The organism is Candidimonas nitroreducens, assembly GCF_002209565.1.
GTDB lineage: Bacteria > Pseudomonadota > Gammaproteobacteria > Burkholderiales > Burkholderiaceae_B > Candidimonas > Candidimonas nitroreducens.
In genome coordinates, this window is record NZ_NJIH01000010.1 from 1 (window position 1) to 115,343 (window position 115,343).

The 115,343-nt window shown below is 62.4% G+C and carries 102 protein-coding genes, 2 tRNA genes and 1 pseudogene (1 of these 105 running past the window's edge); 32 read left to right on the forward strand and 73 right to left on the reverse strand.

Features of this window, described 5'->3' with window-relative positions:
- Window positions 1-682: 682 nt before the first annotated feature.
- The 4 genes from CEY11_RS17375 to CEY11_RS17390 all read right to left on the reverse strand — a co-directional run bounded on the left by CEY11_RS17375 (window position 683) and on the right by CEY11_RS17390 (window position 5,775).
- Window positions 683-1,465 carry an ABC transporter ATP-binding protein gene (locus tag CEY11_RS17375; RefSeq protein ID WP_408608139.1) on the reverse strand — a complete coding sequence of 261 codons (783 nt, stop codon included), beginning with the start codon at window positions 1,463-1,465 and terminating at the stop codon, window positions 683-685.
- Complete coding sequence (locus CEY11_RS17380; RefSeq protein ID WP_088604692.1) at window positions 1,462-3,300, reverse strand: branched-chain amino acid ABC transporter ATP-binding protein/permease; 1,839 nt, start codon at window positions 3,298-3,300, stop codon at window positions 1,462-1,464. The genes CEY11_RS17375 and CEY11_RS17380 overlap by 4 nt, the downstream gene beginning before the upstream one ends.
- Before the next feature lie 4 nt (window positions 3,301-3,304).
- The gene (locus CEY11_RS17385) at window positions 3,305-4,342 is read right to left on the reverse strand and encodes a branched-chain amino acid ABC transporter permease (protein ID WP_088604693.1); all 1,038 of its coding nucleotides are present in this window, start codon (window positions 4,340-4,342) and stop codon (window positions 3,305-3,307) included.
- A gap of 269 nt (window positions 4,343-4,611) precedes the next feature.
- Window positions 4,612-5,775: an ABC transporter substrate-binding protein gene (locus CEY11_RS17390; RefSeq protein ID WP_088604930.1), complete on the reverse strand. Its 1,164-nt coding sequence runs from the start codon at window positions 5,773-5,775 to the stop codon at window positions 4,612-4,614.
- A 422-nt stretch (window positions 5,776-6,197) separates the two neighbouring features.
- Between CEY11_RS17390 and msrB the strand changes: the two genes are divergently transcribed.
- From msrB to CEY11_RS25970, 4 genes are read left to right on the forward strand one after another with little or no spacing between them, the layout of a single operon-like run.
- Window positions 6,198-6,593, forward strand: a complete 396-nt coding sequence (gene msrB, locus CEY11_RS17395) for a peptide-methionine (R)-S-oxide reductase MsrB (protein WP_088604931.1) — start codon at window positions 6,198-6,200, stop codon at window positions 6,591-6,593.
- Complete coding sequence (locus tag CEY11_RS17400; RefSeq protein ID WP_088604694.1) at window positions 6,590-7,201, forward strand: septation protein A; 612 nt, start codon at window positions 6,590-6,592, stop codon at window positions 7,199-7,201. The genes msrB and CEY11_RS17400 overlap by 4 nt, the downstream gene beginning before the upstream one ends.
- Window positions 7,201-7,461, forward strand: coding sequence for a BolA family protein (locus CEY11_RS17405; protein WP_088604695.1), 261 nt, complete (start codon window positions 7,201-7,203; stop codon window positions 7,459-7,461). Before CEY11_RS17400 ends, CEY11_RS17405 begins: the two co-directional genes overlap by 1 nt.
- A 12-nt stretch (window positions 7,462-7,473) precedes the next feature.
- Window positions 7,474-8,250, forward strand: a complete 777-nt coding sequence (locus CEY11_RS25970) for a peptidylprolyl isomerase (protein WP_088604696.1) — start codon at window positions 7,474-7,476, stop codon at window positions 8,248-8,250.
- Between the two features lie 162 nt (window positions 8,251-8,412).
- Here the strand turns inward: CEY11_RS25970 and ligA are convergent, their stop codons facing one another.
- From ligA to smc, 3 genes are all read right to left on the reverse strand, one after another.
- Entirely contained in the window at window positions 8,413-10,524 is a 2,112-nt protein-coding gene (ligA, locus tag CEY11_RS17415) for an NAD-dependent DNA ligase LigA (RefSeq protein ID WP_088604697.1), read from the reverse strand.
- Window positions 10,521-11,558: a cell division protein ZipA C-terminal FtsZ-binding domain-containing protein gene (locus tag CEY11_RS17420; protein ID WP_088604698.1), complete on the reverse strand. Its 1,038-nt coding sequence runs from the start codon at window positions 11,556-11,558 to the stop codon at window positions 10,521-10,523. The genes ligA and CEY11_RS17420 overlap by 4 nt, the downstream gene beginning before the upstream one ends.
- Window positions 11,559-11,709: 151 nt before the next feature.
- On the reverse strand, window positions 11,710-15,234 hold the full coding sequence (smc, locus tag CEY11_RS17425) for a chromosome segregation protein SMC (RefSeq protein ID WP_088604699.1): 3,525 nt from the start codon (window positions 15,232-15,234) through the stop codon (window positions 11,710-11,712).
- A gap of 565 nt (window positions 15,235-15,799) precedes the next feature.
- Between smc and lplT the strand changes: the two genes are divergently transcribed.
- Complete coding sequence (gene lplT / locus CEY11_RS17430) at window positions 15,800-17,104, forward strand: lysophospholipid transporter LplT (RefSeq protein WP_088604700.1); 1,305 nt, start codon at window positions 15,800-15,802, stop codon at window positions 17,102-17,104.
- Window positions 17,105-17,139: 35 nt separating this feature from the next.
- Window positions 17,140-17,463, forward strand: a complete 324-nt coding sequence (locus CEY11_RS17435; RefSeq protein ID WP_088604701.1) for a HigA family addiction module antitoxin — start codon at window positions 17,140-17,142, stop codon at window positions 17,461-17,463.
- Between the two features lie 336 nt (window positions 17,464-17,799).
- Here the strand turns inward: CEY11_RS17435 and CEY11_RS17440 are convergent, their stop codons facing one another.
- Together CEY11_RS17440 and tsaB are read right to left on the reverse strand one after the other, a co-directional pair.
- A complete protein-coding gene (locus CEY11_RS17440) occupies window positions 17,800-18,852 on the reverse strand; it encodes a uracil-DNA glycosylase (protein ID WP_198958930.1) in 1,053 nt (350 codons plus the stop codon).
- On the reverse strand, window positions 18,845-20,161 hold the full coding sequence (tsaB, locus tag CEY11_RS17445) for a tRNA (adenosine(37)-N6)-threonylcarbamoyltransferase complex dimerization subunit type 1 TsaB (RefSeq protein WP_088604702.1): 1,317 nt from the start codon (window positions 20,159-20,161) through the stop codon (window positions 18,845-18,847). The genes CEY11_RS17440 and tsaB overlap by 8 nt, the downstream gene beginning before the upstream one ends.
- Before the next feature lie 596 nt (window positions 20,162-20,757).
- Between tsaB and ompR the strand changes: the two genes are divergently transcribed.
- The 4 genes from ompR to CEY11_RS17465 all read left to right on the forward strand — a co-directional run bounded on the left by ompR (window position 20,758) and on the right by CEY11_RS17465 (window position 24,372).
- A complete protein-coding gene (gene ompR, locus CEY11_RS17450; protein ID WP_088604703.1) occupies window positions 20,758-21,492 on the forward strand; it encodes an osmolarity response regulator transcription factor OmpR in 735 nt (244 codons plus the stop codon).
- A gap of 59 nt (window positions 21,493-21,551) precedes the next feature.
- A complete protein-coding gene (locus CEY11_RS17455) occupies window positions 21,552-22,946 on the forward strand; it encodes a sensor histidine kinase (protein WP_088604704.1) in 1,395 nt (464 codons plus the stop codon).
- A gap of 251 nt (window positions 22,947-23,197) precedes the next feature.
- A complete protein-coding gene (locus CEY11_RS17460) occupies window positions 23,198-23,746 on the forward strand; it encodes a peroxiredoxin (protein WP_088604705.1) in 549 nt (182 codons plus the stop codon).
- 107 nt (window positions 23,747-23,853) lie between these two features.
- A complete protein-coding gene (locus CEY11_RS17465) occupies window positions 23,854-24,372 on the forward strand; it encodes a carboxymuconolactone decarboxylase family protein (RefSeq protein ID WP_088604706.1) in 519 nt (172 codons plus the stop codon).
- Between the two features lie 215 nt (window positions 24,373-24,587).
- On the opposite strand, the gene CEY11_RS17470 is transcribed toward CEY11_RS17465, so the two are convergent.
- The 3 genes from CEY11_RS17470 to CEY11_RS25205 all read right to left on the reverse strand — a co-directional run bounded on the left by CEY11_RS17470 (window position 24,588) and on the right by CEY11_RS25205 (window position 26,400).
- Window positions 24,588-24,902 carry a DUF1153 domain-containing protein gene (locus CEY11_RS17470; protein ID WP_088604933.1) on the reverse strand — a complete coding sequence of 105 codons (315 nt, stop codon included), beginning with the start codon at window positions 24,900-24,902 and terminating at the stop codon, window positions 24,588-24,590.
- A gap of 210 nt (window positions 24,903-25,112) precedes the next feature.
- Window positions 25,113-25,799 (reverse strand): hypothetical protein, encoded by a 687-nt coding sequence (locus CEY11_RS17475; RefSeq protein ID WP_143322908.1) that lies wholly within the window; start codon window positions 25,797-25,799, stop codon window positions 25,113-25,115.
- 115 nt (window positions 25,800-25,914) lie between these two features.
- Window positions 25,915-26,400 (reverse strand): hypothetical protein, encoded by a 486-nt coding sequence (locus CEY11_RS25205; protein ID WP_143322913.1) that lies wholly within the window; start codon window positions 26,398-26,400, stop codon window positions 25,915-25,917.
- Between the two features lie 633 nt (window positions 26,401-27,033).
- Between CEY11_RS25205 and CEY11_RS17480 the strand changes: the two genes are divergently transcribed.
- Window positions 27,034-27,906 carry a helix-turn-helix domain-containing protein gene (locus tag CEY11_RS17480; RefSeq protein WP_158215358.1) on the forward strand — a complete coding sequence of 291 codons (873 nt, stop codon included), beginning with the start codon at window positions 27,034-27,036 and terminating at the stop codon, window positions 27,904-27,906.
- A gap of 175 nt (window positions 27,907-28,081) precedes the next feature.
- Here CEY11_RS17480 and ispF read toward each other — a convergent pair whose 3' ends face one another.
- Together ispF and CEY11_RS17495 are read right to left on the reverse strand one after the other, a co-directional pair.
- Entirely contained in the window at window positions 28,082-28,600 is a 519-nt protein-coding gene (gene ispF, locus CEY11_RS17485) for a 2-C-methyl-D-erythritol 2,4-cyclodiphosphate synthase (protein WP_088604709.1), read from the reverse strand.
- Between the two features lie 204 nt (window positions 28,601-28,804).
- Window positions 28,805-29,659: an IspD/TarI family cytidylyltransferase gene (locus CEY11_RS17495; RefSeq protein WP_088604934.1), complete on the reverse strand. Its 855-nt coding sequence runs from the start codon at window positions 29,657-29,659 to the stop codon at window positions 28,805-28,807.
- A gap of 27 nt (window positions 29,660-29,686) precedes the next feature.
- Here CEY11_RS17495 and mfd point away from each other — a divergent pair, with 27 nt between their 5' ends.
- From mfd to CEY11_RS17515, 4 genes are all read left to right on the forward strand, one after another.
- Window positions 29,687-33,151, forward strand: a complete 3,465-nt coding sequence (gene mfd, locus CEY11_RS17500; protein ID WP_088604711.1) for a transcription-repair coupling factor — start codon at window positions 29,687-29,689, stop codon at window positions 33,149-33,151.
- Window positions 33,152-33,341: 190 nt separating this feature from the next.
- Window positions 33,342-34,187 carry a phosphoserine phosphatase SerB gene (gene serB, locus CEY11_RS17505; protein ID WP_088604712.1) on the forward strand — a complete coding sequence of 282 codons (846 nt, stop codon included), beginning with the start codon at window positions 33,342-33,344 and terminating at the stop codon, window positions 34,185-34,187.
- A 675-nt stretch (window positions 34,188-34,862) separates the two neighbouring features.
- Complete coding sequence (locus CEY11_RS17510; protein ID WP_088604713.1) at window positions 34,863-35,111, forward strand: type II toxin-antitoxin system Phd/YefM family antitoxin; 249 nt, start codon at window positions 34,863-34,865, stop codon at window positions 35,109-35,111.
- Window positions 35,101-35,382, forward strand: a complete 282-nt coding sequence (locus CEY11_RS17515; protein ID WP_088604714.1) for a type II toxin-antitoxin system RelE family toxin — start codon at window positions 35,101-35,103, stop codon at window positions 35,380-35,382. Before CEY11_RS17510 ends, CEY11_RS17515 begins: the two co-directional genes overlap by 11 nt.
- A 63-nt stretch (window positions 35,383-35,445) precedes the next feature.
- On the opposite strand, the gene CEY11_RS26015 is transcribed toward CEY11_RS17515, so the two are convergent.
- The 18 genes and pseudogenes from CEY11_RS26015 to CEY11_RS17600 all read right to left on the reverse strand — a co-directional run bounded on the left by CEY11_RS26015 (window position 35,446) and on the right by CEY11_RS17600 (window position 54,515).
- On the reverse strand, window positions 35,446-35,715 hold the full coding sequence (locus tag CEY11_RS26015) for a DUF2818 family protein (RefSeq protein WP_408608143.1): 270 nt from the start codon (window positions 35,713-35,715) through the stop codon (window positions 35,446-35,448).
- A gap of 45 nt (window positions 35,716-35,760) precedes the next feature.
- Window positions 35,761-35,988: pseudogene (locus tag CEY11_RS26020) on the reverse strand (DUF2818 family protein); the annotation flags it as partial.
- A gap of 359 nt (window positions 35,989-36,347) precedes the next feature.
- The gene (gene nuoN, locus CEY11_RS17525) at window positions 36,348-37,841 is read right to left on the reverse strand and encodes an NADH-quinone oxidoreductase subunit NuoN (RefSeq protein WP_088604716.1); all 1,494 of its coding nucleotides are present in this window, start codon (window positions 37,839-37,841) and stop codon (window positions 36,348-36,350) included.
- A 3-nt stretch (window positions 37,842-37,844) separates the two neighbouring features.
- Window positions 37,845-39,347, reverse strand: a complete 1,503-nt coding sequence (locus tag CEY11_RS17530; protein ID WP_088604935.1) for an NADH-quinone oxidoreductase subunit M — start codon at window positions 39,345-39,347, stop codon at window positions 37,845-37,847.
- Window positions 39,344-41,404, reverse strand: a complete 2,061-nt coding sequence (gene nuoL, locus CEY11_RS17535) for an NADH-quinone oxidoreductase subunit L (protein ID WP_088604717.1) — start codon at window positions 41,402-41,404, stop codon at window positions 39,344-39,346. The genes CEY11_RS17530 and nuoL overlap by 4 nt, the downstream gene beginning before the upstream one ends.
- A 7-nt stretch (window positions 41,405-41,411) precedes the next feature.
- Window positions 41,412-41,720 (reverse strand): NADH-quinone oxidoreductase subunit NuoK, encoded by a 309-nt coding sequence (gene nuoK / locus CEY11_RS17540; RefSeq protein WP_088604718.1) that lies wholly within the window; start codon window positions 41,718-41,720, stop codon window positions 41,412-41,414.
- Window positions 41,717-42,352 (reverse strand): NADH-quinone oxidoreductase subunit J, encoded by a 636-nt coding sequence (locus CEY11_RS17545; protein ID WP_088604719.1) that lies wholly within the window; start codon window positions 42,350-42,352, stop codon window positions 41,717-41,719. Before CEY11_RS17545 ends, nuoK begins: the two co-directional genes overlap by 4 nt.
- Window positions 42,353-42,369: 17 nt before the next feature.
- Complete coding sequence (nuoI, locus tag CEY11_RS17550; RefSeq protein WP_088604720.1) at window positions 42,370-42,858, reverse strand: NADH-quinone oxidoreductase subunit NuoI; 489 nt, start codon at window positions 42,856-42,858, stop codon at window positions 42,370-42,372.
- 22 nt (window positions 42,859-42,880) lie between these two features.
- Complete coding sequence (gene nuoH, locus CEY11_RS17555; RefSeq protein WP_088604721.1) at window positions 42,881-43,954, reverse strand: NADH-quinone oxidoreductase subunit NuoH; 1,074 nt, start codon at window positions 43,952-43,954, stop codon at window positions 42,881-42,883.
- A complete protein-coding gene (gene nuoG / locus CEY11_RS17560; protein WP_088604722.1) occupies window positions 43,955-46,282 on the reverse strand; it encodes an NADH-quinone oxidoreductase subunit NuoG in 2,328 nt (775 codons plus the stop codon).
- A gap of 12 nt (window positions 46,283-46,294) precedes the next feature.
- The gene (gene nuoF / locus CEY11_RS17565) at window positions 46,295-47,587 is read right to left on the reverse strand and encodes an NADH-quinone oxidoreductase subunit NuoF (protein ID WP_408608144.1); all 1,293 of its coding nucleotides are present in this window, start codon (window positions 47,585-47,587) and stop codon (window positions 46,295-46,297) included.
- A 71-nt stretch (window positions 47,588-47,658) separates the two neighbouring features.
- The gene (gene nuoE, locus CEY11_RS17570; RefSeq protein WP_088604724.1) at window positions 47,659-48,153 is read right to left on the reverse strand and encodes an NADH-quinone oxidoreductase subunit NuoE; all 495 of its coding nucleotides are present in this window, start codon (window positions 48,151-48,153) and stop codon (window positions 47,659-47,661) included.
- Between the two features lie 41 nt (window positions 48,154-48,194).
- A complete protein-coding gene (locus tag CEY11_RS17575; RefSeq protein WP_088604725.1) occupies window positions 48,195-49,451 on the reverse strand; it encodes an NADH-quinone oxidoreductase subunit D in 1,257 nt (418 codons plus the stop codon).
- A gap of 16 nt (window positions 49,452-49,467) precedes the next feature.
- Window positions 49,468-50,079, reverse strand: a complete 612-nt coding sequence (locus tag CEY11_RS17580; protein ID WP_088604726.1) for an NADH-quinone oxidoreductase subunit C — start codon at window positions 50,077-50,079, stop codon at window positions 49,468-49,470.
- A 69-nt stretch (window positions 50,080-50,148) separates the two neighbouring features.
- Window positions 50,149-50,625, reverse strand: coding sequence for a NuoB/complex I 20 kDa subunit family protein (locus CEY11_RS17585; RefSeq protein WP_017524972.1), 477 nt, complete (start codon window positions 50,623-50,625; stop codon window positions 50,149-50,151).
- Between the two features lie 250 nt (window positions 50,626-50,875).
- Complete coding sequence (locus tag CEY11_RS17590; RefSeq protein WP_088604727.1) at window positions 50,876-51,235, reverse strand: NADH-quinone oxidoreductase subunit A; 360 nt, start codon at window positions 51,233-51,235, stop codon at window positions 50,876-50,878.
- 456 nt (window positions 51,236-51,691) lie between these two features.
- The gene (locus CEY11_RS17595) at window positions 51,692-52,807 is read right to left on the reverse strand and encodes a porin (RefSeq protein WP_088604728.1); all 1,116 of its coding nucleotides are present in this window, start codon (window positions 52,805-52,807) and stop codon (window positions 51,692-51,694) included.
- Between the two features lie 736 nt (window positions 52,808-53,543).
- A complete protein-coding gene (locus CEY11_RS17600; RefSeq protein ID WP_088604729.1) occupies window positions 53,544-54,515 on the reverse strand; it encodes a dimethyl sulfoxide reductase anchor subunit family protein in 972 nt (323 codons plus the stop codon).
- Between CEY11_RS17600 and CEY11_RS25420 the strand changes: the two genes are divergently transcribed.
- Window positions 54,514-54,705: a hypothetical protein gene (locus CEY11_RS25420; RefSeq protein WP_088604730.1), complete on the forward strand. Its 192-nt coding sequence runs from the start codon at window positions 54,514-54,516 to the stop codon at window positions 54,703-54,705. The two genes, CEY11_RS17600 and CEY11_RS25420, sit on opposite strands and share 2 nt — an antisense overlap.
- Here CEY11_RS25420 and CEY11_RS17610 read toward each other — a convergent pair.
- The 3 genes from CEY11_RS17610 to CEY11_RS17620 all read right to left on the reverse strand — a co-directional run bounded on the left by CEY11_RS17610 (window position 54,702) and on the right by CEY11_RS17620 (window position 59,896).
- Window positions 54,702-55,460: a 4Fe-4S dicluster domain-containing protein gene (locus tag CEY11_RS17610; protein ID WP_088604731.1), complete on the reverse strand. Its 759-nt coding sequence runs from the start codon at window positions 55,458-55,460 to the stop codon at window positions 54,702-54,704. The two genes, CEY11_RS25420 and CEY11_RS17610, sit on opposite strands and share 4 nt — an antisense overlap.
- 205 nt (window positions 55,461-55,665) lie before the next feature.
- Entirely contained in the window at window positions 55,666-58,587 is a 2,922-nt protein-coding gene (locus CEY11_RS17615; protein ID WP_088604732.1) for a molybdopterin oxidoreductase family protein, read from the reverse strand.
- A 490-nt stretch (window positions 58,588-59,077) separates the two neighbouring features.
- Window positions 59,078-59,896, reverse strand: coding sequence for an isocitrate lyase/PEP mutase family protein (locus CEY11_RS17620; protein ID WP_088604733.1), 819 nt, complete (start codon window positions 59,894-59,896; stop codon window positions 59,078-59,080).
- Between the two features lie 225 nt (window positions 59,897-60,121).
- On the opposite strand from CEY11_RS17620, the gene CEY11_RS17625 reads away from it, so the two are divergent.
- Genes CEY11_RS17625 through CEY11_RS17635 form a run of 3 tightly spaced genes read left to right on the forward strand, consistent with a single transcriptional unit; the run spans window position 60,122 to window position 62,968 of the window.
- Window positions 60,122-60,781, forward strand: coding sequence for a GntR family transcriptional regulator (locus CEY11_RS17625; RefSeq protein ID WP_158215359.1), 660 nt, complete (start codon window positions 60,122-60,124; stop codon window positions 60,779-60,781).
- Window positions 60,782-60,840: 59 nt separating this feature from the next.
- The gene (locus tag CEY11_RS17630) at window positions 60,841-61,812 is read left to right on the forward strand and encodes a Bug family tripartite tricarboxylate transporter substrate binding protein (RefSeq protein WP_088604735.1); all 972 of its coding nucleotides are present in this window, start codon (window positions 60,841-60,843) and stop codon (window positions 61,810-61,812) included.
- A 37-nt stretch (window positions 61,813-61,849) separates the two neighbouring features.
- Window positions 61,850-62,968, forward strand: a complete 1,119-nt coding sequence (locus CEY11_RS17635; protein WP_088604736.1) for a TauD/TfdA family dioxygenase — start codon at window positions 61,850-61,852, stop codon at window positions 62,966-62,968.
- A gap of 181 nt (window positions 62,969-63,149) precedes the next feature.
- Here the strand turns inward: CEY11_RS17635 and CEY11_RS17640 are convergent, their stop codons facing one another.
- A complete protein-coding gene (locus tag CEY11_RS17640; protein WP_158215360.1) occupies window positions 63,150-63,908 on the reverse strand; it encodes an IclR family transcriptional regulator in 759 nt (252 codons plus the stop codon).
- 143 nt (window positions 63,909-64,051) lie between these two features.
- Between CEY11_RS17640 and CEY11_RS17645 the strand changes: the two genes are divergently transcribed.
- The 5 genes from CEY11_RS17645 (at window position 64,052) to CEY11_RS17665 (ending at window position 70,373) form a co-directional block, all read left to right on the forward strand.
- A complete protein-coding gene (locus CEY11_RS17645) occupies window positions 64,052-65,707 on the forward strand; it encodes an FAD-dependent monooxygenase (protein ID WP_088604738.1) in 1,656 nt (551 codons plus the stop codon).
- Window positions 65,708-65,724: 17 nt separating this feature from the next.
- Window positions 65,725-66,609 (forward strand): fumarylacetoacetate hydrolase family protein, encoded by an 885-nt coding sequence (locus CEY11_RS17650; protein WP_088604739.1) that lies wholly within the window; start codon window positions 65,725-65,727, stop codon window positions 66,607-66,609.
- A gap of 12 nt (window positions 66,610-66,621) precedes the next feature.
- Complete coding sequence (locus CEY11_RS17655; RefSeq protein ID WP_088604740.1) at window positions 66,622-67,587, forward strand: cupin domain-containing protein; 966 nt, start codon at window positions 66,622-66,624, stop codon at window positions 67,585-67,587.
- 121 nt (window positions 67,588-67,708) lie between these two features.
- On the forward strand, window positions 67,709-68,707 hold the full coding sequence (locus CEY11_RS17660) for a Bug family tripartite tricarboxylate transporter substrate binding protein (protein WP_088604741.1): 999 nt from the start codon (window positions 67,709-67,711) through the stop codon (window positions 68,705-68,707).
- Window positions 68,708-68,978: 271 nt separating this feature from the next.
- Complete coding sequence (locus tag CEY11_RS17665; RefSeq protein WP_088604742.1) at window positions 68,979-70,373, forward strand: GntP family permease; 1,395 nt, start codon at window positions 68,979-68,981, stop codon at window positions 70,371-70,373.
- A gap of 310 nt (window positions 70,374-70,683) precedes the next feature.
- Here CEY11_RS17665 and CEY11_RS17670 read toward each other — a convergent pair.
- The 4 genes from CEY11_RS17670 to CEY11_RS17685 form a co-directional block, all read right to left on the reverse strand.
- Window positions 70,684-70,768, reverse strand: a tRNA-Leu gene (locus tag CEY11_RS17670).
- Window positions 70,769-70,950: 182 nt separating this feature from the next.
- On the reverse strand, window positions 70,951-71,550 hold the full coding sequence (gene secG / locus CEY11_RS17675; protein ID WP_088604743.1) for a preprotein translocase subunit SecG: 600 nt from the start codon (window positions 71,548-71,550) through the stop codon (window positions 70,951-70,953).
- A gap of 17 nt (window positions 71,551-71,567) precedes the next feature.
- A complete protein-coding gene (gene tpiA / locus CEY11_RS17680; RefSeq protein WP_088604936.1) occupies window positions 71,568-72,317 on the reverse strand; it encodes a triose-phosphate isomerase in 750 nt (249 codons plus the stop codon).
- 350 nt (window positions 72,318-72,667) lie between these two features.
- Window positions 72,668-73,645 (reverse strand): NAD(P)H-quinone oxidoreductase, encoded by a 978-nt coding sequence (locus CEY11_RS17685; RefSeq protein ID WP_088604744.1) that lies wholly within the window; start codon window positions 73,643-73,645, stop codon window positions 72,668-72,670.
- Between the two features lie 336 nt (window positions 73,646-73,981).
- Between CEY11_RS17685 and CEY11_RS17690 the strand changes: the two genes are divergently transcribed.
- A tRNA-Ser gene (locus tag CEY11_RS17690) sits at window positions 73,982-74,069 on the forward strand.
- A gap of 284 nt (window positions 74,070-74,353) precedes the next feature.
- Here the strand turns inward: CEY11_RS17690 and CEY11_RS17695 are convergent.
- The 8 genes from CEY11_RS17695 to CEY11_RS17730 form a co-directional block, all read right to left on the reverse strand.
- Window positions 74,354-74,959, reverse strand: a complete 606-nt coding sequence (locus CEY11_RS17695; RefSeq protein WP_088604745.1) for a YdeI/OmpD-associated family protein — start codon at window positions 74,957-74,959, stop codon at window positions 74,354-74,356.
- A gap of 34 nt (window positions 74,960-74,993) precedes the next feature.
- Window positions 74,994-75,392: a polyketide cyclase gene (locus tag CEY11_RS17700; protein ID WP_088604746.1), complete on the reverse strand. Its 399-nt coding sequence runs from the start codon at window positions 75,390-75,392 to the stop codon at window positions 74,994-74,996.
- 94 nt (window positions 75,393-75,486) lie between these two features.
- Window positions 75,487-75,945: an aldehyde dehydrogenase family protein gene (locus CEY11_RS17705; protein ID WP_088604747.1), complete on the reverse strand. Its 459-nt coding sequence runs from the start codon at window positions 75,943-75,945 to the stop codon at window positions 75,487-75,489.
- A gap of 34 nt (window positions 75,946-75,979) precedes the next feature.
- Window positions 75,980-77,341: an MFS transporter gene (locus CEY11_RS17710; RefSeq protein WP_088604748.1), complete on the reverse strand. Its 1,362-nt coding sequence runs from the start codon at window positions 77,339-77,341 to the stop codon at window positions 75,980-75,982.
- A gap of 85 nt (window positions 77,342-77,426) precedes the next feature.
- Window positions 77,427-78,245 carry a TauD/TfdA dioxygenase family protein gene (locus CEY11_RS17715; protein ID WP_088604749.1) on the reverse strand — a complete coding sequence of 273 codons (819 nt, stop codon included), beginning with the start codon at window positions 78,243-78,245 and terminating at the stop codon, window positions 77,427-77,429.
- Between the two features lie 534 nt (window positions 78,246-78,779).
- The gene (locus CEY11_RS17720) at window positions 78,780-80,231 is read right to left on the reverse strand and encodes an aldehyde dehydrogenase (protein ID WP_198958931.1); all 1,452 of its coding nucleotides are present in this window, start codon (window positions 80,229-80,231) and stop codon (window positions 78,780-78,782) included.
- 26 nt (window positions 80,232-80,257) lie between these two features.
- Window positions 80,258-81,244: a Bug family tripartite tricarboxylate transporter substrate binding protein gene (locus tag CEY11_RS17725; protein WP_088604750.1), complete on the reverse strand. Its 987-nt coding sequence runs from the start codon at window positions 81,242-81,244 to the stop codon at window positions 80,258-80,260.
- A gap of 156 nt (window positions 81,245-81,400) precedes the next feature.
- A complete protein-coding gene (locus CEY11_RS17730) occupies window positions 81,401-82,453 on the reverse strand; it encodes a TauD/TfdA family dioxygenase (RefSeq protein WP_158215361.1) in 1,053 nt (350 codons plus the stop codon).
- A 225-nt stretch (window positions 82,454-82,678) separates the two neighbouring features.
- On the opposite strand from CEY11_RS17730, the gene CEY11_RS17735 reads away from it, so the two are divergent.
- Window positions 82,679-83,215 carry a MarR family winged helix-turn-helix transcriptional regulator gene (locus CEY11_RS17735; protein ID WP_158215362.1) on the forward strand — a complete coding sequence of 179 codons (537 nt, stop codon included), beginning with the start codon at window positions 82,679-82,681 and terminating at the stop codon, window positions 83,213-83,215.
- An 88-nt stretch (window positions 83,216-83,303) separates the two neighbouring features.
- On the forward strand, window positions 83,304-84,176 hold the full coding sequence (locus CEY11_RS17740; protein ID WP_088604753.1) for a PCC domain-containing protein: 873 nt from the start codon (window positions 83,304-83,306) through the stop codon (window positions 84,174-84,176).
- Between the two features lie 59 nt (window positions 84,177-84,235).
- Here the strand turns inward: CEY11_RS17740 and CEY11_RS17745 are convergent, their stop codons facing one another.
- The 5 genes from CEY11_RS17745 to CEY11_RS17760 form a co-directional block, all read right to left on the reverse strand.
- Window positions 84,236-84,742: a hypothetical protein gene (locus CEY11_RS17745; protein WP_198958932.1), complete on the reverse strand. Its 507-nt coding sequence runs from the start codon at window positions 84,740-84,742 to the stop codon at window positions 84,236-84,238.
- A 728-nt stretch (window positions 84,743-85,470) separates the two neighbouring features.
- A complete protein-coding gene (locus tag CEY11_RS25215; RefSeq protein ID WP_143322915.1) occupies window positions 85,471-85,674 on the reverse strand; it encodes a hypothetical protein in 204 nt (67 codons plus the stop codon).
- Window positions 85,675-85,873: 199 nt separating this feature from the next.
- A complete protein-coding gene (locus tag CEY11_RS17750) occupies window positions 85,874-86,440 on the reverse strand; it encodes an NADPH-dependent FMN reductase (protein ID WP_088604754.1) in 567 nt (188 codons plus the stop codon).
- A 188-nt stretch (window positions 86,441-86,628) separates the two neighbouring features.
- Window positions 86,629-87,066, reverse strand: coding sequence for a PaaI family thioesterase (locus CEY11_RS17755; RefSeq protein WP_088604755.1), 438 nt, complete (start codon window positions 87,064-87,066; stop codon window positions 86,629-86,631).
- Window positions 87,067-87,186: 120 nt separating this feature from the next.
- The gene (locus CEY11_RS17760) at window positions 87,187-88,086 is read right to left on the reverse strand and encodes a LysR family transcriptional regulator (RefSeq protein WP_158215363.1); all 900 of its coding nucleotides are present in this window, start codon (window positions 88,084-88,086) and stop codon (window positions 87,187-87,189) included.
- Between the two features lie 156 nt (window positions 88,087-88,242).
- Between CEY11_RS17760 and CEY11_RS17765 the strand changes: the two genes are divergently transcribed.
- From CEY11_RS17765 to CEY11_RS17775, 3 genes are all read left to right on the forward strand, one after another.
- On the forward strand, window positions 88,243-89,397 hold the full coding sequence (locus CEY11_RS17765; protein WP_088604757.1) for a CaiB/BaiF CoA transferase family protein: 1,155 nt from the start codon (window positions 88,243-88,245) through the stop codon (window positions 89,395-89,397).
- A complete protein-coding gene (locus CEY11_RS17770; RefSeq protein WP_088604758.1) occupies window positions 89,390-90,337 on the forward strand; it encodes a hydroxymethylglutaryl-CoA lyase in 948 nt (315 codons plus the stop codon). The genes CEY11_RS17765 and CEY11_RS17770 overlap by 8 nt, the downstream gene beginning before the upstream one ends.
- Before the next feature lie 175 nt (window positions 90,338-90,512).
- Complete coding sequence (locus tag CEY11_RS17775; protein ID WP_088604939.1) at window positions 90,513-91,508, forward strand: Bug family tripartite tricarboxylate transporter substrate binding protein; 996 nt, start codon at window positions 90,513-90,515, stop codon at window positions 91,506-91,508.
- On the opposite strand, the gene CEY11_RS17780 is transcribed toward CEY11_RS17775, so the two are convergent.
- From CEY11_RS17780 to CEY11_RS17790, 3 genes are read right to left on the reverse strand one after another with little or no spacing between them, the layout of a single operon-like run.
- A complete protein-coding gene (locus tag CEY11_RS17780) occupies window positions 91,495-92,460 on the reverse strand; it encodes an aldo/keto reductase (protein ID WP_088604759.1) in 966 nt (321 codons plus the stop codon). The two genes, CEY11_RS17775 and CEY11_RS17780, sit on opposite strands and share 14 nt — an antisense overlap.
- 33 nt (window positions 92,461-92,493) lie before the next feature.
- Entirely contained in the window at window positions 92,494-93,204 is a 711-nt protein-coding gene (locus CEY11_RS17785; protein WP_088604760.1) for an alpha/beta fold hydrolase, read from the reverse strand.
- 24 nt (window positions 93,205-93,228) lie between these two features.
- Window positions 93,229-94,398, reverse strand: coding sequence for a cupin domain-containing protein (locus tag CEY11_RS17790; protein WP_233154945.1), 1,170 nt, complete (start codon window positions 94,396-94,398; stop codon window positions 93,229-93,231).
- A 178-nt stretch (window positions 94,399-94,576) separates the two neighbouring features.
- Here CEY11_RS17790 and CEY11_RS17795 point away from each other — a divergent pair, with 178 nt between their 5' ends.
- Window positions 94,577-95,599: a LacI family DNA-binding transcriptional regulator gene (locus CEY11_RS17795; protein WP_088604761.1), complete on the forward strand. Its 1,023-nt coding sequence runs from the start codon at window positions 94,577-94,579 to the stop codon at window positions 95,597-95,599.
- 76 nt (window positions 95,600-95,675) lie between these two features.
- Here CEY11_RS17795 and CEY11_RS17800 read toward each other — a convergent pair whose 3' ends face one another.
- The 16 genes from CEY11_RS17800 to CEY11_RS17875 form a co-directional block, all read right to left on the reverse strand.
- Window positions 95,676-96,734 (reverse strand): ABC transporter ATP-binding protein, encoded by a 1,059-nt coding sequence (locus CEY11_RS17800; protein ID WP_088604762.1) that lies wholly within the window; start codon window positions 96,732-96,734, stop codon window positions 95,676-95,678.
- A gap of 16 nt (window positions 96,735-96,750) precedes the next feature.
- On the reverse strand, window positions 96,751-97,602 hold the full coding sequence (locus tag CEY11_RS17805; RefSeq protein ID WP_233154946.1) for a carbohydrate ABC transporter permease: 852 nt from the start codon (window positions 97,600-97,602) through the stop codon (window positions 96,751-96,753).
- On the reverse strand, window positions 97,599-98,474 hold the full coding sequence (locus tag CEY11_RS17810; protein ID WP_088604764.1) for a carbohydrate ABC transporter permease: 876 nt from the start codon (window positions 98,472-98,474) through the stop codon (window positions 97,599-97,601). The genes CEY11_RS17805 and CEY11_RS17810 overlap by 4 nt, the downstream gene beginning before the upstream one ends.
- 16 nt (window positions 98,475-98,490) lie before the next feature.
- Window positions 98,491-99,822: an ABC transporter substrate-binding protein gene (locus CEY11_RS17815; RefSeq protein WP_233154947.1), complete on the reverse strand. Its 1,332-nt coding sequence runs from the start codon at window positions 99,820-99,822 to the stop codon at window positions 98,491-98,493.
- Window positions 99,823-100,053: 231 nt separating this feature from the next.
- A complete protein-coding gene (locus CEY11_RS17820) occupies window positions 100,054-100,770 on the reverse strand; it encodes an RraA family protein (protein WP_233154948.1) in 717 nt (238 codons plus the stop codon).
- Between the two features lie 144 nt (window positions 100,771-100,914).
- A complete protein-coding gene (locus tag CEY11_RS17825) occupies window positions 100,915-101,895 on the reverse strand; it encodes a Bug family tripartite tricarboxylate transporter substrate binding protein (protein WP_088604765.1) in 981 nt (326 codons plus the stop codon).
- Between the two features lie 76 nt (window positions 101,896-101,971).
- Window positions 101,972-102,994, reverse strand: coding sequence for a LacI family DNA-binding transcriptional regulator (locus CEY11_RS17830; protein WP_088604943.1), 1,023 nt, complete (start codon window positions 102,992-102,994; stop codon window positions 101,972-101,974).
- Window positions 102,991-103,758, reverse strand: coding sequence for an SDR family NAD(P)-dependent oxidoreductase (locus tag CEY11_RS17835; protein ID WP_088604766.1), 768 nt, complete (start codon window positions 103,756-103,758; stop codon window positions 102,991-102,993). Before CEY11_RS17835 ends, CEY11_RS17830 begins: the two co-directional genes overlap by 4 nt.
- A gap of 8 nt (window positions 103,759-103,766) precedes the next feature.
- Window positions 103,767-105,080: a histidinol dehydrogenase gene (gene hisD, locus CEY11_RS17840; RefSeq protein ID WP_088604767.1), complete on the reverse strand. Its 1,314-nt coding sequence runs from the start codon at window positions 105,078-105,080 to the stop codon at window positions 103,767-103,769.
- 238 nt (window positions 105,081-105,318) lie between these two features.
- Window positions 105,319-107,475 (reverse strand): polyribonucleotide nucleotidyltransferase, encoded by a 2,157-nt coding sequence (gene pnp, locus CEY11_RS17845; protein WP_088604768.1) that lies wholly within the window; start codon window positions 107,473-107,475, stop codon window positions 105,319-105,321.
- Window positions 107,476-107,652: 177 nt separating this feature from the next.
- Complete coding sequence (rpsO, locus tag CEY11_RS17850) at window positions 107,653-107,922, reverse strand: 30S ribosomal protein S15 (RefSeq protein ID WP_088604769.1); 270 nt, start codon at window positions 107,920-107,922, stop codon at window positions 107,653-107,655.
- A 227-nt stretch (window positions 107,923-108,149) separates the two neighbouring features.
- Window positions 108,150-108,896 (reverse strand): SDR family oxidoreductase, encoded by a 747-nt coding sequence (locus CEY11_RS17855; RefSeq protein WP_088604770.1) that lies wholly within the window; start codon window positions 108,894-108,896, stop codon window positions 108,150-108,152.
- Between the two features lie 60 nt (window positions 108,897-108,956).
- Window positions 108,957-111,014 carry a metallophosphoesterase family protein gene (locus tag CEY11_RS17860; RefSeq protein ID WP_088604771.1) on the reverse strand — a complete coding sequence of 686 codons (2,058 nt, stop codon included), beginning with the start codon at window positions 111,012-111,014 and terminating at the stop codon, window positions 108,957-108,959.
- Window positions 111,015-111,059: 45 nt separating this feature from the next.
- Entirely contained in the window at window positions 111,060-112,067 is a 1,008-nt protein-coding gene (locus CEY11_RS17865; RefSeq protein ID WP_088604772.1) for a Bug family tripartite tricarboxylate transporter substrate binding protein, read from the reverse strand.
- Between the two features lies 1 nt (window position 112,068).
- A complete protein-coding gene (locus tag CEY11_RS17870; RefSeq protein ID WP_088604773.1) occupies window positions 112,069-112,860 on the reverse strand; it encodes an IclR family transcriptional regulator in 792 nt (263 codons plus the stop codon).
- Entirely contained in the window at window positions 112,860-113,537 is a 678-nt protein-coding gene (locus CEY11_RS17875) for an RraA family protein (protein WP_088604774.1), read from the reverse strand. Before CEY11_RS17875 ends, CEY11_RS17870 begins: the two co-directional genes overlap by 1 nt.
- 536 nt (window positions 113,538-114,073) lie before the next feature.
- Here CEY11_RS17875 and CEY11_RS17880 point away from each other — a divergent pair.
- A complete protein-coding gene (locus CEY11_RS17880; RefSeq protein WP_088604775.1) occupies window positions 114,074-114,610 on the forward strand; it encodes a hypothetical protein in 537 nt (178 codons plus the stop codon).
- A 166-nt stretch (window positions 114,611-114,776) separates the two neighbouring features.
- On the opposite strand, the gene pssA is transcribed toward CEY11_RS17880, so the two are convergent.
- Window positions 114,777-115,343, reverse strand: the 3' portion of a protein-coding gene (pssA, locus tag CEY11_RS17885; protein ID WP_088604776.1) for a CDP-diacylglycerol--serine O-phosphatidyltransferase. 228 nt of this gene lie beyond the right edge of the window; 567 of the gene's 795 nt are visible here — the last part of the coding sequence; the start codon falls outside the window, past its right edge; its stop codon occupies window positions 114,777-114,779.

The following is a 115,343-nucleotide window of genomic DNA, read 5'->3' on the forward strand; positions in this document are numbered from 1 at the left end:
GCTTGAAGGCTGCGTCGATCTTACGGGGGTGGCCAGGCTCTTGCTTCTTTGTCACGAAATCACCTTATTCGGTCGTAATGATTCGCTTCAAAAGTGTCCACCAAAATTAGACCACAACAAACAGTGCCTCCCTTGCATCCCCGAAACGGGCCCCGCCCGCCGCGGCCTCAAAGTCGCCCGCCCCACCCAGGCCGCCCACGGCGCTGGACGTTGGCGTGTTTGGGAATGGTGTGTTTGGGAATGGCGTGTTTCGCTTCTCGCGGGATACGCCGCGCGCATAACGCATATGCATACGGAATGGGCGTTTAGTGCCGGCTATTCCCATAGCGACACAGACCATACGCCTCAGCTCCCATCCATCTACGAGACTAGCGAGCCCGCCGACGAACTGAGTCTCCAGTCCCCACACCCGTCTACAAAACTAGCGGAGAGAATGGGGTGCCTCCTGGAGGTGAGTGGGTCATCGAACCGGAAGGAGGTACCCCATTCTAGGCCGCGAATCAAGAAACCCAACCGTCGACGCATTCAACAATAGCATCAATAGCATCAATAGCATCAATAGCATCAATAGCATCAATAGCAACAACAGCAGCAATAACAGCAACACGAACGCAGGGAATGAGGATCTCCCGGGCATCAAACCCGTGAAGATGGAACTCATTTCAGGCCGCGGGCCAAGAACTCAGGCCGCGGCCTTCTTCGCATTCCCCAACCCCAGATAACTCTCGATCACCCGCGGATTGCCCGCCAGTTCCCGCGCCGGGCCTTCCAGCACGATCTCGCCCGTTTCCAGCACATAGCCGTAATCGGCCACCTGCAGCGCCGCCCGCGCATTCTGCTCGACCAGCAGAATCGACACGCCGGTGCTGCGCAGCCGCGCAATAATATGGAAAATCTCGCGCACGATGCGTGGCGCCAGCCCCAGACTGGGCTCATCCAGCATCAGCAGCTGCGGCTGCGCCATCAGCGCCCGCCCCACCGCCAGCATCTGGCGCTCGCCGCCCGACAAGGTTCCCGCTTCCTGCCGCTTGCGCTCGCCCAGCCGCGGAAACAGATCATAGACCTCGCCGAGCTTGTCCCGCCAGCCTGCGCGGCCCGCGCGGTACAAGCGGAACCCGCCCAGCAGCAAATTGTCTTCCACCGACATACTGCCGAACAACTCGCGGCGTTCCGGCACCAGCGACATCCCGCCAGCCACCCGGCGCTCCACCTGCCAGCCCGCCACCTCGCGGCCCAGATACGCGACAGAGCCAGCGCTATGCCCTGTTACCGGCAGCGAACCCATGACCGAATTCAACAGCGTCGACTTGCCTGCGCCGTTGCCTCCGATCACCGTCACGATGCTGCCGCGCGCCACCTCTATGTTCGCACTGGCCAGCGCCGTCACCTTGCCATACTGCGCCGACAGCCCCGCAACCCGCAAAACCGCGTCGTGTGCCGTGCTCATCGAAATATCTTTGTTCATGCCGTCGCCCCCGCCGCAGCCGTGCCGCCGGGCTCATCATCGAATTCCATATCCTCGTCGATGCCTCCCAGATACGCCTCCAGCACCGCCGGGTTGCTCTGCACCTCCGCAGGCAGCCCCTCGGCCAGCTTGGTGCCGAAATCCATCACCACCAGATGATCCGTCAGGCTCATGACGAAATCCATGTCATGTTCCACCAACAAGATGCTCATGCCCTCGGCACGCAACTGATCCAACACCTGCGCCAGCTCTTGTTTTTCCTTGTAGCGCAGGCCTGCCGCCGGCTCGTCCAGCAGCAACAGCACCGGATCCGCGGCCAGCGCGCGGGCGATTTCCAGAATACGCTGCTGGCCCAGCGCCAGATTGCCCGCCTGCTCGTACAGATAATCGCCCAGCCCCACGCGCTGCAACTGCCGCGCGGCCTCGTGCAACAGTTCGGCCTCGCCCCTGCGCTCTAGATGCAGCGCCGCCGACAGCACTCCGATATTGCTGCGCAGGTGCGCACCCAGCGCTACATTTTCAAGCACCGTCATGGTCGGCAGCAGCTGCACATGCTGGAAAGTGCGCCCCACCCCGAGCCGCGCAATCTCGCGCGAACGCAGCTGGTCGAGCCGCCGGCCCAGGAAATTCACCGTGCCGCCGGTCAGCGGCAACACCCCCGTAATCAGATTGAACGTCGTGCTCTTGCCCGCGCCATTGGGCCCGATCAGCCCCATGATCTCGCCGGCGCGCAGCGTGAAGCTGATGTCATTGACTGCCACCAGCCCGCCGAACACCTTGCGTATGCCTTCCACTTCGAGCACCAGCGAGCCCTTCTCGGGGCGCGGCCGCTGCGGCAGCAGCGGCGCCTCGGGCGGCGGCGGGCTGCGCCGTCCGCGGGCGCCCGCAAGGGCCTGCCACCAGGACACCACAATAGGCCAGACGCCGTTGCGGGCGTACTGCAGCACCCAGATCATCAGCACCCCGAACACGATCAGCTCGAAATTTGCCGTGGTGTGCAGAACCTGCGGCAGCACGTTCTGGATCTGATCCTTCAGGATCAGGATCAGCCCCGAGCCCGCGATCGCCCCCCAGATGCTGCCCGCGCCGCCCACCACGGCCATGAACAAATACTCGATGCCGTATTTCAGCCCGAAGGGGCTGGGGCTGACCGCGCGCTGCATGTGCGCGTACAGCCAGCCCGACACGCAGGCCAGCAGCGCCGCATACACGAAGATCACCACCTTGTACGCCAGCATATGCACACCGAAGGACTCGGCCATGCCGCCGCCGCTGCGCAGCGCGCGTATGGCGCGGCCCGGGCGCGAATCCAGCAGATTGTGCGTGGCCCACATCGACAGCAGCAGGATGACCCAGATCAGATAGTACAGATGGCGGCCGTGCTCCAGCGACAGGCCGAAGAAATGAATCGGCGCGATGCCCGATATGCCGTCGTACTGGCCGAGGAATTCCAGGTTGCCGAACAAGTAGTACAGCGCCAGGCACCATGCCAGCGTGCCCAGCGGCAGGAAATGCCCGGACAGGCGCAAAGTGATCGCCCCCAGCACATAGGCCACCACAAAGGTCAGGATCAGGCCCACCACCAGCGCCAGCCACGGCGAGGTGCCCAGCGCCGTGGTCATCCATGCCGTGGTGTAGGCCCCTATGCCCACGAACGCCGCCTGCCCGAAAGACGTCAGGCCGCCCACCCCGGTCAGCAGCACCAGCCCCAGCACCACCATGCTGGCCAGGCCTATGTAATTGAGCTGCGTGATCCAGAATTCGGGGGTGGCCTGCAGCAGCGGCAACAGCGCCAGCACCACCAGCGCCACATAAAGTACGAGTCGGCTGCGCATGGCCTTATTCCTCCTCGTCCACATGGTGCGTGACGAACGAGCGCCACATCAGCACCGGAATGATCAGCGTAAACACGAACACCTCTTTGTAGGCGCTGGCCCAGAACGACGAGAAGGCTTCCAGAATGCCCACGAACAGCGCGCCGCCAGCCGCCAGCGGGTAGCTGATCAAGCCGCCGAAGATCGCCGCCACGAAGCCCTTCAGGCCTATCAGGAAGCCCGTGTCATAGTAGATGGTGGTGACAGGCGCGATCAGCATGCCCGACAGCGCACCGATCACCGCCGCCAGCGTGAACGTGAGGCCGCCCGACATATCGGTGCTGATGCCCATCAGGCGCGCGCCGCGCCGGTTCACCGCCGTGGCGCGCAGCGCCTTGCCGTGCAGCGTGCGCTCGAAGAACAGCCACAGCGCGAAGATCAGCACCACGCACGTGCCCAGCACGAAGAAGGTCTGGGCCGTCCAGCTCACCGGCCCCATCTGCACGTCGCCGCTGATGAAGGGCGGAGTGCGCCAGCCCTCGGCGCCGAAGAACACCAGCGCCAGCCCCGTCAGCGCGAAGTGCACCGCCACCGAGATGATCAGCAGCACCAGCACGCTGGCTTCGGCCACCGGCTGGTACACCAGCCGGTAGATCATCGGCCCCAGCGGCGCGACCAGCGCCAGCGAATAGATAACATTGATCCACAGCGGTGTCTTGGTGCTGGCCACGTAGGGCGCCACCAGATACAGCGCCAGCGGCAGCACCAGCGCCCACAGCAGCGTTCTGGGCAGGCCGCTCCAGTTGTGGCTGCGCAGCGCCGCGTACAGTTCTGCCAGGCAGGTGAGTATGCCGATGATCAGCAGCAGATGAACCGTGCCCGGCACCTTGCCGTTGACCAGAAAGGCCAGGGTCAGCGCCCCGAAGGCAACAAACTCGCCCTGCGGAATGAAGATCACGCGCGTGACCACGAACACCAGCACCAGCGCCAGGCCCAGCAGCGCATAGATCGCGCCGTTGACCACACCGTCCTGGAGCAGGATCAGAATGATAGTCGAATCCATCTGTACACCATACCCATCTATAACACCACACTGTGGGAATTGCCTGAATTCCTGTCAGGCCGCCGCGCCCGCACCGCAGCACGCGTACGCCGCCACCCTTTTCGGATACCGCTCATACCAAACACCGGCCCGCAGGCCGGTGCTGGTGCTACAACACGACTAAACCAGAGAACATGGCGCCAAACCCGCGCGCATGATCACTGTCAGGCCCGCGCCCGGCGCCGGCCGGGCCAAGTCAGGACTAGCCAAGCCAGGCCGGGCCGAACCCGTTACAGATCGGGCTGATACACCCACTTGCCGTCCACCACCTTGACCATCACACGCGCACGCTTGTCGAAACCGGCATGATCGGTCGGGCTCATGTTGAACACGCCCTGCGATTCAGGCAGGTTCTTGATCTGCTCGAGCGCATCGCGCAGCGCCGCGCGGAATTGCGGCGTGCCGGGCTTGGCGCCGGTCTTGAGCGCGCCGGGGATGGCCGCCGCGATCAGGTGGCCGGCGTCCCACATATGGCCGCCGAAGGTATTCATGGTACCGGCGCCGTACTTGGCGTCGTACGCCTTTTCATAGGTGACGGCGCTTTTCTTCACCGGATTGCTGTCGGGCAGCTGGTCGGCCACCAGCAGCGGGCCGGCGGGCAGGTACATGCCGTTGCAGTCCTTGCCGCAGACGCGCAGCACGTCGTTGTTGGCCGCGCCGTGGGTCTGATAGATGATGCCCTTGTAGCCGCGGCTCTTGAGCTCGCGCACCGGCAGCGCCGAAGGCGTGCCGGCGCCGGCGATGAGTATGCCGTCGGGCTTGGCGGCGATCAGCTTCAGGGCCTGGCCGGTCACGCTGGTGTCGGTGCGGCCGTACTTCTCGGCGTCGACCAGCTTGATGCCCTTGGCCTGCGCGGCGGCCTTCATCACCGCCAGCCAGCTATCGCCGTAGGCGTCGGAAAAGCCGATGAATCCGAGCGTCTTGATATGCTGCTTGGCCATGGCGTCGGCCAGCGCATCGGCCATCAGTTGGTCGTTCTGCGGCGTCTTGAACACCCACTTGCGCGGGCCCTCGACCGGCTCGACCAGCTTGGCGCTGGCGGCCACGCTGATCATCGGGGTCTTGGTTTCGCCGGCCACGTCCACCATGGCCATCGAGCTGGGAGTGACCGACGAGCCGATCACCACGTCGACCTTGTCGTCGGTGATGAGCTTGCGCATGTTCTTGACCGCATTGGTGGTGTCGGTGCCGTCGTCCAGGACGATGTATTCGACCTTCTGGCCCGCCACCTCGGTGGGCAGCAGCGCCACGGTATTGCGCTCGGGGATGCCCAGCGAGGCCGCCGGGCCGGTGCTCGACACCGTAATGCCGACCTTGACCTGGGCCGAGGCCAGCAGCGGCAGGGCCAGCGCCACGGCGCCGGCCAAAGCGGAAAGTCGAAGCGACTGACGCATATTCATCTTTGTCTCCAAGGTAGACCCGGTGCCATGGCGGCACATTCTTTGAGTCGATAATTGAACGGGAAGTGCTACAGAACGTTATACAGAATCATACGTTTGCGGCGAAATAGCGTATCACATTGAAACCGCAAAAGCAGCATCATGCGTGCCTGAGAAATAGTTTAAGTTTATAGGATTGTGCCGATTCTGCCTTGAATTATCAACAAATCCAGATACAAAGTCTTTTAGGGGATTCCCTGCATGCAGCGGGCCGGCCCGCCGCCGCGAGCCGCGACCGCCGCATCAGCGACGAAGCCGGCGACAAGCCCGCGGCAAACCCGCCAACAGCCCGCACATCGGCCCGCACATCGGCCCGGCGATTCAGTTAAGATGGGAGTTTGCGGGGCCATCGCATGCGCCCCTTTCCGGAGCATCACGTGAACAAAGTGCACAAGACTGACGTCGAATGGCGCGCCCAGCTCAGCCCCGAGGAATACCAGGTGGCACGCCTGAAAGGCACCGAGCGCCCCTTCACCGGGCGCTACTGGGACACCACCGCGCACGGCATCTACCGCTGCGTCGGCTGCGGCACCGCGCTGTTCGAATCCGACACCAAATTCGACGCCGGCTGCGGTTGGCCCAGCTACTTCGAGCCCATAGACCCCGCCAACGTGCGCGAAGAACGCGACACCAGCCACGGCATGGTGCGCACCGAGGTCATGTGCAACGTCTGCGGCACCCACCTGGGCCACGTCTTCCCCGACGGCCCGCCGCCCACCGGCCTGCGCTATTGCATCAACTCGCTGTCGCTGAAATTCGAACCCGCCGAATGAAGAAATTCCTGTTCGATCTGTTTCCGCTGATCCTGTTTTTCCTGGCTTTCAAGTTTGCCGACATCTATGTCGCCACCGCCGTAGCCATCGTCGCCGGCATCCTGCAGTTCGCCTGGCTCAAGCTCACCGGCAAGACCATAGAAGCCACCCACTGGATCAACCTGACCGTCATTCTGCTGTTCGGCGGCGCCACACTGTTCTTCCACAACGACGCCTTCATCAAATGGAAGCCCACCGTACTGTACTGGGTCTTCGGCGCCATACTCGTGGGCGGCAGGCTGATCTTCCGGCGCAACCTGATCCGCCACGTGCTGGGCAGCCAGATCGACATGCCGCCCGAAGTCTGGGATCGCCTCAACCTGAGCTGGGCCGGCTTCTTCCTCGTCTCCGGCGCCCTGAACCTGTACGTGGCGTTCTCGGGCCATTACACCGAAGCCCAGTGGGTGAACTTCAAGGTCTTCGGCCTGATGGCCTTGCTGCTGGTGTTCGTGGTGATCCAGTCCATCTGGCTCAGCCGCTACATGAAAGAAGAAATCGCCCAGACACAGGCCGTGCCCGAATCGGCGCCCTCTTCTTCCACGCCCGCGGAACCGAAAGAGTCGCGCTGATGTCTACCGAACTCATGGACACCTTGCGCGGCCGCCTCGCCGCGCTCGAACCGCAGCGGCTCGAAATCATCGACGAGTCGCACCTGCATGCCGGCCACGCCGGCAGCCGGGGCGGCGCGCGCCATTTCCGGGTCATCATCTCATCGGCGCAATTTGCCGGGCTCGCTCCTGTGGCGCGCCACCGGCTCGTGTATGATCGCGTCCAGGATTTGATGCCCCATCCCATTCACGCCCTGGCAATCGTTGCCAGCACCGCTTAAAAAAGGATTTACATGAAACGCATCTCCTTGTTCGTCGCCGCCTGCGTCCTGGCCGCTCCCGTCTACGCCCAGAACGTAGCCACCGTCAACGGCCAGCCCATCACCCAGGCCAGCCTGGATCAGTTCGTATCCCTGCTGGTCAAACAAGGCGCCCAGGATTCGCCACAGTTGCGCGACCAGGTCAAGCAGGAATTGATCAACCGCACCGTGGCCGTGCAGGCCGCCGAAAAGGCCGGCATCGACAAGCAGCCGCAGGTCAAGCAGGAAATCGAGCTGTCGCGCCAGGGCATCCTGGTGCGCGCCCTGATGGACGACCACCTCAAAAAGAACCCCATCACCGACGCCAAGATCCAGGCCGAATACGACCAGATCAAGAAAGAACAGGCCGGCCGCATGGAATACAAGCTGCGCCACATCCTGGTCAAGGACGAAAAAACGGCCGTGGATCTCACCGCCAAGATCAAGAGCAAGAAAGTCACCTTCGAAGCGGCCGCCAAGAAGAACTCCATCGATCCGGGCAGCGGCAAGAAAGGTGGCGAACTCGGCTGGGGCCCCGCCACCAACTACGTGCCGCAATTCGCCCAGGCCGTCGAAGGCCTGAAAAAAGGCCAGATGACCGACAAACCGGTGCAGACCCAGTTCGGCTGGCACATCATCCAGGTCGAGGACACCCGCCCGATGAAGTTCCCCGACCTCAAGGACGTCAAGCCGCAAATCGAGCAAATGCTGCGCCAGCAAGCCCTGGCCAACTACCAGCAGGAGCTGCTGAAGTCGGCGAAGATCCAGTAAGGCCGCGGCCGGCGGGCCTCCCCCGCCTGAAAAACCAAGCCCTTTTGCCGCAAGCCGCGGCAAAAGGGCTTTTTTCTGCAATCCGTCGCCGCTGCCATCCGGCGTAGGGCTTGTTCACACCACAAGAGGTGCGATGGGCCACGAAACTTGGCCCACGCCTCGTCAAGCCTCCGAGCCGCCACCCTGCGGTACGCCCAGCAGCGCTCTTAGCCCGTTTTCATCCAGCACCGCCACGCCCAGTTCCGCCGCCTTGGCGAGCTTGCTGCCCGCCTCTTCGCCGGCCACCAGATACGCCGTTTTCTTCGACACCGAACCGCTGACCTTGCCGCCGGCGGCGAGTATGCGCCGCGTCGCCTCGTCGCGCGTCCAGTGTGGCAGCGTACCCGTGAGCACCAGCGTCTTGCCGCTGAGCGGCAGGCTGCCCACCCGCCGCTGCGGCGCCTGCGGCTGCACCCCTGCCGCGGCCAGCGCGTGCACCACATCGCGATTGTGCGGCTCGGCAAAGAAGCGCAGGATCGAGTGCGCCACCACCGGCCCCACGTCATGAACCGCCAGCAGCCCGTCCTCGCCGGCGTCCATGATCGCCTCCATCGAGCCGAAGTGCAGCGCCACGTCGCGCGCCGTGGTTTCACCCACATGGCGGATGCCCAGGGCATACAGCAGCCGCCCCAGCGCCGGCCGGCGCGCCTGTTCCAGCGCCTGCACCAGGTTCTGCGCCGACTTCGTCCCCATGCGCTCGTACTGCGCCAGCTCTTCCGCCGTCAGCGAAAACAGGTCGGCCAGTGTCTTGATGCGTCCGCTGTCCACCAGTTGGTCGACCAGCTTCTCGCCCAGCCCTTCGATATCCAGCGCCTTGCGCCCGGCCGCGTGCAGCAGCGTCTGCTTGCGCTGGGCCGCACAGAACAGCCCGCCCGTGCAGCGCGCGATGGCTTCGTCTTCCGGCCGCTCGATTGCCGAGCCGCAGACCGGACACAAGGTCGGCATCACGAAAGGCACCGCGTCGGCCGGCCGCAGCTCCAGCACCGGGCCCACGACCTCGGGGATCACGTCGCCGGCGCGGCGCACGACGACCGTATCGCCTATCCGTACGTCCTTGCGCCGCACCTCGTCTTCGTTGTGCAGCGTTGCATTGGTGACCGTCACGCCGCCCACGAACACCGGTTTGAGCCGCGCCACCGGCGTGATCGCGCCGGTGCGGCCCACCTGTACCTCGATGCCGAACAATTGCGTGGTTTCTTCCTGCGCGGGGAACTTGTGGGCAATGGCAAAGCGCGGCGCCCGCGCCACATAGCCCAGCACCTCCTGGGCCCGCAGCGCATCGACCTTGTACACCACGCCGTCGATGTCGAACGGCAGTTGCGGCCGGCGCGCCCCAACCTCGGTGTAAAAACCCAGCAAAGCGTCGGCGCCCCGCAGCACCCGGCGCGCGGCATTCACGGGCAGGCCCAGCGACTCGAACCAATCGAGCATGCCGGCGTGCGTGTCGCGCGGCAAGGCCGCCCGCGCGGACTCGTCGCCGAACAAGCCGGCTTGCGCGCCGGGCAGGCCACGCACCTCGCCCCAGCCATAGGCGTAAAAGCGCAGCGGCCGCGTCGCCGTGATGCGCGGATCGAGCTGGCGCAGGCTGCCGGCGGCGGCGTTGCGCGGATTCACGAATACTTTTTCGCCGCGCGACCGCTGCGCCTCGTTGAGGCGCTCGAAATCGGCGCGATTGATCAGCACTTCGCCGCGCACCTCGAGCACTTCGGGGCTGTCGCCCGACAGCACCAGGGGCACCGAGCGCAGCGTACGGATATTGGCGGTGACGTCTTCGCCGCTGCGGCCGTCGCCGCGCGTGGCGGCCTGCACCAGCCGGCCGCGCTCGTAGCGCAGGCTGATCGCCAGGCCGTCGAACTTGAATTCCGCCACATAGCGCACCGGCTCGTCCAGCCCCAGCAGACCGGCTTCGCGCAGCGTATCGGACACCCGCTTGTCGAACGCCCGCACGTCTTCGGCATCGAAGGCATTGCCCAGCGACAGCATGGGCACCGCATGGCGCACCGAGGCGAACGCCGCGAGCGGCGCACCGCCGACCCGCTGCGAGGGCGATTCCGGCACCACCAGGTCGGGGTGCGCCTGCTCGATTTCCAGCAGGCGCGCCATCAGGCGGTCGTACTCGGCATCGGACACCAGCGGGGCATCCAGCACGTAATAGCGGTGATTGTGGCCTTCGATCTCGCGGCGCAGCGCCTGTAGCTCGGCCTGCGCACTCTGCTCGGAAGCCCTTGCGTTCACGAAAACACCCGCAGCGTCCTTTCGGTACCCGCCGGGAAGCCCGCCTGATCCAGCTTGCCGTACAGTTCGTAGAGGCGCTGGTCGATAGTATGGTCGGCGCTTTCCGCCACAGGCTTGCCCTGGTCGTCGACCAGCTCGGCATGCAGGCGCGCAGCAAGGTCGCGCCCCACGCTCGCCATGCGGCTGAAGGCCTGCTCGTCGGCCGGGCTATTGGGCAGATCCAGCAGCAGATCGACGCGATCCGCACCGGCCGACTGCACCTCGCCCACATGCACGCCGTCCAGCAACAGCGTGAAACGCGGAATGCCCGACTCGGCCATCCACGCCAGCTGCCTGCCGTAGGCCAGGAAGCCGGCATCCTTGGCCACCCGGGTCAGCTCGTGCACCGGGCGCGTACCGCCCAGGCGCAGGGCCAGCGCCACTTGCGCATCCAGCCCGGCGCACAGTTCGTCCAGCTGCCGCGCCCGGCTCAGCACCGGGCCCTGCTCGGGCCCTTCCACCGAACCTTCGAAGCGCTCGGCCAGGCCCTGGGCGATGCCCCACAGGTGGGACCATTCGATGTCGGTAAGCGGGCCGCCACGATTGGCCAGCAGCACCGCGAGCTGCATCGACGTATAGGATTCGTCGGCCCGCAGGCGGGCACGGTGGCCGCCCCCTTCGCGTTCGGCGAAGATGCGCACCGGCTTGTTGCCGACCTTCTGCACGCCCTGCACCGCCGCATACAACTGGTCGCTGGGCACGGGCTGATGAAAACTGATGTCTATGACCACCTCGCAGGCCGGATCGACCTCGACCTCGTCGTCGGCCGCCGCATCGCCGCCCTGGCCCGCGGCCAGCGGCGCAAACGCCCCCAGCCCCGGCTCGCGGCGCACGCCCGGCTGGGGCATGTCGCCCATCAGCGGATCTTCGACGGCTTCCGGGAAATGCTCCTGCATCTTTCTGTGTATGCGCCGATCCTGCCACCAATTGAACAGCACCACGACCAGGATCAGCACTACACCCAGAGACACCAGACCAATTTGCAAGTCACTCATTTTCTACTCCGACGCCTCAAACGGACACTCATCGTAAAGATAACAGCGTTGCTGCGCCCCGCCGTACCGCTTGCACTGTCTGCGGCTGCGCGCCTGGTTCGCCTTCCGATCCGGCATCCGCATCGACCGGCAGCCAGGCACGCGTCTGCGCTCATGCTTCAGCCATCTGCATGGCCGACTCGATATCTACGGCGACGATACGTGAAACACCCTGCTCCTGCATCGTCACCCCCACCAGCTGCCGGGCCATCTGCATGGCAATTTTATTGTGAGAAATGAAAAGAAACTGCGTCTGCTCGCTCATGCTGTTGACCAGATTGGCGTAGCGTTCGGTGTTGGCGTCGTCCAGCGGCGCGTCGACCTCGTCGAGCAGGCAGAACGGCGCCGGATTCAGCTTGAACAGCGCGAACACCAGCGCCGTGGCGGTCAGCGCCTTCTCGCCGCCCGACAGCAGGTGGATGGTGCTGTTGCGCTTGCCCGGCGGCTGCGCCATGATCTGCACGCCGGCGTCCAGGATTTCTTCGCCGGTGATCGACAGGCGCGCCTCGCCCCCGCCGAACAGGCTGGGGAACAGCTGGCCGAAATGCGTGTTGACCGTATCGAAGGTGTCCTGCAGCAATTCGCGGGTTTCGCGGTCGATCTTGCGTATGGCGTCTTCCAGGGTTTCGATGGCGGTCTGCAGATCCTGGTGCTGGGCATCGAGAAAGCCCTTGCGCTCGCGCGCCGTGTTCAGCTCGTCGAGCGCTGCCAGATTCACCGAGCCCAGGCCTTCGATCTGGCGCGAAATGCGCTGCACTTCGGACTGCAGCCAGGAAGGCTTGCGCCAATCTTCGGGCTGCCCGGCCAGCGCGGCGCGCAGGGCCTCGCGGTCGACCTCTTGGGCGTCGAGCTGCTCGGCGAACTGTTCCACCGCCAGGCGCGAAGCCTGCTCTTGCAGCTGCAATTCGGTAATGCGGGCGCGCAGCGGCTCGAGCGAGCGTTCCAGCCCGACCTTTTCTTCATCGGCCGAACGCAGCTGCGCGGCCAGGTTGTCCATTTCGATGCGCGCCAGGTTCAGCTCTTCTTCGCACTGCGCGCGCTGTTCCAGCGCCTCTTGCAGGCCGGCCTGCGAGGCCGAGGCGTCGAGCTCGAACAGCTCGCCCTGCAGGCCCTCGAGTTCGGCGCCGGCACGGCGCGCCTGCTCGGCCGCCAACTGCATATTGCGCTTGAGCTCGTCGATGCGCGTGTGCAGCGCGCGCTCGGCGAATTCCGATTCCTGCACGCCGCGTTCCAGTTCGCGCACCTGCTGGCGCGCCTGCTCGGCCTCGCGAGCCAGGTCTTCGCCAGAAATCTCGGCATCGGCGAACACCGTCTGATGCTCGCCCAGTTCCATGTCCAGAGCCTCGAAGCGCTCCTCGGCCTCCGCCTTGCGGGCCTCGAGCTCTTCGCGCTGCATGGCGATCTCGGCCAGATCTTCGCGCAGGCGCCCGGCGCGTTCGCCCGATTGCTGCGCCTGCTGCTGCAGGCGCGAATGCTCGAGCTGCACATCGTGCAGGCGGCGCGTAAGCTCGGCCACCCGCAGGCGCGCAGGCGCCATGGCTTGCGACACCTGCTGCCACGCAGTCTCGGCACGCGCCACCTCGCCCACGGTCTGATCGGCGATCAACTGCCGCGCCTTGATCTCGCGCTGCAGATTGTCGATTTCGCGCTGCCGCGCCAGCAGGCCGGCCTGTTCGGAATCGGGCGCATAAAAGCGCACGCTGTGGCGATCCACCACATGGCCCTGCTTGACCACATACATGCCGCCCTCGGGCAGCTCGGCGCGTTGCGCCAGGGCGCCGGGCAAATCGGCTGCCACATAGACGCCGCGCAGCCAGTCGCCCAGCAGGGTGCGCAGATCGGCATCGCTGATGCGCAGCAGCGACACCAGCGGCGTGAGGCCTGCGGGCACCGGCGCCGCGGCCGCGGCCGCCGGCAGCTGGAAAAACGCCAGCCGCGCCGGCGGCGCATCTTCGGCAAAGGCGCGGGCGTGTTCCAGCTGGCGCACTTCCAGCGCCGCCATGCGCTCGCGCAGCACCGCCTCGAGCGCCGTTTCCCAGCCCGCCTCGACCTGCAGCTTTTGCCACAGCCGGCCCAACCCGGACAGTTCATGCTTGTCCAGCCAGGGCTGCAGCGCCCCCTGGCGCTGCACATCTTCCTGCAGCTTGGCCAGCGCCGTCAGGCGCGCCTCGAGGCGCGCCAGCGCCTGCGATTCTTCGCGCGAGCGGGCATGCGCCGCACCACGCTGCTCGTCCAGCTCGGGCAGGCGCTCTTCCAGTTCCAGCAGCTGCGCCTGCGCCTCTTGAACCTGCTCGTCCAGCATGCTGTGCTCGCCAGCCAGCTGCTCCAGGCGGGCCGGGTCGGGCGTGTCCAGCTCTCGCAATTCCTGGCTCAGGCGCTCGTGGCGCAGTTCCAGCGACTGCAACTGCTGGTCGGCATCGCGCTGGGTCTGGGCGGCCAGCGCCAGATTCTGTTCGACCCGCGCCAGGCCGGCGCGCATCTCGTCGCGCGACGCCGCGGCGCTGCGCACCCGCGCCTCGATCGCCGGCAGCTGCGCCTCGGCCTCTTCGGCCCGCGCCCGCGCCTCGGCGCTGCGGGCGGCGCTGTCCTGCAGCTCGGCCTCGGCCTGCTCCACCTGCTCGGAACAATGCGCCTGCTGCTCGTTCCATTCCTGGATCTGCTGCTGCAGCTGGTCGCGGCGTGCCTGCAGCCGATTGCGCGAATCGACCACGTGGCGGATCTCGGCTTCCAGCCGGCTGACCTGCGCGCCGGCCTCGAACAGCCGGCCCTGCGCCGCGTGCACCGTGTCGCTGGCCGCATAATGCGCCTGGCGCCGCGATTCCAGCGCGGACTCGCCGGCGCGCAGCCCGGCCAGCGCCGCGTCCAGCTCGGCCTGCGCCTGGCCGATGGCCTGCGCCTTGCGGGCCTGATCCTGCGCCGCATTTTCCTCGCGCAGCATCCACAAAACATGCTGCTTGCGTTCGCCGTCTTCCTGCAGTTCACGGTAGTGCCGCGCCACCTCGGCCTGCGACTCGAGCTTTTCGAGCTGCGAGCCGAGCTCGCGCAGAATGTCTTCGACCCGGGTCAGATTCTCGCGCGTGTCGCCCAGGCGGTTCTCGGTCTCGCGGCGCCGCTCTTTATAGCGCGACACCCCGGCCGCCTCTTCGAGAAAGACGCGCAGTTCTTCGGGCCGCGCCTCGATCAGGCGAGTGATCATCCCCTGGCCGATGATGGCGTAGCCGCGCGCGCCCAGGCCCGTGCCCAGGAAAATATCATTGATGTCGCGGCGCCGAACCTGCTGGCCATTGACGAAATAACTGCTGGTGCCGTCGCGCGTAAGCACCCGGCGCACCGCGATCTCGGAGTAAGTGCTCCATTGCCCCGCCGCGCGCCCTTCCGAATTGTCGAAAACCAGTTCCACCGAAGCGCGGGCGGCCGGCTTGCGACTGCCCGAGCCGTTGAAGATCACATCCTGCATCGACTCGCCGCGCAGCTCGGAGGCCTTGGACTCGCCCAGCACCCACCGCACCGCATCGATAATATTCGACTTGCCGCAGCCATTGGGGCCGACCACCCCCACCATCTGGCTGGGCGTGGGTATGACCGTCGGATCGACGAAGGACTTGAAACCGGCGAGTTTTATCTGGGTCAGACGCACGATAGTATTAGAGGTATTAGAGCCTGTTTACGCAAAGAAATGGGATGACGCATAAAAAGGTGCCGCATGACCACACAAAAGAATCGGAAAGCTCGAGCCGTGGCGCGCCACGGCTGCGCGGTTGTAAAAACGGCCCGGGAAACGGGCCGGAACAAGCGAGGCTGGCTATTGCTGCGTATGATAACGCACAGCCGCCGGCCTGCCGCAACGCCCGGCACCCGCAAAACACATAAAACCCCGCATCATTGCGCCTGGGACTATACTCGCTAACAATTTTTGTCCTTTGATTTCATTTTTTCTAAAATCCGGTGACCCCCCCCCGCATGGAGGATCCCTGGACAAGCCTGGCGGCGGGCAAGCGCCGTGGCTTTGGGTAGGACACAAGGCGCAAGCCGTGACGATAGCCAGCAACTATCGTGACGACACACAGCGCCGCAGACTGCCCCAAGCCACAGATGCACCCGGCGTGGCGGCTTGTTCGACAGGCCCTAGCCAATAATTATTAATTTTGTCGTGGCGTCACCGCCCTCATCCAGCCCAACACCCTACTCGCAGAGACGTCCGATTGAAAAAAGGCTTCTACCTGGTCATGGCCGCCCAGGCGCTGTCGTCAGTAGCCGACAACGCGCTGCTCATCGCCGCCATAGCGCTCATAGGCGATCTGCAAGGCCCGGACTGGATGGCGCCCATGATGAAATGGTGGTTCGCCTTGTCCTACGTCGCCCTGGCCGCCTTCGTCGGCGCCTTCGCCGACTCCTACCCCAAGGGCAAGGTCATGTTCTGTACCAACGCGATCAAGATCATGGGCTGCCTGCTTATGTTCTGCTATCGCGACTTCGGGCTGCAAACCTCCGGCGAGCTGGTGCTGGTGTTCTGCGCCTACACCCTGGTGGGCATAGGCGCGGCCGCCTATTCCCCGGCCAAGTACGGCATCATCACCGAAATGCTGCCGCCCGACATGCTCGTCAAAGGCAATAGCTGGATCGAAGGCCTGACCGTGCTGTCCATCATCGTCGGCACCGTACTCGGCGGCGTCCTGGTCAACCCCCACGTATCGAGCTCGCTGCTGTCCCACCCCCACATCCACCACCTGGTTCAGACCCGCGCCGAGGCCGCCATCCTGCCCATAGGCGTGGTCTACCTGCTGGCGGCGATCTGCACCCTGCTGATCCCGCGCACCATGGTCAGCTACCCCAAGCAGGAAACCCATCCCTGGCGCCTCATCCGCACCTTCCGCGGCTACGTGCGCATACTCTGGCACGACAAACTGGGCCAGGTCTCGCTGGCCGTCACCACCCTGTTCTGGGGCGCCGGCGCCACCCTGCAATTCATCGTCATCGAATGGGGCGCGCGCCACCTCGGCTACCGGCTCGACCAGGCTTCCATCCTCATGGGCGTCGCGGCCGTCGGCACCGTCATCGGCTCCGTCGTCGCCGGCCGCGTACCGCTGCGCCGCGCCCTGTCCGTGCTGCCGGTAGGCATCGCCATGGGCCTAGTCGTACTGCTCATGCCGCTGGTCAAGGCAACCTGGGCCGTATACTGCCTGCTGCTGCTGATCGGCGGCCTCTCGGGCTTCTTCGTCGTCCCCATGAACGCCCTGCTGCAGCATCGCGGCCACGTACTGCTGTCGGCCGGCCACTCCATCGCCGTGCAGAACTTCAACGAGCAACTGAACATCCTGCTGATGCTCGCCATCTACAGCCTGATGCTGTGGCTGAACATGCCCATCAACCTCATCATCGTCATCTTCGGCCTGCTGGTCGCCGCCCTGATGCTGGTCTTCATGCGCTGGAACCAGCGCAACCACCGCGCCGACCCCACCCTGTACAACAAGATCGGCCAATACGGCCACGGCCAGGCCCTGCACTAGGGGCCCAGGGCGCCGGCGCCGCACTAGGAATCCCCATGGCCAAGACCCAACAACCCATACGCAACGGCATGCGCCCCATCCACCCCGGCGAAATTCTCCGCGAGGAATTCCTCGTGCCCTTGAACATGTCGGCCAGCGCCCTGGCAGTGGCGCTGCACGTACCCGCGCCGCGCATCAATGACGTCGTGCGCGAACGCCGAAGCGTGACCGCGGACACCGCACTGCGGCTGGCACGATTCTTTGGCACCAGCGAGACATTCTGGATGGGCCTGCAAGACGACTATGACCTAGCCATGACACACAAAGAACTAGATAAAACACTAGCCACGATCATTCCGCTGGAAGAACTGACAGCCTAACGCCGCTGGCGTAGCCACACAGCGCAGCATCGAACGAGACAGAAAGACGACCCTAGGCTAAGCCGCGCCTGAAGCGCCAGACCATACGGCCAACCACAACCCACAGTCTCAGTCCGTCTGCGACCCGCGCGGAGAGAACGGGGTGCCTCCCGGAGGTGAGTGGGGTATCGAACCGGAGGGAGGTACCCCGTTCTAGGCCGCGCCTGAAGAACTACGGCCCGCGACGAACCACAACCCATAGCCTCAGTCCGTCCGCGACACGAGCGGAGGGAATTCCCCATTCCAGGCCGCGCCGAAAGAACTCCGCCCAGCGACGCACAAGCGGCAAAAAACCCTCTAAGCCACCACCGCCCGCAGCAGATTCAGATCCCGCCAGGCGCCCGCCTTATGCTGCGGGCGCGACAACAGCAAGGCCGGGTGATACGTCACCACCAGCGGCACCTCGCCGCCATCCTCCTTGCGCACACGATGCACCTGGCCCCGCAGCGACTCGAAATCCGCCTCCGTATCCAGCAGCGCCTGCGCCGCAACGCGCCCCAGCGCCACAATCCCCGCCGGCGCCAGCAGCGCAATCTGGCGCCGCAGATACGGCAGACACGCCTGAATCTCTTCCGGCCTCGGCGTACGATTCCCCACCGGACGGCACTTCACAATATTCGTGTAATACACCGGCTGATTCGGCACCACACCCGTAGCCCGCAGCATCGCCTGCAGCAGCATACCGGCCCGCCCCTGGAACGGCTCGCCGTGGCGATCATCCTGCTCGCCCGGCGCCTCGCCCACCACCAGCCAGCGCGGCGCCTGCACCGCCCCCGCGCCGAACACCGCCTGACGCCGCTTCGCACAAAGGCCGCAGGCCTCGCAGGCCGCAACCTGCGCCTGCAGAGCACCCCATTCCTGCGCCACCTCCGCCACCGGCTGCGCGGGCCGCGGCGGCCGCTCCGGCGCCGCAGTGCCGCCACGCCGCGCGCCAAGCCCAGAAGCGGCCGCTCCTGCCGCAACCCCCGAGGCAACAGCGGCAGCGGCCGCAGCAGCGACAGCACCAGCCCCCCCGGCAGCCCGCCCAGGAACCGAGGCGCCCACGCCAACACCCGCTTTAGCGGCGACCTCGCCAGCAACACCGGCGACCGTCCCTACCGGCGTAGTGGAACCCGCCGACACACCGGCCTCGCCTCGCGCCGTGACATCGCCCGCGACACCCGCCGAAGCCGCGCGGGCTGCCACATCCGCCCCCGCCTCGCTGCCGGCCGGCTCCGCCAGCCCGGCCGCCTGCGGCACGGGCCGCCGGGCATACGCCTTCAACAACGCCCGATCCAGGCCCAGCTCTTGCAGCCAGGCCAACTGCACACGATTCAGGCTCGGCGCCTGCGGCCCGGTGGCATCAAGCATTCAGAGCCTCCGTCAGCAGCGCCTTGCTCAGCACCCAGGCATCCTCGCGCTCGCCCCGGCCCGCCGGGTAGTAGCCCTTGCGCACGCTGAGCCGGCCGAAGCCGCGGTGCAGATAAAAATCCAGGGCATTGCGATTCGACGGGCGCACCTCGAGGATCAGGCTGGGCAGCTCGCGCGCCCGCGCCTCTCGCTCGCAATGGCGCAACAGCCGCGCGCCCACCCCCTTGCGCTGCGCCTCGGGCGTGACCGCGATCAGCAGCAGGTGCGCCACATCTGGCGCGTACATCACCAGGCAAAAGCCCAGCACCCGGCCGCCCGCCTGAGCCACCCACGCACCATAGCCCGCCTGCAACGCATCCTGGAAATTGCCGCGCGTCCAGGGAAAAGACTGCACCGCGGACTCGATCTGCGCCACCTCGTCCAGATGCGCCGCCGTCATCGGCCGGATGAAAAATCCCGCTTGCGAAAACCCCGCTTGCGCGCCCGCGGCGAGCCCTGCCGCGGCCCGCAGCGGATGGGCCCGGGGATTGCCCCCCAAGCCCTGCTCGCGTTCGAGCGTCGTATAAGCCACCTTGTCGCGCACGTAGACCGGCGCCGCCTGCTCGGGCACCAACCCCGAGCCGCGCCGCCAGGCCGCCAGCGCAAGCTGCGCCACCGCCGCGGCGCTCGGGCGCAGCACAGCGCCGGCCACCACATCCCAAGCCCCCAGGCAAGCCGGCAGCGCAGCTTCGAGCTCAGGCAAGAGCCCGTCTCCGGCCACCCGCAGCAGCCCGCCGGCCGCGGCGCCTTCCCATGCCCCGGCATGGCCGGCCAGCCACAGGCCCACGTCGCCGGCATTGAGCAGCAGCGGCGCCTGCAACGGCTGCCACTGCCGGCCGTCCGCGGCGAGCGGCCGATAGGCCGACAGATAGACCTCGCCCATGCGTGCATCCTGCACAATGACCCGCAGCGCCTCGATATCGTCAGGCGCGCTGCACGACTGCGCGTCTTGCAGAGCCAACGCCAGGGGCGACTCGATCGGCAGCACCGGTATGCCCAGCGCATACGCCACGCCCTGCGCCACCGCGCAGGCAACGCGCAAGCCGGTAAAGCCGCCCGGCCCCTGGCCGAAGCCCACCGCAGACAATTGCGTCCGCTCTATGCCAGCCTGGCGCAACAGTTCGTCTGCCATAGGCAGCAGCCGCTCGGCGTGCTCGCCTGTCGTGTCGTGCGCAGCCGTGTACAAGCGCTCGCCCGCCGCGCCGGCGCACAACAGCGCCACGCCGCAGCGGCTGGATGAGGTCTCGAGCGCAAGAATATGGGAATCCATGTCCGTATTTTAATTTAATGCCGGCCGCAACCCCGGCCTCGCTGCAAAACCCCGGACGCCGGGCACGATAGGCCGGCTGGATCAATCGATGCCGCCAGGCCGAGGCAGGCGGCGGCTCGCGCCGGCCCCGACCAACCATGCCCGATCCGGCTGGATCCGGCTCTAACCGAGCCGAGGTCGACTCAGCCCGGTTAGGCCGGCCCCGGATCGAGCCGGCTGAGTCGACCTTGGCCGGCCTAACGAGGATGGCAGTTGCGGCCACCCCCGAGGATGAAAGAGGCTTCTTTCACATTAAATCAAGCTCGGCTAAGATTTGCTCAGGTTTGCTCAGATTCGCAATATAATCAGAAATCATTAAAGATTTTGATACATATGTCGGTCTATTGGCTATACTAACCGACGCGGAAAAGAATCATCAAAAAAACACCGCGGCGGCCTGCCGAACCGCCCCGAGACATAGCCAAACAGGCATGCAACAAAGACTGCAAAACATTGCTAAGTCCTTAATGTAAAAGATTTTCTACGAAATACTTAATGTGTAATATCTTGCTACCAACCCCTATGCGGGGTTCCAGCGCCCTGTTACATTTTCAGCCATGAACACTCAAAACCAATCCTTATCCCGCAAAATCCTCGTGGTCGACGACGACCCGCGTCTCAGAGATCTGCTGCGCCGGTACCTGTCCGAACAGGGGTTCAACGTGTTCGTCGCCGAAGATGCCAAGGAAATGGGCAAGCTCTGGCAGCGCGAGCACTTCGACCTGCTGGTGCTCGACCTGATGCTGCCCGGCGAAGACGGGCTGTCCATCTGTCGCCGCCTGCGTGGTGGCCACGACAATACCCCCATCATCATGCTTACCGCCAAGGCCGAAGAAATCGACCGCATCGTGGGCCTGGAAATGGGTGCCGACGACTATCTGTCCAAGCCCTTCAACCCGCGCGAGCTGCTGGCGCGCGTCAACGCCATCCTGCGCCGGCGCGGCACCGAAGAACACCCCGGCGCACCCAGCCAGGAAAACGAATCCATCGAGTTCGGGCCTTATGTGCTCAATCTTTCCACCCGCACGCTGACCCGCAACAACGAGCCCGTGCCCATTACCACCGGCGAATTCTCGGTGCTCAAGGTGTTCGCACGCCATCCCAAGATCCCCCTGTCGCGCGACAAGCTCATGGAACTTGCCCGCGGCCGCGAATACGAAGCCTTCGACCGCAGCCTCGACGTACAGATCTCGCGCCTGCGCAAGCTGGTCGAACCCAATCCTTCCAAGCCGGTCTTCATCCAGACGGTCTGGGGCCTGGGCTACGTCTTCGTGCCCGACGGTGGCCATTGATGGCCACGTCGCGACAACGCCCCCTGAACCACTAATCGGGCGGCGGCCAGGAAGCTTCAATGGCGCCCCCGACAAGGCAAATCAAGCGGCTGACGTCCCGGCTCAGGCTGGGCCTGTTCAGCCGCTCATTCCTGCTGCTGGCCGCGCTCATGCTGGTGAGCCTGGGCGCCTGGCTGCAAGTGTTCTTCAGCATGGAAGAAGGCCCGCGCGCCACCCAGATGGCGCAGCGTGTCACTACGGCCGTCAGCATCACGCGCTCGGCGCTGATCTACGCGCCCACCAGCGTGCGCCCCGCCCTGCTGCTCGATCTGGCCACCAAAGAAAGCCTGCGGGTGCAGCCGCGCGACAGCGCCGACGTGCTCGAACCGCTGCCCGAATCCAATTACTGGCATCACGTCGCCTCCGAAATACGTGATCGGCTCGGCAACGGCACCAAAATCATGTGGTCGGTCAATCACATGCCGGGCATATGGGTCAGCTTCGACATCAACAAAGACCAATACTGGCTGGTGTTCGACCGCGAGCAGCTCGGCCTGACTGCGGGCATCGAATGGTTCGGCTGGGGCGCCACCGCCCTGCTGCTCGCACTTATCGGCGCGGCCGTCAGCGTGCGCTTCGTCAACCGGCCCCTGGCGCAGCTGGCCAAGGTCGCCCAGCAGGTGGCGCGCGGCGAAACCCCCTCGCCGCTGCCCGAAAAGGGCCCGCTGGAAATCCGCGACATGAACATCGCCTTCAACCGCATGGCGCGCGACCTGCGCCAGACCGAGGCCGACCGCGAAATCATGCTGGCCGGCATCTCGCACGACCTGCGCACCCCGCTGGCCCGCATGCGCCTCGAAATCGAAATGAGCAATGTCGGCGAAGAGGCGCGCCAGGCCATAGACGAAGACTTGGCCCAGATCGACCACAGCATCGGCCAGCTCATGGAATACGCCCGCCCCGCGGGCCTGGTTCCCGACCAGGGCATCGACGTCTCCACCGTACTCGGCGACCTGTACGAGCGCGAGCGCAGCCACACCGAATCGCTCGGCGGCTTCCTGACCGCCGCCATCGAGCCTGGCCTGTACGCGCGCATCAACGCCAATGACATCAAGCGCATCGTCAGCAACCTGATCGAAAATGCCCGCCGCTATGGGCGTACCCCTACGGAAGACCGCTCCTACATCCGCCTGACCGTTCAGGAAGAGGGCAATATCCTGGCCATCGAAGTTTCCGACCAGGGCGTCGGCATCGCCGAGGCCGACATACAGCGCCTGCTGCGGCCCTTCTCGCGCGGCGAGTCGGCACGTACCGGCGTCAGTGGCGCCGGCCTGGGACTGGCCATCGTCGAACGCCTGCTCGGCCAGGTCGGGGGCCAGCTCAAGCTGCTGCCGCGCCCGGGCGGCGGCCTGGTCGCGCGCATAGAATTACCCAAATTCAGACTTAGGAATTTTCAATTAGACAGCCAGATTTAATAGGGTAAAATTACATACATCGGGGCTCGCAGTCCTGCTTGGCTGAATCACTAATAGCTGCCCGGCTAATTTTTGGGCAGACATGAATCCGGATGGATGCACCGCCCGGGCCGGGCGCAAACCTCAGCGAGGTCTATGACTATCGCTAGGGTTCGCAACGCCGCTCGGACACGGCAGATGCTGGATTCAAATACGTGAGCCGGCCAGGCTGGACGCAAGCCTTATCACCAACCCATCTAACAGGAGTTCAGATGAAAACTGTAGGCGATAAACTGGAACCCTTCAAAGTCACTGGCGTGAAGCCTGGCTTCAATCAGCACGAAGAAAATGGCGTTTCGGCGTTCGAGGAAATCAGCGAAAGCTCCTTCCCGGGCAAGTGGAAGGTCATCTACTTCTACCCGAAGGACTTCACCTTCGTCTGCCCCACCGAAATCGTCGGCTTCAACAAGCTGGCACAAGACTTTGAAGACCGCGATGCCGTGCTCATGGGCGGTTCGGTCGACAACGAGTTCGTCAAGCTGGCATGGCGCCGCGAACACCCCGACCTCAACAAACTGGGCCACTACCAGTTCGGCGACGTCAGGGGCGAACTAGTCGATCAGCTCGGCATCCGCGACAAGGCCGAAGGCGTTGCGCTGCGCGCCACCTTCATCGTCGATCCCGACAATGTCATCCAGCACGTTTCGGTCAACAACCTGAACGTGGGCCGCAACCCCGAGGAAGTCCTGCGCCTCCTCGACGGCCTGCAAACCGATGAACTGTGCCCGTGCAACCGCTCGGTGGGCGGCGACACGCTGTAAATAAGCAGTATGCCATCACTGGCCGGGCCCATGCCCGGCCAGTGGACAGGCGCGACACCAGCCCGGCCAGCCCGGGCTTTATCGGATCTATTTAATAGGAAAAAACTATGGAATTTCTATCCACAATCAAGAGCATGATCCCTGATTGGGCCAAGGACGTGCGGCTGAATCTGGACGGCACCATAGCCCGATCCACACTCAGCCCCGAGGACGCCGTGGGCGCCGCACTGGCCGCCGCCTATGCGGCGCGCAGCCGGACGCTGGTCGAAGCCTTCAAAAGCGGCCTGTCCGAAGCCGACGCCAACGGCGCGCTGACGGCTGCCGCGCTTATGGGCATGAACAATGTTTATTACCCGTTCGTGGAAATGAGCGCCGACGCGCAGCTCAAGACCCTGCCGGCGCAACTGCGCATGAACGCCTACGCCACACACGGCGGCATCGAGCAAAAGCGCTTCGAACTCTTTTCGCTGGCGGCGTCCATCATAGGCAAGTGCCACTTCTGCGTGCAGTCCCACTACGAAAACCTGAAGAAGGCCGGGCTCTCTTCGGAACAGCTGCGCGACGTGGGCCGCATTGCCGCCACGGTCAATGCCGCCGCCCTGGCGCTGGCCGCCGAAGGCAAGTAATACTACATACTACGACGCGGGTGCGTCGCTCCGCAAAAGCGAAACCACCCGCGTCGTCATATTCACGATTTGATAATTATTTTTTTACGCCGAAAAGCCAGGCGCTAATTTTTAATTCCAGCTTTATAAATCCTTTCTTATTTTACCGCCTCAATTCTCACTAATTGCCATCCAAAAATCAAGCATTACATATATAGAAGGTATTAATATTCCATCTATTCTTCTTTCTCATCGTACAGAGACGAAGGCTTCTTCCATATTCTCAACTCCAACATCGCTTCCCCATATGCCTGCTGCAGATCTTTGATTCGGCGCTCGTATTGCTCTTTGACATACAGGGGATTCATACGCAAGCCATTTTCCAGCCCCCGCTTACCATCTTCCACCCAGTGCTCGATCTGCTCTATGGATACATCGTACGTCTGACTAGCTTCCTGAATAGTGGTCTTGCCCTGAATAATATCCAGTACTAGCGTACTTTTACGCCTTACCGTCCAGCGTTTGATGTCTTCGTTTGATATTTCGCTCATCATCGGGAACCTCACCAGGAACGAAGCAGGGTTTGATGGCCCATCGTCATTTGCCATTCCCGTGAATGGTTCGAACTCCGCATAGGAGCCTCAATCACTCATAGTTGCCACTCTCGTACGCGCAACCAGGCTTGGCATATGGGATCCAAGGCCACGCGACTCGCAATCGCCCCCTATACCAATCGCCGAGCCCAGTGCCGAATAGAAAATCTAGTGTTCAACATAAGAAGAAAAGGCGTACCTCTTGGGAACCTGGTCTTCGTTGACCGCTACATCATCCGAGGAGAATCCGGACGACGCAATCGTCACGCCGGACGACGGTGTAAGCGCCCTGCCCCGAGCCGGCGCGGCGTAAGACACCTTGGAAGGCACCGCAGATCCATCTTTGGGAGTCGTCGAGGTCGACGGCGAAGCTGAATTCGATGCGACCTTGTCGTTCGGGCAGGTGTGGCCCGTGGCTTCCCAGGCTTCCCGATTCGGTTTCTCGCCGAAGCAGAAGAACCGCATGTCGGCAACCTCTTTGTAACCCAGCTTATACGCGGTGGCCGTATCGGAGCGCGTATTGCACGACTTGCTTTCGCTCGCCAGGGAACCGCCTATGCCGAATGCCGTCACGCCCACGCCCAGCGTATTGCTCTGGCCGCAGTTGTTGGCTCCGCCGAACATGCTCGGCGCAATATAGACGTTCGGCGTCGTGTCCAGCGTCTGGTGGCTGTTGGCAGGCGTATTCTGGAAGGTGATGTTCCCCATCTGTGAGGTCATCATTCCCGAAGACGACGTGGAGCCCGCAGAGGTAGAACTCGACGCTGTGGAACTCGCGCCGGCATTGGACGTCATGCTTTGCGCCATGGCGCCCGCCGTGTAAAACATCAGTGCAATCAATAAAAGACGTTTCATGAACGTTCTCCCTGCTGCGAGGAACCGGGGCAATGGAGGGAAGGCCCCCATTACCCCAAGCTTGAGCGATGTACTTCGCTCAGATAGTTGCAAGCCGTAGCCGGCAAGCTGTCACTCAAAAACCGCCATAGCTCCACGTTCCCCCAAAACCCGAGCCGGCCTTGAAAGTGCTGCCCGCCATCCCCCCGCCCATCGCGGTTCCATTGCCACCGGCAGCAGTGAAGGTGTTGTTCGTGCTGGTGCTGCTACCGCCGCTGCTGCTGTATGTGCCGGCCGGGATATTCGAGGTAGTCGCATTGAACGACCCGCCTCCCGAGCCCCATGTAGCCGAATAATCCGTGCTCTGAATGTTGGACGGGTTATTCACAATTGACGACGTGGCATTGCTGGCCGTGCTATTGTTCGACGAGGACACACTGAAGGAGTTGTTGTGGTAGCCACCGGAGCTCATGCCGCCGCTGACCCCGCCACTACCCCCGCTAACCGACGTGCCGCCGCCACCATGTACGGTGTCCATATTGAAGCTAAAGTTGTTTGGCGACGCCTGCGCCAGACCGATGGATCCCACAGCCAATACCGCCGCTACTAGTACTTTTTTCATGATAAAAAGCCTCCGTAAATCTCGAGATTCCGTCTCGAGTCGGTCCCACACCACTCGCCGAGCCAAAACTTCAATAAATAACGCGGACGGCTATAGCGATTGATTAATTCAAATTTAAAAAAACCGGGCTTATCACTCTCTAGTCATGCATGTCCAAACGGACTCCCGATTAAAGAGACAACAAGTCCCCCTGGCGCATGACATGCGCCAAAATCTGAAAACTACGGCCGGAATATTTTCAGCAACGAGCCAACGAAAAGTAATTTACATCTTGTTTCTTACAGAAACTTGATATACACTTCTCAGCTCTAGTTTTTAGATTATTTATTCCACGCAATTAGCTAGGAAAAGTCTAAAACTGCCGGATTCCATAATTTTTATCCGTCCTTTCCGAGCCCCGTTGCTTCGCTTCCTGCTAAATAAATAACAGCTGGCTAAATTAATAACTACTGCAACCACGAATTCATTCTAAATTTTAATTTTTAAGAAAACTTTGCAGTTTGTGACATATCAAGCAGGCTTTAAAAAATGATTTCCGATCCCATTGACGCGGAGCTATCCAAGTCAGTGCGCACAAGAGAACCAAGAGAGAAAGCACTGCGCTTGCGTCAGGCAATCTCAAGAGGAACTGCCATGGATCCACGCATTCAGTACTGCGTCACCCAGATAGAACATAAAATTCTGCACGAATCCACCGAGCACAATACACACGACGCCCTGATCCAGGACTTGGCAAGCCAGATCGGCTTGACCCGCTTCCACCTGGCACGCCTGTTTCAAAAATACCTGCAGCTATCGCCCCGCGACTACATACACAGAAGCCTGATGGGGCGGTGCGCGCTGGTGATCGCGCACACCAGCCAGCCCATATTCTCGATTGCCATCGACACGGGCTTCTCCAGCCAGCAGGCGTTCACGCGGGCCTTCACGCACTACTGGGGCATTTCCCCCCACAAGTTCCGCGACGCGCATTGCAGATACGCCGCTCAATACGCCAGGCGGCTTGGCGAAGGCGCACGCACACGGCCCAGCATCGCTCCGGTCATCGAGCATCTCGGCCAGGTAAGCTTCTGGGCGGTGCGCTATGAAGGCATGTCGTTCGAGCGGCATGCCTGCTGGAATGACTTCGCCAGGTTGTGCGACCCGTTGGCCCCGGAAATCCGCAAAGGCCCGTACTTCGGGCTCACCTATGACACGCCCATGTTCGTGCCCGCCACGCTCATGCGCTATTACTGCGGCATACGAGCGTCCGGCAACCCCGGCCAGAGGCCTGACGGGGCTTTCGAGATCGCGCTGCCCGAGGGCCGGGTCGCCAGTGTCCAGGGCGACTTCCTCATGGGGGAAATCCCGGGCATCTACGACGAGCTGCTGAACAGCTGGCTGCCTACCTCCGGCTATACGCTATCGGCGGCGTGCTTCGTCGAGCAGTTCTATGAACTACCGCGCCACTGGGACGAACACCGCACGCCCATGAAGCTCAGTTGCTGGATCCAGCGCCTGCATTAGGGCCTGTTCACCCTAGTGTCGTGTCTCAGAAGTTCGTGCCCATAATGAAATTGATGGATTCGTGTGCAGGGCAAGGCGCAAACCGCAGCGATAGTCGTAACTATCGCGAGGATTTGCAACGCCGCCCTGCGCGCGAAGACGCGATTTCATGGGTGCGAACTTCTGAGACACGACACTAAGCCCCGCGCATCAACAGCGCCACTACGGTCGCCGCGATACCTTCGCGGCGGCCCAGGTAGCCCAGGCCCTCATTGGTTTTGGCCTTGATATTGACCGCCGCCGCGCCGATGCCGAGATCGGCGGCGATGTTGGCCGCCATGGCGGGCGCGTGCGGCCCGATCTTCGGCGCCTGCGCGTGTACCGTGGCATCGATGTTGCCGACGACCCATCCGGCCTCCCGCACCTTGGCATAGGCCTGGCGCAGCAACACGCGGCTGTCGGCGCCCGCATAGGCCGGGTCGCTGTCCGGGAAGTGGCGCCCGATATCCCCCAGGCCCGCCGCGCCCAGCAGCGCGTCGGTCACGGCATGCAGCAGCACATCGGCATCCGAATGACCTTGCAGGCCGTGAGTATGCGCAATAGTCACCCCTCCGATTATCAGCGGGCGGCCAGTCACCAAAGCGTGGACGTCATAGCCCTGGCCGACGCGGAACGGCAGGCCGGGCTGGGGTTGCGAATTCGATGGTGTATTCATGAATTATCGTTCTCCGGCATATTTTTCCGGCTTGCCGAGCGCATGCCGGGGCGGCCGGCCCGAGACGCCGCGCTGCGCCGCAAAATCACCGTGTAGGGCAAGCACCGCGCAAACATGCGGCGGCCGGCGGCACGGCGACACGTCACGCCGGCCACCTTGCGCGCGTAGGGCTGCCTGCGCATCGGAACCGGGCGGACGGCGCTCTCACAGCCATTTCTCCATCAACTCAAAATCCTCCGGCCAGGTCACTTTGAAATTGCGCACCGAGCCAGGCACCAGAGCCGGCCGCTTGCCCAGGCGTTCGAGGGCCGACGCCTCGTCGGTGACAGTGGCTCCGGCGCTCTGCGCAGCCAGCAGAGCATCGAGCAGCAGCCCGGCCCGGAACATTTGCGGGGTCTGGGCCAACCACAGCGCCTCGCGCGGCACCGTTGCCTCTACCGCAGCCAGCGCCGCAGCGGCCGGCAGCAGCGTACCGTCAGAGCCGGTCAGCACACAATCCGCAGCGGGGCCGGGTGCCGTGCCGCGCTTGACCGTATCGCCCACCGGCAGCGCCAGCAAGGCGCCGCTGCCCCGCGCCAGACACGTATCGATCAGGCGCGCCAGAGCCTGCGCAGGCAGGCCGGGGCGTGCGGCATCGTGCACCAGCACCCAATCGGCGGGAGCCGGTGCCGCATCGCGCAGTGCCGCCATCACGGTAGCCGCACGGCTCGGGCCGCCGCAAGCGCGCCACAGAGTGCGCGGCAGTCCGGCCAACGCGCTATCTGCCCAGGGATCGCCCGCAGCCACCGCCACCCGCACCTGGGCGATGCGCGGTTCGGCCAGCAGCGCCCTGACGGCCCAGCGCAGCATGGGCTCGCCCTTGAGCAGCCGGTACTGCTTGGGCAGCGGCGCAGCGGCCGCATCGCCGTCCATGCCATGCCGCGGGTTCGACGCCACAGTAGCGCCGGCAGCGGCAGGCCTGGGCACCGCGGCGGCAGGCGCGAGCCCCGCAACATGCGGCTCGCGAGCCCTGGCGCCGATCCCGGCGGCGGGAACAATGGCAATTATTTTTTCCGTCATGCAAGAGATTTTATAATCGAAGCCCTGATGGCCACACACGCACCTCTCCTGTCCTCTCCGCTCCCCTCCATTTCCGCACTGCTTCCGGCCCTGAAACCGGGCCAGCGCTACGTACAGCCGCTGCCGCCCGGATCGGGCGACGCCTGGCTGCTGGCCGAGCTGGCGCGCGCCGCGCAGCAGCCGCTGCTGGTGCTGTGCGCCGACCCGCTGGCCGCCCAGCGCCTGGCCGAGGAAATGCTGCTGTTCGCGCCCGAATTGCGCCTGCGCCAGTTCCCCGATTGGGAAACCCTGCCCTATGACAGCTTCTCGCCACACCAGGATCTGATTTCCGAACGCCTGCACACCCTGCACGCGCTGCTGCAACAAGACGTGGACGTACTGACCGTGCCCGTCACCACGGCCCTGTACCGTCTGCCGCCGCCCTCGTTCCTGGCCGCCTACACCTTTTCGTTCCGCCAGGGCGACGAGCTCGACGAAGAAGCGCTGCGCCGCCAGCTGACGCTGGCCAACTACCAGCACGTCACGCAGGTCACCGCGCCGGGCGAATTCTGCATTCGCGGCGGACTCATCGACCTGTTCCCCATGGGCTCGGCGCTGCCCTACCGGCTCGACCTCTTCGACCGCGAGATCGAGTCCATCCGCAGCTTCGACATCGATACGCAGCGCAGCGTCTATCCCGTCAAGGAAATCCGCCTGCTGCCGGGGCGCGAATTCCCCATGGACGAGGCCGCCCGCAATAATTTCCGCGCACGCTTTCGCGAAACCTTCGAAGGCGACCCCTCGCGCGCCGTGCCCTACAAGGACATGGGCAACGGCATCGCCTTTGCGGGCGTCGAATACTATCTGCCGCTGTTCTTCGAACAAACCGCCACACTATTCGACTACCTCGCGCCCGGCACACTGGCCATTACCGTCGGCGACGCCGACGCGGCCATGCGCCAGTTCCACGATGACACGCGCGGACGCTACCAGTTCCTGAAAAGCGACCGCGAGCGCCCCGTACTGCCGCCCGAGGATCTGTTCCTCGACGACGAAACCCTGTATACCCGGCTCAAGGCCTTCGCCCGCCTGGCCCTGGTCAAGAGCGGCCCGCACCCCGACTTCACGCCGGCGCCCGACGTGGCCGTACTGCGGCGCGCCGAAGACCCGCTATCGCGCCTGCGCAACCTGCTTGGGCGTACCGATGGCCGCGTCGCCCTGTGCGCCGACTCCGCCGGCCGGCGCGAAACCCTGCTGCAGATGCTGGCCGACCTCGACCTGCTGCCCGATACGCGGCCCGAATCGCTGCGCGCCTTCCTCGAATCCGACAGCCGCTATGCCCTGATCGTCGCGCCGCTGGCCGCGGGCTTTGGCCTGAACGCCGAGCCAATCACCCTGCTGACCGAGAACGACCTCTACCCCAGCCAGGCGCGCGGCGGCACACGGCGCAGCCGCCGCGCCCAGGAACGCAGCAGCAACGTCGAAGCCATGGTGCGCGACCTCGCCGAGCTGCGCGAAGGCGGCCCGGTAGTGCACGCCCAGCACGGCATCGGCCGCTACATGGGCCTGGCCAGCATGGATCTGGGCGAAGGCGAGATGGAATTCCTGCACCTGCAATACGCCAACGGCAGCACGCTGTACGTGCCCGTGTCGCAGCTGCACCTGATCTCGCGCTACAGCGGCGCCGACCCCGAGCACGCCCCCCTGCACCAGCTCGGCTCGGGCCAGTGGGATCGCGCACGGCGCAAGGCCGCCAAGCAGGTGCGCGATGCCGCCGCCGAACTGCTCGCCCTGTACGCGCAGCGCGCCGCCCGCGAGGGCTACGCCTTCAAGATGCCGCCCAGCGACTACCAGGCCTTCGTCGAAGGCTTCGGTTTCGAAGAAACTCCCGACCAGGCCGCGGCCATCGAAGCCGTCATCGGCGACATGACCTCCGGCCGTCCCATGGATCGCCTGGTCTGCGGCGACGTGGGCTTCGGCAAGACCGAAGTCGCCCTGCGTGCCGCCTTCCTCTCGGTGATGAACAACAAGCAGGTGGCGCTGCTGTGCCCCACCACCCTGCTGGCCGAGCAGCACGCCCAGACCTTCGCCGACCGCTACGCCGACTGGCCCGTCAAAATCGTCGAACTGTCGCGCTTCCGCTCCGCCAAGGAAGTGGCCGCGGCCATCGAAGGCCTGGCCAGCGGCCAGGTCGACATCATCATCGGCACCCACAAACTGCTGTCGCGCGACGTCAAATTCAAGCGCCTGGGCCTGGTCATCATCGACGAAGAGCACCGCTTCGGCGTGCGCCACAAAGAAGCGCTCAAATCGCTGCGCGCCGAAGTCGACGTGCTGACCCTCACCGCCACCCCCATACCGCGCACCCTGGGCATGTCGCTGGAAGGCATACGCGATTTTTCCGTGATCGCCACCGCGCCGCAAAAACGCCTGGCCATCAAGACCTTCGTGCGCCGCGAAGACGGCAGCACCATCCGCGAGGCGCTGCTGCGCGAACTCAAGCGCGGCGGCCAGGCCTACTTCCTGCACAACGAAGTCGAGACCATCCACAACCGCCAGGCGCGGCTGCAGGAACTGGTGCCCGAGGCGCGCATCGCCGTGGCGCACGGCCAGATGCCCGAGCGCGAACTCGAAGACGTCATGAAAGGCTTCTACCAGCAGCGCTACAACGTCCTGCTGTGCACCACCATCATCGAGACCGGCATCGATGTGCCCAGCGCCAACACCATCGTCATCCACCGCGCCGACCGCCTCGGCCTGGCCCAGCTGCACCAGCTGCGCGGCCGCGTCGGACGCTCGCACCACCAGGCCTACGCCTACCTGCTGACCCCGGGCGAAGACGCCATCACCTCCAACGCCAAGAAACGCCTGGAAGCCATACAGGCCATGGAAGAACTCGGCTCGGGCTTCTATCTGGCCATGCACGACCTGGAAATACGCGGCACCGGCGAAGTGCTGGGCGAGTCCCAGTCGGGCAACATCCACGAGATCGGCTTCTCCATGTATTCCGAGATGCTGGAAACCGCGGTGCGCGCCCTCAAGGCCGGCGAAGAACCCGACCTCGACTCGCCCTTCGCCCTGGCCTGCGAAGTCAACCTGCACGCCCCGGCCCTGCTGCCCGCCGACTACTGCGCCGACGTCCATGCCCGCCTAGGCCTGTACAAAAAACTCTCGCACGCCCGCGACGGCGACGCCCTCATCGCCATCCAGGAAGAACTCATAGACCGCTACGGCAAACTGCCCGAACCCGCCCAGACCCTGCTCGCCACCCACAGGCTGCGGCTGGCCGCCGAGCCCCTGGGCGTGACCAAGATCGACGCCAGCGACACCCAGGCCGTGATCCAGTTCTCGGCCAAGCCCAACGTCGACCCCATGCGCATCATCGAACTGGTGCAAAAGCAGCGCCAGGTAAAATTGGCCGGCCAGGACAAACTGCGCGTCGACATCGCCCAGGGCGCACAAGTCAACGCCCGCATCGAAGCCGTGCGCGGCGTGCTGCGGGCGCTGACGTGAAACCTGCCGCGGTCGCGGCTGCGAATGCCGGCATGAAGCCTGTCACAGCCACCGCTGCGGGTGCCGGCATGATGAACGCCATGGCTACTGCGGCAACAGCCGGCGCTCAGCATGCCATGGCGGCTGCTCCCGATACACTCGGCGCCCTCCACATTGGCCGCGTCACTCTTCTCTCACCGAACCCGACTCCATGACTCACCTGATCCTGCAAGCCCCCGACCTCGACGCCGCCAAGGCCGAACAAATCGCCGCCGTCGCCGCCGCCAACGGCCTGCAGAGCCTGAGCACCACCGCCACGCGCCTGCTCGACGTCGACCCCGCCACACGGCCCGAGGTCGAGCGCCTCTGCGCCGAACTGCACGTCGACTACGCCTACCTCGAACGCGTGCCGCGCCTGGCCGAATGCAAGATCCTGGCTTCCGACATGGACTCCACGCTCATCAACATCGAGTGCATCGACGAAATCGCCGACATGGCCGGCCGCAAGGCCGAAGTCGCAGCCATCACCGAAGCCGCCATGCGCGGCGAGATCAAAGACTTTTCCGAAAGCCTGCGGCGCCGCGTCGCACTGCTGCGCGGCGTGCCGCAAAAAGCCCTGGAACGCGTCTACGACGAAAGACTGCGCACCAACCCCGGCGCCGAACGCCTGATCGTCTCGGCCAAGGCCGCCGGCCTGAAAATCATGCTGGTCTCGGGCGGCTTCACCTTCTACACCGAACGCCTCAAACAGCGCCTGGGCCTGGACGAGACCCACGCCAACGTGCTCGAGATCGACCAGGGCAAACTCACCGGCCGCGTGCTCGGCGACATCGTCGACGGCCAGGCCAAGGCCGCCTACCTGCAAGCCCTGGCCTTTGATACCGGCGCCGCCCCCGAACAAATCATCGCCATGGGCGACGGCGCCAACGACCTGAAAATGCTGGCCCTGGCGCACTACTCCGTCGCCTACCGCGCCAAGCCCGTAGTGCGCCAGCAAACCCGCTACGCCCTGAACTACAGCGGCCTGGACGCCGTACTGAACTGGTTCCGGGGCTAAGCCCCACCCGTGCGCCGCGGCGCACGCCAAGACCCCAAAGCCTCCGCCCGCCTACGACACGAGCGGAGGGAATGGGGCGTCTCCCGGAGGTGTGCGGGTCATCGAACCGGAGGGAGATGCCCCATTCCAGGCCGCGGTTCAAGAACCCGACCGACGACGCAGCAAAACCTGCAGCCCCCACCCGTCTACAACACGAGCGGAGAGAACGGGGTACCTCCTGGAGGTGAGTGGGGTATCGAACCGGAAGGAGGTACCCCGTTCTAGGCCGCGGATCAAGAACCAATCCGTCGACGAACCAAAGCCTACAGCCCCCACTCGCCTACAAAACAAGCGGAGAGAACGGGGTGCCTCCTGGAGGTGAGTGGGGTATCGAACCGGAAGGAGATACCCCGTTCTAGGCCGCGGGTCAAGAACCAATCCGTCGACGAACCAAAGCCTACAGCCCCCACTCGCCTACAAAACAAGCGGAGAGAACGGGGTGCCTCCTGGAGGTGAGTGGGGTATCGAACCGGAAGGAGGTACCCCGTTCTAGGCCGCGGATCAAGAACCAATCCGTCGACGAACCAAGGCCCCATGACGAGCCAAATCCACAACCACACCTTCGCCCCCAATTGAAGAACACTCGTGGAAGCACTACAATTAGCACCATTAAAGACACCATTAACGAGTCCCCTCATGGCCCATACCCTTCTCGCTGAAACAACGGCCAGCGTCTCCGAACTCAAGCGCAATCCCATGGGCACCGTGGCGGCGGGCGAAGGCTTCCCCGTGGCCATCCTCAATCGCAACGAGCCTGCGTTCTATTGCATCCCCGCCAAAGCCTACGAAGCCCTGATGAGCCGCCTGGAAGACCTGGAACTGAATGCCATTGCCGACTCCCGCCAAGGTCAGGCAGAATTCGAAGTCTCGCTAGATGACCTATAGGCTGAAGCTCAAAGACGAGGCACTGAAGGAATGGCGCAAGCTCGACGGAACACTGCGTGCACAGTTCAAGAAAAAGCTCGAAGAACGCCTGCAAGACCCCCGCGTGCCTGCCGCCAAGCTACAAGGCCACGCCGACCGCTACAAAATCAAGCTCAAATCCATAGGCTATCGGCTAGTCTATGAAGCACGCGACGCAGAAATCGTCGTAGTCGTTGTCGCCATCGGTAAGCGCGAACGCAATGCGGTCTACGCCACGGCGGCCAAACGCTGACATCAAAAAAACCCAAAAGCCAAACCGGCCCGAGCCGCTCGCAGCCTCAGCCTGCGATACCCCTTAACTTCCCCGTCCCTTGCGCCGCCGCAACAAATACCGGTACACAAACCCCGGATACCCCAGCACCAGGAACAGGCTGAGAGTCACCGCATAAAACTCCCACGTCTGGTGAAACACATTGCCGATATTCGCCTCGAACGCGAAACCCAGCGCGCCCACCAAGCCATAAAAGACCAGCACCTCCAGCAAGCGCACGAAAAACGACTTGTGCACCTCGCGGCCCCGGTTGCGCCAGCCCGCGTATGCCAGGATCGCTGCCGCCACAGCCATCGCCACCACCACCTTCAGCACGAACAAGCCCACCGCCGCCGCCGACGCGCCCGCGAAAAACGACTGCCCGATCAACACCAGCACCGCATAAGCCAGCGCCACCAGCAGCACGAAAAACGCCAGCGACTCGGCCCAGCGCAGCCATTGCGGGCGCTCCGATTCTCCGGGCAGCGCCCAAGGCAGCACCAGCAGCGGCCGCTCGATCAGGAACGGCAGATTGGCCGTCACCAGAGCGAGCACTATCAATATCCAAACAGCCGAAGACTGATCCATGCATTTCCTTGCAATTCGATTCCGGGCCCGCCACAGCGGGCGGCCCAGGGCAGGCGTGACGGATTATGCGCCCGCGGCGCCGGCCCGGCCCGCTTCACCATGCCTGCCGCCGGGTTATGGGCGCGCCGCCATTGGCGCCCCCGGCCCGAGCCCGGGCACACGCCGGGCGCACACCGCAGCGGGCGCGACGCCTGTGTTCTGGGATACTACAAACCTGGAGTAGCGGCATCGAGCAGCGTAACGCCAGCCGCTAGTGGTGCACATCCAGCCACCCACCACTAGCCTGCGCAGCAGGCCGCCCACAGCCGGCCGCCTGTAGCTGACCGCCCGTGGCTAGCCGCCCGCAGCTGACCGCCCGTCTAAAAGTGCAGCGACGACTCTATGACCTGCACACACAAGCCCATCAGGCCGCCAGGCAGTACGCCCAGCAGCAGCACCAGCAGGCCATTGATCGACATCAGCCCGCCGGGTATCACCCCGCAAGCGCCGGTCGCATCCGCGGCCTCGCCTTCGGGCTCGTCGAAATAAGCCATCTTCACTACCCGCAGGTAGTAATAGGCACCCACCAGCGAGAACATCACCGCCACCACAGCCATCGCCACGTGGCCGGCGCCGATCAGGGCTTCCAGCACCGCCAGCTTCGCGTAGAAGCCCGCCATGGGGGGAATGCCCGTCAGCGAGAACATCGCCACCAGCAGCACCCCTGCCAGTACCGGATTGCGCCGGTTGAGGCCCTTCAGGTCGGCAATCTGCTCGCACTCGAAGCCCTTGCGGCTAAGCAGCATGATCAGACCGAAAGTGCTCAGCGTGGTCAGTACGTAGATCACGATGTAGAACAGCGCCGAGCCATAGGCCGGGCCGGCCGCACCCGGACGGCCTGCCACCACGCCGGACAGCAGCCCCAGGAACACGAAACCCATGTGCGAGATGGTCGAATACGCCAGCATGCGCTTGAAATTGGTTTGCACGATGGCCGTGATATTGCCCACCGCCAGCGACAGCACTGCCATGACCAGCAGCATCGGCTGCCAGTCCACCGCCAGCCCGTGCAGGCCGGTTACCAGCAGGCGCAGCACGATCGCGAAGGCAGCCAGCTTGGGCGCCGCGCCCAGCGTCAGCGTGATCGCGGTGGGCGCGCCGTGGTAGACATCGGGCACCCACATGTGGAACGGCACGGCACCCAGCTTGAACGCCAGGCCCGACACGATGAACACCAGGCCGAAGACCAGCGGCAGCATCGCCACCTTGCCACTGCTTATCGCCTGGGCCACGCGCACCAGATCCAGCGTGCCGGTGGCGCCGTAGATCATCGACAGCCCGTACAGCAGCACGCCCGAGGCCAGCGCGCCCAGCACGAAATACTTCATCGCCGCTTCGATCGACTGCGAGTGATCGCGGCGCAGCGCGATCAGCGCGTACAGCGCGAACGACATCAGCTCCACGCCCAGGTACACCATCAGCAGGCTGCCGGCCGAGATCATCACCATCTGGCCCAGCAAGGCCAGCAGCGTCAGCGTGTACAGCTCGCCGCCATGGCTGAGCATGTCGCGCTGTTCGGCGTACGCACGGCCATAGATGAAGGTCGCAGCCACCGCAATGTACGACAGTATCTTCAGGAAGTGCGCCAACGGGTCGGCCACATACAGGCCATTGAAAGTGCGGCCGGAAATGCCGTCATGCCACTGCCACAGCGACACCGCGATCAGCACCAGTACGCTGACCAGGCTCAATACGAAGGTGCCGTTGCGGTTGTCCGACTTGTTGCAGGCATCGGCGATCAACACCACCACCGTCAGGACGAGCAGCAGAATCTCGGGTGCGGCCAGGGCGAAATGAAATGGAGTTTGCATAATGATCTACAGTTTCGAGACGGAGACGTGCTGCAGCAGAGCCTGCACCGACACATGCATGACATCGGTGAAAGGCTTGGGATAGATGCCCATGTACAGCACCAGGATCGCCATCAGGCCGAGAATGAAGAACTCCCGTTTGTCCAGATCGTTCATCTCGCGTACGTGGTCGTTGCCGATGTCGCCGTAGGCGACCCGCTTGACCATCCACAGGGAATAGGCCGCGCCCCAGATCAGTGCCGTGGCCGCCAGCAGGCCGATCCAGAAGTTGTATTGAACCGCGCCCATGATCACCGTGAATTCACCCACAAAACCGCTGGTTGCCGGCAGGCCGCTGTTGGCCATCGAGAACAGCACGAACAGCGTGACGAAGCGCGGCATGACATTGATCACGCCGCCGTAGTCGGCGATGCGGCGCGTGTGCAGGCGGTCGTACAGCACGCCAATGCACAGGAACATGGCGCCGGAGACGAAGCCGTGCGAGATCATCTGCACGATCGCGCCTTCGATCCCGGCCGTGTTGAAGATGAAAAAGCCCAGGGTCACGAAGCCCATGTGCGCCACCGACGAATACGCCACCAGCTTCTTCATGTCGTCCTGGACGATGGCCACCAGGCCGATGTAGATGACGGCGATCAGCGACAGCGCGATCATCAGGCCGGACAGGCTGTGCGAGGCGTCCGGCGTGATCGGCAGCGAGAAGCGCAGAAAACCGTAGGCGCCCAGCTTCAGCATGATGGCCGCCAGCACCACCGAGCCGCCGGTGGGGGCCTCGACGTGCGCGTCCGGCAACCACGTATGCACCGGCCACATCGGCACTTTCACGGCGAAAGCCGCCAGCAGCGCCACGAACACCAGTATTTGCGGCGTATAGCCCAGCTTCATCTGCTGCCAGGTCTGGATGTCGAACGAGCCGCCCGCCACATGCCACAGGTACAGAAACGCGACCAGCGTCAGCAGCGAGCCCGCCAGCGTGTACAGAAAAAACTTGAACGCCGCATAGACCCGGTTCGGCCCGCCCCACACCCCGATGATCAGGTACATGGGGATCAGCGTGGCCTCGAAGAACACATAGAACAGCATGCCGTCCATCGCCACGAACACGCCTATCATCAGCCCCGACAAAATCAGGAAGGCGGCCATGTACTGCGACACGCGCTTGGTGATCACCTGCCAGCCGGCCAGCACCACGATCACCGTGATGAACGCGGTCAACAACACGAACCACAGCGAAATGCCGTCCACGCCCAGGTGGTAATTGACCGCATAGGTCTTGATCCACGAGGCCTTTTCCACGAACTGCATCTTGGCCGTGTCCGGGTTGAAGCCCGTATAGATCGGAATCGTTACCAGGAAACCCAGCACCGAGCCGGCCAAGGACAGCTTGCGCGTGAATTCCGCCCGCTCGTCGCTGCCCAGCAGCAGCACCACCAGGCCGGCCACGATGGGTACGAAGATTGCAAGCGTTAACCAGGGAATAGTAGAAGACGCCATATCGCTAGCCATCAGTGAACCGTCAGCACGAAAAAGGTTAGAAAAGCCATGATGCCGATGATCATCGCAAAGGCGTAATGATAGATAAAGCCGGACTGGATATACCTGGTGACCCCCGAGAACCAGCCCATCAGGCGGGCGCTGCCGTTGACCAGCCCGTCGATGATGCCGCGGTCGCCGCCCTGCCACAGGCCGTGGCCCAGCCAGCGCGCGCCGCGCGCCAGCACCTGCTCGTTGAACCAGTCGTCGTAGTACTTGTTCTCGAGCACCGTGTACACGCCCGAAAAGCGTTTGCGTATGGCCGTGGCCGCACTGGGATTCACCAGGTAGCAATACCAGGCAACAGCCAGGCCCGCCACCGTCAGCCAGAACGGCAGGGTAATGAAGGCATGCAAGCCATAGGCCAGCCAGCCATGCCATTCGCCGGCGATCTCGGCCATGGCCGGGTGCTCGGCCAGCACCATGATCGACTTCTTGAAATAGCCGTTGAACAGCAGCGGGTCGATGAACAGCGCGCCGGCCACCACCGACGGAATCGCCAGCAGGATCAGCGGCAGCGTCACCACCCAGGGCGATTCCTTCGGCACGCCGCCATGATGATGATCGCCGTGGGCATCATCGTGGGCACCATGCGCGTCATGCTCGTCGTGCTCCGCATGCGCGGCGTGCGCCTCATGGCCATGGCCCGAAGTATCGAAGCGCTCTTTGCCGTGGAACACCAGGAAGTACACGCGGAAGGAATACAGCGAGGTCACGAACACACCGATCAGCGTGGCATAGTGCGCAAAGCCCGCGCCCCACACGTCGGCCGCAGCCGCCGCCTCGATGATGTGCTCTTTGGAATAGAAGCCGGCGAAGAATGGCGTACCCACCAGCGCCAGCGTGCCGGCCAGGAAAGTGATCCAGGTGATCGGCATGTACTTGCGCAGCCCGCCCATGTTGCGGATGTCCTGGTCGTGATGCATGGCGATGATGACCGAGCCCGCACCCAGGAACAGCAGCGCCTTGAAGAAGGCGTGCGTCATCAGGTGGAAGATGGCCGCCGAATAGGCCGAGGCGCCCAGCGCCACGGTCATGTAGCCCAGCTGCGACAGCGTGGAATAGGCGATGACCCGCTTGATGTCGTTCTGGATGACGCCCAGTATGCCCAGGAACAAGGCGCCGATGGCGCCGATCACCATGACGAAGGACAGGGCCGTGTCGGAATGCTCGAACACCGGCGAGAAGCGCGCCACCATGAAGATACCCGCCGTGACCATGGTGGCCGCGTGGATCAGGGCGGAAATCGGCGTCGGGCCTTCCATGGAATCGGGCAGCCAGGCATGCAGCGGCACCTGGGCCGACTTGCCCATGGCGCCGACGAACAGGGAAATGGCCGCCACAGTCAGCAGTTGCCAGTCGGTGCCCGGAAAGCTGGTGCCGGCCAGCTTCTGCGCACCCTGGAACACCTCGCTGTAGTGCATGCTGCCGGTGTAGGCGAACAGCAGGCCTATGCCGAGCACGAAGCCGAAGTCGCCCACGCGGTTGATCAGGAAGGCCTTGAGGTTGGCGAAGATCGCCGTCGGACGCGTGTACCAGAAGCCGATCAGCAGGTACGACACCAGGCCCACCGCCTCCCAGCCGAAGAACAGCTGGAGCATGTTATTGGACATGACCAGCATCAGCATCGAGAAGGTGAACAGCGATATATACGAGAAGAAGCGCTGGTAGCCCGGGTCGTCGGCCATGTAGCCGATGGTGTAGATGTGCACCATCAGCGACACCGAGGTCACCACCACCATCATCAGCGCCGACAGCGGGTCGATCAGGAAGCCGATTTCCAGCGGCGTATGGCCGATCAGCGTCCAGGTATAGACCGTACCGTCGAAGCCGTCTCCGCCCAGCACCTGGAACAGCACCGCCACCGAGCAGACGAATGAAATGAACACGCCGGCGATGGTCAGGTAGTGCGACGCGCGGCGGCTGACCGAGCGGCCCAGAAAGCCCGTACCCCAGAAGCCCGCCATGATGGCGGTGACCAGCGGTGCAAAAGCGATGACGAGATAAAGTGATGTGGAATTCGTGTTCTGCATGTTTGCCTCAACCCTTCAGGCGATCGAGTTCTTCAACATTGATCGTATTCAGGTTGCGGAACAGCAGCACCAGAATCGCCAGGCCGATGGCCGCCTCGGCGGCCGCCACGGTAAGGATGAAAAAGACGAAGACCTGTCCGGCGACATCGCCCGACCAGGTCGAAAACGCGACGAAATTCACGTTGGCCGCCAGCAGTATCAGCTCGATCGACATCAGCAGGATGATCAAGTTGCGGCGGTTCAGGAAGAAGCCGAAGATGCCGATGGCGAACAGGATCGCACCGACGATCAGGTAATGGGCGAGCGTGATGGTCATTTCGTTTCCCCTTGGGCCTGGGCGTCTTGCGGCGGCGGCGCCTCAGTTTGCGAAGCGATGTTCACCAGGCGCACGCGGTCTTGCGCGCGCACGCGCACCTGGTCGCCCGGCCTTTGGTACTTGACGTCGCGGCGGTGGCGCAGCGTCAGGGCGATGGCGGAGATCATGCCCACCAGCAGGATCACGGCCCCGACTTCCACCGCGTAAACATAGTGGTTGTACATGGCCATGCCCAGCGCATGCGTGTTGTTGTAATCGGCGGGCTGGGTCGCGGCCGGCCCGGCGCCGAACCACGTGCGACCCAGCACGAAGGCCATTTCCAGCACCATCACCAGGCCTATCACCAGCCCCACCGGCAGGTAGGTCTTGACGCCGTGGCGCAAGGCATCCATGCGGATGTCCAGCATCATCACCACGAACAGGAACAGCACCATGACCGCCCCCACGTAGACCAGCACCAGCAGCAGCGCCAGGAACTCGGCCTGCAGCAGCATCCAGAGCATGGCGGCGGTGAAGAACACCAGGATCAGGTGCAATACCGCGGTGACGGGGCTGGTGGCGAGGATGACGCGAAACGCCGCGACCACCAGAATCAGCGACAACAGATAGAACAGGACAGTATTAAACATTATTGGGCAGGTTCCGGCGTTCAGCGATAAGGAGCGTCTTCGGCCCGACGACGCGCGATTTCGGATTCGTAACGGTCACCGACCGCCAGCAGCATGTCTTTGGTGAAATACAGGTCGCCCCGCTTTTCGCCGTGATATTCGTGGATGTGGGTCTCGACGATGGAGTCCACCGGGCAGCTTTCTTCGCAGAAGCCGCAGAATATGCACTTGGTGAGATCGATGTCGTAGCGCGTGGTACGGCGCGTGCCGTCGTCGCGCACCGCCGACTCGATGGTGATGGCCAGGGCCGGACAGACCGCCTCGCACAGCTTGCAGGCGATGCAGCGCTCTTCCCCGTTCGGGTAGCGGCGCAGCGCATGCAGGCCGCGAAAGCGCGGCGAGGCCGGGGTCTTTTCCTGCGGGTAGCGCAGCGTGATCTTGCGCTTGAACAGGTACTTGCCCGTCAAGACCATGCCCTTGAACATTTCAGACAGCATCAGGCTGCCAAAGAAATCCTTGATTGCTTCCATTTCTATCTCGCCTCCGGCCGTGTCAGTGCCATATGTTCCACGGCGTCTGCATCCATATCATGACGACCAGCAGCCATACACCCGTGAGCGGAATGAATACCTTCCAGCCCAGGCGCATGATCTGGTCGTAGCGATAGCGCGGGAACGTGGCGCGGAACCATATGAAACACGAAACCACAAAGAAAGCCTTGATGCCCAGCCACAGCCAGCCCGGCACCCAGGTGAAAGGCGCGATTTCCAGCGGCGGCGCCCAGCCGCCCAGGAACATGATGGCAGCCATGCACGACAGCAGAATCATATTGGCGTATTCGCCCAGGAAGAACAGGGCGAAGCCCATGCCGGAATATTCCACCATGTGCCCGGCCACGATTTCCGATTCGCCTTCCACCACGTCGAAGGGGTGGCGGTTGGTTTCCGCCACCGACGAAATCACGTAGATCACGAACAGCGGCAGCAGCGGCAGCCAGTTCCACGACAGGAAATTCAGGCCCTTGGAGGCGAACCAGCCGTGGGTCTGACCCACCACGATGCCGCTCATGTTCAGCGTGCCCGAGACCAGCAGCACCGTGATCATCACGAAGCCTATGGCCAGTTCGTAGGACACCATCTGCGCCGAGGCCCGCAGCGCCGAGATCAGCGCGTACTTCGAATTCGAGGCCCAGCCCGCCACGATCACCCCGTAAACGCCCACGGAAGTAATCGCCATCACGTACAACAGGCCGGCATTGACGTTGGACAGCACCACGCCGGGCTGGAACGGCACCACGGCCCAGGCGGCCAGCGCCGGCATCAGTGTCACCACCGGCGCCAGTATGTACAGCACCTTGTTGGCCTTGGTGGGAACAATCAGTTCCTTGGTCAGCAGCTTGAACACGTCGGCAAAAGGCTGCAGCAGCCCGCGGTAGCCCACGCGGGTGGGCCCCAGGCGCACGTGCATGGCGCCGATCAGCTTGCGTTCCCAGTAGGTAAGGTAGGCCACGCACAGGATGATGGGCACTGCGATGACCACGATCTTGATCAGAGACCAGATCAGCAGCCACCACTGCGGCCCGAGCAGGTCGGTGCCGTAGCCTTCAACGATCTTGAGCCATTCCATTTATGCGCGCTCCACCGAAAGTTGGCCAAAGGCGCTGCCCAGCGCCACCGTCTCGGCGTAAGCCGCCGCCACTCTTACGGCGCCGTCGGCGACTGTGTCGTCGAGTTCGGCCGCCAGCAAGGCCTCGCCTTGCGTCGAGCGCACCCGCACCGGCGTGCCGTCTTCCAGCCCCAGCCCGGCCAGGGTGGCGGCATTCATGCGCGCCGTGGGCGCGCGCGAGGCGACCGTGGCCTGCAAGGGTTCGGAACGGCGCACCATGGCGTCGCTGCGGTAGATGGGGATCTCGGCCAGGCGTTCCAGCCCTTGCGCCTTGGGCGCCAGCGCCAGCTCGCCGCGCACTTCATTGCCCAGGCGGCTGTCGACGCCGCCGACCATGACGGTGTCGCGTACCGATTCCGAGGTTTCATCGTCGAAGCCTTGCAGCTGGAACAAGTTGCCCAGCACGCGCAGCACCTTCCAGCCCGGGCGCGTATCGCCAAACGGCGCGGTGGCGCCCTTGAAGCTCTGCACCCTGCCCTCGGCATTGACGAAGCTGCCGGAGGTTTCGGTGTAGGGCGAAATCGGCAGGATCACGTCGGCCCACTCTTCCACGCCGCCGCGGTATGGCGACAGCGCCACGGCAAAGTCGGCCGCCTTCAGCACCTCCAGCGCACGCGCGCCGTTGTCGGCGTCCAGAGCCGGCTCGGCATGCACCACCAGGTAGCCCTTCAGGCCGCGGGTCAGCATTTGCGTGGCGTTCATGCCGCCAGGCCCCGGGGTGGCGCCGGCCAGGTAGCCGCCCACCGTATTGCCGCCCGGAATCAGGAAGCCGAAGCGGCCCTTGGCCGCGCGCGCCAGCGCCGCGGCATTGGCGGCGATCAGCGAGGCGCGGTCGGAAGCCACGGCCATATTGCCCAGGAACACTGCGACCTTCTCGCCGGAAGCCAGGCTGGCGGCGATGCGCTGCGCGTTTTCGCCGGGCTGCAGATCGGCGAATTCCGCCGGCACCGGCTGGCCGCCGGCTTGCGCCAGCGCCACCAACACTTCGGCCAGGGCATTGGCGATCTGGCTGGGCGCCACGGTCATGCGCGCGGTCACGGGGAACAGCGGATCGTCGGCCGCGCCGTCGATGAAGCTGACCTGGGTGCCGTGCTTGACGGCCTGGCGCAGGCGCTGCGCCATAAGCGGATGATCCTTGCGCAGGAACGAGCCCACCACCAGCACGCGATCGAGCTGGCCCAGCTCGGCCACGGGCATGCCCAGCCAGGGCACGCCGGTCAGCGCGTGATCCAGGTCGGGGTCGATATTGCGCAGGCGGAAGTCGATGTTCTCGGTGCCCAGGGCGCGCGCCAGCCGCGCCAGCAGCGCCAGCTCTTCGGTGGTGGCGTACTGGCTGCCCAGCGCGCCGATCTGGCCCGCGCCGTGCTGCTCGCGCACCTGGCCCAGGCCCCTGACGACGGCCTGCAGGGCGTCGCTCCAGGAAGCCTCGCGCCATTGGCCGTCGGCGGTCTTGATGAGGGGATGGCGCACGCGGTCTTCGCTGTACAGGCCTTCATAGGCCCAGCGGTCGCGGTCGCTGATCCAGCATTCGTTGACGTCTTCGTTTTCGAAAGGCACCACACGCATGACGCGGTCGGACTTGACCTGCAGGATCACGTTGGCACCCAGGCTGTCGTGCGGGCTGACCGAACGGCGCCGCGCCAGCTCCCAGGTGCGTGCGGTATAGCGGAAGGGCTTGGAGGTCAGCGCCCCCACCGGGCAGATGTCTATCATGTTGCCCGACAGCTCGGACTCGACCGCGCGCCCCACGAAAGAAGTGATTTCGGCATGCTCGCCGCGGTTGACCATGCCCAGTTCCATCAGGCCGCCGATTTCCTGGCCGAAGCGGATGCAGCGGGTGCAATGGATGCAGCGCTGCATTTCCTCGGCCGAGACGAGCGGCCCCATTTCCTTGTGCACCACCACGCGCTTGGCCTCTTTGTAGCGCGAGGCCGAGGCGCCGTAGCCCACGGCCAGATCCTGCAGCTGGCACTCGCCGCCCTGGTCGCACACCGGGCAGTCCAGCGGGTGGTTGATGAGCAGGAATTCCATGACGCTTTTCTGCGCCGCCACCGCCTTGGCCGACGCGGTATGCACGATCATGCCGTTGGTGACCGGCGTGGCACAGGCCGGCAGCGCCTTGGGCGCCTTCTCGACTTCGACCAGGCACATGCGGCAGTTGGCCGCGATCGAGAGCTTCTTGTGATAGCAGAAATGCGGCACGTACAGACCGAGCTTGTGCGCGGCCTGCATGACCATGCTGCCCTCGGGGACTTCTACCTTTTTGCCGTCGATGGTGAGTTCAACCATTGCGTCCAGACCCTACAGATATTTGGGCACCACACAGCTCTTGTGCTCTATGTGGTGTGCGAACTCGTCGCGGAAATGCTTGATGAAGCTGCGCACCGGCATGGCGGCCGCATCGCCCAGGGCGCAGATGGTGCGCCCCATGATGTTGGAGGCCACGGAATCGAGCACGTCCATGTCTTCGGGACGGCCCTGGCCGTTCTCGATGCGCTCGACCATGCGGTACAGCCAGCCCGTGCCCTCGCGGCACGGCGTGCACTGGCCGCAGCTTTCCTCGAAATAGAAATAAGACAGGCGCAGCAGCGACTTGACCATGCAGCGGCTGTCGTCCATGACGATCACCGCCCCCGAGCCCAGCATCGAGCCCGCCTTGGCGATCGAGTCATAGTCCATGGTGACGTCGGCCATGGCCGAGGCCGGCAGCACCGGCGCGCTGGAGCCTCCGGGGATCACGGCCTTGAGCGTGCGGCCCGCGCGCACCCCGCCGGCCAGCTCGAGCAGCGTATTGAAGGGCGTACCCAGCGGGATCTCGTAGTTGCCGGGGCGCTCTACATCGCCCGACACCGAGAACAGCTTGGTGCCGCCGTTGTTGGGCTTGCCGATTTCCAGGTATTCCTTGCCGCTGTTGCGGAAGATCCAGGGCACGGCGGCGAAGGTCTCGGTGTTGTTGATGGTGGTGGGCTTGCCGTACAGGCCGAAGCTGGCCGGAAACGGCGGCTTGAAGCGCGGCTGGCCCTTCTTGCCCTCGAGCGACTCGAGCAGCGCGGTTTCTTCGCCGCAGATATAGGCGCCGAAACCGTGGAAGGCATGCAGCTGGAAGTTGAATTCCGAGCCCAGGATCTTGTCGCCCAGGAAGCCCGCGGCGCGCGCTTCTTCAAGGGCTTCTTCGAAGCGCTCGTAGATTTCGAAGATCTCGCCGTGGATGTAGTTGTAGCCCACGCTGATGCCCATGGCGTAGGCGGCGATCGCCATGCCTTCGATCACGATGTGCGGATTGAAGCGCAGGATGTCGCGGTCTTTGAAGGTGCCCGGCTCGCCTTCGTCGGAATTGCACACCAGGTACTTCTGGCCCGGGAAGGCGCGCGGCATGAAGCTCCATTTCAAGCCGGTGGGAAAACCCGCGCCGCCGCGCCCGCGCAGTCCCGAGGCCTTGACCTCGGCGATCACGTCCTCGGGCTTCATGCCGGTGGTAAGGATCTTGCGCAGGCCTTCGTAGCCGCCGCGCTTGACGTAGTCGGCCAGGCGCCAGTTGCTGCCGTCCAGATCGGCGACGATCTGCGGACTGATATGGCGGCCGTGGAACAGCATGCTGCGCGCAAGATCGCTGCCCGGATCGGCCGACAGGGCGTCGGAGTGGCGTTGCAATACTTCGGCCGCGCTCATGCCGCTTCCCCCTGCTGTCTGAGTTCTTCGACCAGGGCGTCGAGCTTGTCGCCGGCCATGCGCACGCACATGTGCTTGTTGTTCACCAGCATGACTGGCGCATCGCCGCAGGCGCCCATGCATTCGCCTTCGACCAGCGTGAACATGCCGTCTTCGGTGGTTTCCTGGAAATCGATGCCCAGCTTCTGCTTGAGATGATCGGCCGTCTTGACGCCGTCACGCAAGGCACAGGGCAGATTGGTGCACACCGACAGCGTGTAGCGGCCGACGGGCCGGGTGTGGAACATATTGTAGAAAGTGGCGACTTCCTGCACCGCGATGGGCGGCACGCCGATGTAGGCGGCCACGTCCTCGATCACTTCGGTCGAGACCCAGTTTTTTTCGTCCTGGGCTATGGTCAGCGCCGCCATGATGGCCGATTGTTTCTGGTCGCTGGGGAACTTGGTCAGTTCCTTGTCGATTTTCCTGTAGGCTTGTTCGGAAAGCAGCATGGTTCGAATCCGGTTTATTCCTTGGCTTGCGGGCTCGGTGCCTAGCGATCGATTTCGCCGAACACGATGTCCTGGGTGCCGATGATGGTGACCGCATCGGCGATCATGTGGCCGCGCGACATTTCATCCATGGATTCCAGGTGCGCAAAGCCCGGCGCGCGTATCTTCAGGCGGTACGGCTTGTTCGCCCCGTCGGAAATCAGGTAGATGCCGAACTCTCCTTTCGGATGCTCGACGGCGGTATAGGTTTCGCCCTCGGGCACGTGGAAACCTTCGGTGAACAGCTTGAAGTGGTGGATCAGGTCTTCCATGCCGGTCTTCATGCGTTCGCGCCTGGGCGGCGCGACCTTGTGGTCGTCGACGATGACCGGGCCGGGGTTGTTGCGCAGCCATTCCACGCACTGGCGGATGATGCGGTTGCTTTCGCGCATTTCGGCGATGCGCACCAGGTAGCGGTCGTAGCAGTCGCCGTTCACACCCACCGGGATGTCGAAGTCGAGACGGTCGTAGACTTCGTAGGGCTGCATGCGGCGCAGATCCCATTCAATGCCCGAACCGCGCAGCATCGGGCCGGTGAAGCCCAGGGCCTTGGCGCGCTCGGGGCTGACCACGCCTATGCCCACCAGGCGCTGCTTCCAGATGCGGTTGTCGGTCAGCAGCACTTCGTACTCGTCGACACAGGCCGGGAAGCGGTTGGTGAAGTCTTCGATGAAATCGAGCAGCGAGCCCGAGCGCGCCTCGTTCATGGCGCGCAGCTCTTTTTCGCCGCGGTACTTGCTGGACGCCCCGTACTGCGGCATGGAATCGGGCAGGTCGCGGTACACCCCGCCCGGACGGTAGTAGGCCGCGTGCATGCGCGCACCCGACACCGCCTCGTAGCAGTCCATCAGGTCTTCGCGCTCACGGAAGGCATACAGGAACACCGCCATGGCGCCCACGTCCAGCGCGTGCGAACCCAGCGACATCAGGTGGTTCAGCAGGCGCGTGATCTCGTCGAACATGACGCGGATGTACTGCGCGCGCAGCGGCACCTTGATGCCCATGAGTTTTTCGATGGCCATGACGTAGGCGTGCTCGTTGCACATCATGGACACGTAGTCCAGGCGATCCATGTAGGGCAGCGCCTGCAGAAAGGTTTTGTGCTCGGCCAGTTTTTCCGTGGCCCGGTGCAGCAGCCCGATGTGCGGATCGGCGCGCTGTATCACTTCGCCGTCCAGCTCCAGCACCAGGCGCAGCACGCCGTGCGCGGCCGGATGCTGCGGCCCGAAATTCAGGGTGTAGTTCTTGATTTCAGCCATGTTCTTCCAGTACGCCTTAACGCCCTATTCCGTAGCCGTCTTCACGCACCACGCGCGGGTTGATCTGCCGCGGCTCGATGGTAACGGGCTGGTACACCACGCGCTGTTGTTCCGGGTCGTAGCGCATTTCGACGTTGCCCGACAGCGGGAAGTCTTTGCGGAACGGGTGCCCGATGAAGCCGTAGTCGGTCAGGATGCGGCGCAGGTCGGGGTGCCCTTCGAACACGATGCCGTACAGGTCGAAAGCCTCGCGCTCGTACCAGTTGACGCTGGGCCAGACCTCGCACAGCGTGTCCACGATGGGGAATTCGTCGTCCTGGGCCCAGGTGCGTACGCGCAGGCGCCAGTTGTGCTTGATCGACAACAGCTGCGCCGCCACGGCGAAGCGCTGCGGATAATGCTGCGCCGCGTCGTCGAACGTGGGTGCGCGCCACGCGGAATAGTCCACGCCGCACAGGTCGAGGCATTCCTCGAAACCCAGCTCCGGCATATCGCGCAGTGTCTTGCAGGCTTCCACCCATTGCTCGGCCGGGATTTCCAGCGTCAGTTCGTCCAGGGCCAGGGTCAGCGCGGCGTCTTCGCCGAACTGTTTCAGTAGTTGCGTTTTGAGCGTTTCAAGCCGGGTCATGGTGCACTTGTACGTAGATGACAGCAGTGGGACAGCCGCAGCGGCCTGGTGCCGGCGGCGGCGCGCCCGCTAGCGGGCGATCGTGTTGGTAAGGCGGATCTTGTTCTGCATTTGCAGCAGGCCGTAGACCAGCGCCTCGGCCGTGGGCGGACAGCCTGGAACATAGACGTCCACCGGTACGATGCGGTCGCAGCCGCGCACCACCGAATACGAATAATGGTAGTAGCCGCCGCCGTTGGCACAGGAACCCATGGACACCACCCAGCGCGGCTCGGGCATCTGGTCGTAGACCTTGCGCAGCGCCGGCGCCATCTTGTTGCACAGCGTGCCGGCCACGATCATCAGGTCGGACTGGCGCGGACTGGGCCGGAAGATGATGCCGAACTGATCCAGGTCGTAGCGCGCCGCGCCGGCGTGCATCATTTCAACCGCGCAACAGGCCAGGCCGAAAGTCATGGGCCACAGCGAGCCCGTCTTGGCCCAGTTCAGGAACTTGTCCGCGCTGGTGGTGATGAAACCTTCTTTGAGTATGCCGTCGATAGCCATGATTGCCACCTAACCTCTAATAACCGTTTGTTGCCGGCATGCCTTACGGCATGCCATTACTGCCAATTTGCGATGTGCGCCGCCGGTGCATGCTGCCGCCCGTGCCGCCATGGCTCGCATCGCACACACACCGCCAGCCATGCCGCCGTGGCCCGCATATCGACTCACCGCCTTGTGCCTTTTGCCGACGGCCAGCCCACAAGCCCTGCCTGAGGACTGGCGCCACCGCGCATGCCCGCCGCAGCACGGGTCACTCCCAATCGAGTGCGCCTCGCTTCCATTCGTAGATGAAGCCCACGGTGAGCACCGCAAGAAAGATAATCACCGTCCAGAATCCCACCAGCCCCAGCGGGCCGCTGGCGATCGCCCACGGAAACAGGAAGGCGATTTCAAGATCGAACAAGATGAAGAGTATGGCCACCAGGTAGTAGCGCACGTCGTACTTCATGCGCGAGTCGCCAAAGGCCTCGAAACCGCACTCGTAGGGCGAGAGCTTCTGCTCGTCGGGCCGATGCGGCCCGATCAGCCGCCCTACCGACAACAGCGCCGCACCGATGAGCGTCGCAACGATGATGAAGAGCAGTACGGGAAAGTACTCTTGCAGATTCATACAGTGCACCCAAAGGGTCTATCTAAACTTATAGATTGTAGCATTTCGAGTGTGTCATCCGGCTGAATAGCAGCCAAGTGAATCATGGCCCGACCAAGCCCCGCAGCCACTCTTGCGAAAACGCCGGGCTCGCGGCAATCACGCGAAAGCCCAAGCCCCGCACGACTCGGCCCGCCAGTTCCCATCGCTTCCCGCTTCCATGCTACCCGGCTGACGAGCTCCACGCCCGGCTTGTATGGCGACTCGCGCCATAGGCCGAACTCGCGGGCGCACATCAACGCCCTCGCCTCGCGCCGGACACTCCCGACGATCCGTGGCCGCACCACGCCGCTCGCAGCGCCCATGAAAAAGCCACCCCGAAGGGTGGCTTCATGCCCGGGCCGAGGCCCGGACTTGTTCTGCAACCAGCCCGGAAAACCGGGCCGGCTCGGCGCATGGACTAGCCATGCACACCGATTAGAACATGTGGCGGATGCCGACGCCGATCGCGGTCGACTTCACGTCGTCAGCAAAGTACATGTTCTTGCCATACGAACCGATCGCGTACAGGTTGGTACGCTTGGACAGGTTGTAGGTGTAGCCCAGGCTGTAGACTTGTTGCTTCTTGGCGTCCCAGCCGAGGTTGCCACTGTTGGTGGCATCAGCCATCTGCCAGGAGGCCAGGATCTTGCCGTTGCCGATAGGAGCGGACACACCAACCAGGTAGCTGTTGACCTTCAGGCCGTCGATATTTTCCAGAACACCGATCGAATCGTCGGTGCTGAAGGAAACGCCAGCGCCCGGAGCTTGAACTTGCATCAGGCCGTTACGAGTTTGACCGAAGCCCAGAGAAACCTTGGCAACTTCGAAGTCGTAGCCAACGCCCAAGTTCCACTCGTTGATGGCGGAGTCGAAGTTGGCATCGTTGTCGTAGCGGTCATACGTCAAAGCAGCCGAAATCGGGCCGTTGGCGTAGCGCAGACCGGTGGTGAAGCCACGAGTGTTCGTGTCGGACTGACCATCCAGCTTCCAATCTTGGGAGCCGTTAGCATTGAAGGTGTAGCCGATACCGAACTGGAAGCCCGAGAAGTTCGGGGTTTGGTACAGAACCAGGTTATCCAGACGCATCGTGTTAGCCGACGAGAAGGACGCACCCAGGTTGGCTTGGCCGAAGCCGTTGCTGAACGGGTCAATCACGCCGCCCAAGTACTTGGACGCGATGTTGGTTTGACGACCGAAGTCCAATTGGCCCCAGCTGTCGCCGGCCAGACCGATAGTGGCTTGACGACCGAAGAGTCGGTTATGAGTGCCGTTGCCTTGAGCCGAGTAGCCGTTCGAGCTGTCGAAGCCGCTTTCCAACTGGAACACAGCGTGCAGGCCGTTACCCAGATCTTCAACACCCTTCAAGCCCCAGCGGTTGCCGGACTGCGTGCCGTTGATCATGCCGAAACGAGTAGCCTTGTCGCCACCTTGCTTGATTTGGTTGTAGCCGATACCAGTATCAATGATCCCGTACAGGGTCACCGAAGTTTCTGCTTGAGCAGCGCCAGCAAAGCCGACGACTAGAGCAGCAGCGAGCAGAGTCTTTTTCATGTAAGAAATCTCCGTAGATTTGAGTAACTGAGAACGGCGATCAACCTTTACGTCCTGCCGGTCTTTCTAACTCCGCGATGGGAAGTTGGTGCTATTGCATCAAAATTCGCGGCCCCTGGCTATTGTCCAACAGACAAATGCTTAACTTTTCCTGAGAATTGTTGGCTAGACACAACAACATCCCATTTTGAGCCCCTAAAACATCAGGGTTTACCCTGGTATTTGTGTGGCTTTAACACTACATCCTGCATCACTCGAAAGGCGCCGAAAAATATTCAGAAAAATTCGAGCTTATACAAATAAACCTATGTTTTTACTGTGACTTTTCAGGACATAAAACCACCTGCCACAGCACCCTTGGAAGGGCCGCGGCCGGGCTTTTCCAGCCCTTGAGGGGATGAAATCCCACGCTACCGAACCCTTGGCCACTGACTGGTAAACCGCCCCAGGCGTAGCGCCGCGGATATAGCTACCCCGGTATAACCGCCCCAGGTATGGCTACCCCCCAAGCCGGGTGCAGCCCACCCCAGATACAGCCGCCCTTGGCTCATGCCGCAGGCTCAAGCAAAACGGCGGCCGCAAAGCCACCGCCCGTACAAGACTACCACATCCCCCGCCTGCCATCGGCCCTGCAACACACAAAGAGCCGACAGATATGTAAAAGCGGCAGACATATATATATTAGATCAGACACGTGGATACCAGGCGCTAGGAAGCCGCAAGTGCCGGAAAAATTTCAAGCCGCACGCTGGTAATACAGGTTTTGCGGGTGGCGCGCCTCGGTGAAAAAGAACCAGCGCTCGGCCACCAGGCCGGCGTACTGGATCAGGAAAGCCACGGCCAGCAAGACAATGAGCCCCGACATGGGCCCTGCGGCGGCATACGCCTGCGGCAGGGACGAAGCCAGCAGCACGAAGGGCACCACGAACGCGCCCAACAGAAAGCCGTACTTGACCGTCTGTACCGTGCCTGGGGTCTTGCCATGAAAGAATTCACGAGTATTGAAGGCGCTGGCGGTGAAGCCGCGCGACACCTGGCGGATTTTGTCGGAACGGATGCCCGTGGCGCTTTGCAAGGTGGACTTGGGGTGCAGGCGCGCATTGCGCACCAGCGAGGCCAGTCGCGACACCAGGCCGGCCGCTGTCAGCACACAGGCCCAGACGGCCATCAGGCCCGTCAGGCCTGGCGCGAAGCACGCCGCCGCCAGCGTCGCCAGGGTACAGCCCGAGGCGCATCCCAGCAGCACAAAATTCACCATGGTCAGCGGGCTGGCCCATTCCTGCAGGAAACGCAGGCAGGCATAGATCATGGATGTACAGACGAACAGCACCGCGGCGGCCAGCACGGCCAGCAATCCAAGCACCAGGACGGCGCCGGCCGGCCACCCCAGCAAATGGCCACAACCATACAAGAAGGCAAGCGCCAGGAAGGCGGGCAAGGCCAGGCATTCGCGCGACAGCCAAGAGGTGCGCCACATGGCCACCGCGCGCCAGGCGCGCTCTGGGTGGCCCAGGTGGAAGAACGAAGCCAGCAGCCCCAGGGCGCCCAGCACCACCGCTGCCGCGGCGCCGGCTATATAGAACGCCGCAGCGGGGGCCGGCACGCTGCCGCTCGCGGCCAGGCACTGCACCACCACCAGGGCCAGCAGCAGCCCCTGGGCCGCACCGCACAATGTCGTCAGGAACACGACCGAAAAAGCAGGCCGCATGGGGCTATCCTCCTTGCGCTCGGCGCGCGGCGCACCCGCGCGCCGCCGCAACCTTGCCAAATATCATGAATCAAATCACCTGGTGCCGGGCTCACGCCCGGCCCCGTCCCACGCCTACGTCCAAACCCAAATCCAAACCCAGATCCAGATCCAGATCCAGATCCAGATCCAGATCCAGACCGCAGCCTAAGCTCTGGCCGCCGCAGCGGCCAGGTCGATGCGGCCGCTGTCGAGCTGCCCTTGCAGGCCGGTAGCGGGCACCGCCGAACCGCTTGCCGACGCGCCGTCCGACCCGCAGCCGCAGGACTGCGTCGAGCAGCCCGAGGCCTGCGTCTTCTGGCGCGGCAGGTAGTGATTGGCCGGGCGGGTGCCCCACTCCGGCATCAACTGGTAGCCGCCGCGCTCGCGTATCGCCCGCGATACTTCGGAATCGGGGTCGTGGATATCGCCGAACAGGCGCGCCGAGGTCGGACAGGCCAGCACACAGGCCGGCTTGCGGTCGCGTTCAGGCAAGGCCTGATTGTCGATGCGATCCGAACACAGGGTGCACTTGGTCATTTCCTTGCGCTTCGGATCCAGCTCGCGCGCCCCATAGGGACAGGCCCAGGTACAGTAGTTGCACCCTATGCAGCGGTCATAGTCGACCAGCACCAGGCCGTCGGACTCGCGCTTGTAGCTGGCGCCCGTGGGACACACCGGCACGCACGGAGGGTCTTCGCAATGCAGGCACGACTTCGGGAAGTGCACCGTTTCGCTGAAGGGGAATTCGCCCGCCTCGTAGGTCTGCACCCGGTTGAAGAAGGTGCCGCAAGGATCGGCGTCGTAGGCCTGCATGTCGGCCAGGCTGCCCGCCTCGCCCGAGGTATTCCATTCCTTGCAGCTCGTTACGCAGGCATGACAGCCCACGCAGACGTTCAAATCTATGACCAGCGCCATCTGTGTCATGGTGTGTATCCTTGCATGATGTCTCCTGCCGCGCCTTGGCTTCCAATGCCCGCCGGGCCATGCTCCGGGCGCCCGTTCGAAGCTTCCGCGCCCGCCGGCTGGGCCGCTACCGCGGGTATTCCTGCCGCGCCCGCCCTTTGCGATGCCGGCCCAGGCATCGCGCCGGCATGAAAAGAAGCCGCACGCCGATACTGCAGCGCGGCCCTCATTTGCTGCGCCCCGCCACCCTGCGCAGCCTGGCGGCGAATTCGCCGCGGCCGGCGAAATAGGCCTGGGTCAGCCGCGTCACCACGCTCGCCGAGCCCGGCATCGGCTTCATGGGCGCGAACTGCGGCAGCGTGCCCTGCTCTTCGGCCTGCGCCGGATAAATGCGCACCCGCAGGTCGTACCAGCCAGCCTGGCCGGTGACAGGGTCGGAGTTCGACAGCGGCATGCCGCCATCTTCGGCCGGCAGCTCGTCGGTGATCAGGTGATTCAGCAGGAAGCCGCGCTGCGACTCGTTGGCCTGCGGCCCCAGGTTCCAGGCTCCGGCCGCCTTGCCGATGGCATTCCAGGTCCATACCGTGCCCGGCTCGACCGCCTCGCTGTAGCGCGCCATGCAGCGCACCTTGCCCCATTGCGACTCTATATACATCCAGCCGCCGTCGGCGATGCCCTGCTCGGCCGCGATCTTGGGGTTGACGAACAGATAGTTCTCGCCGTGGATCTGGCGCAGCCAGGCGTTTTGCGAATCCCAGGAGTGATACATGGCCATGGGCCGCTGCGTGACGGCCGCCAGCGGGTAGCGCTGCGCGTCGACGGACTTGTGCTCGACCGGCTCGTGCCAGAACGGCAGCGGGTCGAAGTAGTGTTCGACGCGCGCGCGCAAGTGGTCGGGCGGCTGGCGCCCCGCGCGCCGGCCCTGGGCGGCCAGGCGGAACTTCTGCATGACGTCGGAATACAGCTGGATCACGATGGGCGTGTCGAACTTGCGCAAGCCGTTCTGCGCGGCCCATTTCAGGTAGGGGCCGTTGCAGTTGCGCATGTACTGCCATGATTCGGGCAGCACGTGGTGGTAGTAGCAATCGTGGCTGGCGTATTGCTCCCACTGGCGCGGGTTGGGCTCGCCCACCAGTGCCTTGTCGCCGTCCTTGCCGCGCCAGCCGATCAGGAAACCCACGCCTGAATCGGGCGCCGTCTGGAAATTGACGATGAAGTCCGTATAGCCGCTGTAGCGCGGCGTGCCGTCTTCTTTGGTGAAGGCCGGCAGGCCGATGCGCGCCGCCAACTCGATCAGCACGTCCTGGAACGGCCGGCACTCGCCCGTGGGCGGCACCACCGGAATGCGCACCGAGTCCACCGGCCCGTCGAATTCGGAAATCGGCCGATCCAGCATGGACATGACGTCGTGGCGCTCGAGGTAAGTGGTGTCGGGCAGGATCAGGTCGGCAAAGGCCGTCATCTCGGACTCGAAGGCGTCGCACACCACCAGGAACGGGATGCGGTATTCGCCGTCCTCGCGCTTGTCGGCCAGCATCTTGCGCACCCCGGTCGTGTTCATGGACGAATTCCAGGCCATATTGGCCATGAAGATCATCAATGTATCGATGGGGTACGGGTCGCCGCGCCAGGCATTGGTGATGACGCTTTGCATGATGCCGTGCACCGCCAGCGGGAATTCCCAGGAAAAGGCCTTGTCGATGCGGGCCGGGCGGCCCTGCTCGTCGACGAACAGGTCTTCCGGAGCCGCCGGCCAGCCCAGCGGGCCGGTGGCCAGGGGCGTGTTGGGCTTGATGACGGACGGGTCGTTGGGCGGCTTGGCCGATGGCGGCACCGCTCGCGGGTACGGCGACTTGTGGCGGAAGCCCCCCGGGGTGTCGATAGTGCCCAGCAGCGTCATCAGTATCGACATCGCGCGTATGGCGTGAAAACCGTTGGAGTGCGCCGCCAGGCCGCGCATGGCATGAAAGGCGATGGGCGCGCCGCGCACCTTGTCGTGCTCCACGCCCCAGCAGTCAGTCCAGCGTATCGGCAGTTCCACCTGCTGCTCGCGCACGGCGGTGATCAGCTCGCCGGCCAGCCGTCGTATGGTGTCGGCCGAAATACCCGTGATCTGCGCCGCCCATTCGGGCGTACAGGAAGCCACGCGTTCGCGCAGCAGCGCGAAGGCCGGCACCACGGGCGTGCCGTCATCCAGCGTGTAGCGGCCGTCGAGCGCCGGCTCGGCGCCCGGGGCGTGATGCAGCACCGCGCGGCCGGTGCGCTTGTCCCACCAGCGGCGGTTTTGCGGAAACAGGGAATTCTGTTCGGGGCTGGCCGCGTCCTGCACGAACAGGCCAAAGGTGTCGCTGTCGGTGCTTTGGTCGATAAGCTCGCCGGCATTGGTGTAGCGCGCCACGAACTCGTGGTCGTAGGCGTCCTGCTCGATCAGCTCGCGGATCAGCGCCATGAACAGCGCGCCGTCGGTGCCGGGGCGGATGGCGATCCATTCATCAGCGATCGCCGCATAGCCGGTGCGCACCGGATTGATGGCAATGAAGCGGCCGCCGGCGCGCTTGAACTTCGAGATCGCGATCTTCAGCGGGTTCGAATGGTGGTCTTCGGCCGTGCCGATCATCAGGAACAGCCGGGCGCGGTCGAGGTCGGGGCCGCCGAATTCCCAGAACGAGCCGCCCATGGTGTAGATCATGCCGGCGGCCATATTGGACGAACAGAAGCCCCCGTGCGCGGCGTAATTCGGCGTGCCGTACTGCTTGGCGAACAAGCCGGTAAGCGCCTGCATCTGGTCGCGCCCGGTGAACAGGGCGAACTTGGCCGGGTCGGTAGCGCGCAGATGCGCCAGGCGCTCGGACAATACCGAAATGGCGTGTTCCCACGACACTGGCTCGAATTGGGCGGTACCGCGCTCCGTACCCGGCTTGCGCATCAGCGGCCGGGTCAGGCGCGCCGGCGAATACTGCTTCATGATGCCCGAGGAACCCTTGGCACAGATCACCCCCTGGTTCAGGGGGTGGTTCGGGTTGCCGTCGATGTAGCGCACTTCCCCGTCACGCAAATGCACCCGTATGCCGCAACGGCAGGCGCACATGTAGCATGTGGTGGTCTTGACTTCCAGGGATTCCTGCTGCGTGCGATGCCCGTGCTCCATGCAATTGTCTCCAGTCTCGATGGCGCAACAGCCCGCTCCGGATTCTGCGCCGGATGGATACGCCTTTGGCGTACAGGCCGCGAAATGCCGGCACGGACATCGGTAAACCGATAAACCAAGTGCCGAAATTCAGAAAAAACACTGGAATATAAAGTGGGACATGGGCGCTGCCCCGGGGCATGAACACGCCCCCACTTCCGGCTCGGCAACAAAGCCAAGCCCCTCAATGTTCAATTTATATTACTACTTAAAGTAGTAAATAAATTCATTTTTGGAATAAAGAAAATTGACATGAGGAATAAATAAAATTGATACGATAGCTCGCTGAAAACCAGGAATCGAGCATAGTCCACCCGGCAGGTGGCCAGGTCGGCTTGCCTGCGGACGGATTCGCCGCCGGGTCGCCGGATCGAGGGATAAATAGGCCGATGCGGCGGCAACGATGGGGACAATGGCGCGGCGGCCCGGTGGTGCCGACGGATCGGCGGCTTTAAAGGCCGCCGAAAATACGGTTCAATTCCCCACCAGGCATGGCCGCGGCCAGGCCTGCGAACGAGCCGGCTTTCATCTGCTGCATCGCCGGCAGCAAGGCACCCCAGCCGACACGAGCCAGAGCGCCCCCGACGCTGATGCGCCGTACACCCAGGTCGGCCAGCTCTGCAGCCGTCATGCCAGGATCCATGATCAACACATTCACCGGCTTGGGCGCCAGCGCCCGCACCATGGCCGCGATATCTTCTGCTTTGCGCACCCCCGGCGCATACAGGCAGTCGGCCCCGGCTTCCGCGAATGCTTGCAGCTTGTCGATAGCCGTACCGAGACTTGCGGGATCCGTCAGCAGACCCTCGGTGCGGGCCACCAGCAAGACATCGCAACCGGTCGCATCGATCGCCGCGCGCGCGGCGCGGATGCGCTCCACGGCCAGCGGCTTTTCGTACAGCCCCGCCTCCACGCCTATTTCCCTGTCTTCGATGGACAGGCCGGCCACACCGGTATGCACCGCCAACTCGACATTGGCCGCCACCTCTTCGGGCGACGCGGCAAAGCCCGACTCGAAGTCGGCATTGACCGGCAGATTCACGGCCGCGCACAAGGCGCCGAGATGCTGCAGCACGTCGTCGCGCGTCACCGCATAGTCAGGGCGCCCGGTACTCCACGCGTAGCCCGAACTGGTCGAGGCCAGCGCGGCAAAGCCCAGGTGCTGCAGCATGCGGGCACTGCCCACGTCCCAGGGGTTAGGCAGAACGAAACATCCCTGCGCATGCAGGGCCCTGAAAGCGGCACGCCGCTCGGCGATGGTATGGGGCATGGCGACCTCGGCGAAAAAATCAGACGAACAAGAGGGTATGGCAGGATCAGCAAAACGACCCATGACAACGGAAGGATAATCCCGAACCGGGGCGCGCGGCGCTGGCGGCGTTGCCCCCTGTCACCCTATTGACTTGCGTCGGGGGCCAGCGTATTCTCAATTGCATTCAAATTGAATTCAATTTGAATGCAATATGGAAAATCTTATGCAGCCAGGTCGAACGTCATGAGATCAAGCTCAACCACACACCCCAACAAGGCCTATGCCCACCTCCGGGAAAGCATCCTCAAACGGGAATACCTGCCCGGGCAGCGGCTGGTGGCGCAAGAAGTCGCAACCGAGCTCGGCTTGAGCCGCACACCGGTCAGGGAAGCCCTGGGCTTGCTGGAACAGCACGGCCTGGTAGAACAGACAGGCTGGGGCTTCATCGTGCGGCAAATGACTCTGGGCGACATTGAAGATCTGTTCGACGCGCGCGAAATCATCGAGCTGGAAGTCGCCCGCAAAGCGCTCACGAAGGTCGACGACGAGTGGGTCAATCAACTCAGGGGAATCGTGGCCAGGACACGAGGCCATCTGGCCGCCGGCAAGCCGATAGAGTCGATAAGAGCCGCCCGGCAACTTTATGTTTCCGTTGCCGAACGGGCCGGGAACAAAGTTCTGGCGCAGATGCTTGCCGGCATCAATGACCAGATCGAGCTCGTCGGCGGCGCCTTGGTTTCGCGACATCCAGAGCGAGCGGATGAAATCCTTCTGGAAAATGAAAGCATCGTCGACGCCATAGCGCAAAAAAATATCGAAGGCGCCATGGCCGCCATCAGGGATCACATACATAAAAGCCGGCGGCTGCACCTGAACACCACGTCCGCGATCCTTGCGGCCTGATTTCCAAAGCCGGAAACAAAAGAGCGGCGGTATCCATCACTTTCTTTGCGGAGGAGCAAATGAAAATATTCAAGATCTTCAGTTTTTTGTTGTTGTCCTGCACCTTATTCGCAGGCGCGGCCAGGGCCGGCGAATATCCGAGCAAGCCCATACATCTGGTCGTGCCGCTGGCGCCTGGCGGTACCACCGACATCATCTCCCGCCTGCTGGCCAAACAAATGGCCGGCATCCTGGGGCAAGCCATCGTCATCGACAATCGCAGCGGCGCCGGCGGCACGATTGCATCGAACGAAGTGGCGCATGCGGCCCCCGATGGCTACACCATATTGATGGGAACCATAGGCACCATGGCCGTCGCTCCCGCCATGTACCGCCATTTGCCCTACGACCCCGACAAGGACTTCTCATTGATATCTTTGGTCAACACGGGGCAATTCGTTCTGGTGGTGAACCCGAAGGTCGAGGCGAAGAATTTCTCGCAATTCCTCGCTCTGGCGAAATCAGAGCCCGGCGCCATCAATTTCGGGTCGGCCGGCAACGGCAGCACCCCGCACCTGGGAATGGAACTGCTGCAAAGCATGGCCGGCATCAAATTGGTTCATGTGCCGTATCGGGGCAGCGGGCCCATGGTAACGGCAGTGGCGGGAGGGCAAGTTCAATGCGGCATGCCGGATATCCCCTCGGCATTGTCGCTTATCCAGGCCGGGCGCTTGCGTGCGCTTGCGGTAACCGGCGAGGCACGCTCGACCGCGCTGCCTGACGTGCCCACCATTGCCGAAAGCGGGTTCAAGAATTTCAATGTCACCGTCTGGCTCGGGCTCGTGGCGCCACGCGGAACACCCGCCCCCATCGTGGAAAAGCTCAACCACGCGGTCAAGCTCGCCTTGCAGGACAAGGCATTCATAAAAAGGCTGGCTGAAATCAGCTCCACGCCAAATTACTCGACGCCGGCCGAATTCGAGACGTTCTACAAATCGGAAAGGAAAAAATGGGCTCAAGTCGTAAAAGAGTCCGGAGCCGTTATCAATTAATACATGCCGCCGAGGCACACGACGCGATGAGGAAAAAATGTCCAATACCGCAGCAACACTCAAGAAGCCCTTCGAATCAAACAGCTATCGCCTGAGCTCTCAAAGAGCCCGGCGCCTCGAGCCCGTTTCCGACTCCAGTGCATGGAGGCTGGCGGACTTCCAGTCGCGTGACGACTGGATAATACAGCTGGATCAATCGCATCTCGACGAAATCGAAGCGATGATCAACAGGCTCGTACAGCAAGGGAAAACTATCCATTCGGTAGGCAAAGAAGATTTCCAGACTGGCAATTTTTCCGCCTTTCTGCAGAATTTCTGCCGGGAAGACATTGCAAAAAGAGGATTCGGCCTGCTCCGGGGGTTCCCGGCGCGCGACTACAGCACAGAGCAAATAGAGATGTTCTTCTGGGGCGTAGGGATGCTGATGGGCAAATGCGTTTCCCAAAATGCGGCCGGCGATCGCCTCGGGCACGTACGCGACCAGGGCCTGGACTACAACGCACTAAACGTGCGCGGATACCAGACGCGCTCGCACTTGCCTTTCCACTGCGACCCATCCGACATCGTCGGCCTGTTCTGCCTGAACAAGGCTAAGTCCGGCGGCCTCAGCTCGGTGGTCAGCGGCATATCGATGTACAACGAGATACTTCGCGAGCACCCTGAATATTTGGATCTTTTGTACCGCGGGTTCATATATGACAGACGCGGCGAGGAAACCGAATTCCAGTCCTCGTTAAGCGATTTTGTGCCGGTATATGGCTACTACGGCGGCGATCTAAGTATTCGCTACGTCCGTAAATCCATGGAGACTGCAATGCAAAAAGCAGCGACCGACTTTAGCGACGAAGAATATAAGGTACTGGACTACATGGAAGAACTGTCGCACCGCGAGGATCTGGTCTACTCGATGATGCTGGAGCCCGGCGACATGCAATTCTGCAACAACTATCTAGTCCTGCACTCCAGAACAGACTACGAAGACCATGAAACGCTGCCCGATAAACGGCACATGCTGAGGCTGTGGGTTCAAATCCCCGAGATCCGCGCCCTGGCGCCGGAATTCATTGAACTGGATACACGCTCGGGCTGGAGCCGCCGCGAAGGTATTCCTGCCACACAAGCGGCACGACGCAACAGCGCTCGAGAATATGCCTGAAGCGGTAATGTCAGCGGCTTCCCTTCGCCAGGCGAAGCCGGCCTTTTTACACGAGCCGTTCCCAGGCATGCGCGAAGCCGCGGGTCGCTGCCAGGTTCCACCGCCCACTGGCATGCGCGGCTCGCAGGCCGCGCATGCATAAAGACGCAGGCATGCCCAAGCTGGAAAAGGCTGGGCGCGATCAATATACCGGTGTGTCGGCCGCCTGCTCCGCCAGGAACAATGCAGCCTCGAGGCCGGCCGTAGGGCCGCCCAGATCGCGCGTCAAGGACAGTGCCGTTCGCAGCAGAGGAATACGCATCGCCTGTACTTTTTCCTCTGAGTAACGGAAAGCCGGCCCGGTGATGGCCAGCGCGCCTTCCAGCTTGTCGCCCATGGAAAATACGGGCGCCGCAACCCCTGCGGTATCGGCTTCTATCTCGCCCCGCGTCACACAAAAGCAGGTACGCCGCAGCTCCTCTCCTTCCGGCGTGCCGGCCGCCCGGCTGAATGCGACCATGACTCTTCCTGCGGCACCGCGCGCCAGCGGCAACAAGTCCCCGATCCGCACGTGATCCCTAATCTTTTGCGGCGAATCTACCCGATACACGCATATGCGCAGATCGCCCATGGGTACATTGAAGGAAGCGCTTTCGCCCGTCGCCTGAACCAGGCCGCGCAATGCCGGATTGATCAATTCGGCAGGCTGAACCCACTTCTGGTAAAGACTGCCCAAGTGCAGCGCGGCAGCGCCCACATGATAGCTGCCGTCGCCCTGCTGCCCCACGTAGCCGAACTTCTCCAGGGTGCCCAGCAGGCGCAGCAGTGTGCTCTTGTACATGCCTGTACGGCGTGAAATCTCTGCCAGGGACTGAGCCGGACTGGCCTCGAACGTGGCGAGAATGGTCAAAGCCCTTTCCAAGGTCGCAACGCTTTTGTCTTCCTTGCCCTCAGATGTCATCGCATTCTCCCCACAAAAAATAGCAATCGGCATTGACGCTACAGTTTTTCTAATGATAGCATTCTGCATCTACAGAACACTGTTCTCTTTTAACGAATCAATGTTCTAGAAAACGCACAACCCAAAGAAGGATGCAGGCTTAAATGAACAGTATGGAAACACCGGTTTTGATAGTAGGGGGCGGCCCGACCGGCCTCGCACTGGCGGCGGATCTGTCTGCCAAAGGCGTGCGCAGCGTGCTCGTGGAGACACGAACCGAGCCAACCGCCCACCCGCGCGCCACCCTGCTGGGCAGCCGCTCGATGGAATACTACCGGCGCCTGGGCCTGGACGACGAGATCGTCCGCAACAGCCTGCCCCGCGAACACGGCTACCGCATCGTGTTCGCGACCCGCCTGTCGGGCAAACTGCTGCATGCGCACGCCAGCCCGTCACCCAACGAATATATGGCCGCGCATCGGGAGATGCGCACCGACGTGCCCGAGTCGGGATGGACGCCGTACTACAAGGTACAGATCGGCCAGCACGCGCTCGAGCCCATCATCAAGCGATGGGTGCTCCGGCAGGGGTCGACGGACGTCCGGTACGGTACCGAATTCGTATCCTTTGAACAGGACGAACAAGGGGTCAGCTCGGTAATACGCGACTTGGCCAGCGGCCGCGAGACCCAGGTGAGGTCACGCTTCCTGGTCGCCTGCGACGGCGGCCGCAGCGCCATCAAAGCGACCCTGGGCATCCCCTACACCGGGCGCGGCGCCATGCGCCGCAACGTCAGCTACCTGTTTCGCAGCAAGGCGTTTCTCGAATACGCCACGGCGGCGGGATGGGCGAACCTGTACTTCATCTTCCGCCCGGGCGCTTTCGGCGTGTTCACCAACATCAATGGCGGCGAAATCTGGAATTACCAGAACTACGTGCTGGATGGCGAGGCGGAAGGCAGCGAGCGGGATCCTGCGGAACAGATCCGCGACGCCATGGGCGCCGATTTCCCTTTCGAGATCCTGCAGGTCATGCACTGGTCCCATCACCAGTCGGTGGCCGATCGCTTCCGTGCCGGCAATGTGTTCCTGGCCGGCGACGCGGCGCATCTGTTCTGCCCGACCGGCGGTATAGGCATGAACACCGGCATTGCCGATGCATTCGACCTGGGCTGGAAACTGACGGCTGTGCTGCGCGGCTGGGGCGGCCCGCATCTGCTCGACTCCTACGAGTGGGAGAGGCGCTTCGTGGCCATACGCAATACGATCGCGGCGGCCGCCAATGCCGACCGCATCGACGCCATGATGAAAGTCACGCCGCAGGGCCTGGAAGAGGAAACGCCGCAAGGCGACGAGCTACGCACACAGTTCGGGCGCCGCCTGCGTCAAACGTCCCGGCAGTTCAATACGGCCGGCCTGCACCTGGGCTACCGCTACGGCGACTCCTTCATCGTCGCGGCCGATGGCACGGCAGAGCCGCCGGACGATCCGCGCATCGTCTCGCAGTCGAGCTGGCCGGGCTGCCGCGCGCCCCACGTCTGGCTGGAACCCGGCAAATCCACGCTCGACTTGTACGACGGCAGCGCTTATGTGCTGGTCAGGCTGCCGGGCGCTCCCGACAGTGCGGCCTTCGGCGCGGCCGCCGACAAGCGTGGCATTCCCTTCACGCCGGCGGACGTCGACGAGCGAGCCCGGGCTCTGTACGAGAAAGCGCTGGTGCTCGTACGCCCCGACGGGACAGTCTGCTGGCGCGGCGATGCCGTACCCGAGGATGTGGACGCGGTCTGGGACACTGTCGCGGGCTTCCGCGCGCCGGCTTGAATAGTCCAGGAGCAATCATGAAACTGATCCGCTACAACAATGGCCGCATAGGTGTCGTGCAGGACGACCATGTGTTCGACATTACAGATGCCGTCCAAGAGAATCCGGACGCCTGGCCGCCAGCGGGAATTTGCCGGGTGATACGCGACTTCGGGCAGTATGGTGACGCGATCCGGCAAGCCATGGCGCGCGGCGGCTCCGTGCCGCTGGATTCGGTACGCCTCGAAACTCCGGTGCCCTGGCCGAACAAGCTCATGGCGTACCCGGTGAATTATCACGACCACGCCAAAGAGATGGCCTCGCGCGGACTGGCCAACGTACAGGGCTATTTCCTGAAATCCAACTCTTCGATATCGGGGCCCGCCGATCCGATCGAGCTGCCGGCGCTACCGGGGCGCGAAGTCCACCACGAATGCGAAATCGCGCTCGTCATCGGCAGACAGGGCCGGCAGATCGCGCGCGCCGAGGCGTTGGATTATGTATTCGGTTATTCCTGCCTGCTGGACATGACGGTGCGCGGCAAGGAAGAACGCGTGTTCCGCAAGTCGTACGACAGCTTCACCCCAGTCGGCCCATGGATCGTGACGGCCGACGAAGTGCCGGATCCCGCCAACATCAATATGAAGCTGTGGGTGAACGGTGAACTGCGCCAACAGGCCAATACACGCGACCTGATCGTCGACATTCCCGGCATGATCGAAGTGGCCTCGTCCGCCTCGACGCTGTATCCGGGCGACTTGATCGCCACAGGCACTCCTGCGGGCGTGGGGCCGGTGCGGGACGGAGACATCATCACCATCGAAGTCGAACACGTGGGACGCATGTCGATCCCCGTGCGCCAGGGAAATCGCGGCGCCAACATCGTGTTCGAGAAACCTTACGAGTTCGTACGGGCAACGTAAAGGAAATTGATCATGGCAGAAGCAGCACGCACGCAAACGACTCAAGACATCTGCGACCTGGACAGCCTGTATCCGGTTCTGAACCGCGAGTCCTATACGGCCGGCTGGCACAAGGCGCGCCCTTCCCTATGGAAGGAGCCGGTCTCGTCCTACAAGCCGCGCCACTGGCGCTATGAAGAAGCGCGCAGATACATTGACTTGGCTGCCCGGTGGATAGGCACGGACAAGGCCGAACGGCGCAATCTGCTGATGTTCAACCCGGTCGGCGACAATGATTATGCGTCGCTGCCGAATCTGGTTGCCGCCTACCAGATGCTTCGGCCGGGCGAACACGCGCGGGCGCACCGCCATACGCCCAATGCACTGCGGCTGGTTCTGGAAGCCCACGAAGAAGTCTATACCGTGGTGGACGGCGTCCAGCTTCCCATGGTGCCCGGCGACGTGCTGCTGACACCGGGCTGGGCCTGGCACAGTCATTTCGACAACGGCAGGCACGACGCCTACTGGATCGACTTCCTGGACGTGCCGCTGGTTCATCGCCTGGAGTCCATGTTCTTCGAACCGCACCCCGATCAATACCAGGCCGTCGAGGCAAGGCCGACCGTATCGCCAATGCGTTTCAGCGCCGCCGACCAGGATCGGCTTCTGCAAGACAGCCCCGACAACGCAAGAGTCCGCAGCGTCAGGCTGGACACGCCCTCGATGCGCACGATCGCCCTATCCGTGATCCAGATAAGCGCCGCAGCACAAACTCCTCGCCGGCGCGAGGCGTGCTCGCGCCTGTTCGCCGTCATTACCGGACGAGGAACCTTTCAGGTCGGAGAACAAGCCTATGCGTGCGAGGCCGGCGACGTCGTCGCCGTTCCGATCTGGACTGCGTACCAGTATTCGGCAGACAGCGAGACACGGCTGCTGGAAGTGTCCGACGAGCCGGTGCAGCAGATGCTTGGCCTCTTCAGGGCGGAAAACGCCGGCTAAGCAAACGAAGGACATGGCCGCTCGCCGGATATCGCCCCGGAGATACTTCACCCGATCGACCCATCGACTGATCGACTGATCGACACCCCCTAAATCATCAAGCAATCGAGGAGACATATTCATGCTCAAAAGCAACGTAATCCGATCCAGGCTGGCACTGATAGGCCAAAGCGCAGCCGGCGCCCTGCTGGCCTTGGCCGCGGTCACCAGCAGCGCCGCCAGCACATACCCCGACAAGCCTATTCGAGTGATCGTGCCATTCCCGGCCGGCGGCGGTACTGACATTGCCGCCCGCTTGATCATGCCGGCATTCTCCAAAGAGCTGAAGCAATCCGTCATCGTCGAGAACCGTGCCGGCGCCGCAACCGTGATCGGCACGGAAGTGGTCGCCAACGCGCCCGCGGACGGCTACACCCTGCTGTACACATCCAGCGCCTTCACGGCCAATGCATCGCTGATGCGCAAGCTTTCCTACGACCCCTTGACCAGCTTCTACCCGATCGGGTGTGCGGCGCTGCATCCTTTCGTGCTCGTCGCCAACCCTTCCGTTCCGGCGAACAATCTGAAAGAACTGATCAGCTATGCCAAGCAGAACCCGGGCAAGCTGAATTACGCATCGGCGGGGCCGGGCAGCACACAACATCTGGAAATGGAATTGCTCAAGCGCCTGGCCGGCCTGGACATCGTCCACGTCCCTTACCGCGGCAGCTCTCCGGCCATGACCGATTTACTAGGGGGCCAGGTGAACATCATGTTCAACGGCGTTTCCCCCACGCTGGCCTATATCCGCAGCGGCAAGCTGAAAGTATTTGCCACCGACTCGAACCGGCGGCTGGAACTCTTGCCGAACGTACCCACCATGGCGCAGGCCGGGGTGGCCGGCTTCAACTTCACGACGTGGTCCGGGCTGCTGGCACCCAGCAAGCTTCCGCCCGAAGCGAAGGCCGTGCTGGATGCCGCCTGGAAGAAGGCAATGGCAAAGCCCGAAGTACAAAAAGCGCTGGCGCAGCGCGGCCTGGTACCGAACTACCTGTCTCCCTCGGATTTTGCGCAAATGCTGCGCAAGGACAAGGCCCAGTGGGCGGAACTGGTACGAGACGCCCACGTCCAGCCGCAATAATCGCCGCCGCCCTAACGGCAACCGGCCGGCCACGACCGGCCGGTCTATGCGAACGGGCCAAGATGGCCTTCCCGGCCATAACCGGGAAGGCCATCTCTCTTTCAGCCCTTTCTTGACCGCCATACTCTTTCGCACGCGTCGTCAACGGCAAGAAAGGCACAGGAAAGCCAGCCCTTACTCACGTGCGGGCGCTGGTCTTGGGTATAGAATCTTCGGTGATCACGGGTCGCCCGCGCGACAGGTTCCATACAACCCAATAACGCCAGAGCCTATGTCCCACTACGATATCCAACTGCTGCTCACTGCCCTGGTGAGCGTCCTTGTTCTGGTGGCGCTGATCGTCTCGCGCCTGCGCGTCCACCCGCTGCTGGCTCTGCTGATCGTCTCCATCGGCGTAGGTGTCGCCACGGGCATGGCGCCGGGCGACATCGTCAAGAACATCACCGACGGCGCCGGCAAGACACTCGGAGCCGTAGGCGTGGTGATTGCCCTGGGCGCGATGCTGGGCAAGATTCTCGCGGATTCGGGCACGACCGAGCACCTGGCCAACGCAATCCTGCGGCGCTCGTCCGACCGCATGATCCCTTGGGCCATGACACTGGTGGCCTTTGTCATCGGCATCCCCATGTTTTTCGAAGTCGGGTTGGTAGTGATGCTGCCCCTGATCTTCAGCGTGGCGCGCAAACTGGAAAGCCGCGAGAAGTTCAAGGGCTCGGGCTATGTGTACGTGGGCGTACCGGTAATTTCGGCGCTGGCAGCCATGCACGGCATGGTGCCGCCCCACCCCGGCCCGCTTACCGCGATTGCCGTCCTGCATACCTCCGTCGGGCCGACGATGCTATACGGCTTCGTGGCGGCAATTCCCGCCATGGTATTAGGAGGCCCGCTGTACGGCGCCTTCATCACGCCGCGCATGAACGTCCGCCCCGACGCGGCGCTGCTGGATCAGTTTACCACCGCCACCAGCAAGCCGGCCGACGCCCCGCAGAGCGCGCCCAGCACCGGGCTAGGCGTGTTGTCCGCTTTGCTGCCCGCAATTCTGATGCTGCTGCATGCGCTGGCCGAAGTGCTGCTGCCGAAAGACTCCGGCTTGCTGCATATCGCCGCCTTCCTGGGCAACCCGCTGATCGCCATGCTGCTGGGCGTCGTGTTCGCGGCGATCTTCCTGGTCGATACCCACGGCGGCGACCCCGAACAACTGCGCAACGCACTGGGCCAAAGCCTCAAGCCCATTGCGGGAATCATGCTCATCATCGCCGGTGGCGGCGCCTTCCAGCACGTGCTGACCGCCGCCCAGGTGGGCACCGCCATCGTGCACATGACCCAGCAGTTTCACCTGCCGCCGCTGATTCTGGGGTGGCTGATCGCGATGCTGCTGTCGGTCTCAACCGGCTCGGCCACCGTGGGCATCGTAGGTGCCGCCGGCTTGCTGGCGCCGCTGGTCGGCGCCGACCCGGCGCTGAACGTACCGCTGCTGGCCCTGGCCATCGGCTGCGGCTCGCTGTTCTTCAACTACGCCAATCATGCCGGGTTCTGGATGGTGAAGGAATCCTTCGGCATGAGCATGGGCGAAGCCACCAAAACCATTACCGTGGTGCAATCCATCGTATCGCTGGTGGGGCTGGTGATGGTGCTGCTGTTCGATTTGCTGCCGAAACTGGGATGAGCGAGGCGGCCGGTACTTCGGGCGGCCGCTAGAAAGCATTTTTGGTTCAAGCCTTTACACCCTTCGGGGCACGGCTTCAGACAAGTACCGCGGAAAATCCGTAAACTTTTGAGCCCAAATTGCTCCAGGCCAGGATGAAAGTATTCCCTGTCGGGGGAGTACTTTAGAAACTACTCAAAATCGTACTCAAAAGCGCCAAATTCCCGGCCAAATTCCCGGCCAAGAGCCGGGCTCCACGACGACAAAAAACCCGCAAGGCCAATAACCGTGCGGGTTTCCGTTCAATTTCGTACAGTATCGTTCACTGCTGTGGTGCCGACGGCGAGACTCGAACTCGCACAGCTTTCGCCACTACCCCCTCAAGATAGCGTGTCTACCAATTCCACCACGTCGGCATAGCCCATAATTCTTTGCAAAAAGGGCTGCCCCTTTTTGCAAAGAACGAAATTCTAGCATGAAAAGCCCAGTGCTTCGGGCGTTGAGAGCCACATTCCTGTAGCGTGCGCTGTATGGAAAACAGCACGGTAGCCGCCCCGCAGACGCCGCCGCTGCGGGCGGCGGCTCTGACGCTTGCCGGCTACTTGGCCTGCGAGGAAGAGCCCGCTTTTTTATCGTCGCTACCAGCAGGCGGGTTCGCCGCCTTGTTGTCGGCGGAAGGCGCTGCGGCGGGGGCGGCCATGGACGGCGCCTCGGAAGACGGCTTGCCATTGCTTGCCGGCGCTGCGGGAGTGGCGGCAGTTGCGGGGGAAGCAGGCACGGACGGCACGGCGGCGCTGGCAGCAGCTCCGCCGGCAGCTTCACCGGTAGCGGGCGCCTTCGGCGCCGGCGCGCTGCTGGGCACCGAGGGCACGGCCGAACCTGTGGCCGACGGAGCCGGGGCGGCAGGCGCTTCCTGCTTGAAGCCCTTCATTACGCCTGCATCGAGCGGCGACGTACTGGGATGGTGCGCGATATAGGCCAAGCCGCCAGTGGAGGCAAAGAAGATGATGGCCGCCCACTTGGTGGTGCGCGAAAGGAAGTTGGCCGCACCGCTGGCGCCAAACAGGCTACCGGCCGAGCCGCTGCCGAAGGCCGAGCCCATTTCGGCGCCCTTGCCCTGCTGCAGCAGTACCAACACGATGATGGCCAGCGACGAAACGACTTGTATCGTCAGAAGAAGAGGAGACAACCATTGCATGTAGAAAACTCCGAAGCCTATGCGGCTGCAATACGTAGAAATTCCTGAGCCACGAGCGACGCGCCGCCCACCAAGGCGCCGTCGATATCGCCCATGGCGAACAAGCTGGCGGCGTTGGACGCTTTGACGCTGCCACCATATAGGATGCGAGTCTGCTGCGCCCCGGCATGGGCCAAGCTGGCGCGTATGCCGGCATGCACTTGCTGCGCCTGCTCGGGCGTGGCGGTACGGCCGGTGCCTATTGCCCACACGGGTTCATAGGCGACCACGATTTTAGCCAGTGCCTGAGCCCCCAAGGCCAGCACCGGCGCGAGCTGCTGCTCTATGATCTGGGCCGTCTGGCCGGCTTCTTGTTCGGCCAGGGTTTCGCCCACGCAGACCACAGGAGCCAGGCCGCCAGCCAGGGCCGCCACGGCTTTTTCAGCCACCAACTGGCTGCTTTCGCCATGCATGCTGCGGCGTTCGGAATGGCCCACCAGCACCCAGCGGCAGCCGAAATCGGCCAGCATGGCCGCCGAGACCTCGCCGGTGTAGGCGCCTTGCGCATGGGCGCTGACGTCCTGCGCCCCCCAAGAGATGTGGCTGCCGGCCAGCGCCACGCTGACCTGCGCCATATAGGGAAACGGTGCACAAACAGCAATCTCGACGGCTGGATCGGCCTGCCCCAGGCGCAGGCCGGTCAGCAGCTCGGCGTTGGCGGCCAGGCTGCCATGCATTTTCCAGTTGCCCATTACCAGGCGCGTACGGGATTTTTTGGTAGCTGTCATAAAGAATGGCAAATGCGCATGCGTGCAGGCGCAAAAAATCGCGGTGAGCCGCGTCCAAAATTGGATAAACTTGGCATTGTAGCGTGGCGAGGCCATGTTCGCCTAATAACACCTAATACCAATACCGCAGAGCTGGCGCTATATGCGGCATGCGCACGACGGCGCCGGCCTCGACTGCCTCGGCCAGGGCGGGCCCATTAAAGCGCCTGGCCTGAATTAAGGTTTTCCGGCAGCTTTTTGAATTTCAGCCAACCCCGACATCAGGCACCCTCATCCGCCCGGCACTACCCGCGGCCAGCCCAGAAAAACAGGCGCGCGGGCAAGCCGGCAAAGCCATCTTTTACACAGAACTACATCGTCAGCACGATCTTGCCGATCTGCTCGCCGGATTCCATCATGGCGTGCGCGTCGCAGGCGCGCGCCAGGGGAAAAGTGGCGTGCACGACCGGCCGGATCATTTTTGCTTCCAGCAGCGGCCAGACGTGGCGGCGCAGCGCCTGCGCAATCGCACCCTTGAAGGCGACGGGCCGCGGGCGCAGGGTCGAGCCGGTGACCGTCAGGCGGCGGCGCAGGATCTGGTCGGCGCTAATGGTCGCCTTGGAGCCGCCCAGCAAGGCAATGATGACGGCGCGGCCGTCGTCGGCCAGGCACTTCAGGTTGCGGTTGATGTATTCACCCGCCACCATGTCCAGGATCACGTCCACGCCCTTGCCGCCAGTGGCCTTCTTGACCTCTTCCACATAGTCTTGCGTGCGATAGTTGATGCCCAGCGCCGCACCCAGCCCTTCGACCGCGCGGGCGCGCTCGTCGCTGCCCACCGTGGCATACACCGTATTGCCCATGGCCTTGGCCAGCTGTATGGCCGTAGTGCCGATGCCGCTGGCCCCGCCATGCACCAGCAGGGTCTCGCCAGCGGACAAGCGGCCGCGGTCGAACACATTGCTCCAGACCGTGAAATAGGTTTCAGGCAGGCCTGCGGCTTCGATCTCGGTCAAGCCCGCCGGTATAGGCAAGCACTGTTCCGCAGGCGCGACGCAGTACTCGGCGTAACCGCCGCCGGCAATCAGGGCGCAGACTTTGTCACCCGCCTTCAGGCCGCCAGCCGCGGGATCGCCGCCGACAATTTCACCGGCGACTTCCAGGCCCGGCAGGTCGGACGCCCCCGGCGGCGGGGCGTAATTGCCCTTGCGCTGGAATACGTCGGGACGATTGACCCCCGCCGCGGCGACCTTGATCAGTACCTCGCCAGCCTTGGGTTCGGGCGTGGGGCGCTCCACCGGCACCAGCACCTCGGGGCCCCCAGGATGGGAAATTTCAACTGCTTGCATGACGACTCCTGTGTCCAAATTGCCTGAAGCAAAGTTCGATTATCGCAAAAGCCGCGAGCCAAGTGATGGCGCAGACAGAGACCGCCCGGCAGGCGGCCGGTGACTCCCGACGCCTCCCCCACTCCCTCCTCCCGACATCGCGGCGGCGCGACCGCCACGCCACCAGCGCATCAGCCGGACAGACAATCGGGATTACATGCGCTACACTTTTGTGCTTTTCAGCCCGCGAACTACCGAAATGCCCTTGCCTACGCGGCGCCGGGTTGTTTTCATATGCAGTCGAGCGCCGCGCCGGCGCCCGGGCAAGCCCGGCCCGCCCAAGGCGAGCCGCCATCAGGAAGGGTGGCAGAGTGGTCTAATGCACCGGTCTTGAAAACCGGCGATGGGCAACCATCCGTGGGTTCGAATCCCACCCCTTCCGCCATTCCAGAGCAGAACTGCTCGATACGAATGCACAAGACCGTCGCCGCGCGATCGATAGGCCCGTTTCGCGGCGACCGTCGCGCGGCAAAACGGCCAGGCCCTGCGGCCCACGTCAGGGTGTGTTTCCATATGGATCGAGAATGTCCTGGCCGTGCCGGCCGCGTGTACGCCCAAAACGATGATCGATATCCGCGCAGCTTGGCCGGCGCATCTACCGTCCCGTACAACATGTAGCACTCATAGCGAGCGACGAACGAGGCGTTGCGTTGCGGCTCGCGCTGGGATTCACCTGTGTATCTTCTGGCCGCGCGCGAGCATTGCCACGAATTCCGCGATCTTCCGGCTACGCGTTTCGGCTCTTTTCACGATGCTTATGCGGTACAGGATCGCATAGCGATTCCGGCTGTCGAGCGAGGCAAAGAATGCACCAGCCTCGGGGACTTTGTCCAGGGCTTGCCTGAGATCATCGGGCACCTCGGCACGGCTGGCAGGCGCGTAGGCATTGTCCCAGCGTCCATCCGCTTTTGCGGCTTCGACTTGCGCGAGGCCCGCCGGGCGCATACGGCCTTCCGCGATCAGTTCCAGCGCTCTTTTTCGATTGTTCGCCGACCAGTTGCTGCGCGGCTTGCGCGGCGTAAAACGGACGAGCCAGTGTTCCTTGTCGTATTTTTCCATCCTCCCGTCTATCCATCCGTGACAAAGCGCGGCGTCTATAGCCTGCGCCTTGGTCAAGGCCACACCGGCCGCCGTCTTTTTGGCGAACCTGATCCATGCGCCTGGCGAATCGCTTGCTTGCCGCGCGAGCCAGGCTTCCAACGCCTTGGCGTCCACGAAATCGAGTACGGGCAAGCCTGCCAGCACGGCGATTGCGGCCTGGCCACGCGCCTCCATGTCGTATGTACGATGCAATTGATCCCACCCGGTGCTAAGTACCCTCGGCAAGCGCCTTGAGGCCCGCCAGATCCTTTCCGACCCAGGCCTCGTCCTCGGCAAACTTGGCGTCGCTCATGTGCGGCTGGCGAAACAAGGTCAGCATCACTTCGCTGCCCTCTTCGTTGGCAACAATGCGCAAGGGCACATACACTACGCGCCCCGCCCCGAGATCTACCCAGTGATCCATCACGCCGAACTCGTTGTAGTCCGAGAATCGAATGCGGATCGGCCCTTCGGGCCCCTGCGCCCTCCAGCCTTGGCTGTCTCTTTCCAGCGAGGAGTTGCTCAAACCCGAAGCCCAGAGCGGAAAGCTCTCGGGCTTCCAGAGCATTTCATACAGCTCGCGCGCGCCGCGGCGCACGAAGCAGGTGATGACTTTCGATTGCAGCATGCGTTCCTCCGCTAAAACGCTCTCACGGATTACTGCTACCAGCCAACGAGCCCGCACAAAAAAATTGCGCACTCAAACACGCCCTGCAAGCAATTCACGTCAAAACGAATACCGGTCGGTGTCCTTGCGTCCGAAGTGTTTTCCGTCGCAGCTCGGCGAGTTTATTAGTAGCCGCTTCGTCACCGAAGCGGCCATAGCCAGAGGCCTTAGTACCTCCGAACGGTACCTGAGCCCCATCATGTGCAGTAGGCCCATTAGTATGGCAGATACCCGATTTTATGGAGCGGGCTACGTCAAATGCCCGCCCGAGGTCTTGGCAAAAAACAGCTGCCGACCAGCTGTAATCTGTGCCATTCGCCACATGAACGGCTTCGTCCACGCCCCACCGAACACCAGCAAAGCGGCGCGGGCAGCAATGTAGGCATCCATCTCGCGCACCAGCGGCGGCCGCGAAGGCGACTACCGATCCATCGATCGGACTATGAAGTTCGGAAGAGGCACCATTAATCGCCCTTGTATCGCGGCTAGCAATGAGCAAATCCATTTGCTTCATCACAAACCCTCACTCAGGCGGCGCAGCACATATATCACGCGGATCGCGCTAGTACGCTACGAGGAACGAAAACAACCATCAACACGGCCGCAACCACAACTAGCAGTCCAATAAGGTACAAAGCATTGGCATTACTGCCTGTGGCACTTCTTGCCCATCCGATGAGATATGGGCCAACAAACCCAGAAATCGCACCTATCGAACTTATGGTAGCCAAACCTACTGCTGCGCAATCGGCACGCAAATAGCTCGGGGGGATTGTCCAGAACAAAGCAATGGCTACGTTGATACCGGCAAATCCTACTGAAAGGAGCACTAGTGCAGAAATAAAGGAAAGATTCGGACTGGTGGTAGCGATCAATGCCAAAGCCCCCACTACGGCCGGAATACTGTAGTGCCAACGACGCTCTTGGAATTTATCCGAGCTTCTGGAAACAAGTACGATCGCTATCAGAGAGAGCAGAAATGGCAGCATGGTATACAAGCCGATGTCAAACACATCTTTTATTCCCAATGTACGTATCATGGTCGGAATCCAGAAGTTCAATGCATAACCTCCGGTCACTACCGAGAAATACAGAAATGCCAGAAGATAGATACGCGGATTCCGCAGCATTGCCATAATACCCGCCACAGACGTGTGATCGCCGTGTGCGTGGCCCTGGTCTTTATCGTGAAACTCTCTTGCGATGGCAACGCTGACCAAGTGCTTTTCCCGATCTGTCAGCCATTTTGCTTCCTCGGGCTTATCAGCCAATAGGTAATAGCAAGCAAAGCCCAGAACAATAGCGGGAATACCTTCTATGAGCAGGCACCATTGCCACCCGCTGAGTCCACCCACTTGATGTAGCGACGAAATCAGTGTGCCGGAAAGGGGCCCACCTATCAGCCCGGCTATCATGGGGGCTGTATAGAATAAGCCTGTAGCACGCCCCCTCTGGCTCGCGGGGAACCAATAGCTGAGATAGAGGATAATGCCGGGAAAGAACCCGGCCTCTAACACCCCTAACAAAAACCGCAAGACATAAAGTTGCTCCGGCGTTTTCACAAATGCTGTAGCCGCCGCTACGACCCCCCACGAAACCATGATTCGCAGCAGCGTCTTTCTTGCTCCTATGCGCTCCAACCAGATATTGCTGGGTATTTCAAACAGCACATACCCCAGAAAGAATATGCCCGCAGCAAAACCGTATTGAATGTCGGTGATGCCGATCTCTCCTTGTAGCTGCAACTTTGCAAAGCCAATATTGATACGGTCTAGAAATGCCACGACATATGACACGACAAGCAACAGCACTATTCGCTTGAGCACCTTCCTGAAGGTTGCATCCAGCTCCTGCTGGCCAGCGTCCCCGTACACTTGCTCGGCCACATCTACTTTTTCAGCAGCAATCATTCAATATCTCCTCCTATAGAGTCGGCTCGAGTTCTTTCAAAGGTACCCAACGAGCCGAATCGGTTTTTCGACCAACCAGCCTCGTTCAATTTGCCTCTTGCCCCGAGACCACCAAGCGGTACATGTGCCGCTCCATACCGGCATAGTCATTTATGGCGTAATGCAACGCGGCGCGGTTGTCCCATATCCCTACCGTATTTTTTTTCCATGAATACCTCGCAGTCAGCTCTGGCCGCGTCGAATGACGCACCAAAAACTCTATTAGGGGCTTGCTCTCAGGTACGGTCATGCCGACGAAATGCTTAATGAATGCGGGGCAAGCCAGGAGGTTTTTCCGGCCCGTTTCGGGATGCACTTGCACCACTTTGTGCACAGCGCCCCCCGACACCTGCTTGCCGATCTTATTGCGCATCAGCTGCACATTACCTTCATAGAAATCAGTAATAGAAAATACCGCTTCCATCGACTCCAATAGATCCTTGTACCTCTGGGGCAAGGTCTCGTATGCCAGATACCTATTCGCATAAAGAGTGTCCCCGCCATACGCTGGAGTGATCTGCGCGTACAACGATATCGCTTGAGGATAGACAGGGAGAAAAGTGAAATCAGCATGCCACTCTCCACCGAATACAACCTTGTCCGCGGGGCCCTTGTACAACTCATGCACTGGCGCAAAACCCTCTATTGGCTTGAGGTACGGATGGGTATCCAAGCTTCCGAACCGCATTCCCCATGCCCGGAATTGCCCTACGTCAAGCTGCTGATTGGGAAAAAAAATAGCGATGTGCTGTAAATAGGCATCGTGTATCGCCTCCCAAGTTTCTTCATCGACATTAGCTAAATCGACATTAAGTATTTCTGCCCCCATAGCTCCGGCAAGCCGGCGGATCTCCAGTTTCTTCATAGATAGTCTCCTAACGTCCAGCAATCAAAATTGATAAAAGCGCTCGAGTACAAGTTGGACAAAAACACTGAATACTCGTTTGCCGCAACCGTGCGGCAGTCATATCAAGCAAATCACAGCAAATATCCATTTTTCTTTATTTCCTATTATTTAGGACTTGTGTTCTATAATTTATATAATGAAAATTCTTCCACACGAAGCCTTCCCTGTAAATAATGAAAGTCAAGAAACGTTCACGCGATGGACGGTTCGAATTGCCCTGAATTTGACGGGCGTATTGAATAGCGATTTTTTATTAGCTACGCCGTCAGACGGCCGCCATCAGATAGCAGGCCAGCGTCCATAGGCGAGAGTGCCGACACAATCGGATCGCGATGCAGAATAATGTGCGCGAATCAATCATCAAACACATACCGCCGTGCGATTCATACGAATGGAAGCGGCCGCATCCTTCCTGAACAACGACGAAACGGGCCACTACGTGGCCATGTCCAGGCATAAAAAGAGAGTAAAGCCCTCGGCACAGCGCAAACCTTAGAAGGGGTACCCCCTGGCCGTGGTCTGCATCGTGATCCACCGCAGTTCCGTGAACGCGTCGATTCCAGCCTTGCCGCCAAAGCGTCCATAGCCAGAATTCTTCACCCCACCGAATGGCATTTGCGCTTCGTCATGCACCGTAGCGCTATTGATGTGGCATATACCGGACTGGACACGCCGCGCCACCTGAAAGGCTTGGGCGAGGTCGCGGCTAAATACTGCAGCCGAGAGGCCGTAGGCATTGTCGTTGGCGCACTCGATGGCCTGCTCCAGCCCATCGACACGCACTACCGGCTTTACCGGGCCGAAGCTTTCCTCGTGATAGATTCGCATATCGCGTGTAACTTGATCGAGTACCGTGGCCGGCATGAGCAGCGTATCGCTCTTGCCGCCGCAAACCAGCCGCGCGCCCTTGGCCAGCGCATCATCGATCAGCTCGTTGCAGCGATCAACCGTGCCGCGATCCACAACCGGGCCAAGCACCGCCGGCCCCTGGCGTGGGTCGCCCACAGGCAACGCAACGGCACGGGCACCCAGCCGCTGCACATACCGGTCGGCTACCCGTGCATCGACAATGATGCGTTCGGTCGACATGCATATCTGGCCTGAATTAGCGAAGGCGCCGAAGATGGCCGCATCGACAGCGGCTTCGATATCGGCATCTTCCAGCACGAGCAATGGCGCCTTGCCTCCCAGCTCAAGCACCGCAGGCTTCAGATGGCGGGCGCAAGCCTCGGCAACAAGGCGGCCGACCCGCGTGGATCCGGTGAAATTGACGCGCCTGACCGCCGCATGAGCGACCATGGCCTCGACGACTGCGGCAGCATCCGCCGGGGCATTCGTGACGAAATTGACGACACCGGCGGGCAGGCCGGCTAGCGACAAGGCCTCGACAATCAGCCCATGAGTGGCCGGACAAAGTTCCGATCCCTTGAGAATCACGGAATTGCCGCAAGCCAGCGGCATCGCAATAGCTCTCGTGCCGAGGATGACCGGGGCATTCCATGGCGCCATGCCAAGAACGACGCCGGCCGGCACACGCATGGCCATAGAAAGGCTGCCGGGCACGTCCGAAGGTATCAGATCTCCGCCCACCTGCGTGGTCAGAGCGGCGGCTTCTCGCAATATGCTCGCCGCGAGTTGCACGTTAAATCCCGCCCATGCGGAACTTGCCCCCGTTTCCTGTGCCATAGTGCCGACAAATGCGGCTTCCATGGACTCCAGACACCCAGCCGCCGCATTCAACAACCGCCTGCGCTGGCTCGGCCCCACCTCTGCCCATGCAGGGAACGCCGCCGCAGCGGCATCAGCTGCCGCGCGGGCATCTTCCGCCTGAGCGGCCGGCGCACGGGTGGCCACAGAGCCGTCCAGAGGATTGCAGCGATCAAAGGTCGAACAGCCCACAGCACTTGCCCGGACTCCACCTATCAGCATTTGTATTTCATTCACGGATATTTCCTTTAGATGTGCCGTTCTTACTGCGCCCGCAATTTCTTCTCGGCTATAAGCGTTCCCCAGCGCTTAGACTCCGATCGTGCATAGTCGTAGAACTCCTGAGGCGAACTCGTAATAGGTTCTACCCCAAGGTCTATCATGTGCTTGTGCACCGATGGATCGTTCACAGCCGCGTGCAAGGCTTTGTTCAAGCGGGCAACGACAGGCGCTGGGGTTCCTGCCGGCACTACCACCCCCTGCCAGGCATAAACCTCGAAGTTGGGGATTCCGGCCTCGCTCATGGTGGCCAGCTCTGGAAGGGTTGGAAACCGATGCGCGGAGGCCAACGCATAAGCCTTCACCTTACCCTCGGCGATAAATGGATAGCCGCTGGCCAGATCCACGAACATCACGTCCACGTCGCCCGCCAACATGGCCTGTATCGCTGCAGGCGACCCCTTGTAGGGCACATGCACCATGTTCAAACCCTCGCGCTGCATAAATAGCTCCATGGCCAGATGATGTGGAAGGCCCACACCTGGCGTAGCAAAAGTCACCTTGCCGGGATGCGCTTTGACATAGGTAATGAGCTGCCGGATATTCGAAGCAGGGAACGAAGGCCTGGCAATCAGCGCGAGCGGGAAGCGTGCTATCAGACTTACGTAGCTGAAATCTTTCGCTGGGTTGTACGAAATGTGCTCGTATAGATGCTCGTTGGTGGCGAACGTGGCGTTGTCTCCGGTCAGCATGGTGTAGCCATCGGGCTTGCTGCGCGCCAGGATTCCCGCACCTATCATGCTGGCCGCCCCGGGCTTGTTCTCAATGACGATGGGCTGCCCCAGCGCAGGCCCGATGGACTGTGCCAATAGCCGCGCCAATACATCAGTGCCGCCACCAGCGGCATTAGGAATTATCCAATGTATGGGCTTGTCGGGATAATGGCCCCCCTGCGCCACAGACTGAAAGGTCGCCGCGCATAGGCACAATGCAAAAATCGGCATTGCGACGATGCGTTTGATCCAATCCATATTCGCCTCCTTGTTTTTGATTAATGCCTCGACAGCCGAGGCGCCACGTCATGGCCGCAGTGTTCAATTCACCGCGGCGCACGCAATATTTCGAGAATAATGTCTGCATGGCCGGGACTCGCCCTATACACCAATGGCAGGCAACATTTTGGACGGCTACAGTAAGATCCGTTCCTGCGTCGAGCCAAGCACAATGCCTGCATCCCATTGCTTGACGTAGGCTGTCGCGGGCCTGAGATCAGGAGCCGAAAGCCACAGCCTCCAGAGCAAGCGCTTACGCTCAGGCTCGGGCCAATCCTGGTACGCGGTACGGGTATGCAACACGACATAATTGTTCAGAAATTGCATGTCGCCCCGGAGCAGCTCCATTTCGTAGTGCAGTTCTTCCGCGATGTCTTCGGCCAAACCTATGGCCGACCGCTGCTGACGTGTCAGATCAGGTGCCTCGGGCAGATCATGTCCCTTGTAGATGTGCTTAGGGCCAAATGACGTACACAGCATGTCGTCGAGCACACTGAATACTGCACTTTCATAAAACCCAGGCTCCCCGGGATCAACCTCGCCATGCTTGGTCCAGCACAAGGGCTTGCTCAGTATCTCGACACTGGAGGGCGAGCGACGCAACAATTCGTTGTATACCGAAACCGAGCTGGCTATTTTCGATAGGCCTCCGCTGCATGCTGCGCGAATGCAGATCAGGCCGACGATACTGGCCTGATCGCAGTGGTAGTCCATGGCCTCGCGCGTCTGGTAGCCACGGCTGGTAGGATCGGCTTGGGTTTTACCAAGATCGGTCACATGACCGAGCATATCTCCGCCAGGGTTATTGGATCTGGCTTGCCCAAGATGACGGCCTATGCCCCAATAAATAATGGCGACATCCACGGGATCCATTTCCTGTACCGGCAGCCCGCGCAACAGAGCCAGCCCCGGGCCGTCTCGCAGCAGGGTAAAAGCCTTGCGCACAACAGATTCGCAAGGCCCCAGATCAAATGCTTGTTTATCCAAAGCAAGCAAGCCATTAGGATCATCGCCTATGCGGCGCCGCACGGTTCGCGCCATATCCTGCAGCGCCCGCAGCTCTGTAGCGTTCCAATCATGCATCCACTCGTCAGTGGCAGCGAGATCAGCTGGCAGCCAGGCTGCCGGGTCGACAACCGGCTCACCAAACTTGGCCGGCTTGCGTTGAATGCTTTTCGTCGACTCCATCTTCATCATCCCAGCGGCACTATGCCTTATATTTTGTTTGATATCTGATTGTTTGATATCTGATTATTATTCTGAACTTGATGCCCTGTCAACTGGTTTTCGACGCAAGTTTTCATCTGCCAGCACTCATTCATGGAGCACGGCACCAAGGAAACAAAAGTAAATAGCGCCTTACAATCCGGACAAACGCCGTATTCATTTCCACTGATAGGATTCAGGCTCGACATGACCAGAAAGAACGATGCCATCGGCAGGAAGACCGACCTCTCCGCCGCCCCCGAGGCAAGCGTCAGTATCGATCAGATCATCGAGCGTCTGTGGCAACGCCCTGGATTCCTGCTCAGACGCTGTCTACAGCACACATCCGGAGCCTTTGAACAGTCCTGCTCGGAACTGGGCCTGACAGCGCGCCAGTACGACTATCTGTTCGTGCTGGACATGGCGGGAGAAATGGGCCAGACAGAGCTGGCGGGCGCCCTGGGCCTCGATCGCTCGACTAATACGCTGGTTCTAAAAATCCTAGAGCGCAAGCAGTTCGTCAAGCGCAAGATCGTTGCCAACGACACGCGAAAGCGCCTGGTTAGCATCACCGACCATGGCCGCAGTGTTTCCCGCCAGGCCCATGTGGCTGCCGGCCACGCGATCCAGAGCCTGACGAATGCGCTCGATGCCGGCGAGTACCAGCAGCTCATAGACTTGCTGCAAAAGGTAGTCCGCGCCAACTCCGACCAGTCCTATAGCTGCCAGGAGCCGTCAAAATAGATGCTATAAGCCCATACAGGCAAAATGACATATAGCCGAATACACTTGGCAAACTGACGCATCGATACCGATCAGGAGACACCCCGCAATGCGCCACATTCAACACCCCGGCCCGGCGCAAGCCGAACGCACACAATGCGTGGCCAGCACAGCCCATATCATGGAATTGGATCTGCCGGCGGGCGTGCCGCTGCTGCAGGCCATCGCCCGGACACTCGAGCCGCAGCAGGCCGACAGCGCGGTGCTGGAACTGCACGAAGGCGTCTTCGAGCAACTGGCGTACGTGCTGCCGGCCATGTCCGAGACTCCCGAGCACGCGGTGTATTACAGCCGGCGCTACCAGGCGCCCGCAGGGCCTACACGCCTGCGCGGCGGGCGTATTACCTACGGTTGGCGTGACGGCGCGCCTTGGCTGCATTGCCACGCACTCTGGACGGAAGCCGACGGCACAGAGCGTTGCGGCCATGTGCTGCCCGACGAGGCGGTGCTGGCGCTGCCGCTGCGGGTTACGGCCACACTGCTGCACGGCGCGCGCTTCGAGGTGGCGCCCGACGCGGAAACGAATTTTTCGCTGTTTCAGCCACGCGCCGCGGAGCCGATATCCGACACCGAGGCGGCCGAGGTCTATGTGCTGCAGGTTCGCCCCAACCAGGACTTCTGCGCCGCGCTGGAATCATTGTGCTCACAGCGCGGCATACGGCGCGCGGCCCTGCGCGGAGGCGTGGGCAGCCTGATCGGCGCCACGTTCGACGACGGACGTACGGTGCAGCCCATCGCCACAGAACTGTATATCGAGCACGGCGTGGTCGAACCCGGCGCCGACGAACGGCCCTGCGCCACGATAGACGTCACATTGGTGGACTATACCGGCACTACCACGCGCGGACGCCTGCGCCGCGGTGCCAATCCGGTGCTGGTAACTTTCGAGCTGGTGCTGCAGCCGCTGGAATACGAACACTGAAGCGCCCGGGCGTAGGGCCCGGCGGCGGCATCGGCGTATCCCGGATCGGCTTGTCGTTCTTATCGTTTACGAGCCGGCAATACCGCGGCCAGCACTTCGACCGCCCGCTTGCCCGACGTCTCGGCAATGGCGCTGAGCGTTTGATCGGCGGATTCGGCCTGATACCCCTTGCTCTTCAATGCCGTGATCAAGGCGTCCGGCGTGGTCTTCAGAACCGGCGCCAGATCCGCCACCCGGGCCTGGGTCATCACGGCCGCAGCCTGGAATGCCGGATTACCGCCACGCCGTTGGTTTTTTGCCCCCGCATAAGCGAAGGGCAGAGCCACGACAATGCTGAACACGACAGGAATGACGAGAGTCTTGCGCCGAATGTAGCCCAGCAGCGAATTCCAGTTTTTCCAGACATGGAACACGAAAGGCAAGAGCCAGACCATGCTGAGCCATACATGCATGGAATGAAACAGGCCCGACTGCCAATGAAAGAACAATGCGACCCCGGAAATAGTCGAGACAATGAAGAAGCCCGTGGTCAAGGGCGTGGCATAGCGGTGCAAGAAGTTATTCACTGCCGGTATTTCCTGTTGGGGTTAGTGATCAGTTTTCGGATTTTTCGTGGGGAACACTGACGGCCGACAGCAGTTGCCAGCCGGCGGCTCGGCCAGAACCCTACAACGAGCTGAATATATTACCCAAGTAGCGCGGCTCACGGGCACAAGATGCGGGCACATCAATGTCTATCCATTTCGATCGGTTTCAAAGCCCGATCCGATGGCCCATATCGATGCCCATATCGCTGCACGGCCAGGCCGGTTCTGCGGCAAATCACCGAGACACAGGCCTGTAACATTTCTCTCGACTAAAATACCCCCGGCGCCCGTTTGCCGCATGCCATGCAAGAAATGGCGCTTCGTGCCACAATCTTGCCTCTTGCGCCCGTGGCAGCACGGTCGGCGCAACCGGCCACGCCCGAGTGGTGAAATTGGTAGACACAAGGGACTTGAACAATTTGAGCCTTCGGGGGGAAACGCCCGAAGTGACGCCCGTCAAAGTCGGTGAACGCCCTGGATGCCTTGGCATCCGAGCCAACGCCGAGCCAAGCCCGGCCGCAAGGCCGGGAAGGTGTAGAGAGCAGACGGCGGGCACCTACAGCCGCAAGGCCATGGTGAAGGCGTGCTCCAGCCCACGAACGGCGCATCACGCGCCGGCGGCGAAAGCCGTAGCGGGAAGAAAATCCCTCGCCGCAAGGCGTACCGGTTCGATTCCGGTCTCGGGCACCATTACTAAGTCAATAGACTTAGCGCTTCATTCGCTCCTCCCGACGCCTTTTGCTTTTATTTTTCGAAGGGCCAGGCGGGGGCATGCTGCGCTTGAGCTGCTCGTTACGCAATCGCTCTTGTGCGGCAGCATTTGCCGCACGACGCTTGACGATCAACCTTGAAATGGCAAAGGCAAGCGCAAATGCAACAACCAGGATGATTCCACCAGACATACTGCCCACTTAGCCGACTCCTCAAAGATACATCACAGCGATTAATTACAAGCCAATTGGGCCCTACTCCACACTATCGGGGGATCGGCGCATTCGATTAGAGTCGGCTAAGACTCTGCCCCATTATCGGGGCAGCGGATTTCATCAAAGCCAGCGACTAGTACTCGCCATCCCGATAAGCATGATCAGGAATGGCGAGCCTGCGCATTTACGAGCGCAGCGGCCGCAACGCTTCGGCCCAGCGCACCAGTTCGTCGAGCATGGTCTTGGCCGAAGCGTCGATCAGCTCGTTCGACCCGAAGACGCCGCTGTCATTGATATGGCTGGCAACCATGGGCACCATGACGCCCTCGACCAAGGGCACCATTTTCAGGGTGGTGGCGTGCAGCTTGGCCATCTGTACGGCGCGTACGCCGCCCGAGACGCCACCGTAGCCTACGAAGCCGCAAGGCTTGTAATTCCATTCGCGATATACGTAGTCCAGTGCATTGACCAGCGACGGCGGTGGGCTGTAGTTGTATTCAGGGGTGACGAACACGTAGGCATCGGCGGCGGCCACGCTTTGGCTCCATCGCTTGGTGTGCTCGTGTTCATATTGCTGCATGCGCGGATGCACCGGCTCATCGTAAATCGGCAGATTGAAATCGGCCAGATCGACCAATTCGGCATCGAAGCCGCCGTGCGCCTTGGCATATTCGTGGAACCAGGCAGCCACCGAAGGCCCGACGCGACCGGGCCGGGTACTGCAAATAATGACGTGAAGCTTGAGCGACATATGATCTCCGTTCGGAAGCCGCGCTGGAGAAGTTGCAATACAAAGACCGTAGAGCCCCGGCAGCGCTTCCTGGTTTAGCGGGAATTTTCCTGGGGCATTAGCCTACCATATCCGGGCTGCGCCATTGCGCGCCTTTGGGCTGGCAGCGTGCGGCACGCGGCAATTGGCGGGCGGCCTCAAGAGCGCCCTTATTTATTTGCGCCGTACGCCACATTGGCAATGGTTGCCTGCATCAGGGCTATCACCTTATAAGAAGCAGCGTCGTCACCCTTGAATGCCCGAACCTCGCCGGTGCACACGGTGAGCGACTTCCCGGCATTCTGAACCTTGCCGATGGCAAGGAAGCGGTCGCCCAGCGCAGGCCGCAGGAAATTGACCTTGAATTCGACGCTGACGACTTCGCTGTCGGGGGGCGCCTTGGTAAGCGCCGCATAGCCGCAAGCGCTGTCGACGATGCTGGTGATGGCGCCGGCATGCATGAAGCCATGCTGCTGCGACAGATGCCCGGCGTAGTCGAGCGCGATCTGCACCTCTCCGTCTTGTACGTGCGCCAGCCGGGCGCCCAGGGTCTGCATGAGCCCCTGCGCGTCGAAACTGGACGCGATGCGTTGTTGGATGTCATTCATTCCTGGCTCCAAGTGGATGGAAAGCGTGCGGATAGTAGAAAACTGCAACAGTAAAACAATCAGGGTGATCGGGGAAATTTGCCCGGCGGATCCGCCAGGCCGGCAACGGAACCCGATTGCTCAAAGCGCCCGTATGCTTTCGATCAAAGCATCCATGAAGGTCTGGCTAGCCGGCGACAGCGAGCGGCCGATGCGCGTGACCAGGCCTATAGAGCGCGATACGGCGGGCCGCTGCAGCGGCACCGGGGCCAGCGCCTCGTTCTTGGTCAGGTGCAGAGCCAGCCGCGGCACGGCCGACACGCCCAGGCCGGCGGCGACTAGGGCGCCGTTGGCGGCGATGCTCGGGGCCTCCAGCGCCGGCACGATATGCATGCCTTTCTGCAGGAATACGGCGTCGGTGATGGGGCGGATGCTGCTGCCGGGCATGCTGGCTATGAAGGGCCGCGAGGCGAACGCCGACCAGGGCGCGTACGCCTGGGCGGCGAGCGGGTCGTCGCGGTGACACAGCAGCACGAAAGGGTCGTCCAGCAGCGGCAAGTAGCGCAGCGCGGCGTCCGGCTCGGACGGCACGCCGATGGCGAAGTCAGCCCGGCCCTCGTTCACATGGCCGCGCAGCACCTCGGCCGGGCCTTCCAGCAGGGAAAAGCTGACTTGCGGGTATTGGCGACGGAATGCCGCGATGGCATTGGGCAGCAGCGCAATACCCACCGACGGCAGCGCGGCCACGGTAATATGGCCGCTGCGCCCCTCCAGGAATTGTGACAACTCGCTGAAGGCGCTGTTGAAATCGTCCAGAATACGCAGTGCGATCGGCAGCAGTTCGGCGCCGGCCGGCGTAATACTGACGTGGCGCGTGTCGCGGTCGAACAATTGGGCGCCGACAACCCCCTCGACCAGCTTGATGGTGCGGCTCAGGGCTGGCTGCGATACATGCAGCGCCTGGGCGGCGGCGCGGAAATTGCGTGTGGTCGCCAGCGTGGCAAAGGCCTCGAGCTGCTGCAGCGTCAAATTGACTTTCATGGCGCATTGATCCATTCAAGTTATCAAACATATAAAAACATTCTAATTCACATATCAACCGACACGCGCCAAAATGGCATGTGGGCAGCTGCGGACATGCGGCGCACAAACCTGCGCGCCGGCCCGCCGCACACTGAACGGAGCTTACCGAAGCCGATGAGCGGAATACTCGAAGGCATACGCGTGCTGGAACTCGGCCAGGTGCTGGCCGGGCCTTTCGCGGGCGCGATCTTTGCCGATCTGGGCGCCGAAGTGGTGAAACTCGAGCGCCCCGACGGCGGCGACGACGCGCGCCGCATGGGCCCGGCCTTTCGCCATGGCGACGCACTGAACTTCCACGTCTTCAACTGCGGCAAAAAATCGGTGGCCATAGACCTGAAGTCGGCCGCGGGCATGGCCGCCTTCGAGCGCCTGGCCGCGCAAACCGATATCCTGGTGCACAACCTGCGCCCGGGGGTCACGGCCGGCCTCGGCATAGACGGGCCGGCGCTGTGCGCGCGGCATCCGCGCCTGATTTATTGCGCGATCTCGGCCTTCGGCCACGCCGGGCCCATGGCGGCGCGCCCCGGATACGAGCCCCTGGTGCAGGCCTTCAGCGGGCTGTCCAGCATCAACGGCGGCCCCGACGACCCGCCCATGCGCACTGGCGCATCGGTGTGCGACCAAGGTACGGGCATGTGGGCGGTGATCAGTACGCTGGCCCTGCTCGAGCGGCGCCACCGCACCGGCCGGGGCGGCGTCGTCGACGCCTCGCTGCTGGAAACGGCCATGCTCTGGACAGGCCAGAAAGCCGACTCTTACACCAATGAAGGCAAGCAGCCGGTACGCCACCGCTCGGGACACCCGGGCTTTGTACCCTACGAAGCCTTCGAAACCGCCGACGCGCCCCTGCTGATATGCTGCGGCAACGACCGCTTGTTCGCCAAGTTCGCCCACGAACTGGAGCGCGACGATTGGGCCGCCGACGAGCGCTATGCCACCAATCGTGCGCGGCTGCGCAACAAAAGCGAATTGTTGGCGCAAATCATTCCCTTGCTGCGCTTGCGTACCCGCGCCGACTGGCTGGCCCGCTTCGAAGCCGCGGGCGTGCCCTGTTCCCCCATTCATACCATTCCCGAGGCGCTCAGCCATCCGCAGGTGCGCGCCCTGAGCCAATTGCAGGAAGTTCCCGGCGAAGACTTCCGCCTTACCGCCCTGCCGTTTACGGTGGACGGCGCGCGGCCGCGACGCCGCGGCCCGGCGCCGCGGCTGGGCCAGCACAATGCCGAATTCGATCTGCCGCCCAACCCCACAGGAGACGACCATGTCTGATCTGCCCCGCCGTATCCACATCCACGAAGAAGGGCCGCGCGAAGGCTTCCAGATCGAGCCCGGGCCGATCGCCAGCGCCGACAAGGTGCGCTTCATAGAAATGCTGGCCGACACGGGCCTGACCGAAATCCAATGCGTGTCGTTCGTGAATCCCCGTCGCGTGCCCACCATGGCCGATGCCGAAGAGGTGGCGGGCGCCATCCGCCAGCGCGACGGGGTGCACTACACCGGCCTGTGGCTGAACCAGCGCGGCCTGCTGCGCGCGCTGCAAACGCCCCTGCACACCGAAGGCTATGTGCGCACCAGCGGCTCGGACGCCTTTTCGCTTAGCAACAACGGCAGAAGCGTCGAAGAATCGCTGCAAGAACAGCGCGCCACGCTGGATTACTGCATCGAGCACAATATTCCCTTGTCGGGCGGTATCGTCACCACCGCCTTCGGCTGCAACCTGGAAGGCGAAATCCCGGCTGCTCGCGTCGTCGAGCGTGTTGCGCAGCTGCTGGACTTCGTCGAGAGCTACGGCTTGCAGCTGCCGATACTGCGGCTGGCCGACACCGTGGGCTGGGCCAACCCCAATTCCGTGGCCACGCTGCTGGGCGCCCTGCGCGAGAAATGGCCCGAACTGCGCCTGGGCCTGCACCTGCACGATACACGCGGCACCGCCATGGCCAACGCCCTGATCGGCCTGCAGTTCGGCATCGACACTTTCGACAGCTCCTGCGCAGGCCTGGGCGGCTGCCCATTCGCCGGCCACAAGGGCGCGGCCGGCAACATCTGTACCGAAGACCTGGCATTCATGTGCGCGGAAATGGGCATAGAAACCGGCGTAGACCTGGACGCACTGGCCGAATGCGCGCGCTACGCTGAAGAACTCGTGGGCCATCCATTGCCCGGAAAGCTGATGCGCGGCGGCACGCTGACACGCTGGCGCGTACAGTAAAGGCCGCTAGCCGGGCCGCGCTGCCTCAGCCCTTCGGGCTTCAAGCACACTGAACGGCGCCACGTAGTGCGCGCCGAAATTCTGCACTAAAGGGAAGATACAAGGAGACCCGATGAAGCAAATATCGATACATGCCCGCCGGCAACGAGCCACCGCAGCGAACCAAGACGAGCCCATGCAGCCCGCACGCCGAGCCGGCCTGCGGGCCATCGCGGTGCTGAGCCTCGGGCTGGGCCTGGGTTTCGCAGCCGCCACCAGTTGTGCGGCCGCCGCCTACCCCGCTTCCGGCAAACCCATCACCCTGATCGTGCCATTCGGCGCTGGCAGCGGCACCGACCAGCAGGCGCGCGCCTACGCCCAGGCCCTGAACGAAGAATTCGGCGCCGATGTCGTGGTCGAGAACAAGGGCGGGGCCAGCGGCATGATCGCCGCCCAGTATGTGGCCAGGGCCCCGGCCGACGGCTATACCTTGATGCTGACCACCAACACCACCCAGGCGGCCGACGAGCACCTGTTCAAGAAACTGGCCTACGACCCCGTCAAGGACTTCACGCCCATCACCCTGCTGGCCAAGGGCTATATGTTCCTGCTGGTGAACCCCAAATCACCCTACAAATCGGTGTCCGACCTGCTTGCCGCAGCCAGGAAGGCGCCCGGCAAGCTGAACTTCGGCAGCGGCAGTTCATCCAGCCGCGTCGCCGGCGAGCTGCTCAAGCAAATGACCGGAACCGACATCGTCAACGTGCCCTACACCAGCAACCCCAAGTCCATCGTCGACCTGCTGGGCGGCCAGATAGATTTCATGTTCGCCGACGCCTCCACTGCGCTGCCGCAGATCAACGGCGGCAAGCTGCGCGCGCTGGCGGTCAGCGGCACGAAGCGCCTGCCTTCGGCGCCCAACGTGCCCACGGTCAGCGAAAGCGGCGTCAAGGGCTACGACATGTCGTACTGGACAGCGGCCTATCTGCCCAAGGGCGCTACGCCGGAACTGCAGCAGCGCCTGAACCAGATGTTCATCAAGGCCTCTGCGTCGCAGGTCGTCAAGACCTACTACACCAACACCAGCGCCGAAGCAATCACCACCACCCCGGCCGAACTGATGCAGTTCCAGATCGCCGAATCGAAGAAGTGGGGCGACATCATCAAGAAGGCGGGTATCAAGCCGGAGTAAGCGGCGGCCCGACACTGCGCCACACGCTGTCCAGCAATGCAAGATCGTCGCTGCTCAGCGGACGCTGCGCAGCGGCGGCGTTGTCCTGCACTTGGGCGACATTGGTAGCTCCGGCGATGACACATGTCACGCCGGGCCGCGAAAGCAGCCAGGCCAGCGACAGATCGGGCACGCGGCGCGCCATCAGCCGAGCCGCGTCAAAAAGGCCGGCGAGTAGTTTTTGATTGCGGATAGTCCAGAAGCGCTCGCGCACCCCCGGATCCTTGGCAAGCCGGCTGCGGGCCGGCAGCGGGCGGCCCGGCACGATGGATCCAGACAGCATGCCCGTGGCCAATGGAAAATAAGGCATGATACTCACGCCCGACTGCAGCGCTGCCGGAACAAGCGCCGTCTCGCATTCGCGCGACAAAAAGTTGTACTCCGCCTGGCACGCAATGAAACGCGAGCACTGCTCCTGTCTCGAACAGTCCGCAGCCTGCAGCAATTGATCACCGCTGAAATTTCCGCAACCGATATACCGTACCTTACCCTGCCGCACCAGATCGTCCAGAGCCCGCAAGGTTTCTTCTACGGGAGTATGCGAATCGGGATAATGGATCTGGTACAGGTCGATCCAGCTCGTGCCCAAGCGCTTCAAGCTGGCCTCGACTTCACGCATGATCTCCTTGCGGGAATTGTCCGGCCCATTGCGTCGAGGCGACATTGGCATGCCCACCTTGGTGGCCAGCACCGCCTGCTGGCGCCGCGCTCCCAATGCCGCTCCAAGCAAAGTTTCCGAGCCGCCGCCTGCCCCATAGATATTGGCCGTATCGAACAAGGTCACGCCTAGATCCAGGGCGCAGTGAACCACCTCGCGCACTCCGGCCCCGTCGAGCTTGGTGCCAAAACTGTTGCATCCCATTCCGATAGCGGACACCTCCAGCCCCGAACCGCCCAATAATCTCATTTCCATGGCCTGCTCCTGTGCTTGCACCACATGGCTGCATCAAAAGCCGCGTACCCGGGCCAGCCATGCCAAAATGGCCTCGGCCAACTCCACGGGCGCCTCCAGCGGCACCATATGGCCGGTGTTCGGCAATTCCACCCAAACCGCATCCGGGATCCCCGATGCCAACTCCCTCTGCCGGTCTGGTGGATTCAGCGCATCTTCGGCGCCACTGACGATCAAGGCCGGCACATCGATCGTGCCGAGGCGCGGCCGACTGTCGGCACGATCGATCGCGATCTCTGCCTGCTCTGCATATGCTCCAGCGCCCAGGCGCTCGGCCATATCGCAAACAAGCCCGCGCAACGCATCGTCTCGACTATGGGCGGCGGCGACATACATGGGCCACAAATCCCGTGCCACATGCAACGCCACACCGTCACGCACGGCGGCAGCGACTGCGGCACGCCTGCGGGCAGCATTATCGGGTGGATCCGGCCGCGCATTCGCCGCGACCAGAGCCAGGCCCGCGACACGGCCGGGCGCCTGGGCGGCCATTTCCAAGGCCACGATTCCCCCCAGAGAAAACCCGACCAGGGCAAACCGCGCCGGAGCCGTTCGCAGCAGCGCTGCGGCCATTGCCGCTGCACTCCTCGCCCCCTGCAGCACGGGCGTTTGCGCATCCCGAAGCGGCAATCGCGCCATCAAGGGAGCCCATACCTGCGCATCGCAGAGCGTTCCGGGCAACAGCAGAACGGGAGGATTTTCCATGGCGAGTCTCCGATGCCGCCGCCCTTACGCAATCAAGGTGTCGGCCGCCACACCCACGCCCAGGGCCGTGGGCGGCAGCATGTCCAAGCTAGCGATATAGCCATTGGGATCCAGCACATATCCAGCCGCCTGGGCTTCATCCAGCACCTCTTGCGGCCAAACTACCCGCTTGCGATGATCGCCCGCCACCGCCAGAATGATTTCCGCCGGTGTATTGCCGGCACAGCGGATTTCCCGCCAGGCACCGGCAGGCACCGAATACATGTCCTGCGCATCCACGGTGATCCGCAACGCTGAATCCGCATCGTTCAGAACCAGGTCGATGCTGCCGCTCATAACGAATATCACGAGCTTTTCCCGCAACATGAAGCGGCCCGACGACGCCCCCGCCGACAAGCGCATCCACTCCACCGAAAAACCGTGGGGATTGGAAACGCCTGGCACCTGGTCGCGACTCTCGGTGATACCGTAGCCCAGCGCGGGTGCCAGCTCGCAGCCTTGCTGGGCAATACTGCCCAGCAAGGCCGACCTCGACCAGTCCCGCTGACTGCACCATACGATGCGTCGATCCATGTCTGCAGCCGTATAGCGAGGCAAGCTCGCCACCTGGCCGGCATCCAGAGGCCGCAGGATCTCTTCGGAGGACGGCATCGGATCGCCCGCCTGCGTATCGACCAGCATGTTGCCGCGAGTCAGGTACATGCCATGGGCCGCAGCCGCTTCCAGCACCGACGGATGCCAGATGATGCCTCCGGTATCATCGCCGCCCAATAGCGTGAAGATCCAGCCGTCGCTTTGCCCGACGTTGGAAAAACCGCGGAAAACCCAGGTTGGAATGCTGAGTATGTCGCCCGGCCCCGCGTCAACCTCGGCGACATCCGTGCCGCAGCCCCAGCGGAACTTCCAGCGGCCTTGATAGACCATGAAAACCTCAGCAGTGAAGTGCATGTGCAGATTGTTGACCGTGCCCGCAGGCATGGCGGCCGCCCCCACACTGAAGCCATGGGTCTCGGTCAAGTTCACCACTTGATCCTTCGACTGTGTCACGCCCGGGCCTATCAGCGAATAATTTTCCTTCCGCTCGGATCCCGGCAGCTTGCAATCGATGAATGCCAGCTTGCAAGCGACCATATCCGCACGCCGGATCAACCGGTGTTCCGCTTCTTCCTTGCCCACCACTATTTTCCCCATCATATTGTCCTTTCCATGCCTGGTTTCACAGCCTTCGAAGCGTTTATGCATTCGAATGCATAATACCGCAACGAAGCAATGCCAGGCAAGGATTTATCCAATCATGAAAGCGCAAAGACAACGTTTTTCAAACCACCGTCTTCGGGTAAAGTAGGGGCTTCATTTTCCCGCGACGCAGTTCATGACTACCAAAGCACCTCAACTCAGCCGGCGTGCCACGTCCTACGACGTGGCCGTGGCCGCTGGTGTGGCCCAGTCGACGGTGTCACGCTGCTTTCAGGCTGACAGCAATATTTCCGAAGGCACACGGGCTCATGTACGGGCGGTCGCCGAGAAACTGGGCTACACGCCCAATGCCCTGGCGCGTTCGCTGATCACCCGGCGCTCACAGACAGTCGGCGTGATCATCACCCGCTACACCCTGCGCAACTCCCCAAACCTGCTCTACTCGCTCAGCGAAGCCTTGGGAGAGGTGAAGCAACGCCTCATTCTTCTCGCGGTCGAAGACGACGAATCGGCCCACTCCATACTGGACAGCGCCCTGGAATATCCCCTGGACGGCTTGATCAGCTGCGCCAATATGCGGGCCCAGGACGTCAAGCGCTTCGTCGACCATCATGTACCCGTCCTGTTCTTCAACCGTCATCCCCCTGCAGGCCGTGTCGATTGCATTTCTACCGACCAGCTGCGCGGTGCAGGCGACATGGCCGCGGCGCTGGTTCAGGCCGGCTACCGCAACTTCCTATGTGTGGGCGGCCCCGAACACGCGCCCGTCAGCCAGGAGCGCACCCGCGGGTTCAATCAGCAGCTGCGCCGCGAGGGCATCCCCCCGGCAGAAGTGCTCGCCACCGATTTTTCCTACGATCGCGGCCGTACCGTATTTCTCGAGGCCATGCGGGCAGGGGCGCGCCCCGATTGCGTTTTCTGTGCCAACGACCAGCTCGCATTCGGTGTAATCGACGCTTGCCGCTACGAGCTGGGTCTGCGGGTTCCCGAGGACATTGCCGTTGCCGGGTTCGACGACATTCCCGAGGCCGAACGCCCGAGCTACAGTTTGACTACGGTGCGCCAGCCCACTACCCACATGGCCCGGCAGGCGATCCAGTTGCTGGTTCAGCGCATCGCCCACCCATCACGATCCGCGCAGCATACGGCCATCCGTGGTGAGCTGGTCAGCCGCTCCTCGGCGCCCATTGCACGCTAGCATCGTGCCGCGCCACAGCGCTTCACAGGAACCGGCGCGAAGATCCATGGATCCCGATGGTGTGGTAGAACGAATGCTAGCGCCCCGGCAGGCGGTTGCCGCTGCATGCATCGAACAAGTGGAGATGCTCCCGCCCGAACACCAGGCCCACGGCCGCGCCGATTTCATAGCGCAGACTGCGGTCGCCGCGCACGCATAACTTCTGCCCCGCCACATCGACCGTAACCAGTACCGCCTCCCCCGTCAGCTCGAACATATAGACCTGCCCCGCCAGATGCCCCGCTTCGGGCGAGGTCAGAGTGATGTCTTCGGGGCGTATGCCAGCGACGGCTTCCCCGCATGAGCCATTGACCAGCCCCGCCAGCCGCTGCCCCGCCACCTCGAGCACACTGTCTTGCAGCCGAGCGGGCAGCAGATTCATCGGCGGCGAACCCATGAATCCCGCCACGAACAGATTGGCGGGACGGTTGTAGACCTCTTCGGGCGCGCCGAGCTGCTGAATCACCCCTTTGTTCATGACGGCTACGCGATGCGCCAGCGTCATGGCCTCGATCTGGTCGTGAGTCACATAAATAGTGGTAATGCCCAGTTCTTTCTGCAGCCGCCAGATTTCGGCGCGCATCGAACCGCGCAGCTTGGCATCCAGATTGGACAAAGGCTCGTCCATCAGGAATACCTGCGGACGCCGTACGATCGCGCGCGCCACGGCGACCCGCTGGCGCTGGCCGCCCGACAATTCGCGGGGATGGCGGTCAAGCAATTGTTCCAGCTCGACCTTGTGCGCCACCTCTTCCACCTGGGCCAGGCGCTGCGCAGACGCCAGCCCGCGCACCTTTAACGGATAGGCAATGTTTTCTCTTACGGTCATGTGCGGGTACAGGCCGTAATTCTGGAACACCATCGCCACGTCCCGGTCTTTGGGCAAGGCCTGGGTGACGTTACGCTCGCCGATCCAGATGTCTCCTGCCGATGGCAGCTCCAGCCCCGCCACCATGCGCATGGTGGTCGTCTTGCCGCAGCCCGAAGGCCCCAGAAACACCATGAACTCGCCGTCCTCGACCTCCAGCGATTGACGCGCCACCCCCACCACATCGCCCCAGCGCTTTTCTACATCCACAAGCCTCACAGCCGCCATGGTTCGTCCTTTTTGCTCAGCGCACCGCGCCCGAGACCAGTCCTTTCACAAAATACCGCTGCACGAAACGCGAGATCAACAGCATGGGCGCGATGATGAACAGGCCCATGCTGGCCATGATGTCCCATGCATCGCCCTGCTCGGTTCGCGCGCTCATCAGGGCCACTGGCAAAGTCACTGCATGATCGCGCGTCAGCACCAGCGCGTAGAAGAATTCATTCCACGACACGACGAATGAAAAAATCGCGGCGGCCGCAATTCCGGGCAAGGCCACCGGCACGACGACATCCCAGATGGCGCGCAGGCGCGAAGCCCCGTCGATCTGTGCCGCCTCCTCCATGTCCGGCGGCAACGCGTCGAAGAAACCCTTGATCATCCATGTGGCATAAGGCACGATGAACGACAGGTTGACGACCATCAGCGCAAACCGGGTGTCCAGCAAGTCGAGGTTCTTGAACACGACGAACAAGGGAATGACAATGATCACCGGCGGCAGGAACTGCGTGGCCAGCAGAACCAGGGGCCAGATCTGCCCTCCGGGAAAACGAAAGCGCGAGAATGCATAGGCCGCCACCGTGGAGGCCGGCAGCGCGATGACCAGCGTGCCGGCCGTCACCAGTATGCTGTTCCATAGCCGCGCGCCTACCAGGAAGGGAGGCGCGAACGCCGCGACCAGGCTGTGCAGGGTAGGCTTGAACAGCAGCGTCAGCGCGAACACATCGGCGCGGGGCTTGAAGGCCGTGGCGACGATCCACACTACCGGAGCAAACCAGATTATGGCCACCAGCCATATCAGGATCGTGCGCCAGCGCGGCCTGCGCCACAACGCGGCCTCGCCTCTCGAGGGTACGGCAGTCCTGGTCATCATATCTTGCGCCCCAGAAGAAAACGGGAATAGACCAGCGCCAGCACCATCATGACCACGGCCAGTAACCAAGCCATGGCCGAAGCATAGCCTATGTCGTAATAGCGGAAGGCCGTGGTGTAGACCAGATAGGGCACGGTTTCCGTGGCCGCTCCCGGCCCGCCCGCTGTCATGGTGACCACCTGGTCGAGCATCTTCAGCGAGAAAATCGTCTTGAGCAGAACCGCAATGGCCAGCACCGGCCGAAGCTGCGGCAGGACGATCTCGAAGAAAATACGCATACTGCCTGCGCCGTCGACCTGGGCGGCATCCAAGGTCTCCTGCGGCAGCGAGGCCAGCGCGCCGATGAAGGTCAGCATGAAATAAGGCGTCCAGTGCCATACGTCCACCAGTATCAGGGCAACCATGGCCAGCGTGGGGTCGGACAGAATCGGGGCCTTGCCCAAACCCGGAACAATGTGCTTGAGCATGGTGTCGACCACCCCGAACTCCGGGCTCAGCATGAAGCGCCAAGAAATGCCGATCAATGCGGGAGACATGGCAAACGGAATCACCAGCAGCATGCGGGCGTTGACCTCCAGCCGCCCCGAGCGGGCCAGCAGCACGGCCAGCGCCAATGCGACGGCTATGGTCAACGCCACCGAGGGCACCGTAAAGACCAGTGTCACCCACGCGCTGTTCAGGAAGTCCGGATCATGCAGCAGCAGATCCGCATAATTGGACAGCCCGACGAACGCTCCGACCACCGGCGAACGGCTCATCCGCCAATCGTGCACGGAATATATCAACGACTGCATCAGCGGATAGAAGAGCGTAACGGCGCAGATCGCCAGGGCCGGAGCGAGCAGGCCGTATTTGAGGTAGCGCTCTTTCATCGATACCGATCCGTGGCTATGAACGATGCCGGCCCGACCGGCGTGCAATGCGCGCTACCTGCGCTGCCGCATCGTCCAACGACGGCTTGACCGGCTTGCCGACGGCGACGATCTCGGAAATCGTGGTTTCCAGCACACTCGCCACTTCCGGCCAGATCGTGAGCTTGGGCAGAATCCGCGCGCCCTTCAGGCTTTCTAGAGCAACCCGGTGCAGGCCATGGTTGACCGCATTGACCTTGTCGTTCAGGTAGGTGGCCGTCTGCGTGGCAACGATATCCGAAGTCTGCGGATCGGATTTATCGCATACGATCTCCACTTCGAGATCCGGGTTCGACACCCATTTCAGGTATTCCCAGGCCGCGGCCTTGTGGCGCGACTGCTTGCTGATGCCGAAAGGCATGAGCGTGGCGAGGGTCGGAGACTTGCCGCCATTGAACCGCACCATGGGTGCGAAGCCTACCTGCTCCGGCTTCAGCCGAGAGCGGTCGCCGGTCAGCACCGAGTACGTCCACCACCAGACCATGATCATGGCGGACTTGCCCTGTGCCATGGAATTGACCATGTCGTATTCATTGAACTGGCTCGATCCGGGATTGGCCACCTTGTCCTTGAGCAGCACATCCACATATGCTTGAGTGCCGGCCACGCCGGCGGCATCGTTGAAGCGCGGCTGCCCGGCGGCGTCGAACAGGTCGGAGCCATGGCCCCACAGACAGTTGAACCACAGCCATAGATTCTGGAACCCGCTGCCTTTCACATAATCGAGCGCCACGCCGGAGATGCCCGATTTGTTCTGTATGGCTCCGGCAGTGGCAACCATGTCGCTCCAGGAGGCCGGCACCTTGGCGCCCACCTCGCCCAGCAGGTCTTTGCGGTAGAACAGCAGTTGCGGATGAGCCCGGATCGGCAGGCCGTACGTCTTGCCGCCCACGATGCAGGCTTCGCGGAACACTTCCGGATAACGCCCCATGTCCAGCTTGTCGGCAGCAATAGACGCATCCAGCGGATTCAGATAACCGACGAGCGAAGCCATCCAGCTGTCCTGGAAGCTGAACAGATCATATTCGCTGCTTCCCCCGACTGCCTCGGTGGTGATCTTGTCCAGCAACTGGCCATAAGGCACATAGCTGTATGTGGTCTTGATGCCTGTCAAGGCTTCGAATTGATCTAGGCGTTTCTGCTGCGCACGGAATTGCGAAGCCGGCGGCAGCAACAGCTTCAAATGGGTTCCCGCATACGGCTTGCCGGCTGCCAGCCCGTAGGGTGCCGGCCCCGCAGCCCGTGCCATTCCGCCCAGACCCGCCGCGGCCAGCGCGCCGGCCGCCTCGAGAAATTGCCTTCTTTTCATGTCTCGCCCTCCATGTTTTCGGCTTGTGCCATGAACAATGCATTCGAATGCATATTACACACTAAAGCGCCCTTGCCGGCCATGGCAAACAGGAATTTCGACTAAGTAATTTCCCTAGAGCCTATGATTTTCCAGATCCATGCGCGCAAGCGGACGCAAGTCGCCGGCCGCAAGAAAAGCGGCCCGGCTCGCCTGGCAAACCAGCCTACCTTCCTGCCCCGCAGCCGATCGTCAATGTATGTCGTCGGCCTCGGCCATGGCGCGTTTAAGATCCGCGACCGAAAAGCCCGGTCTTTTCGAGGCCTCGATCAAGGGCCTTTCCCTGGCCGTCATGACATCGATGCAGCGCGGCAGGTCGGGCAGGATGGCCGGCGGGATCACCACGGCACCGTGCCGGTCCATATGCAGCAGATCGCCGTCGTGTATTGTCAAGCCCTTGATTTCCACCGGCTCGCCGATAGTAACCACCTGTGCGAACCCATGGCTGGGAGACACTGTGCCGGCCAGGATCTGGAAGTCTTCCGCCAGCATACCGAAGTCACGCACAGCGCCGTTGGTCAGCACTCCCTTGACCCCCAGGCCTTTGAGTACATTGCTGTGAACCTCGCCCCAGAAGGCGCCCAGGCCGGGTACGTCATCGATGTCCTGCAACACCGACAAGGTGGGCTCGCCCTTGCTTTCGACGTGCTCGTACCACGCGATGCGGCGCGCCTTGAGGACTTCGGGGCTGTCGGTATAGGGCACGGCGGTACGCAAAGTAGCCGTGCGGGCGAAACCCAGCACAGGCTTCATGGCCGGATGCACTGCAACGAAAGCCCCCACCGTGAAGCCCTTGTTGGATCGTGTGCCGGTGGCGACTTCCAGGGCGTTGCAGATCGTGGGGGTGTCAACGGAGGTCAGCGTCTCTATCAATTGAGGGGTCAGGATTCCGGCTTCCATCTTGCTCATCATCGTCTCTCTTCTAGTCCAAGGGGTTGTGCGGTATGGCGTGCCGGCTGCCGGATACGCGGCATTGCCGAACACGCCTTCACGAATCAATAAATCAGCACGCCACGGAATCCGAATCGGCGCATTGTGCGCTTCTCCGGAAATTCAATGCGGTTTGATGCCTGCGGCCTGCACAATGCCTGTCCATTTGCGGATCTCGTCTTTCTGGAATTGCCCGAAAGCCTGCATGCCGCGCCCATCGGGCTGAACGCCAAGTCTCAGCAGCTTCGTACGCACATCGGGCTGCGCCACGATCTCGCCGATTTCCTTGCTAAGTTTCTGAACTATGGCCCGAGGAGTCCCTGCCGGCGCGAATACGCCCTGCCAGGATTGCATGACAAAACCCGGCAGCCCCAGTTCGGCCAGCGGCTTCACCCCGGGCAGGTCAGCCACAGGATGATCCGATGTCACGCCTAGCACCTTGACGCTGTGCGCATCTATCATCGGACGAGCCGCCGCAATGGTCTCAAATACCATATCGATCTGGCCGCCGAGCAAGTCCACCATGGCCTGAGAGCCGCCCTTGTACATGATTTGACGCAAATGCGTGCCCGAAATACTTTGGAAAAGCTCGCCCGACAAATGTTGCGATGAACCCAAGCCAGCCGTCCCATAGGTGAGTTTATCGGGATGCGCCTTGGCTTCGGCTATGATCTGCCGCACCGTATTGAAGCGGCTGTCCTTGCGCACCACGAGCACGTTACTGACAGTCCCGACCAAAGACACCGGCACGAAATCCTTGACGGGGTCGTAGCCCGTCGCCTTGATGAACAAAGGGTTCACCGCATGGGTGGTAATAGTTCCGCCCATGATCGTATAGCCATCAGGCTTGGCATGCGCCACATACCGGGTGCCGACCAAACCAGAAACACCAGGTTTGTTTTCCACGATTACCGATTGCCCCAAACGCGTTCCCAGCTGGGAAGCGACCAGACGCGCCACGGCATCGGAGACGCCCCCGGGGGAAAACGGCACAATGTACCGTACGCTCGTGTCAGGCCACGTGGCCGCTCGCGCTGCCGGAACCGAGGCCGCCGACAATATGCCGAAAGCAGCAGCAAGAATCCCGATAGATCGTAATTTCATTTCTTATTTACTCCTTTATCTGTAGCAGTGATACAAAAACGAATACAAGTGCCCGTCCAGCAACAAGCAGTGGGAGTCATCCGCGCTGCCGCTGCCTGATCGAGGCACGCTCTATCAGCTCACAGGGCACCACGACATCGCGCGGGCACAGCTCGGCCGCCATCTGCTCACATAGCAGGCGGGCCGTGGCGTCCACCATGGGCTCCACGCATTGGCGCAGTGTCGTAAGCCGATAGGATCCCCATGCGGCCTCCGGCACATCGTCGAAACCGATGACCCCAACGTCCCTGGGAATTTCCAGATTCAGCTCAAGCCGCAGGACGTCCATAGCGGCAATAGCCATGTGGTCATTGGCCGCGAAGATCGCGTCGGGCGGCGGTTCCTGGGCGAAGAGTTCGCGCGTAGCCTCTTGTGCGCCGTCGAAGCGATAGCGGCCAACCGCCCGCCGAAAGACGGATAAGCCCGACGCGGCCAAGCCGTCGACGAAACCACGCTCGCGCTCGAGGCTCGTGGACGAATCCTCGAGGCCAGCCAAGAAAGCAATGTGGCGGTAGCCGCGCTCCACCAACAACTTTGCGGCGAGACGGCCGCCCGCATAGTTGTCTGAAGTCACGGAGCTGGCACTGTGCCGGGCCAAGCCGCGTAGATCCGAGATCCGGTTGAATTGCACGACCGGCACCCCCAGGTCGGAACAACGCTGAGCAAGGCTTTCTGAAAGCATTGCCGAAGCCATGACGACTCCATCGACCTGGTATTGCAGGATCTCCGCCAGCACACCATCCGCTGCCTCGTCCATTTCACTGATGAACATCAGCACGTGATAGCCTTCTGCCTGCAGCTTGCGAGAGAGCTTCTCTATCACCAGCGGATAGAACTGATTCTCGAGATAGCTCATTACCAGCGCTACTATGCGGCTGCGGCGAGTGATCAGGCTGCGTGCCAGGGCATTGGGCCTGTATCCCAGCTTCTGCGCCGCGGCAAGCACCTTGCGGCGCGTATCGTCCGAGACGCTGGCGCCTGGCGTGAATGTACGGCTTACGGCCGACTGTGACACTTGTGCCAGATTGGCGACATCCTGGGCTCGCGGCACGCTCTTCATGCCGCGCTCCAACCGCCATCCAGCATCAAGGCGCTACCAGTCATCAAACTCGACGCCGGGCTGGCCAAGAACACGATCGCTCCCATAATTTCATCTAGCCTGCCGAGCCGCCCCAAGGCTATCCTATCGATGACCCACTTGCGAAACTCGGCATCGCGGAACATATCCGCCGTCATGGCCGTTTCAATAAAGGTAGGGCACACAGTATTGACTCGTACGCCGCACCCGCCAAGTTCCCAAGCCAAGGCCTTGGTCATGCCTTCGAGCGCGTGCTTGCTTGCGCAATAAAGCGTACGACGCGGGCTGCCGACTACCCCCATCTGTGAAGAAATATTGATAAAGGATCCTGGCAAACCGGCGGCGATGAGGATTCTGGCCACGGCGCGCGACACGTAGAAAGCGGCCTTTACATTCAGATTCAGTACCGCATCGATGTCGGCATCGTCGAGCTCGATCAGCGGCCGGGGGCGGTTCATGCCCGCGTTATTCACCAGAATCTGAAAAGGCGGCACGGCGCCCAGAGAGCGATCCACAGCCGCGGAGTCGGTCACATCGAGCACCAGGCTGTCGCACTGGCAGCCCTCTGCTCGCAACGCTTCGCATGCGCCATCCAGATCGTCAGGCGAACGCGCAGCCAGCGTCACATGCGCCCCGGCGCGAGCCAGAGCTACCGCAGCGGCCAACCCGATCCCGCGGCTCGCCCCAGTGATGAGAGCCCGCAAGCCATCAAGCCGGAAGTCAGGCGTCTTGAATTCGAATTCCATGCAGGTGCCTAGGCCCGTACCGGCTCATACCATGGCAAATCGGGCTGCGCTCCGTAGCGCCGTACTCGGATATTCGCCTGTTCGCCGTGGCCCGCGAAGTTCTCCATGTGGCACAGGCGCGAGCAATAAGCGCCGATCTCGGCACTGGTCTGATCGTTCAACACGCGCTGGTACGTGCAGGTCTTCAGGAACTTACCCACCCACAGGCCACCCGTATAACGGGCGTTGCGATTGGTCGGCAGGGTGTGATTGGTGCCAATGACTTTATCGCCGAATGCCACATTGGTACGTGGCCCGAGGAACAGCGCGCCGAAATTAGTGAGCCTGCTCAGGAAATAATCGGGGTCTCGCGTCATGACCTGCACATGCTCGAAGGCAAGGTCGTCAGCAACCTGCAGCATCTCCTCATCAGTGTCGCAAACGATGACTTCCCCGCAATCAGCCCAGCTCTTGGCGGCCACCACGGCAGTGGGCAGCTTATCGAGCTGCCGCCGGATCTGGGCCATGGTGTCGTGCGCCAGTGCCTCGCTCGTGGTCAACAGGATGGCGGGCGAAGTGGGCCCGTGCTCGGCCTGCCCCAGCAAGTCGACCGCACACAGCTCGCCATCCACACTGTCATCAGCAATGACCAGCGTTTCCGTAGGCCCGGCAAACAGATCTATCCCCACACGACCATACAGCTGGCGCTTGGCCTCGGCAACAAACATATTGCCCGGCCCTACCAGCATATCGACAGGAGCAACGCTATGCGTGCCCACCGCCATCGCCACCACGGCCTGCACGCCACCAAGCACCAGGATCTCGTCGGCGCCCGCCATGGCCATCGCCGTGACGATCGCGGGATGCGGCGCCCCATGATAAGGAGGCGCGGTAGAGACGATTCGCCCGACGCCGGCTACCTTGGCCGTCAGCACACTCATGTGAGCCGAGGCAAGCATCGGATACTTGCCACCGGGGATATAGCATCCCACGGCGTTGACGGGTATGTGCTTGTGCCCCAGGACTACCCCCGGATGAGTTTCCACTTCCACATCCAGCATCGAATCGCGCTGGATCTGCGCGAAATTGCGGATCTGCTTTTGCGCAAAGGCTATATCTTCGATCTCGCGCGGCGACAGCTGCTTCCTGGCCTCTTCGATCTGGGCCTGGCTGAGCCGAAAATCAGCCGGATCCCAGTTGTCAAATTTGCGGCTGTATTCACGTACCGCCGCATCACCTTGTTCTTCGATGTGCTTGATGATGCCTTCGACGGTAGCCCGCACCTTTGCATCCGCATCCATCTTGACTTGCCCCGATCTACCTTGCTTCAAATATCGAATCATTGTCCTGATCTCACGTAAAGAAAAGCTCAGGCGCCACTTTCGATGCATTGCATACGTATGCAAATAGGTATAAACCCTAGGCAAGCACGCCACGACAAAATCCTTATTCGTCGCCGCTCCGATACTCCCCGGCTGTCGCCAAAATAAAAGCCACAGATACTCCGTGGCTTTTATTTGTAATCCGGAAGAGGCTGCAATACTGCCCGCAGCCCCGCCCGGGTTTCTTCGCTGATTTGCCTTAGGCGGCGGTTCCCGAGTTGGCCGTGACGGGGCCTTGCGGGCCGCCCTGGGCCTCGATGCCGCCGATGGCCTTCATGGACAGGCGCAGGCGGCCCTTGTCGTCGGCCTCGATGACCTTGATGCGCACGACCTGGCCCACCTTCAGCACATCGTTGATGTTGGCGATGCGGTAGTTGGCGATTTCGGAAATGTGCAGCAGGCCGTCGCGGCCGGGCAGCACCTGCACGATGGCGCCGAAGTCCAGCAAGCGCAGCACCGGGCCTTCATACTCTTGGCCGACTTCGACGTCGGCGGTAAGTTCCTTGATGCGGCGCTCGGCTTCGCGGGCCTTGTCCAGGTCGGCGCTGGAGATGGTGATGAGGCCATCGTCGCCAATGTCGATCTGGGTGCCGGTTTCTTCGGTCAGGGCGCGGATGGTGGCCCCGCCCTTGCCGATCACGTCGCGGATCTTCTCGGGGTTGATCTTGACCGAGAGCATGCGCGGCGCGAATTCCGACAGCTCGGTGCGCGAGCCTTCCAGCGCATCGCGCATCTTGCCCAGGATGTGCATGCGGCCTTCGCGGGCCTGCGACAGCGCCACCTGCATGATTTCCTTGGTGATGCCCTGGATCTTGATGTCCATCTGCAGGGCAGTGATGCCATGCACGGTGCCCGCCACCTTGAAGTCCATGTCGCCCAGGTGATCTTCGTCGCCCAGGATGTCGGTCAGCACGGCGAACTTGCCGCCGTCCTTGATCAGGCCCATGGCCACGCCGGCCACGTGTTCCTTGATGGGCACGCCGGCGTCCATCATGGCCAGCGAGCCGCCGCACACCGACGCCATCGACGACGAGCCGTTGGATTCGGTAATTTCGGAGACCACGCGGATCGTGTACTGGAAGTCTTGCGCTTCGGGCAGCAGCGAGATCAGCGCGCGCTTGGCCAGGCGGCCGTGGCCGATTTCGCGGCGCTTGGGCACGCCGAAGCGGCCGGTTTCGCCGGTGGCGAACGGCGGCATGTTGTAGTGGAGCATGAAGCGGTCGCGGTGCTCGCCCATGATCGAGTCGATGATTTGTTCGTCCTGCTTGGTGCCCAGGGTGGCGACCACCAGGGCCTGCGTTTCACCGCGGGTGAACAGAGCGCTGCCGTGGGCGCGCGGCAGCACGCCCAGGCGGATCGAGATCGGGCGCACGGTGCGCGTGTCGCGGCCGTCGATGCGGGCCTCGCCATTGAGGATCTGGCCGCGCACGATGCGCGCTTCCAGGTCGAACAGGATGTTGTCGACTTCGACGCCATCGGGCTCGGCTTCGCCGCGGGCGGCGGCCTGCTCGGCCAGCTTGGCCTTGACGTCGGCGTAGACTTCACGCAGCTTGGTGGTACGGGCCTGCTTCTCGCGGATCTGGTAGACGGCGGTCAGATTTTCCTGGGCGGCGGCGGAAACGGCGGCGATCAGGGCCTCGTTGCGCGGCGCCGGCTGCCAGTCCCATTCGGGCTTGCCGGCTTCGGCGACCAGGTCATGTATGGCGTTGATGGCGGCCTGCATCTGCTCGTGGCCGAAAACCACGCCGCCCAGCATTACGTCTTCGGACAGCTGCTTGGCTTCGGATTCGACCATCAGCACGGCGGCCTCGGTGCCGGCCACCACCAGGTTCATGGACGAATCCTTGAGCTGCGCGGTGGTGGGGTTGAGCACGTACTGGCCATCGACATAGCCGACGCGGGCCGCGCCGATCGGGCCGTTGAAGGGGATGCCGGAGATGGCCAGCGCGGCCGACGCGCCGATCATCGCGGGAATGTCGGGATCGACCTCGGGGTTGACCGAAACGGTGTGGATGATGACTTGCACATCGTTGTAGAAGCCCTCGGGGAACAAGGGGCGCAGCGGCCGGTCGATCAGGCGCGAGGTAAGGGTTTCTTTTTCCGAGGGCTTGCCTTCGCGCTTGAAGAAGCCGCCCGGGATGCGGCCGGCCGCGTAGGTCTTTTCGACATAGTCGACCGTCAGGGGGAAGAAGTCTTGGCCGGGCCGGGGTTTCTTGGCAGCGACCACGGTAGCCAGCACCACGGTGTCGTCGACCGACACCAGCACGGCGCCCGACGCCTGTCGGGCCATTTCGCCCGTTTCCAGCACGACCGTATGCTGGCCGTACTGGAACGATTTCGTCACTTTATTGAACATCACACAATATCCTTACTATAGAAAAGGTGCCGCATGTGCCGCTTGCACGGCCGAGCCCGTATGAGCCCCTGCGAACCCTGCTTCGTATCGGCGAGCCGGCCCGGAAACAAAAAACCGTGGACGCCGCGACATTCCATCGCAGCGTCCACGGTTTGCATCAGCGAGCCCGCCGCGGGATCACTTACGCAGACCGAGCTTTTCGATCAGCGTGCGATACGAATCGGGATTGCGGCCCTTGAGGTAATCGAGCAGTTTGCGGCGGCGGCTGACCATACGCAGCAGGCCGCGGCGCGAATGGTGGTCTTTCATGTGAGTCTTGAAATGGCCGGTCAGCTCGTTGATGCGAGCCGTCAGCAGCGCTACTTGTACTTCGGGGGAGCCGGTATCGCCCTGGGCGCGTTGATATTGCGCGACGATATCGGATTTCTTGATGTCGGAAACAGACATTTATGGCCTCTTTGACTGGCGTCAGGGCCGAGGTGCCCTGACGTGGCGTTAATGAACAAAACAATAGCTATGGATACAACTGGGTGTTCCCGGCACAACCACGCGCGGCCTGCACTGCGGCCGCCCACGAACAGGCGCATACATGCCCCGCCCGCTTTGTTTGCTCGGAAACCGTGGCATTATAGCGGATTAGCCGGCAATGCGCCCCTGAGCGGGCGCCCAGGCCCTCAGTTCGACCAGCCCCCATCCATGACATGGATTGTCCCGGTCGTGAAGCCTGCCTCGTCCGAAGCCAGATAGGCCGCCAGCGCGGCGACCTCTTCCGCCGTGCCCAGGCGCCCGATCGGCTGGCGCGCGACGAAGGCGGCTTCGATGTCGCCCGGGCTTTTGCGGTATTTGGCGGCCTGCATGGCAATGCGCTCTTTCAAGGAAGGCGATGCGATGGTGCCGGGGCAAATGGCGTTGCAGCGTATGCCGCTGGACACGAAGTCAATCGCGACGGATTTGGTCAAACCGATGACCGCCGCCTTCGAAGTCCCGTACACAAAACGATTATTCCCCCCTTTTACGCTCGAGACCACCGAAGACATATTGACAATCGAGCCGCTGCGCTTTTCCAGCATGCCGGGCAGGAAGGCCCGGATGGTGTGATACATCGAGCGCACATTCAGAGTCATGGAGAACTCCCAGGCATCGGGATCCGTATCGAGGATAGTGCCATCGTGCACATAGCCGGCGCAATTGAACAGGACATCGATCGGGCCCAGCTTGCCGGCCAGGGCCCGAACGGCGGCCTCGTCGGTAACATCCAAGGTCTCTGTATGGCAGCCCTGCAGGCCGGCAAGCGATTTCTGCTTGATATCCGTGGCAATGACGGTCGCCCCTTCCCGGGCGAACAGGCTTGCCGTCGCACGCCCGATACCTTGTCCGGCCGCGCTTACCACGGCCAACTTTCCTGCTAGACGACCTGCCATTGCTGCTCCTCCCAGGGCCAGATAGTGGTTTTCCATATAGTGGTCGGACACCGGGCTCTATCAGCCCGGCGCGACCACGGCGATATATTTGGGCCACGGCTCGATGCGGGCGCCGCTATTTTGACGGCCGGACACGTCCGAGCCGGCGATGCACTGCTCTTGCCCGCCCAGCAAATCGATCAAACGCAGACGCGTGGCGCCGCAGGCCCAAGCGGGCCAGGCATCCGTCGCATGGCTCCCCGCCTCGGCCGAAGACAGGAGAAGGTCATGGCTGCCCGCTCGCAATTGCGCATGCCAGCCGGAAGCACCGTGCGCCGCCCCCGATACGTATACGGGCCGGGAATCCAGCTCGCTGAACAGACGATGAGTATTGCGGATCAGCCGCCCCGCGGGCCGGGGGTCGTAGTGGCGATCCACCACCCCGTGGCGCGGGTAGTAGCCGCGATCCAGGTCGGCAAACATGTCGAGCATGATCTTGCAGCCGGGTATGGTCGCGGCGGCCAGCAGCTTGAGCATGTAGCCGGCTATACCCTCGTCGTCAGCGTTGCAGGGCCCCGGATCCGAGGCCGCCCAGCTGGCGGTCAGTATTGCCGTCGGCCCCGAGCCGCCCAGCGCGGTGCGCGCCGCCAGGGCTGCCGCACACGGGTCATCCGATGAGGTAGTCCGGTAAACGACACCGTATGGCTGCTGCCCGCGGGCTGCAGCCGTTTCCATGAGCGAGGCCACCTTTTGCCTGTCGCTCTCGACCAGAAAGCCCGCAGCCAGGAAATGCGGGTAGTTGATCTGCTCGTGGCGATATTGGGCCGAATTCTCGAACTTGGCAACGGCGACACTGACGCGCCGGCCCGGAAACTTTTCAAGCAAGGCGAGCAAGTCTGCAACCTGGCCAAAGGGAACCACAATTTCCCAACAATGCAATATTGCCGCATTGCCCTCGATGAAATCGATATCTACACCACTGGGCAAGCCCCTGGACTGGACATGAATCTGATACCCGAGGCGGCTCAAAAGCACGATCCGCTCGTGGCTGCCTGCATCACGCAAATCGTCCAGAAACACGCGCGCGGATTTAATTCCCAGATGCCACATGCCTTCAAGCGCGAAATCAGAGCGCACACGCTTGCGTATGAATTCGTCAGTGGTGTTGTTCGCGGATATTGTGCTTATCTGCGCCCACTGATGCCGCAACGTCACCCCCAACCCAGGCCCATCGGCGCAAAAAACGGACGAGGGCATGACATCGGCGGCCCTGTCGTGATCGGCGCCGGTAACCCCATAGCTGCGCACATAATGAACGTGATGGCCGGCGGGCATGACATCGACCAAGAGGAAACCCAGTTTTGCCGGCTCGTTGCGGCCGAACTCCGCCTGCTCTGCAGGGGCGATCTGGAACAGCTCGGCATAGTCGCGGCGCACAAAGGAAGTCGACGGCAGAATATAGAAATGCGCGTCTTTGCGCTGGTTGTAGAAAAAATTATGCACGTGCCCGGAAAAGACTCCTTCGATGCCATAGCGGTCTATGCAGTCCAGCAGCCAGCCCCGGGCGGGCTCGTCGATATTGTCGTAATGGCTGGCCTCGTGCTCGTCGAGCAGGTAAACCGGGTAATGCGTGACTAGAAAAATACGCTTGCCCTGCACCGTCCGCAGGTGGGATTCCAGCCACTCGCGCTGCTGCCTTTCGATGTCATGGCCGGAATTCAATATGGGCGAATTGATGAAAACGAAGTGGCAGCCTTTGTGCTCGATACCCTGGTATGCGGGCCCGTAATACTGCTCGTACAACTTGGTGCATTCGGGCGTCGCAGCCGGGGCCGGCATCCACGTCGACGGCTTGTCGCCGATATCCTGGTTGCCCGGCGTAGAGTAAATGGGCATCTGCAAGGGGCGATAGATGGACTTGGACACGGCCGCGGCATTGTCAAAGTGAGGCCCGAATGCGGGGACGTGAAGTATGTCTCCACAATGGATGACAAAATCGGGCTTGCTGGCATTAAGCATGCTTACAACGGCGGCATTGCGCATGTTGTTGCGCGTCGAACTACCCGTTGGTTCGGGCTCTATATGCGAATCCGCAATGACCGCGAACCGAAACAAAGGCGACTGCATGCGATGTTCCATTAAACACTTCCGGTTAAGGCGCCACAGGAATGCAGGCGCCCGGCGCTATTGAGCGTGAAGCGAATCAATAACCTTGGACCAGCTTGAAATCTCGTCGCCCAGAAACTTCTTGAGATAAGCCGGGGTGCTGACTACAGGGTAATTGCCGGCAGCGGAGATTTTGTTGCGGATTTCAGGCTTGTCCATGGCATGCTTGGCTGCCAGATAGATTTTTTGAACAATGGGCTGCGGCAGGTCTTTCGGAGCGAACAATGCCAGCCAGCTCGATATTTCGAACCCGGGCAGGCCAGCCTCCGAGAAGGTGGGCACGTCCGGAAACCTGTCCCATCGCTTGGGCAGGGCGATCGCCAGGATCTTGAGGTCTTTGCTCTTGACGAACGGCAGCACGGCCGAAATATTATTGAACGAAACCTGCACGCGGCCCGCGACCAGCTCGGGGATCAGCGCATTCTGCCCTTTGTAAGGCACGTGCACGATGCGGCTGTCGGTAACTTTATTGAACAGCACCCCCGCCAAATGCTGGGTCGTACCTACCCCGCTGCTGCCGTAATTCAGTTTTCCCGGATTCTGATGGGCGTACTGAATGAAAGACTTCACAGAATCGGCCGGTACGCTTCGAGGAACAACCATTACCGAAGGCACCATCGTCAGCAACGAGATCGGCGTGAAGTCTTTCACGGGATCAAACGGCGTGTTTTCGATCAGGCGCTTGTTGATTGCCAGCGAAGCGCTGGCCAGGAGTATCGTGTATCCGTCGGGCTTGGCTCTGGCTACATAATTCATGCCTATATTCGCGCTGGCCCCCGGCTTGTACTCGATGATGATGGGCTGGCCCAGGGTTCTGGACATATCGTCCCCAATCAGGCGGGCGACGACGTCGGGGGCCCCGCCCGGCGGGAATGGCACGATCAGACGTATGGGGCGGCTCGGATATGACGCGGGGCTGGCCGCGGCATAGCCCATCGGCAACAGCGCCAATATGCCGCCGCACAGCATGGTCAGCCTTTTCAGAGTATTGCGTTTCCTTGTAATAGATTCGTGCAGCGCAGACATGTCAACTCCTCCTTAATTTTCTGGAAATCAGATCGATTTCTCTTTTCAAAGCAGCATCGATGCGGATACGCGCCGCATCGTCAAAGCGGCCGCTGAGCCCCGATACACTGATGGCCCCCAGCACGTCGCCCGAATCGCTCAAAATTGCGCGCCCTATGCAGCAGGCGCCGACTTCGTTTTCTTCGAGATCCAGCGCCGGTGCGCCTTGCCGTATCAGATCAAGCTGAGCGTACAAGGCGGCAACGTCCGTAACCGTCGAGCCGGTCAATGCAGGCAAAGGCCCGTCTTCGCAAATATGGCGCCGCTGCACTTCGGGCAGGTAAGCCAGCATGGCTTTGCCGCAAGCGGTCGCGTGATAATGAGAATGCGTCCCCACATAATAGGCAGCCCGCAAACCGTAGCTTCCTTCTATGCATTCGATGATTGTCAATTTGTCGGCTAAAGGTTGAGCGAAATTTATGGTTTCGCGTGTTTCGCTGCAAAGCCGCAAAAGGCTGTCGTAGACCAGATCCCTGAGTTGAAGCTGGCGCTGAACCACGCTTCCAAGTTCCAGGTTCTTGAGTCCCAAACGATATTTGCGGTTGTTCTGCCCCCTGCTGACAAAACCCAGGTCTTCCAGGGTCGCCAGAATATGAAACGCCGTCGTTTTATGCAGGCCGCTCTGGCGCGATAATTCGGCGATGCCAATTCCGTCTGCCCCCTGGGCAGCGATCAGATCAAGAAGCTGACCGGCGCGGATTATTGCCTGTATGCGAGGCGCCGCGGCCTTGCTTGCCGACTCCTTGCCTTTCATTAGAAAACGCCGTAGCTGCGGTACGTGTCCGCGGCCGACGCGCCTGTCGCGAGCGCAGCCCTTACCTTGTCTTCCGCACTTGCTTTCGTAGCCGCCTCGCGGACGACAGAGTCGATCATCTTGGCGGGCACAACCACCACGCCGTCCGACGCGCCGAGCACGAGGTCGCCCGGCGCGCAATAAACACCCGCGCAAAGAACCGGCTGGTTCAAGGCCACGATTTCCCTGTGATACAGCATGTCGCTCATGTGGCGGCCCCGGGCGAATACGGGATAACCGGAAGCCAGCACACGATCCGAGTCACGGTAATAGCCATCGATAACGACCCCGTTGCCGCCACGGCGCCGGGCCCGCTCGGTACACAGTTCCCCCCAGACACAACAGCCCAAGGTGTCGGTAAGCAATACTTCTCCGGGCGACAGTTGATCGATAGCTTCGAACAACAACCCATACTCTTTGCTGGGATCCGGAGCCTGCTCCAAGGGACGGGACGACATGGTTCGTACCACCCCCACCGTTCTCAAGCCAGGGGCGATGCCTTGCAGGCCGGCATCCATCGTGCGCTGCCTGACGCCACGCTTGTTAAGCACGTCGGACACCGCACACGGGTCAACGCTCAGACACAGCTCCCACAAATCGTCTTCTACGAACTTGCCGGGCCGATGCATCTCGTACATATCATCTCCGTAGTTTTATAATATAAAACTTATTAATATCAATAACTTGCTTGATAGGCGAATATTATTTCCTATGGCTGCACATGTCAATGTTGTTATGAATTAATTCCTTTTCCATTAAGTTTTATAATATAAAACTTAATAAGGATGATCGTCGGGCTGCGCTACCCGCGAACCGAAGAAAGGAATCGAAAGCGAAACTGGAACGCGTGCGGACGGGGCGGCGATGCAAGCTCGCGCACGGACTGCGGACGCCCGCCGCTGCGGCACGGAAGACATGGCCGCATACCGCCGCAACCGGGCACGGCCAACACAAGCAAAGGGCGAAGAGGCAACCGCCAGAACCGGCATCAAAAAGGAAAAACTTCGGCTACAGTATGCAAAGCAACGCGCCGGTATATTGACCGGCATGGCAATGCCAAGCCACAGCGGCAACTGGACTAAACTTCCCGTAGTACAGGCTCGGTATGGCGCAAGCCTGGGCTCGCGGGCCCAGGGATACGCCGATTGGCCAATACTCATGCAGGAGCATGGCAATGATCCGCAACAAACCCGCTTACATACCGGCACGCAGCCTGCGCGCCGCGCTGGCTCTGGCCGTGCTGGGCACTCTGGGCGCTTGCGCCAACATGAGCGAACTGCCCCAGGGCACGCCACTGGCGCAGATCGAGGCCAAGTACGGCCGCCCGAATTTTTCCTGCCCCGACGCCGGCGGCGGCCAGCATCTGATCTGGAGCCAGCAGCCCATGGGGCAATACGCCTGGGGCGTGCATGTCGACGGCGCCGGCCACACCGGCAAGGTTGCCGCGCTGCTCACCGACGAGCACTTCAAGATGCTCGCCCAAGGCACCTGGAGCCAGGAACGCGTGCGCTGCGAATTCGGCCCCCCGGCCGTTATCGACCGCGTGGGCCTGCCGTCCAGCGACCAGCTCGTCTGGAGCTACCGCTACCGGCAGAGCGGAGCCTGGAATTCACTGATGTACGTGTATTTTGGCCATGACGGCTCGCACGTCACGCACTTCAACCCCGGCCCCGACCCCATGTACGACCACGACCGCTGGTCGTTCTTCTAGCCGAACGAGGCCGCTGCTCTGCGAGGCTGCGGCTCAGGCGCTGGTTTATGCAAGCGGGGCACGGCGTGGCCCCCCGCTCAATGCGGCCAGGCCGTCTGTGCGCAGCCCGGAAAATCGGCACAGAGAGATGGGAGCATCCGCCCCCCTATGCCCCCATGCCACCCCGCTACTGGATGTCGTCCGGCGTGTCTTCGTGGCTGGCCTGGCGCATGCGGCTGCCGAGCCTGCGCGCCCGGCGCCAGCGCCAGTAAAATACCGCCCAGCCCGACAGGCCATAGATCACGAACAAGCCGAACAGCACCACCGGCGGATCGCTGGACACGAAGACGAACACCGCCACCAGCACCAGAATCACCCAGAAGGGCACGCTGCGGCCCAACGCGAAGGTCTTGCCGCTGTAGAACGGCGCGTTGCTGACCATGGCGACGCCGGCATAGACCGTAAAGGCGAAGGCTAGCCACGCTATGGTGCCGCTTTGCAGCGAAAACTTGTTGTCGACCGCCAGCCAGACGAAGCCGGCCACCAGAGCCGCTGCCGCCGGGCTGGGCAGCCCTTGGAAGAAGCGCTTGTCGACCACGCCGATATTGGTGTTGAAGCGTGCCAGGCGCAATGCCGCGCCCACCACGTAGACGAAAGCCGCCAGCCAGCCCCAGCGCCCCAGCCCGCGCAGGCTCCATTCGTAGATGACCAGCGCGGGAGCGATGCCGAACGAGGCCATGTCGGACATGGAATC

Excerpts from the sequence above, each read along its gene's own strand:
- CEY11_RS17375 (WP_408608139.1), bottom strand. The coding sequence starts at position 1,465 with ATGAACAAAGATATTTCGATGAGCACGGCACACGACGCGGTTTTGCGG.
- CEY11_RS17380 (WP_088604692.1), bottom strand. The coding sequence starts at position 3,300 with ATGCGCAGCCGACTCGTACTTTATGTGGCGCTGGTGGTGCTGGCGCTG.
- CEY11_RS17385 (WP_088604693.1), bottom strand. The coding sequence starts at position 4,342 with ATGGATTCGACTATCATTCTGATCCTGCTCCAGGACGGTGTGGTCAAC.
- CEY11_RS17390 (WP_088604930.1), bottom strand. The coding sequence starts at position 5,775 with ATGCGTCAGTCGCTTCGACTTTCCGCTTTGGCCGGCGCCGTGGCGCTG.
- CEY11_RS17400 (WP_088604694.1), top strand. The coding sequence starts at position 6,590 with ATGAAGAAATTCCTGTTCGATCTGTTTCCGCTGATCCTGTTTTTCCTG.
- CEY11_RS17405 (WP_088604695.1), top strand. The coding sequence starts at position 7,201 with ATGTCTACCGAACTCATGGACACCTTGCGCGGCCGCCTCGCCGCGCTC.
- CEY11_RS25970 (WP_088604696.1), top strand. The coding sequence starts at position 7,474 with ATGAAACGCATCTCCTTGTTCGTCGCCGCCTGCGTCCTGGCCGCTCCC.
- CEY11_RS17420 (WP_088604698.1), bottom strand. The coding sequence starts at position 11,558 with ATGAGTGACTTGCAAATTGGTCTGGTGTCTCTGGGTGTAGTGCTGATC.
- CEY11_RS17435 (WP_088604701.1), top strand. The coding sequence starts at position 17,140 with ATGGCCAAGACCCAACAACCCATACGCAACGGCATGCGCCCCATCCAC.
- CEY11_RS17440 (WP_198958930.1), bottom strand. The coding sequence starts at position 18,852 with ATGCTTGATGCCACCGGGCCGCAGGCGCCGAGCCTGAATCGTGTGCAG.
- tsaB (WP_088604702.1), bottom strand. The coding sequence starts at position 20,161 with ATGGATTCCCATATTCTTGCGCTCGAGACCTCATCCAGCCGCTGCGGC.
- ompR (WP_088604703.1), top strand. The coding sequence starts at position 20,758 with ATGAACACTCAAAACCAATCCTTATCCCGCAAAATCCTCGTGGTCGAC.
- CEY11_RS17455 (WP_088604704.1), top strand. The coding sequence starts at position 21,552 with ATGGCGCCCCCGACAAGGCAAATCAAGCGGCTGACGTCCCGGCTCAGG.
- CEY11_RS17460 (WP_088604705.1), top strand. The coding sequence starts at position 23,198 with ATGAAAACTGTAGGCGATAAACTGGAACCCTTCAAAGTCACTGGCGTG.
- CEY11_RS17465 (WP_088604706.1), top strand. The coding sequence starts at position 23,854 with ATGGAATTTCTATCCACAATCAAGAGCATGATCCCTGATTGGGCCAAG.
- CEY11_RS17470 (WP_088604933.1), bottom strand. The coding sequence starts at position 24,902 with ATGAGCGAAATATCAAACGAAGACATCAAACGCTGGACGGTAAGGCGT.
- CEY11_RS17475 (WP_143322908.1), bottom strand. The coding sequence starts at position 25,799 with ATGAAACGTCTTTTATTGATTGCACTGATGTTTTACACGGCGGGCGCC.
- CEY11_RS25205 (WP_143322913.1), bottom strand. The coding sequence starts at position 26,400 with ATGAAAAAAGTACTAGTAGCGGCGGTATTGGCTGTGGGATCCATCGGT.
- CEY11_RS17480 (WP_158215358.1), top strand. The coding sequence starts at position 27,034 with ATGGATCCACGCATTCAGTACTGCGTCACCCAGATAGAACATAAAATT.
- ispF (WP_088604709.1), bottom strand. The coding sequence starts at position 28,600 with ATGAATACACCATCGAATTCGCAACCCCAGCCCGGCCTGCCGTTCCGC.
- CEY11_RS17495 (WP_088604934.1), bottom strand. The coding sequence starts at position 29,659 with ATGACGGAAAAAATAATTGCCATTGTTCCCGCCGCCGGGATCGGCGCC.
- mfd (WP_088604711.1), top strand. The coding sequence starts at position 29,687 with ATGGCCACACACGCACCTCTCCTGTCCTCTCCGCTCCCCTCCATTTCC.
- serB (WP_088604712.1), top strand. The coding sequence starts at position 33,342 with ATGACTCACCTGATCCTGCAAGCCCCCGACCTCGACGCCGCCAAGGCC.
- CEY11_RS17510 (WP_088604713.1), top strand. The coding sequence starts at position 34,863 with ATGGCCCATACCCTTCTCGCTGAAACAACGGCCAGCGTCTCCGAACTC.
- CEY11_RS17515 (WP_088604714.1), top strand. The coding sequence starts at position 35,101 with ATGACCTATAGGCTGAAGCTCAAAGACGAGGCACTGAAGGAATGGCGC.
- CEY11_RS26015 (WP_408608143.1), bottom strand. The coding sequence starts at position 35,715 with ATGGCTGTGGCGGCAGCGATCCTGGCATACGCGGGCTGGCGCAACCGG.
- nuoL (WP_088604717.1), bottom strand. The coding sequence starts at position 41,404 with ATGCAGAACACGAATTCCACATCACTTTATCTCGTCATCGCTTTTGCA.
- nuoK (WP_088604718.1), bottom strand. The coding sequence starts at position 41,720 with ATGACCATCACGCTCGCCCATTACCTGATCGTCGGTGCGATCCTGTTC.
- nuoI (WP_088604720.1), bottom strand. The coding sequence starts at position 42,858 with ATGGAAGCAATCAAGGATTTCTTTGGCAGCCTGATGCTGTCTGAAATG.
- nuoH (WP_088604721.1), bottom strand. The coding sequence starts at position 43,954 with ATGGAATGGCTCAAGATCGTTGAAGGCTACGGCACCGACCTGCTCGGG.
- nuoG (WP_088604722.1), bottom strand. The coding sequence starts at position 46,282 with ATGGTTGAACTCACCATCGACGGCAAAAAGGTAGAAGTCCCCGAGGGC.
- nuoF (WP_408608144.1), bottom strand. The coding sequence starts at position 47,587 with ATGCTGTTCCACGGCCGCCATATCAGTCCGCAGATCGTCGCCGATCTG.
- nuoE (WP_088604724.1), bottom strand. The coding sequence starts at position 48,153 with ATGCTGCTTTCCGAACAAGCCTACAGGAAAATCGACAAGGAACTGACC.
- CEY11_RS17575 (WP_088604725.1), bottom strand. The coding sequence starts at position 49,451 with ATGGCTGAAATCAAGAACTACACCCTGAATTTCGGGCCGCAGCATCCG.
- CEY11_RS17580 (WP_088604726.1), bottom strand. The coding sequence starts at position 50,079 with ATGACCCGGCTTGAAACGCTCAAAACGCAACTACTGAAACAGTTCGGC.
- CEY11_RS17585 (WP_017524972.1), bottom strand. The coding sequence starts at position 50,625 with ATGGCTATCGACGGCATACTCAAAGAAGGTTTCATCACCACCAGCGCG.
- CEY11_RS17590 (WP_088604727.1), bottom strand. The coding sequence starts at position 51,235 with ATGAATCTGCAAGAGTACTTTCCCGTACTGCTCTTCATCATCGTTGCG.
- CEY11_RS17595 (WP_088604728.1), bottom strand. The coding sequence starts at position 52,807 with ATGAAAAAGACTCTGCTCGCTGCTGCTCTAGTCGTCGGCTTTGCTGGC.
- CEY11_RS25420 (WP_088604730.1), top strand. The coding sequence starts at position 54,514 with ATGGGGCTATCCTCCTTGCGCTCGGCGCGCGGCGCACCCGCGCGCCGC.
- CEY11_RS17600 (WP_088604729.1), bottom strand. The coding sequence starts at position 54,515 with ATGCGGCCTGCTTTTTCGGTCGTGTTCCTGACGACATTGTGCGGTGCG.
- CEY11_RS17610 (WP_088604731.1), bottom strand. The coding sequence starts at position 55,460 with ATGACACAGATGGCGCTGGTCATAGATTTGAACGTCTGCGTGGGCTGT.
- CEY11_RS17615 (WP_088604732.1), bottom strand. The coding sequence starts at position 58,587 with ATGGAGCACGGGCATCGCACGCAGCAGGAATCCCTGGAAGTCAAGACC.
- CEY11_RS17620 (WP_088604733.1), bottom strand. The coding sequence starts at position 59,896 with ATGCCCCATACCATCGCCGAGCGGCGTGCCGCTTTCAGGGCCCTGCAT.
- CEY11_RS17625 (WP_158215359.1), top strand. The coding sequence starts at position 60,122 with ATGAGATCAAGCTCAACCACACACCCCAACAAGGCCTATGCCCACCTC.
- CEY11_RS17630 (WP_088604735.1), top strand. The coding sequence starts at position 60,841 with ATGAAAATATTCAAGATCTTCAGTTTTTTGTTGTTGTCCTGCACCTTA.
- CEY11_RS17635 (WP_088604736.1), top strand. The coding sequence starts at position 61,850 with ATGTCCAATACCGCAGCAACACTCAAGAAGCCCTTCGAATCAAACAGC.
- CEY11_RS17640 (WP_158215360.1), bottom strand. The coding sequence starts at position 63,908 with ATGACATCTGAGGGCAAGGAAGACAAAAGCGTTGCGACCTTGGAAAGG.
- CEY11_RS17645 (WP_088604738.1), top strand. The coding sequence starts at position 64,052 with ATGAACAGTATGGAAACACCGGTTTTGATAGTAGGGGGCGGCCCGACC.
- CEY11_RS17650 (WP_088604739.1), top strand. The coding sequence starts at position 65,725 with ATGAAACTGATCCGCTACAACAATGGCCGCATAGGTGTCGTGCAGGAC.
- CEY11_RS17655 (WP_088604740.1), top strand. The coding sequence starts at position 66,622 with ATGGCAGAAGCAGCACGCACGCAAACGACTCAAGACATCTGCGACCTG.
- CEY11_RS17660 (WP_088604741.1), top strand. The coding sequence starts at position 67,709 with ATGCTCAAAAGCAACGTAATCCGATCCAGGCTGGCACTGATAGGCCAA.
- CEY11_RS17665 (WP_088604742.1), top strand. The coding sequence starts at position 68,979 with ATGTCCCACTACGATATCCAACTGCTGCTCACTGCCCTGGTGAGCGTC.
- secG (WP_088604743.1), bottom strand. The coding sequence starts at position 71,550 with ATGCAATGGTTGTCTCCTCTTCTTCTGACGATACAAGTCGTTTCGTCG.
- tpiA (WP_088604936.1), bottom strand. The coding sequence starts at position 72,317 with ATGACAGCTACCAAAAAATCCCGTACGCGCCTGGTAATGGGCAACTGG.
- CEY11_RS17685 (WP_088604744.1), bottom strand. The coding sequence starts at position 73,645 with ATGCAAGCAGTTGAAATTTCCCATCCTGGGGGCCCCGAGGTGCTGGTG.
- CEY11_RS17695 (WP_088604745.1), bottom strand. The coding sequence starts at position 74,959 with ATGGAGGCGCGTGGCCAGGCCGCAATCGCCGTGCTGGCAGGCTTGCCC.
- CEY11_RS17700 (WP_088604746.1), bottom strand. The coding sequence starts at position 75,392 with ATGCTGCAATCGAAAGTCATCACCTGCTTCGTGCGCCGCGGCGCGCGC.
- CEY11_RS17705 (WP_088604747.1), bottom strand. The coding sequence starts at position 75,945 with ATGAAGCAAATGGATTTGCTCATTGCTAGCCGCGATACAAGGGCGATT.
- CEY11_RS17710 (WP_088604748.1), bottom strand. The coding sequence starts at position 77,341 with ATGATTGCTGCTGAAAAAGTAGATGTGGCCGAGCAAGTGTACGGGGAC.
- CEY11_RS17715 (WP_088604749.1), bottom strand. The coding sequence starts at position 78,245 with ATGAAGAAACTGGAGATCCGCCGGCTTGCCGGAGCTATGGGGGCAGAA.
- CEY11_RS17725 (WP_088604750.1), bottom strand. The coding sequence starts at position 81,244 with ATGGATTGGATCAAACGCATCGTCGCAATGCCGATTTTTGCATTGTGC.
- CEY11_RS17730 (WP_158215361.1), bottom strand. The coding sequence starts at position 82,453 with ATGGAGTCGACGAAAAGCATTCAACGCAAGCCGGCCAAGTTTGGTGAG.
- CEY11_RS17735 (WP_158215362.1), top strand. The coding sequence starts at position 82,679 with ATGACCAGAAAGAACGATGCCATCGGCAGGAAGACCGACCTCTCCGCC.
- CEY11_RS17740 (WP_088604753.1), top strand. The coding sequence starts at position 83,304 with ATGCGCCACATTCAACACCCCGGCCCGGCGCAAGCCGAACGCACACAA.
- CEY11_RS17750 (WP_088604754.1), bottom strand. The coding sequence starts at position 86,440 with ATGTCGCTCAAGCTTCACGTCATTATTTGCAGTACCCGGCCCGGTCGC.
- CEY11_RS17755 (WP_088604755.1), bottom strand. The coding sequence starts at position 87,066 with ATGAATGACATCCAACAACGCATCGCGTCCAGTTTCGACGCGCAGGGG.
- CEY11_RS17760 (WP_158215363.1), bottom strand. The coding sequence starts at position 88,086 with ATGAAAGTCAATTTGACGCTGCAGCAGCTCGAGGCCTTTGCCACGCTG.
- CEY11_RS17765 (WP_088604757.1), top strand. The coding sequence starts at position 88,243 with ATGAGCGGAATACTCGAAGGCATACGCGTGCTGGAACTCGGCCAGGTG.
- CEY11_RS17770 (WP_088604758.1), top strand. The coding sequence starts at position 89,390 with ATGTCTGATCTGCCCCGCCGTATCCACATCCACGAAGAAGGGCCGCGC.
- CEY11_RS17775 (WP_088604939.1), top strand. The coding sequence starts at position 90,513 with ATGCAGCCCGCACGCCGAGCCGGCCTGCGGGCCATCGCGGTGCTGAGC.
- CEY11_RS17780 (WP_088604759.1), bottom strand. The coding sequence starts at position 92,460 with ATGGAAATGAGATTATTGGGCGGTTCGGGGCTGGAGGTGTCCGCTATC.
- CEY11_RS17785 (WP_088604760.1), bottom strand. The coding sequence starts at position 93,204 with ATGGAAAATCCTCCCGTTCTGCTGTTGCCCGGAACGCTCTGCGATGCG.
- CEY11_RS17790 (WP_233154945.1), bottom strand. The coding sequence starts at position 94,398 with ATGATGGGGAAAATAGTGGTGGGCAAGGAAGAAGCGGAACACCGGTTG.
- CEY11_RS17795 (WP_088604761.1), top strand. The coding sequence starts at position 94,577 with ATGACTACCAAAGCACCTCAACTCAGCCGGCGTGCCACGTCCTACGAC.
- CEY11_RS17800 (WP_088604762.1), bottom strand. The coding sequence starts at position 96,734 with ATGGCGGCTGTGAGGCTTGTGGATGTAGAAAAGCGCTGGGGCGATGTG.
- CEY11_RS17805 (WP_233154946.1), bottom strand. The coding sequence starts at position 97,602 with ATGATGACCAGGACTGCCGTACCCTCGAGAGGCGAGGCCGCGTTGTGG.
- CEY11_RS17810 (WP_088604764.1), bottom strand. The coding sequence starts at position 98,474 with ATGAAAGAGCGCTACCTCAAATACGGCCTGCTCGCTCCGGCCCTGGCG.
- CEY11_RS17815 (WP_233154947.1), bottom strand. The coding sequence starts at position 99,822 with ATGAAAAGAAGGCAATTTCTCGAGGCGGCCGGCGCGCTGGCCGCGGCG.
- CEY11_RS17820 (WP_233154948.1), bottom strand. The coding sequence starts at position 100,770 with ATGAGCAAGATGGAAGCCGGAATCCTGACCCCTCAATTGATAGAGACG.
- CEY11_RS17825 (WP_088604765.1), bottom strand. The coding sequence starts at position 101,895 with ATGAAATTACGATCTATCGGGATTCTTGCTGCTGCTTTCGGCATATTG.
- CEY11_RS17830 (WP_088604943.1), bottom strand. The coding sequence starts at position 102,994 with ATGAAGAGCGTGCCGCGAGCCCAGGATGTCGCCAATCTGGCACAAGTG.
- CEY11_RS17835 (WP_088604766.1), bottom strand. The coding sequence starts at position 103,758 with ATGGAATTCGAATTCAAGACGCCTGACTTCCGGCTTGATGGCTTGCGG.
- hisD (WP_088604767.1), bottom strand. The coding sequence starts at position 105,080 with ATGATTCGATATTTGAAGCAAGGTAGATCGGGGCAAGTCAAGATGGAT.
- pnp (WP_088604768.1), bottom strand. The coding sequence starts at position 107,475 with ATGTTCAATAAAGTGACGAAATCGTTCCAGTACGGCCAGCATACGGTC.
- rpsO (WP_088604769.1), bottom strand. The coding sequence starts at position 107,922 with ATGTCTGTTTCCGACATCAAGAAATCCGATATCGTCGCGCAATATCAA.
- CEY11_RS17855 (WP_088604770.1), bottom strand. The coding sequence starts at position 108,896 with ATGGCAGGTCGTCTAGCAGGAAAGTTGGCCGTGGTAAGCGCGGCCGGA.
- CEY11_RS17860 (WP_088604771.1), bottom strand. The coding sequence starts at position 111,014 with ATGGAACATCGCATGCAGTCGCCTTTGTTTCGGTTCGCGGTCATTGCG.
- CEY11_RS17865 (WP_088604772.1), bottom strand. The coding sequence starts at position 112,067 with ATGTCTGCGCTGCACGAATCTATTACAAGGAAACGCAATACTCTGAAA.
- CEY11_RS17870 (WP_088604773.1), bottom strand. The coding sequence starts at position 112,860 with ATGAAAGGCAAGGAGTCGGCAAGCAAGGCCGCGGCGCCTCGCATACAG.
- CEY11_RS17875 (WP_088604774.1), bottom strand. The coding sequence starts at position 113,537 with ATGTACGAGATGCATCGGCCCGGCAAGTTCGTAGAAGACGATTTGTGG.
- CEY11_RS17880 (WP_088604775.1), top strand. The coding sequence starts at position 114,074 with ATGATCCGCAACAAACCCGCTTACATACCGGCACGCAGCCTGCGCGCC.